Source organism: Mycobacterium sp. E183 (assembly GCF_001667735.1).
Taxonomy (GTDB): Bacteria; Actinomycetota; Actinomycetes; order Mycobacteriales; family Mycobacteriaceae; genus Mycobacterium.
The window spans coordinates 1-114425 of the sequence record NZ_LZJN01000105.1 but is presented as its reverse complement, the minus strand read 5'-3'; the positions used below and the strand labels follow the sequence as shown (position 1 = coordinate 114425).

Genomic DNA, 114425 nt, shown 5'->3' with positions numbered 1-114425 from the left:
GGATCAGCCTGGTGAGGTTCCACAGGCGATCTCGCCGTGCGGACAGCGATGAGATTGCCAGCGCGACAGCCGTTATCGCAACCAGCACGGTGATCGCTTGCCAGAGCCGTCCGTCGATGCCGCCGAGGATGAGCTGGCGCAGCCCGTTGACGCCGTAGGTCATCGGGTCGAAGCGGTGCAGGACCTGGAAGGGCCGCGAAGTGGTCTCCACGGGGTACATGCCGCCGGCGCTGACCAGCTGCAGCATCAGCAGGGCCATGATCAGCACCCGTCCCACCGCTGGGCCGACGAGCGCGTTGATCGCCTGCGTGGCGGCCACGAATGCGGCGGAGATGAGGATCATGAACCCCAGCATCGCGACCGGGTGCACGGCACGCATGCCGAGGGCGAACCGGACCACGCAGTAGAGGACGATCGCCTGGAACAGCGCGATCGTGGCCGCGGGCAGATAGCTGGCGAGCACCACCCGGATTTCGAGCACCTCCGCGGCGATCGCGCGACTCTGCAAGGGCCGCAGCACCATCCACAGCACCAATGCGCCGAAGAACAGCGCCAGCGTCAGGAAGAACGGGGCCATGCCGGTGCCGAAGTTGGGTGCGGCGTTCTCGTGCGAGGCTGCGAGCTGCACCGGCCCACCGATGGTGTCTGCGACCGCGTCCTTTTGCTGAGTCGTCCAGTTGGGCAGCTGGTTGGCCCCCTCGCCGAGCTTGCCGGCCAGCTCGGCCGATCCCGCCTTGAGTTGGTGCGCCCCGTCATCGAGCTTGACTATGCCGCTTGCCAACTCGGCGTTGCCGGAGGACAGCTGCTGGGCGCCGTCGCGGAGCTGCGTGAGCTTGTTCGTCAGCTCCTGCCCCTTGTTGCCGACCTGGTCGAGGGCCGAACCCAGCGGGCTGCCGGGCGTGCGCAGGGCGGAGGTCATCGCGATCGCGGCGTTTTGCGCGTCGGTGAGGCGTTGGCGGATCTGCGGCGTGAACTGATGGCCACGCAGTTGATCCTGGATGCTGCGCAGGTTGTTCGCCAAGGGATCCTGGCGCGCGGCGAGCTGATCGATCACCGGCGACAGCGCGTCAGCGGCACCGTCTTGTGCGGTGGCGATGGCGCCGATCTGGTCGTTGGCCTGCTGCAGCGCGGCAGCGCCCTGTTGCAATTGCTGCGTGTCGCCGCCGACCTGTGACAGCGCCCGGGTCACCGCGAGCAGCGGGTCGGTGGCCTGGTTGATTCCGTCGGACAATTGCTGGGCCCCGGCGGCGAGGCGCGCCGAGCCGGACCGGGCCGTGTCGAGGCCGGCGGCCAGCTGCCCGGCCCCGTCGTCGAGTCGAGCGGCGCCCTCGGCGGCCTGCTTGATGCCCGCGCCCGACGTAACCACCACGGACAGCATGTGATTGACGGCCTGGCCGGAGATTCGGCTGGACACCGCGTTGAGCACCTGGCTGATGGCGGTGCGGCCGATGCTGGTGGAGATGTAGTTGTTGGCGTCGTTGTAGACGGCGATCAGGTTGGCCTTCTTGGGTTGCCCCGTCACCGGCGACGCGATCGCCGCGCTGAAGTCCGGTGGCAGCTCGACCATGAAGTAGTACTTGCCGTGGTCGACTCCGTTGCGCGCTTCGGCCAGGTCCACGACGTGCCAGTCCAACCCGCCGTCCGCGGTCAGGCTCTTGGCGATCTCCTCGCCGGCGTTGAACTGCTCGCCGGAGACGACGGCGCCGCGGTCGGAATTGACCAGGGCCACCGGCATTTTGTTGGTGTGGCCGAAGGGATCCCAGAACGCCCACAGGTACAGCGCCCCGTACACCAGCGGCAGCAGCATCAGCACCACGATCGCCACGCGCGTCAAACGGCTGCGACCGAAACGCTTGATCTCCGAGCCGAATGCAAGTCCAGCCAACATCGTCAATCTCCTCCGGTCAGGACGCGGCGATCGTGAAGCTCGTGCTCGGGTGCGTCGGTGCCGAGCGGGTTGGTGACTCCGACAACGACCGTGCGCTGCTGGGCGATCACGCCGAGCCGTTCCACCGCGATCGCTCGCCGGGAGTTGTCGCGCACTTGCTCGAGGTCGCCGACCACCAGAATCGGACGATTCGACAGCAGCGCGAGCGTGATCCGCAGCAAAAACATTTCCAGGTCGGACAATTCGACGATGTAGGTGTCCGAAGACGGCGGGGGCATGTCGCCGAAGACCTCCGTCAGCCCGGCCTGACCGGCTTGCGGCGGCACCAGCGAATACCACGGCGCCAGCCACCGGCGTTGCTCGGCGAGTACGGTCGCCACGGTCACCGACTCTTCGAGTTCATCGATGTCGTCGAAGGCCGCTATCGCGCACCGGCGGCGGATCGCGCGCGGCGTCGTTTCGCCGAGCACGCTCAGCGAGCCGTGACTGGCCTTGAAGCGTCCCGCGATCGTCAACAACAGCGTTGTCTGACCCGGGCCCCCGGGCATCTGAATGGCGTGGAACCCCGGCGTCAGGGCCAGGTCGACCCCCGAGAACAGCGGTCCGTGCTCACCGTCGACCCCCAATCCGGCGGCGGTGATCACCGGTGCGATGTCGTCCGGTTCGTCTTTGGCATCCATGGTGTGACTTTCCCTGATCTCCTTCAAGCCGGAATCGATTCCAGCAGTGCGGTGATCAGTTGCGCGAGCAGATCGGGGTTGATGGTTCCGGGACGCAGCACCTCTTCCATCGCGACGCCCAGGTTGAGGGTGACGACGAGCTGGGCGATGTCGGTCAGCCGCCGGTCGCCCGGCACGGTGTCGGTCGATTCGACGATGTGCAGCGCCTGGTCGACAGCGGCGCGACGCCGCTCGATCAGGCGCCCCCGAAGCTGCGGATCGCGCTGGGCGCGCAGCCAGTACTCGACGAGCAGAACGTAGTAGTCGGAATGGTCGCGGACCGAGTCGAGCACCGACCGGCTCACCTCACGCGCGGCCGCGGCGGTGTCGCCGTCGCTGCGGTCGAGCGCTATCGCGATCTGCTCGCCCCGCAGCTCGAACTCGCGGTCGAGCAGGGCCAGGAACAGCTCGTCCTTCGACTCGAAGTTGGAGTAGACCGCGCCCTTGGTGAAGCCCGCGGCCTGACCGATCGCGTCGATGGTGGCACCGGCGAAACCCTCGGCGGCGAACACCTTCGACGCCGCATCCAGGATCCGGTCGCGAACCTCGCTGCGGGTGGGGCGGGTGCGATGCGGTTTGACGGGCGACATGTGCAGTAGCATACCCGTCAGTATCGGTTAGATACTAATGAGTATCGAAGATCACCCGCGCGCGGAATCGTCAGCCGAGCCTGGCCGCGGTGCGCTCCCACAGCTGGGCGGCCAATCGCGGGTCGTTTGCCAGGCGACTGGTCTTGGCGATCTTGCGCTTGGCGTAGTAGGCGCCGGGCGTCCACTCCGATACGGGCGCGCTCGACGCCAGCCGCACCGCCTGGTCGGCGCCCTGGTCCGGGCTCGAGATGAAGAGCACCGCCGGGGTATACCGCTGCATGAACACGAGAAATCGCGAACCCGAGGCAATGCCGATGTTGGAGTTGACGTTGCCGGGATGCACGGCCGCGACGGAAAGACCGGCGTCATGGTAGCGCCGATGTAATTCCTTGGTGAACAACACGATTGCGAACTTTGAGAACGCGTAGGCAGCGGCGGGGCGGCGGCTGGCGGTGTTCTCCAGGTCGTCGACGGTGGCACGGAAGACCAGCTTGTGCGACGAGCTGGTCGTGTTGACGACCGTGGCGCGGGACTCCAGCAGCACATCCAGCAATCGGGTGGTCAACAGGAACGGCGCCAGGTAGTTGACCTGATAGGTGCGTTCGTAGCCGTCCGACGTCAGCTCGATCTTGCTGGCCATCCTGCCCGCATTGTTGAGCAAAACGTCGATGCGCGGGTACTGCGAACGCAACTTGTCCGCCAGCGCCCGCACCTGGGACAGGTCGGCGTAGTCGACGACGAAGTAGTCCGCGCCCAATTCGGTGGCCACCGCGGCGGTCTTGGTTTGGGAGCGGCCCACCACGACGATCTGGGCGCCGGTGCGACTGAGGCGACGAGCCGCAGCGGCACCGATGCCGTCACTGGCACCCGTGATGACAATCGTCCTGCGCGTCATTGCGAGACCTCCACGCCGGAGTGTAGCGATCACGCGATAAGCGGGGCGCTCATCGACGCGAGGGCCATTCAGCGCTGATGGCTGTCTGCCGCGAATAGAGCTGGGAAAGTCAGGCCAGCGAGTACCGCACCGGCAGGTGCTTCAGGCCGCCCACGAAGGTGGTGGCGACCAACTCCGGATCACCGATCAGCTCAATGGATTTGAGCCTCGGCAGTAGCTCGGTGAAGAAGCTGTTGACCTCCATACGGGCCAGGGCCGCGCCCATGCAGAAGTGCACGCCGTACCCGAAGGCCAGGTGCTTGTTGGGGTCGCGCCCGACATCGAAGCGGAACGGGTCGGTGAACACGTCCTCGTCGCGATTGGCCGACACATAGGACAGCAGCACGGAATCGCCCGCGGCGATCGGCACTCCGCGCACGGCGGTGTCCGCGTTGGCGGTGCGCATGAATTCCTTGACGGGCGTGACCCAGCGGATCATCTCCTCGGTGGCCAATGGCATCAGGTCGAGATTCGCCTGCAGCCGCTCGAGCTGGTCGGTGTTCTCGATGAGTGCTTGCAGCCCACCGGAAATGGTCGCGCTGGTGGTGTCGTGACCGGCGGTGGCCACGATCAGGTAATAGGACACCGTGTCGATGTCCGACAGCGGTTCCCCGTCGACGCGGGCGTTGGCGATCGCGGAGGCGAGATCGTCGGTCGGGTGTTCGCGGCGCGCCTCGGTGACCCCGTTGAAGTACTGGAACATGTCGAACAACGCAGGCAGCTGGTCCTCGTTGGAGCTGCCGCGCTTGAATTCGGAGTCGTCGCTGCCGAACAATTCCTGGGTGAGCTTGAGCATCCGGGGGAAGTCAGCCTCCGGCAGGCCCAGCAGTGACATGATCACGAACAGAGGGTAATTGACCGCCACCTCCTGGACGAAGTCACACTCGGGACCCGCGGCCATCATCTTGTCGACATAGATCTTGGCGAGCTCGTCGACCCGAACCTTCAACGCGCGCATCGCCTTTGGCCGGAACCAGTCGGATCCGATCGCGCGTACCACCCGGTGCTGCGGATCGTCGAGGTGGATCAGCGTGCGCACGCCCGCGGCCGCCTGCATCTCGTCGCCCTCGGCGGTGGTCAGCACCGGGCGCGGCCAGTTGGTGAACAACATGTTCTCGCGCTCGATGTCCATGATGTCGGCGTGCTTGGTGATCGCCCAGAACGGTTTATAGTCCGGCACCTCGACCCACGACACCGGCGCGTTGGCGCGCAGGTGAGCCAGCGCCGCGTGCAGCCGCTCCTCGTCGGTGTACGCCAGTGGATCGGCCAACAACTTCCCGGCGTCGTCCATCGTCGTGGTGCTCACTGGCGAAACTCCTTCATCGCGGCGGTGATACAGGTTTGCGAAGCGGTCATGAAGATCGGCAGGACGCGGTCGACGACACCCTCACAGCGGTCTCGCAGCGCGGCGCCGACCTCGTCGACCTGCCCGACGACCGCGAAGGTCGCCAGCATTTCGTCGTCGATCAGCTTGGCCATCGCGTCCCACTCCCCCTGCTTGGACAGCCGGTTCAACTCGGCGTGCAGGTCGCCCCAGCCGTGCAGCTCGAGAACCTTGCGGTAGGCCGGCGTCGATCCGTAGAAGGCGATCTGCTTGCGCACCGCGGCCGTCGCGGTCTGCAGCTCGGCGTCGCTCTCGCCGGTGGCCACCAGCACCTCGGCCGACAACTCGACGTCGGCGCGCCGGCGGCCGGCCCGCTGCAGGCCGCGTAACAGCGCGGGCGCGGTGACCTCGGTGATGTAGCGCTTGGACACCATCGGGTGGCCCAGGTGTCCGTCGGCGACCTCGCCGCACATCTCGGTCATCACCTCACCGACCGCGGCGACGAACACCTTCGGCGTCGGATAGGGCTGCGCCTCGGGGGTGAACATCGGCGTCATGATCTTGTGGGTGTAGAACTCGCCCTCGAAACGCAGCTTGCCGCCGTCGCGCCAGGCGTCCCAGATCGCGTGCAGCGCCGAGACGAACTCCCGCATGCGCCGGGCCGGGTGGCTCCACGGCATGCTGAACCGCTTTTCGATGTGGGGCTGAATTTGAGTGCCCAGCCCGAGGATGAACCGGCCTTTCGAATACGCCTGCAGATCCCAACCGATGTTGGCGACGATCATCGGGTTGCGGGCGAACGCCACGGCGATGTTGGTCCCGATTTCCAGCCGCTTCGTGTGCTCGGCGGCCAGCAGCAGCGGCAGGAATGGGTCGTGGCTGGTTTCGGGCGTCCATCCGCCGTCGTAGCCCTGCCGTTCCAGGGCGACCGCCGCGTCGGCCGCGCGAGCGAGTTGATTGGGGATGCCCCCGTCGACCTTGAGTCGGGCGGCGTCGGCCATGCGGGTAACTTTACAGTAAGCAATCCAGTATGTGACCCTGCAGATCCGCTCACCAGACGAAACTTGCATGAGGTAGGACAGAGGCATGTCGAAAGCCCAGGACTGGGGAGAAACGCTCGACGATCTCGGGCGGCGCCGTGAGCGTGCGTGGGGCATGGGTGGTCCCGAACGGCTCGACAAGCACCGCGGCAAGGGCAAGCTCGACGCCCGGGCGCGCATCGAGCGCCTCCTCGACCCGGGGACGTTCCGAGAAATCGGGACGCTGGTCGGCGGCGAGATCGCGGCCGACGGCCTGGTCGTCGGCTCCGGGTTGATCAACGGTTCGCCGGTGATGCTGGGCTCGGAGGACTTCACCACCATGGCCGGCAGCATCGGACCGGGCGGCAACTCCAAGCGCTACCGCATCGCCGAACTCGCGCTGCGCGACAAGGTTCCCCTGGTGATGTTGCTGGAAGGCGCCGGCTTCCGACCTGGCGGTGGACATTACGGCCGCGCCCCCACCGACCTGCTCGCACAGGCGCAGTGCTCGGGCCGGGTGCCGACCGTCGCCGCCGTGCTCGGCCCCTCGGCCGGACACGGCGCGCTCGTCGCCCCGGTCTGCGACTTCCGGATCATGAGCGCGCAGGGCGCGATCTTCACCGCCGGCCCGCCGGTCGTCAAAGAGTCCACCGGAGAGGAGATCTCGAAGGAGGATCTCGGCGGGCCCGGCACCGCCGTGCCGAGCGGGGTGATCCACAACGTCGCCGAAGACGACGAGGCCGTGATCGCCGACATTCGGCGGTACCTGTCGTATTTCCCGCCGAGCGCGTGGTCCTACCCGGCGCAGCTACCGCCCGACGAGGCCGGCGAGCAGCGCGCGACGCCCGAACTGCTCGACATCGTCTCGCGCGACAACCGCCGCGTCTACGACATGCGCGCCGTGCTCGACGTGGTCTTCGACCGGCCCGACTGGTTCGAGGTGCAGCCGCGGTACGGCAAGGCGATCATCTGCGCGCTGGCCCATCTCGGTGGCCACCCGGTCGCGGTCGTCGCCAATCAGCCCAACGTGCTCGCGGGCTCCATCGACGCCGACGCGGCGGACAAGGCGGCGCACTTCATCATGGTGGCCGACTCGTTCCACCTGCCCATCGTCTTCCTTGCCGACAACCCCGGCATGCTGCCCGGCAGTCGGTCCGAACGCAGCGGGGTGCTGCGCGCCGGTGCGCGGATGTTCGCCGCGCAGACGGCGGCAACCACGGTCAAGTTGCACGTCACCCTGCGCAAGGCATACGGATTCGGCTCGATGGTCATGTCGCTGCTCGGTTTTGACCACCAGAGCGCGACGTTCGCCTACCCCGGGGCGACCATGGGCGCGATGAGCGCGGCCGCGCTGGGCCGGGCGACCCATGCCGGCGAGGACATCACCGCGAAGCTGCGTGACGCCGAGTTGCAGGCGTCGTATCGCTCGGCCGAACATCTGGGATTCGACGAACTCATCGATCCCCGCGAGACCCGTGATGCCCTACTCGGTGCACTGCTTCGCGGGCTGTCCAGCCGACAGGCCGCGGCGGAGCCGGTCAGCCGGACCGTCATCCTGCCCTGAGGTTCTGTCGCGAGCGTGCGTGTTGGTACGGCGACACGCCGCAATCGGCGTACAACTGCGCACCCTCGCGGAGCTAATCCACCGCCCGGTACGCGCTGACGACAGGCTCGAGCTCCTCCGGCGTGGCGCCGTGCATGATCACCGCGTCGGCCCCGTAGTCGAATTCCTTGCGAACACGGTCCGCGCATTGCCGGGCCGAACCGGTGGCCGACGGCTCCAGCCATTCGTCCGGGATCAGCGTCGCGATGTGCTCGATCTGCTCGGCCGTGGCCTTGTGGTCGATCCCGCCCGCGATCGACGTCACCACGGGGTCTTCCCGGAAGCGTTGCAGCACAGCCGGATCCCACTCGTTCGTCCGCACCATCAGGTCGCCGTAGCCCTGCAGATAGGTGGCCAGACGCGCGACAGTCTTCTTGAGCCGCAGCTCCTCGGGCAGGTGATCACCCACCGTGGCGAAGCACGACCACACCCGCACGCTGTCCGGATCGCGGCCGGCCTTCTCCGCCGCGGACTTGACGGTCTTGACGCAGCGTTGCAGCGTCTCGGGCGTGAAGTAGGTGTGCAGGATGACGTCGTCGAACACCCGGCCCCCGAGGTCGAGGGTGTTGGGCCCGAAAGCCACCAGCGCCAACCGGATGTCCTCGTTGAAGTCAGGGTCGAGGAACAGGATCGGGTACTTGCCCATCGGTCCGTCGTGGTTGAAGATCAGTTCGCCATGCCACAGGCGGCGCATGACCTGGGCCCAGTCCTCCATCTGCGCGGTCGTGACCGCCGGTATGCCGAAGGCCCCATAGATCGCCGCGATGCCCCGGCCGATCCCCAGCGTGAAGCGCCCGCCGGAGAGCCGGTGCATGGTGGTGGCCCACGACCCGGTGATCAGCGGGTGGCGGGTGTTGTGATTGGTTGCCGCGGTGGCGATCTGCATCCGGGTCGTCACGGCGCACGCGGCCCCCGTCAGGGATGACGCCTCTTTGACGTTCCAGCGTTCGGAGATGAACGCGGTGCCGAAGCCGAGCTCCTCGCCGCGGCGGGCCTCGTCGATCAGCGTCGCCGGCCCCTCTCCGCCGGCACCCGCCAGCAGGTAGTAGCCCAACTCATCGAGAGTGCGCTCATTCAACTCCAAACTCCTTGCTGGTAGCCGCAATTCCAGACCTCGGTGATCTTTCCGTCGACGACGCGGAACACCTCGATGCTGGCGACGTTGGTTATGGTGCCGTCCTTGGTAGTCATCGACGAGTCGTAGACGATGGCCACGTGCTGGCCGTCGTCGCCGGCGGCGACGACGTTCAGATCGAAGCGCAACGTGTCGAACATCGCCCAGACGTCCCTCACCCGGCTGACCGCCTGTTCGCGGGTGAGTGTGTGCGCCTCACCCACCCCGTGCCGAATCACCTTGTCGGCGAACAGTTCTTCGGCCAGGGTCAGGTTCTGCTCGTTCCAGACGACCAGGTTGTAGAGCTCGACCACCTCACGTGCCGAGCGCGGAGCCCCCATCAGCCGGCCACCTCGCGCAGGAACCCCTCGGTCACCTTCTGCACCCGCCGGGAGAAGATGTGCCCGACGTGGCTGCCGTCATACCAGTACAGCCGGCCACCCCAGCGCTCCTGCAATTCGACCGTGGGATCGCGCATCGCCATCCGGTCGTGCCACGCGCCGACGATGAGCCGGCGATGCGGCGGCGGTGCCGGATCCACCCGCAACGGGTCGATCACCGAGGTCAGCTTCGCCACCTCCGGAGAGGCCAGCAGGTCGCGGAATTCGTCCCGCGACGACCCCCAGCGCCCCAAGTGCCGCGCGATCATCGCGTTCAGCCCCAGGATCGGCGTATACAGCGCCACCGCGTCGACCTGCCTCTCCAGGTGCGACACCAGCGCCGCGACCGGAGTGCCCATCGAAACACCGGCCACCACAACGGCGCTCGCCTGCGGTTGTGCCCAGCGCACCAGCGCTCGGATCTCCGACACCGAGCGCATCATGCCGGCGACGTTGCCCAGGGGGTCCATGTCGGGGTACGCGGGCCATTCCCGGCGCCGGCAGCCGTGACCGGGCTGCACCGGCAATGCGACGTTGAAACCCAATTGGCGATGTATCCGGCCGATGCGGGTCAACAGCAGGTCTTCCGTGCCACCCTGACCGGCGCCGTGCACCCAGATGAGCCACGGTCTTGGGCCATCAGCGTGCCGGCACAGGTGCACCACCGCCCTGGCCGGCCCGCCCAGGCCTTCGGCCTGCAACGTTGGCGGCAACGCCGGATCGTGCTCGAACGCCAGCCGCTCGTAGGCCAAATTACCGACGCGTCGCCGCCGCACGGAGGTTGCGCGCAGCGGCACCGGTTCCCCGTGCGCACGGTCGATGCCCAGGGCCGACAACTCCTCGGCCGCCGCCGTGCAGCCGGACAGCGGCCGCATCGCCGCCGGGCCGCCGCCGAGTAGTGAAAAGCCGCTCAGCACAAGCTCGTCCAACATGACCTCGCCGAACTGCCGCACGCCTCGCGGCGACACCGGAGCCCAGCCGGTCGATTCGTTCAGGCCGGCCACCGTCCGGGGTAGCAGCATGCCGAGCTCGCGGGTCGCCTCCTTGGCGAGCCCCAGTCCGCGCGTCACCTTCGACATGGCGTGCGGTCGGAGACGCCGGCGCCGATGACGACGACGTCGACCCGGATGTCAGCCGCTTCAGTCACTTCACTCCTTGCCGTGCACGGACCGGACTGCTGAAATCTATACTGTAACGGACTTAGTATCAGGCAATCGGAGGCTGCAGCGTGAAAGTCCCCTTCACCTGGAAGGTCACCGGGTGGTTCATGGTCGGGTGGTCCCCCGAGTTCCCCGTCGGCGAGGTGCGGCCGCTGAAGTACTTCGGTGAGGACCTGGTCGCCTACCGCGACGAATCCGGCGAGCTGCATGTCCTCGAAGGGCACTGCAAACACCTCGGCGCCCACATCGGCCACGGCGGCAAGGTGCTCGGCGACTGCGTCGAGTGTCCCTTCCACGGCTGGCGCTGGGGTCCGGACGGCACCAACCGGTACATCCCCTACCAACCGGACCGCCCAAACCGCGCCCTGCGGCTGCGGGTGTACCCGGTGTGCGAGCAACACGACTGCGTGTTCATCTGGCACCAGCCCGACGGCAAGGAGCCGCAGTGGGAGATGCCGGACATCTTCGGAAAATTTCCGCAGTTCGAGACCGACCCGGCGGCCTACTACCGCGCGTATCCGGAGTTCTCCCGGCGCACCGAGCGCGAACCGGTGCATCCGCAGATCGTCGCGGAGAACGCCCCCGACAGCGCCCATTTCGAATACGTGCACCACGCCACGGTGACCCCGAGGGTGCTGGACTGGAAGATCGTGGATCACGAGTGGCAGTTCGTGGCCGGGTGGCCCGACGCGCGCAGCGACGACCCCGACGACCTGGCGCTGCGGTTCCACAGCCACCTGTTCGGCCTGGGCGGGGCGATCAGCGTCTTCGAGGGGGCGCAGAACCATCGGCTGATCTTCACCTGCACGCCGGTCGACGACGAGTGTTCGGACCTGTTCTACTCGATCTGGTGGCCACGGGTCCCCGGCGACACCGCCGACGTACCGCAGGGCAAGCTGCGCGACATCATCAAAAAGCAGTTCCTGTCCACCGTGTTCGACGATCTGCAGATCTGGCGCTACCAGAAGTACGTGGAGAACCCGGCGTTGTCCAAGGCCGACGCGAAAGGGTATATGGCACTGCGGAAATGGGCCAGACAGTTCTACGAAGTGCCGGCATGACACCGAAACTCGCCGACATCGCGGCGCCCGCGCGCACCGCGATCGTCACGCAGGAGTGCCAGGGGGCGGTCATCGGCCCCGACGCCGGTTTGGCGATGCTGGCGCAGGAGGCACGCCGGGTCGCGCTGCCCAATATCGTCCGGCTGCTGCCGGCGGCCCGGGCGGCCGGGGTACGCGTCGTGCACTGCCTGGTGCAACGACGCCCCGACGGGCTGGGCTCCAACCACAACGCCAAGATTTTCGCCATGGGGCACGGCCAGGTCGACATCGCCCCGGGCACCCCGGGGGCGGCCGTGTTACCCGAATTAGGGCCGGAGCCAAGCGATCTGGTGCTCAGCCGCTGGCACGGCGTCGGGCCGATGGGCGGCACCGACCTGGACGCGATCCTGCGGAATCTCGGGGTGTCGACCATCGTCGTCGTCGGGGTGTCGCTGAACATCGCCATCCCCAACGTCGTGATGGACGCGGTCAATGCCGCCTATCGCGTCATCGTTCCCCGGGACGCCGTTGCCGGCATACCCACCGAATACGGAGAGGCCATCATCGCCAACACACTGTCGCTGCTCGCGACCATCACCACCACCGACGAGTTGCTCAGCGTGTGGACGCGGCGATGACCGACACCGCACCCGGGGTTCGCGGCGGATTCCCCGACATCAAGCCGGCCGAACACGCGCCCCCCGGGCTGGGCCGATTCGTCGCCGCGACGCGCCGCCTGCAGGATCTGACCCTCGCCAGCAACCCGGACGCCGCGGCATGGACCGCCGCGGCCCGGCTCGTCGAAGACGCCTGCGCCCTGCTGGACGGCCACCAGGTGCCCGAAGGCATGGCGCCGGCGGGCCGCGTCATCGAACTCCCCGGCCTCGGCCACCCGCTCTTGCCACCCTGGACGATCTCAGAATCCGGTCCGGATGGCGTCACGATGGCGGGCCACTTCACCCGCGCGCATGTCGGCGGAAACAACGCCGTGCACGGCGGCATGATCCCGCTGTTCTACGACTGGCTGTTCGGGATGGTGGTCTCCACCGCCGGCACTCCCCCCACCCGGACCGCGTACCTGCATGTCGACTACCGAAACATCACGCCGATCGACGAGCCGCTGAGCGCCCACGGCAGCATCACCGACATCGAGGGCAGGAAGATCTTCATCTCCGCTACGATGACGGCCGCTGATGGCACGCTGCTCACCGAGGCCAACGGCCTGATGGTCCGCCTCCTCCCCCACCAGCCATGAGAGGCCTGATGTCCGACACAGCAACACAATTCACCGTCCCCGCCGTCGCGGCGGCCGTTGCGGCCGCGATTCCCGACCGGGAGCTGCTGATTCAGGGTGAACGGCGGTACAGCTATTCACAGGTGATCGAGCGGTCCCACCGCCTCGCCGCTTACCTGCATTCCCGCGGGCTCGGGTGCCACACCGAACGCGCCGGCCTGCCGGGCCACGAGACCGGCCAGGACCTCCTCGGCATCTACGCCTACAACGGAAACGAATTCGTCGAGGCGTTGCTGGGCTCCTTCCAGGCCAGAGTCGCCCCGTTCAACGTCAACTTCCGATACGTCAAGAGCGAGCTGCAGTATCTGTTGGCGGATTCGGGGGCGACCGCGCTGATCTACCATGCCGCGTTCGCGCCACGGGTGGCCGAAATCCTGCCGGACCTCCCGCAGCTGCGGGTTCTGATTCAGATCGCCGACGACTCCGGCAACGACTTGATTTACGGCGCAGTGGATTACGAGAGCGCCCTCGCGTCCTGCGCACCCGAACCGCCACCGGTGCAGAATTCACCGGACGACCTCTACGTCCTGTACACCGGCGGGACGACGGGAATGCCCAAGGGCGTGCTGTGGCGCCAGCACGACATCTTCATGACCTCTTTCGGCGGCCGCAACCTGATGACCGGCGAGCCGTTCGGGTCCGTCGAGGAGATCGCGGCCGGCGTGCTGGCGGGCCCCGGCACCAAGTTGATGATCCTGCCCCCGCTGATGCACGGCGCGGCCCAGTGGAGCGTGATGACGGCCATCACCACCGGGCAGTCTGTCGTCTTCCCCTCGGTCGTCGATCGTCTCGACGCCGACGAGGTGGTCCGCACCATCGAGCGCGAGCGCGTGAGCGTGGTGACGGTGGTCGGTGACGCGATGGCCCGCCCGTTGGTCGCCGCCATCGAGAAGGGGATCGCCGACGTGTCGTCGCTGGCCGTGGTGGCCAATGGGGGCGCGTTGCTCACCCCGTTCGTCAAGCAACGGTTGATCGAAGTCCTGCCGAACGCCATCGTGGTCGACGGTGTCGGGTCCTCCGAAACCGGCGCGCAGATGCACCACATGTCCACTTCCGGGGCGGTGTCTACGGGCACTTTCAACGCCGGACCGGACACGTTCGTGGCGGCCGAGGATTTGGCCACCATCCTGGCGCCCGGCCACGACGGCATGGGCTGGCTGGCGCAACGCGGTTACGTCCCACTGGGCTACAAGGGCGATGCCGCCAAGACCGCCAAGACATTTCCGGTCATCGACGGAGTGCGATACGCGATTCCCGGCGACCGGGCCCGTCACCAAGCCGATGGCAAGATCGAGCTGCTGGGCCGCGATTCGGTGACGATCAACTCCGGCGGTGAGAAGATCTTCGTCGAGGAGGTCGAGACCGCGATCGCGTCGCACCCCGCGGTGGCCGACGTGGTCGTCGCCGGACGGCCCAGCGAGCGGTGGGGGCAGGAGGTCGTCGCCGTCGTCGCGCTGGCCGAGGGCGCTCATGCGGACGCCGAGGAGTTGGTCGCCCACGCCGGGCAATCGCTGGCCCGCTACAAGCTGCCCAAGGCGATCGTGTTCCGGGCGGCAATCGAGCGCAGCCCGTCGGGCAAGGCGGATTACCGGTGGGCGCGCGAGCAGGCGGTGAACGGCTGACAGCGAAGGTCGACCGCCGCTTGGCGCCGTCCGTCGCGGTCTCCACCGCAAATGCGTTGACAATGACCTGATTTGATCGCTGATTGTCTCGAATTCGTCCCGGGCGGAGCGATTGTTGAACCGCTCCGGAGGTCTACGCTCGACTGCATGACCGGCCCCGACGGTTTTCATCCCGACTTCACCCCCAATGCCCAGCAGCATGTACCGCGCAATCGCGTCCGCCACGTCAAGTCAACCGAACTTGATGGCACCACAGCGCAGACGGACGGCATGCAGCGCTTCGCCGCGTTGAGTGGATCCACGGTGGGTAGCGAGAAGCTGTGGATGGGAGAAACCTTGGCGTCGCCGGGCAGCGCCTCGGCCAACCACCACCACGGTGATTCCGAGACGATGATCTACGTCCGCAGCGGCCATCCGGAGTTTGTGTTCTTCGACGGGGAGCGCGAGGTTCGGGTCCGGACCGATCCCGGCGATTACGTCTTCGTACCCCCACATCTGCCCCACCGTGAGGAGAACCCCGATCCAAACACGCCGGCGGAGTTGGTCATTGCCCGCAGCAGCCAGGAGGCGATCGTCGTCAATCTGCCGGCGCTGTATGCGCTGTAGCGGTCTCCACCCGCGCTCGCGGCCCAGGGCTCAGCGCGGGATCTCGGTGTAGTGGTGTTCCTCGTAATCGGACTTCAAGTATCCGTTGACGGTGTCGTTGAAGTCGATCCAATGTGACGTCTTGCCATGGGCGTTAAGGCTCTCTTGCGAGGCCCAATGTTCGACGAGGACGTAGCTGTAAGGATCATGGGCGTTGCGCCACAGTTGATACAGGCTGCAGCCGTCTTCCTTGTTGGACTCGACCACCATGTGGTTCAACAGCTTCAGAAACTCGGCTTCGTGCGCTTGCGCCACGTCGAAGAAGACATTCAAGATGATCATGCCGCGCGTCCCTTCGTACCGCCGGTTGTCTCGATGAATTCGCGCAGGCACGACAGGAGCGTCTCGGGTTGTTCCTCGGCGATCCAGTGTCCCGAATCTTGGATTGGCCGGACCGTGACGTTGTCGGCGACCTCCGAGAGCATGGCCTCGGCGATCGGTACGAAGAAGCTCGCGGTCCCGCCGAGTCCGAGAACTGGCAGCGTGAGCTTGCCCTGCTCCGCCAGAATGCGTCGGTTGTCGGACGCGTCCTGCTCGAAGGCGCGGAACAGTTCAAGGCCCGCACGCATGGCTCCGGGGGCCGTGTAGTCAGCCACGTACCGCTGCGCGTCCGATATCGAGATCGCGTCGGGATTGGCGCTCAGGCGCTGGTAGAACGAACGTAGATAAGGGAATTCGCTGCCAGCGATCAGAGTCTCGGCGACGTTGTCGGCCGCGCCGTGTAGGTGAAAGTGCCAGAGTCTATTTGAGCTGTAGTTGGTGGTGGCCACGCTCTCATACGCATTGGTCCCCGGGATCGGCGCCTCCATGAGCACAAGACGTTCGACGCCGGTCGAGTACAGGCAGGCGTAGGCGTAGGCGACCATCAGCCCGAGGTCGTGGCCTACCAAGGTGATGGGCTGCTGCACACCGAGATGGTCGAGCAGGGCCTTGATGTCGCCTGCCATGGTTTGTTTGTCGTAACCGCCGGCGGGCTTGGATGACCCCCCGGCGCCTCGGTAGTCGGGAGCGACGACAAACCAGCCGTCCTCGTGCAAGGGCCCCATGACATGGCGCCATTCCCACCAGGTTTGGGGCCAGCCGTGCAGCAGCACCAAGGCCCGATCGTCGCCACCGTGACTCGGCGGGGTGCCCACGGTCACGTAATGGATCCGGACATCCGCGTGGTCGAACATGTTGTGGTTGAACGTGGGCATCGCTGTCCCCCTCCACGGTAGAAGGCTGCTACGGAGGCCTTCCGGACTCTTGAAGGCGATGGTAGAAGCGCTCGCGTTTGGTTAATCGCTCCTGGCTGGAATCGATCGGTGATTGACCAGTTCTCCTCGACGGCACGCCGAACACCATCGGGCCACGGGCTCCGAGGAGCGGCATTCCGTGTTAGCGGAATGCCGGGGACACCGCGGCGGGCGACGCGTGCGACGGCGCCTGGCCCGACGCTTGGCGGCCTCGCGGGTCCGGTTTTAGGATTGCGATCACGCAACGGGAGCGCTCACCTGCCAGGTGAAAGGAAGTCTTCCCCATGGCCATCGTCCTCGATACCGACGCCGTCGACCCGGTGGAACGCTCCGATTACATGCATTGGGCCATGGGCGCGGCCATGGTGTCCGTCGAGTGGCATTGGGTGGAAGACGGCCCGGGCGCGACCGCTCATGGGCTGGTCACTCCGCTCGGTGACCTGACCGTCTGTGTCGGAGAGACGACCGCCAACAGGGTGGTCCGGACACCAGCGCTGGCGCGCGATGGCGCCGAGCCCACGGTCTTCGTCAATCTGCAGCTCGCCGGTACCGCGATGGTGGTGCAGGAGGACAGGGAGGCGGTTCTGCACCCCGGTGCGATGGCGCTGTACGACTCCAGCGCCCCCTACACACTGCTCAACGCCGAGGGCATGGGCGGGGAGTTCTTCCAGATCCCCCACTCCGCGCTCGCTTTGCCGACTGAACTGATCCGCAAAGCGTGCGCCGTGCCGCTTATCCCTGAGCATCCGCTGGCCACGTTGACCTTCGATCACCTCCGGCGTGTGGCCGCCGATCCGAGCCTGTTCACCGCGGTCAACGGCGATCTCGTCGCGCACCCGAGCATCGAACTGCTTCGCGCGGTGATCACGACCCAGTTGGGCTATGCAGAGCGCGCGGCCGAACCCCTCGCCAACACGCTGGTCGTCCGGATTCTGGACTACGTGTCTCGACATCTGCGTGATCCGGAGCTCAACGCCGAACGCATCGCCGCGGCACACTTCGTCTCGGTGCGGCATCTGTACAAAACGTGCGCCGACGCCAACATCAGCCTGGCCGAGTACATCCGTACCCGGCGGTTGGAAGCCGCGCGCCACGAGCTGGGCCGGAGCGACGCGACGGTGACCATCGCCAGTGTCGCGCGCCGGCACGGATTCTCCGACATGTCGAGTTTCAGCCGCGCCTTCCGCGCCGCATACGGACTGTCCCCGCGGGACTGGCGCGGTCACCGCCTGCGTGCCGGCGCTGAGACGGAGTTTTCTTCTGCCACACCGCAGTAAGGGTCCCGCGGGGCACAGCTGCACCACGCCAGCTGCGACGTCGGTCTGCGCGGCAACCGCCTCGCCCCTCCGGGCGGCGTGAGTTGGAGCGCTCTGCGCGGCGCACCACTGCTGCCCCGGGTTCGGCGCCATCACCCTTCGGCAAGGTCCGCCCCGGCCGTCTGCAGCGGAGGCACAACGTCGTGCAGCCCCGGCACACACTGAGACGGTTTCGCGCGCAAACATAAGCCATCAGAGCCTCCGCGTTGCAGGGCCGCGACGACGTGACCGGGTGGGCGGGGAGCGCGATCGGTGAAGGTACGAGGGACACAGCTGGGCCTGGGGAGGAACCACGGGGACCACGGTGAGACGCAACTCGAACGCGGGATACATCACCACCCACGACTTGCCGGCGAGACCAACAAACCGGCCGCACTCAAACACGTTGCAGCGCAACCAAAGTGACCGGACACATGCTATGGAATTCACTCTAGACCGAATCGAGCGGAGTTCCCCGCCCACCGCCCCGCCGCGGCCGGGCAATCGCAGTCGACATCCGGCTGCGCTGACCTCCGCGCATCCGACGTCACGGCCACTATTCACCACACCGGTAACGCATCAACTCCCGACGCGGCGTGAGGACAGCGTTGGGATCGCGCGCGATGCGGGCGGCATTAATTCGACCGGTGCTCGCCGCGTGGGCGGAGGCCGAAGCCTGCGCACCATCGCCGTGCTGATGTTCAACGGGGCGTCGATGTTCGAGACATCGGTGCCGATGAGCGTGTTCGGCATGAATCCTGCCGGGGCTCCCGCATTCACCGTGCTACCGGTTGCCGGCGAAACCGGTCGGATGCGCACCAGCGACGGTGTTGGATTCGATCCACCGCATGGGCTAGAGGCCCTGGACCGCGCCGGGATTGTGGTCTTACCCGGCTGGCGCAGTCCTCATGACGCCCCACCCCCAGGGTCACTGGAAGCAGTCCGCACAGCACACGCCGACGGCGCCTTGATCGTGAGCCTGTGTATGGGCGCGTTCGTCCTCGCAGCCACCGGTCTGCTCGACGGCCGGCGGGCCGCCGCACACTGGTTCCATGCACCCACGCTGGCAGCGCGGTATCCATCGGTGCGCGTTGACCCCTCGGTCCTCTTCATCGACGACGGCGACATTGTCACCAGCGCCGGGACGGCAGCTGGTCTGGATGCCTGCCTTCATGTCGTGCGACGCCACTGGGGCGCCGCCGCGGCCACGGCGATAGCCCGTCATCTCGTCCTGTCGCCCGCACGATGCGGCAGCCAAGCACAGTTTGTCGATCGCCCGGTCCCCCTCCGGTCCGAAGACGTCGAATTGGGAAGGGTGATGGAATACGCCATCGCTCATCTGCAGCATGTGGACATTGACGCGCTCGCCGCACGAGCCGGCCTGAGTCGGCGGACCTTCGATCGCCGCTTCCGGGTCCAAACAGGGGTCTCGCCGCTGCAATGGCTACTGCACCAACGGATCCTGCGCGCCCAGAATCTTTTGGAGCGCACCGAGCTGACCGTCGACGCCATTGCGCGACAGGTAGGTCTGGCCACCGCGGTGTCGCTCCGTCCCGCATTCCGGCGCATCGTCGGCGTCAGCCCCCAGGCGTACCGGCAAGCTTTCCGGACCGTCGACACACATGCCGGTACTGACCGACAATGCGGGCTGACCAACTAGGTGGCGTCTCGCTGCGACTGCGAGCAGGCACCGCGGACCGCGTCCCTTCCGGCGGCTGACGAGCGTCCCGGCGGGCAAAATGAGTCAGAAGGCGATCGATTCCAGCCAGCTGGCGATCTGACCTCGGGCCAGCTTTTACGATCACTACGGAGAGCCCCGAACCGGCTCCGGGTAAACCCTTTTCGGAGCAGCACCGTCGCGGATCGCGAGGCGCTGGTGCGCCGACAGGAAGGATTGGTTCCGTGCCCTACTCGAGCGAACACGACGGTTTCAAGCTCTACTACGAGCGCTCCGGGCAAGGTGTCCCGGTCGTCCTGATTCACGGCAACCCCGGCGACCACCGGGAGTACTCCAGGGTCATGCCGCAACTGGTGGAGCACGCCGATGTCACCGTGATCGACTTGCGCGGTTACGGCAAGTCGGACAAACACCTGAGCGATCCAACGGCCTACGCACTCAGTCGCCAGGTGGGCAGCGTCATTGCCCTGCTCGAAGAATTGGGTATCAGCAATGCCGTGCTGGGCGGATACGACATCGGCAGCTTCACCGCCCAGACGGTCGCATCGACCCGGCCCGATCTGGTGCGATCGCTGGTAGTCGCACCGCCCACCCTGGGCGTCGGGCGGCGGATTCTCGAAGAGGACGCGGTGAACGCGTTCGTGCACGCCATCTTCTACAAGTCGGAACTCGTCGAAGAAATCATCGACGGCAAGCCCGGCGCCGTCCGCGCTGCACTCAAGGAAAACCTGGTGAACTGGTCGGCGCCCGGATCGACCGTTGTCGACGACCTCCTTGACCACCTAACCGAGAACCACTGCGCACCAGGGGCATTCCTGGCCGGCGTCCTGTGGTTCCGCAACCCTGAGGGCAATCCGATCACCTTCTACGCAAACGAGACGACGCCGGCACGGGAAGACAGGTTCGCCAAGCCCATCACCATCTTGTGGCCGGACCAGGACCCCCTGTTCCCACAGGCATGGAGCGACACCCTGGATGACTTCTACGAAGACTTCACCCTCGAGTACCTTGACAACTGCGGCCATTTCAGCCCACTGGAGTCACCTGACATGTGGTCCAAGCACCTCCTGGAACACATCAGCCGGTGACCATCGGCCACACCGGAGTTCCGGTTTCGCACCTCGCATCACTCACGAAAGGGCCATTGTCATGAGATCGTCGGGTGCACCCGCCGAGCCGCACTGAACATGATCGACAACGCCCAACCCGGCGACCGCCCAAACCCAAAACAGACTGTCGCACAAGCGGACTCGCGCTGGTTCCCCGGATTCGACGCCGGTACCTTCGATATCGACGGAACGGCTATCTACGCCCGGTGGGGCGGCAACCCTGGCGGACCCGCACTACTGCTCGTGCACGGCTACCCCGAGACCCACTTGATGTGGCGCCACATCGCCGGCCGGCTGCGGGACCGCTACTTCCTGGTCATACCCGACCTCCGCGGCTACGGGGCCTCCGCCAAACCGGTCGGGTTACCCGATCACAGCAATTACAGCAAGCGGACCATGGCCAACGACCTCGTCGCGGTCGTGGATCAGCTCGGACGAGACTCGTTCTACCTCTGTGGGCACGACCGCGGGGCGCGCGTTGCGGCCCGCCTGGCGCTGGATCACCCACACCGAGTCAGGAAGCTGTCTCTGATCGACATAGCCCCCACCCTCGACATGTACAGGGCCACCAACCAAGAGTTCGCGACCGCCTACTTTCACTGGTTCCTGCTCATTCAGGCCGCCCCACTGCCCGAACTTCTCATCGGAGGCAACCCGGCCGCTTACCTGGCCATCGTGCTACGACAACTATCAGGCGGGAACGACGACTACCTTGAACGCGAGGTGATTGCCGAGTACGAACGCGCTTTCTGCACTCCCGAGACGCTGCACAGCACCGCCGAGGACTACCGGGCCAGCGCCGGCATCGACCTCGAACACGATCAACACAGTCGCGATCGCGGACATCGGATCGCCTGCGACACACAGGTTCTGACCGCCGAGAACGGAGCAGTGCATCGCCTGTTCGACGCTCACGCCCTCTGGCAAGCCCAATGTGCTGCAACTGTCACCGCGACGACGCTGCCATCGGGGCACTTCATCCCCGAAACGCTGCCCGACGAGACCGCCGCCGCGCTATCGAGCTTCTTTCCCACCTGACGCGGTTCTGCCGCTCCGAATCGGTTGAATCAAAGAAAAGCGAGGGTCGTAGTGAGTGCGGTCGCCTTCATCGGTCTCGGAATCATGGGCAGTCCCATGGCGGTCAACCTCGTCCGCGCGGGTCATCAGGTGACCGGATACAACCGATCGCGTCACCGAGTTTCCGACCTCGTCGCCGCCGGCGGTGTTGCCGCCGACTCCATCGCCGACGCGGTCCAGCACGCCGACATCGTCGCCCTCATGCTGCCCGACTCCCCCGACGTCGAAGCCGTGCTAACCGCCGACGGTGGAGTTTTCGAGACGGCCCAACCGGGTGCGCTGATCATCGACTTCTCCAGCATCCGGCCCGAGGTCACACGCACGCTGTCCAGCCGGGCGCGCCAGCGCGGTCTCCGGATGATCGACGCCCCCGTTTCGGGCGGCCAGGTTGGCGCCATCAACGCCGAACTCTCGGTCATGGTGGGCGGCAGCCCTGAGGACTTCGCGGCGGCGCAACCAGTGCTGCAAGCGGTCAGCGCCCACGCCGCACTCGTCGGACCCTGCGGCTCAGGGCAGACGTTGAAGGCCGCCAACCAGCTCATCGTCGCGGGCAACATACAACTCCTTGCCGAGGCGCTCGTCTTCCTCGAAGCGCATGGTGTGGACACTCACGCGGCGATCAGTGTCCTCAGCGCGGGCCTCGCCGGATCAGCGGTACTTGATCAGAAAGCCCACAACATGCTGAGCAGGTCTTTCACGCCCGGCTTCCGCATCGACCTGCACCACAAAGACCTCGGCATCTTCGCCGAAGCAGCCCGCATGGTCGGCGCCATCAGCCCTGTCGGTTCCCTCGTCGCGCAACTCATGGCCGCCGCCCGGGCCAACGGCGACGGAAGCCTCGACCACTCCGCACTCCTGCGGGGAGTTGAACGGCTCTGCGGTCGCGAAGTAAGGGATAGCGCCTGAGTTCGCAATCCACGGGCATCTCGGCAGTCGCCGCTGACTCGCCCGACCCGGGCAGCCCCGCCCATATTGTCTACTGTAAGAATTACAGTACGATCTTACGCGAGGCCTGCCCCGTTTCTGCTGGAGATGCTGGAGTGCTACGTGACGACCGACGTTCGCAGCAGTGACGAGACCGTCAGCCTGCGCGATCCCTACCCGTTCTTCGCCCGCAAGCGTCTCGAGTCCGGGGTGTTCCGCGGGACGGTGATGGACTATTCCAAGACGCCCGAGTCGCTGATGCCCAAGCGGGAGTACTCCGCGGTGTCCTTCGATGCGGTGAACACGGTGTTCCGCGACGGCCGGACTTTCAGCTCCGCGCCATACGACAAGACGATCGGGCTCTTCATGGGGCCGACCATCCTGGCGATGGAAGGCAAGAAGCATCGCGACCATCGCAACCTCGTCTCCGCCGCTTTCAAATCCAAGGCGCTGGCCCGCTGGGAGAACACCATCGTCCGGCCCATCTGCAACGCGCTGATCGACGAGTTCATCCACACCGGCAAAGCCGACTTGGTCCGGAACTTCACCTTCGAATTTCCCACTCGCGTCATCGCCCGATTGCTCGGGTTGCCCGCCGACGATCTGCCGACCTTCCGCAAGCGCGCCGTGCAATTGATCAGCTACCACGTCGACTACGAACGCGCCTTCGAGGCGTCGGCGGCGCTCAAGGACTACTTCGTCGAGCAGATCGAACGGCGCAAGTCCGAACCCACCGAGGACATCATCGGCGACCTGGTGACGGCGGAGATCGACGGCGAAAGGCTAAGCGACGAAAGCATTTACTCCTTCCTGCGGCTGCTGTTGCCGGCCGGGTTGGAGACCACGTACCGCTCGTCGGGCAACCTGCTCTACCTGCTGCTCGCCCATCCGGACCAGTTCGCCGCGGTGCGGGACCACCCCGGGCTGCTGCCGCAGGCGATCGAGGAGGGGTTGCGTTACGAGACACCGCTCACCACCGTGCAGCGCTTCACCACCGAAGACACCGAGCTGGAGGGGGTCGAGATCCCGGCGCGGTCTGTGATCGGCGTGTGCATCGGGTCCGCGAACCGCGACGAGCGGCGCTGGGAGCGTGCGGAGGAATTCGACATCTTCCGCAAGCCCCTGCCGCACATCTCGTTCGCCGCCGGTGAGCACACCTGTCTGGGCCTGCACCTCGCGCGGTTGGAAACCCGCGTCGCGGTCGAGTGCCTGCTGGATCGAGTGACCAACGTCAGCCTGCTGACCGAGGACGACCCCCACATCCACGGCCAGCCGTTCCGTTCGCCGACTTCGCTTCCCGTGACGTTCGACGCAAAGTAGGGTCTGAGAAAATGGTCAAAGTTATGTCGGGCTTCCGGGTCCTGGAACTCGCGCAATTCACGTTCGTGCCGGCGGCGGGGGCGATCCTCGCGGACTGGGGCGCGGACGTCATCAAGGTCGAACACCCGCTGCGCGGCGACACCCAACGCGGCTTCATCAACATGGGTGGCATCCAACTCGATCCGGAGCGGCATCCGCTGATGGAACATCCCAACCGGGGCAAGCGCAGTGTCGGGATCGACGTCTCGACGCCGGGCGGCCAGGAGGTGATCTACGAGCTGGCCAAGACCGCTGACGTGTTCCTCACCAACTACATGCCGGCGCAGCGGCAGAAGCACAAGTTCGACGTGGAGCACATTCGCGCGGTGAACCCGAACATCATATACGCGCGAGGTTCGGCGTACGGCGACAAGGGCGCCGAGCGTGACGTGGGTGGTTACGACGGGACGGCGTTCTGGACGCGCAGCGGCATCGGGTACGCACTAACCCCCGAGGAGCTGGGCGGCGCACTGGGGCAGGGTATTCCAGCGTTCGGTGACTCCATCGGCGGCATGTTCATCGCCGGTGGCATCTCCGCGGCGCTGCTGCATCGCGAGCGCACCGGCGAAGCCGTCGAGCTCGACGTGTCATTGCTGAGCACCGCCTGGTGGGCGGCGGGAGCGAGCGTGACGCAGGGCATGGAGACCGGACAGGTGATGCGCACCCCGATGCCGGGCGCCGCGGGCGCGATGTCGGTGAACCCCTTCATGGGCAACTACGCAACCTCCGACGGCGGCACCATCAACCTGTGCATCATCAGTCCGACCGGCTTGATCCGAGACACATTCGAGCATCTCGGCATCCCCGAGGCGGCCGACGATCCCCGCTTCTCCGATGTGCTGCCGCTGATTCAGAATGCCGGCGCGGCGGCCGAGCTGATCGCAAAGGCCTTCGCCGGCAAGCCCTTCGACTATTGGCGGCAACACCTGAAGACGATGAAGGGCCAGTGGGCGCCGTTCCAGAGCCTGCTCGACCTGGTCGAAGACGAGCAGGCCCTGGCCAACGACATGGTCAGCGAGGTCGAGCTCGCCAGCGGCGGAAAGCCTTTCCGCGTCGTGCGCGGTCCGGTGCAGTTCAACCACGAGCCGCTGGTGACCACGCGCGCGCCACAGGCGTCCGAGCACACCGAGCTGGTGTTGATGGAGCTCGGCATGGATTGGGACCGCATCGAGGAACTGAAGGACTCGGGTGCTATCGCATGAAGAACGCCGGCGACCGCCGCGGTGACGACCTGAAACTTCGCCGAACGTGCACTCAGGGCGAAGAATTGGCCGATTTCTCGCCCTGAGTGCACGTTCGGCGCGCTATCAACCGACCTTCTTGGCCGGCGGCCCGTACGCCGGCTTACCCAGACCCAGCATGTACTGCGCGATCATGTTGCGGAACACCTCCAGCGTGCCGCCGTAGATGCCGACCAGCGGGGCGAATCGGTAGGCGTATTCGGCGCTGCCGTCGTCGGCGGCCCCTTGCGTCCCGAAGGGCAGCGCCGAGGACGCGCCGAGGAGGTCCATGAGTTCCGGGGAGATGTCGCGCATGGTTTGCGCGATGGCGACCCGGCCGAAGATGCTCGGGGTGGCTAGCGCCGTCTCCAGTCGGGCGACGCACCGGCCCAGGCGGTACGCGACCGACTTGTCGTCGACGAGCCGGCGCCCGTCGTCGTCGGGCCGCGTGACGCTCGCCGCCGCCTTGTCCACCGCCTGAGACAGAAATCCGGCCTGGTGCATCATGATTGACGTGTCCTGCAGCCCGTCGGGGGCGGCGGCGACTGCGCCGTGCTCGACGTTGAGCGGTTCTCGCAGCACCGTCCAGCCGCCGTTCACCTCACCCAGCCGGTACTTGTCGTCCACGCGGACATCGCTGTAGTAAACGATGTTGGTCCGGTCGCCGTCCACGGTGCGGATGCCCTGGATGTCGATGCCCGGCGACTTCAGCGGCACCAGGAACATGGTCAGGCTCTTGTGCTTCGGCGCCTCCGGGGCGGTGTTGGTGATCAGGAAGACGTACTGGCAGTTATGGGCCCCGGTCGTGAACATCTTGGAGCCGTTGATGATCCACCCGTCGCCGTCGCGGACCGCGCGGGTCTTGCAGGTCGCGATGTCGGAGCCGCCCTCGGGCTCGGTGTAGCCGAGGCACAGCCTCACCTCGCCGCTGAAGACCTTCGGTAACACCTCGTCGCGCAGCTGCGCCGACCCGAACTTGTCCACCGAACGAGCCACCATCGCGGTGGTCCCCCAGGTCACCCAGGGAACGTGTGCGCGCCGCTTCTCCAACTCCCAGATGCGGCGCCGCACCCGGCTGAAACCGCCGTCGGATTCCGGTTTCCACTCCGCCGCCAAATAGCCTGCGGCGCCGAACTTCAGGTGCAGGCCCTCGTCGAAATTGTCGCCCGTTTCCCGGTCCCGGCGCCTGATCTCTTCGGTCATGTGCGTGCCCAGAAAGTTCCGCGCTTCGTCGCGGAACGCCTCGTCCTCGTCGGACAGTTCGACGCGCGAGAAATCCACAGTGCCGCTCCTTCCTATGCCGGCTGCGCCGCGCCCTCGCGGGCGGCCACGATCTGCGCCACCCGTTGTGCCGTCGCGCCCGGATCGCCGCCGGCCAGCGGCCAGCCCCGGGCCCGCACCAGATACGCCGTCGCCGCGGCTTCGGCGGAAACGCCCAGCCCGCCTTGAATGTGGACCGCCATCGTCGCCGCCCTGGCGGCCTCCTCTGCCATGAATACGAATGCGGAAGGCGCCAATTCGGGCCGTTCGTCGGGTTCGTTGTCCAGGAACCAGGCGGCGCGTCGGGCCAGATTCCGGCCGCCTTGCACGGTGATGGCCATGTTCGCGAGCGGGTGCGAAATCCCCTGCAGCGTGGAGATGGGCACCCCCAACGTGTACCGGGTCTTGGCGAATTCGGCCGCGATGGTCATGGTCTCCTCCACCAGCCCGACGAGCGCCGCCGCGGTCAGCAGCCGCCACTCGTCCAGGGCCAGCCGGTAAGCGGCTAGTGCCTCGGGCCCCTCGGCGACGACCTCACGGGCGTCCGCCGCAGCTGGGTCCACCCAGGCCATCGGCAGCCGGCCGATGTTGTCTACCTTCGCCGGACGGGTGCCAAAGGTCAGGCGCACGACTTGGTCGCCGTCGCGGACGACGATGTGATCGGCGATCGACCCCGAGGGGATCAACCGCGGACCGCGCCCATCGTCGATCCGCGGGTCCAGGGCGGCCAGCTGTTCGCCCTCGGCTATCCCGGCGGCGCCCTCCCCCAGCGCGCCGAGGCGCCCCAGCAGCCGCGCGGTGCAGACGTGGTCGATCCACGGAACCGGCGCGAGGGACCGGCCGATCTCCTCGGCCACCAGGGTGAGATCGACCAGGGTGGCGCCGTCACCGCCACACGACTCCGACAGCGCCATCGTGGTGGCGCCCATCCCGCACAACCTCTCCCAGAGACTCTTGTCGAAACCGGATTGCTCTGCGGCACGCACCGTTTCGATCGGACAGTGGGTCTTGAAGAACTGCTTGTAGGCCGCCTGCAGGGCGACGTGATCGTCGGACAAGCTGTAATCCAGCCTGCGTAGTTCGAAGCGGTCCATCGTTACTCGTCCTTCCCGAAGAAGAAGTCTCGCGCGTTGTTGTAAAGGTAGTTGTCCAGTACCTCGGCGGGAAGATCCAGCGCGCGGGCTTCGGGGATAACCCGGCGCATGGGCAACACCGGCCAGTCGGACGCGTAGATCACCTTGTTGGGGCCACGAGTGCGCATGTAGTGCAGCAGGCTCTCCGGCAGCCGTTTGGGCGACCACGCCGACGTCATCAGGCGCAGGTTGGCGTACTTGAGCAGCAATCGGATGGCGACGTCCCACCACGGGTCGGCACCGTGAATCATGCACAGCCGCAGCTCGGGAAAGCGCACGCACACCCGGTCCAGGTGCATCGGGTGCTGGACCTCGCCGGGTATGGGCGGTCCCGGAATTCCGGTGTTCACACACAGCGGAAGGTCCAGCTCCGCGCACTTTGCGTAGAGCGGGTAATACACGGCGTCGCTGGGCGGGTACTGGCCGTCACCCCAAAAGCTCGGCCCCACTACGGCATACGCGACGGGGAGGTCCGCCGCGACCGCGGTCAGCTCGCGCAGCGACCGCACCGGGCGCAGCAGGTTGACACCGCCCATGGCCAGCGCGAACCGCTCGGGCCTGGCCTCGACGAATTTGCGCGCGGTCGTGGACGGGTTGGCGAGCGAGTCCATCAGGATCGCCTGCTGTACGCCCTGTTCGTCCATCTCGGCGAGCAGCTCGGAGAGGTCGACCGGGGCGAACATCGACTCGGGACCCTTGAAGTAGTCGTCCCTGACCTTGAGCATCCACGTCGGCTGAGATTCGGCTTCCCCGAAGTGGACGTTCACCAGGCAATCAATCGCTTTGGTGTTCACGACTTCCTTCGGGATCGGATGGGACGAGCGCGATCACCGGATCTCGTTGACTGGCTCGCTCTTTGGCCCATCGGTAGTTGGGCTTGCCGTTGCCGAGGCGTTCAATCCGTTCGACGAAGATGAAGGCCTTGGGCGCCTTGAAGTGCGCCAGCTGCGTCGTGCACGCGCCGTGCAGGGCGTCCCGGCTCAGGTGGGCATCGGGTCGGGTCGCGACGAGCGCGACAACCTCCTCCCCCCACCGCTCGCTTGGCCGGCCCACCACCAGGGCGTCGACGATGCCGGGAAGCGCGCGCAGCACCTCCTCGACCTCTTCGACGAAAACCTTTTCACCCCCGGTGTTCACGACCAGCGAATCGCGACCGAACAGGCGGATGGTCCCGTCGGCTTCCAAAGATGCGCGGTCGCCCGGTACCACCACCCGCCGGCCATCGATCTCCGGGAAGGTCCGCTGCGTGGCTTCGGGGTCGCCGAAGTAACCGAGCGGGATGCGGCCGGTCCTGGCGGCCCAGCCGACCTCCTGCTCACCCGGCCGCAGGAACCGGCTGCGGTCGGCCGACACGACGGTAGCGCCCTCCCTGGGCTGGAACGTCTCGCTGGCGTTCCCTTCGCGGCTGTGACCGAACGCCATGTTCCCGCTCTCCGAAGACCCGTAGCCCTCGATGATCGTGATGTGTGGCAGGCATTCCATCAGCGCGCGTTTGTGTTTCGCGTTGGTGGCGGCCCCTCCGGTGCCGATCGCCTGCAACGAGGACAGGTCGTAGGCACGCGTGCGCAGCTCCTCGATCAGCGGCCCGGCGTACGCATCGCCCACCATGGTCATCATGCCCACCTTCTCCCGCTCGGCGGTTTCCCACACCGACCGCACGTCGAGCTTGTTGCGGTCGTCGTAGAGCACCACCGGCAAGCCCGCGCAGAGCGCGGCGAAGGCGGTCCACATGCCGGCCGCGTGCATCAGCGGAGAAACGGCGAACCACGGCTGCCCGCCCCCGGCGACCTTGTCGTGGATCTCGGTGACGCTGGCATGGTCGGCGCCCACCATCGACGACACGTACATGTCGCTCTGGCGCCACAGCACACCCTTCGGGCGTCCGGTCGTTCCGCCGGTGCACATCATGATGAGGTCATCCGGGGATCCCGCATCTTCGCGGTCGGGACTGGCGGCGGCCAGCACGTCGTCGAGCGAGATCGCCTTCGGCAGTTGGGGAACGGCGCTGCCATCGTCGATGGATATCAGCAACTCCGTGCCGATCGGGGGCAGCACGTCGGCGAACCGCGCGCCGAGCGAGCGATGGTAGATGATGCCCCGTGGGCGCACGTAGTCGAGCAGCTCGCGAATCTCCCGGGGCGAGTAGTGGTGATTCACGTTGACCGGGACGGTGCGCGCCTTGAGGCATCCGATCACCATGTCGGGGTAAAGGTCGTTGTACATGATGAGCGCGATCCGGTCCTGACCGCATTCCCAGCGCTGCAGCTCATCACGCGGGGCGTATACACCGAACCCTTTGTCCTCGAGGTAGTTCGCCAATCGATTGGTGCGGCGCGCCGATTCGGCGAACGTGCTCTTGCGTTCTCCGCATACGGTCATCAGGCGGTCGGGCACGACGTCGGCGATGGCGTCCAGAACGGCGCCCACGGTCCATTCGCTCATAGCGGGAAGCGGCTAGACGGCCGAGGCGACCGGGACGCCGAGCAGGTCAAGGGCGTTGTCGCGCATCACTTTACGGATTTCGGCAGGGCTGAAGTCGGTGAGCTCCTCGGTGAACGAAACCGGCGTCTCGAGGCCCTCGCCGTGCGGCCAGTCGGAACCGAACAAGATCTTGTCGATGCCGATCACCTTGGCCAGTTCGCGCAGGTCGTCCTCGTAGTAGGGGGCGATCCATACGTTGTTGCGCAACTGCTCGACCGGGTCCTCGGGAAAGTCACGGGGCTGAGTGTTGGCCGCCTTCTTCAACCGCTTGATCAGCCGGTGGACGAAGTAGGATCCGTTCTCGATGCTGACCGCCTTGAGTTTCGGATGGCGGGTGAACACGCCGTGCACGATCATCGAGGCCATCGTGTCGTGGATGGCGCGGTCGTCGAGGAGCACGTTGTCCAGTGGATCCTTCGCGCCGAAACCCTCGAACGTCGCTTTGCCGCCCCACGCCGCCGCGATGTGCAGATAGCCGCTGTCGCTGAGATGGAATCCGACCGGGACTCCCGCCTCGGCCAGCCGGGCCCACACCGGGTCATGGCTGGGATGCCCCAACGACCGCGGCTTGACCAAGCCGGGCACCGGCGCCGGCCGCACCAGCACCAGCTTGGCGCCGCGCCCCAACACGAACTCCACCTCTTCCAGCGCCTTCGCCGGATCGGCCAGCGAGATGATCGGCGCGGCGATGATGCGATGATCGGGTCGGTCGAAGCCCCAGTCCTCGTCGAGCCACAGGTTGAACGCGTGCACCGACGCCATCGTCGCCTCGATGTCGCCCTTGAGCGCCTCCTCGACCCCGCACGCGAAAGTCGGCAGCATGAACACGGTTTCGATGTCCTGAGTGTCCATCACCGCGACCCGGGCGTCACGATTCTGGTACTCCGGGTGGTCGGCGAGCCGCTCGACCTTCATCAGGGATGCCGGGTCCACGCCTTCGGGAATCTCCCCGCGGAACAACAGATCCAGACAACCCGGCACGATGATCGGGTCGAACGTGGGGTTCGGCACGAAGTGGTTGACTCGACCGCCGATAACCGCCAGAGTGCGCTTGCCCTGAGTGACCATCTGGACGCCGCGGCTCTTGAACGCCCTGTCGAGGTGGCGGGTGAAAGCGTCCAGAGGCTCGTAGTAGTGGTTGTCGACGTCGATCGCCTGGTAACCCAAACTGGCCATGATCTTCCTTTCCGGCATCCCCGGCGAACGCTAGGCGTCGGTCGAGTTGAGCGAGGGAAACTGCGGGGGCCGCTTCTCGAGGAAGCTGGTGATGCCTTCGATGACGTCCGGCCGCGGCATCGCCTCGTGCAGCAACACCTCGGCGCGCGAGGTGGCATCGACCACGTCGCGAGTGGCGTCGCCGTACACCTGTCGCTTGATCACTTCCATGGAAGCGGGCGAGCAGTTGCGGGCGATGTCCTCCGCATAGTCCAGCGCACGCTTCATCAGATCTTCGGGCGCGACGACTTCCTTGACCAGGCCGAGCTCGGCCGCCTCTTCGGCGAGGAAGGTGCGGCCACTCAGCAGCAGATCCAGCGCGGCGCCCCACGTGGTGAGACGCGGGAGGATCCAGGAAATGCCGAACTCGGCGATCAGTCCGCGGCGGGCGAAGACCGCGGCGAACTTGGCGCCGGCGGATGCGAACCGGACGTCGCACATGAGCGCCTGGGTCAGGCCGATGCCGACGCAGGCGCCGTTGATGGCCGCGATCACGGGCTTGCGCAGCGTGGTCACAAAATGCGGTGGCCGTTCGCCCACGAGGTCGGCGAGGTTGGTCTGGCTCGCCTTCTCCATCGTGTCGCCGTAGCTCGGTGCGGAACTCGGCGTGCCCAGATATGCGCCGGCGCAGAAACCCTTGCCCCGCCCGGTCAGCACGATCACCCGGACGGCCGGGTCCTGTTCGGCCCGGTCGATCGCGTCGTAGAACCCGGCGGCGATGTCCGGGCCCCATGCGTTGAGGCGGTCCGGGCGGTTGAACGTCAAAACCGCGACGCCGCTGGCGGTCGCCTCGTAGAGCACCGCGTCCTCGGAAGCGTCGTCGCTGCCGGACATCTACCCCCGTACCTCCTCACGGTCGCCCACGAATTCCGCGGCATTTGTACGCATACTGTATACCTATCGGTACTGTTTTCCACAACCGCCGCCCAGCCCCCCGAACCCCGGCCGAACAGCGCGTTTCGGCTTGCTGAGCCGAGCGGTCGACCGCGGTATACGGACCGGCGGACCGGTGCCTGTATCCGCCCATTGTGGCGAGCACCACGTCCCCACCACGTTTTCTTCGACCGCCGATGTGGGAAAGCGACTAAGGACACCCACTAGCAGGGAGGGGAAACGCCATGGTGGACATCAAGAGCGGTCCGATCGAGGCCATCCAGGGCATCGTCGAGGCTGTCTTCGGAAAGGCCAAGGAGATCGTCGGCACGATCATCGGCCGCAACGATCTGGTCAACGAGGGTCAGGCTCAGCAGGACAAGGCCGACGCGCAGCGCAGCGCGGCGAAGAAGGAAGCCGCGGCCGAGAAGGCGCGCGGCAAGGCCAAGGCCGCGGAGGCGCGCGAGAAGGCCGAACAGCAGTAAGAACAAGGGGATGACAAGGGTCCGGTCACCGGTGGTGACCGGACCCTTGCTCGTCAGTCGACTTGTGGCGCAACCCTTTTGCCGAGTCACTACGTTCCGATGAGCCCGAGGCGGCGATAAGCCTCCTCGATCTGCGACTTGGCCTCGGGCGGCAACTCCGCTTGCGGCGGGCGCGAATGCGGGTAGGCGCCGATCGGCAGGCCCAGTAGCGAAGCGGCGTATTTGAATGCGCCGCCCCAGTGGGTGAAGTAGTCGGGCCGTCCGGGGTAACAGGTCCACCAGGATCCGACGTCGAGGTCGAACTGGTCCAGGCCCGACTCGCGGCCGAAGTCCATCGCCTCCAGCAGCTTGTCGCTTTGCACCAAATCCCAGTACTGAGAGAACAATCGCCGCTGCGGCGTGTCGAACAGATAGCCGGTGGTGCCCAGTTGCGCGGGGCAGACGATCCCGTCACGCAGCCATCCCGCGCGATACACCGTCTTGTCGCACTCCCACAGCACCAGGCCGGGCGCCAACTCGTGCAGTAGGCGGCTGTTCGCCGGCCGGAAGGCACCCTCCTTGGTGGCGCACACCGCCGGCACCTCGTCGTAGATCCGCGCGCTTTCGGCCGCGGTCAGGACGTAGCCGGACGACGGCGAGTTGAACATGCCCAGTGCGATGTCGGTGCGCGAGGCGATGTATTCGAAGAATCGCAACACGCCCTCGCCGCCATGCACCTCCATCATCGGCGTTTGGATGTAGACGATGTCGGCGCCGACCTCCTGGGCGTGCAGGGTCAGGTTCAGACAGTCCTTCGCCGAGAGGGCCGCCGTGCACGCCTGCACGACGACGTCGGGGTTGGCGGCGCGTCCCTCCTCGATTGCCACCTCCAGCAAGCGCTTTCGCTCATCGAGGGTCAACGACCAGAATTCGGAGAGCCCGCTGGTGCACCACAACATCGGGTGTCCGAGGTCGCCGACGCAGTAGCGGACCAGCGTCCGGTATGCCTCCCAGTCGATGTCGTCGCCGTCCGGGCCGCAGAACGGGGTGTAGAGGGAGTCGCCGATTCCCCGCAATGCCCCGCGCGCCCAGGCGCGTGCCTCACGTGCCGTCGCCACAGTCGACCCCTATCTCCTCAGCCGAGTTCCTTCGATCCGGGCGGTCAGGTGAAGTCCGCACCGCCGTCGACATATGTTGGCCCCGGTTACGTGCGAGTTGCACCCGGCGAGTTCGGCGAATGCCTCCCGGCTGCGGCCCACCAACGCCACCCGGCCGCCCTCGTCGGCGAGACAGCGCGCCGCCGCCAAACCCATCCCGCGGCTATCACCGACGACCACCGTGGCGGCATTCGCCAGGCCTAGATCCATGGCAATTCCCGTGGCTCATCTGGTGACTCGTTCAATGGCTTGTGCCCGGTCACCTTCGCCCGTCCAGCCTTCGTTACCAAAAAGCCTACGATAGGTATTACAGTAGCAGATGGAAAAGCGCACGGAAGCCCGGTTGACGGCCATCGTCGAGCGGCGACACGCCTACGTATGCGCAGGTGAGTTGGCACGGCTCTCCGACCGCATGCACAGGATACATCGTGATGGAGGTGCCCGTAGTGGCAAAGCAGGCTATCGCCGACAAGCGTCAACGACGCGAACGCGGATCCATCAATCCCGATGACATCATCAGTGGCGCATTCGAACTCGCGGAGCAAGTGTCCATCGACAACTTGAGCATGCCGCTGCTGGGCAAACACCTCGGCGTCGGCGTTACGAGCATCTACTGGTACTTCCGCAAGAAGGACGACCTGCTCAACGCGATGACCGATCGCGCGCTGAGCAAGTACGTGTTCGCCACCCCCTACGTCGAGGCCAGCGACTGGCGCGAGACGTTGCGCAACCATGCGCGCCTGATGCGGAAAACGTTCATGGGCAACCCAATTCTGTGCGACCTGATCCTGATTCGGGCCGCGCTCAGCCCGAAGGCGGCGCGATTGGGCGCCGAGGAGATGGAGAAGGCGATCGCCAACCTGGTCGAGGCCGGCCTGTCGCCGGAGGATGCCTTCGACACCTACTCGGCGGTCTCGGTGCACGTCCGTGGATCGGTGGTGCTGCAGCGGCTGTACGAAAAGAACCAATCCTCCGGCGAGGGCGCGCGCGCGATCGAGGACGCCGTCGCCATCGACCCCGAGAAGACCCCGCTGCTGGCTCAGGTCAGCCGGATCGGTCACCGGATCGGCGCCCCCGACGAGACCAATTTCGAGTACGGCCTCGGCTGCATCCTCGATCACGCCGGCCGGTTGATCGAGGAGGGCAAGGGGGCGAAAGGCGGCAAGGCGGCGCCGTCACGGGCGCGCAAGGCGGCCAAGGCGCCCGGGTCGCGGGCGCGCCCCAAGGCCCCGGCGCGCTAGCCCGACACCGAATCGGCTTATCACACCTCGGGTTCCGGCACGTCGAAGTATTCGTCACGGAGCCGGAACGCTTCCTTGGTCCCGTGCTGGGCGCGGGTCTTGACGAAGTTGAACTCGCCCGGCCCGAATTGCAGGTTGGTGCCGAAGGCGTGAAAGAGATAGCTGGCCACTTCCTCGCCCTGGTATGCCTGACTCTGTTCGACGAGACGGAACGCCTCCTTGGCGATGACGACCCCGTCGGCGGGCATCTTCGCCGCCTTCTCGGCCCAGTACCGCGCCCGGGCGGGCACCGCGGCGGGATCGCATGTGTCGGTGAAGATTCCGAGATGCTCGAGCTCACTCGCCTCGATGACGTCGCCGGTGAGCAGCAGGCGCCGGGCCAGCACCGGTCCGAGCCGGTGGAAGAACATGTGCAGGCTCCCGAGCGCGGGGCCGAGGAAGCGGGTCGCCGGCATGCCGATCTTCGTGTCGCGCGCTATCACGGAGATGTCGGTCATCAGCGCCATCTCGAAACCGCCGCCCAGCGCATACCCGGCGATCTCGCCCACCGTGACCTTCGGGAAACCCATGAAGTTGTGGTAGAAGCCAAAAGACTTGCGGTCCACGGTGAGTCGCCGACGCTGGCTGGGGCGGCGCTTGGCTGACGCGTCATCGCCGTCCGGTTGGCTCGGCTTGCCGTACCAGCCATACGCATTGTTCATGTCGGCCCCGGCGGAGAAGACGCCCCCGGCCCCGCGCAGTAGCACCACCGTCAGGTCGTCGTCTTCGGCCACCCGGTCCAGGCATCGGGCGACCGCCTCGCGCATCGCGGCGTCATAGGAATTGCGTTGGGCCGGATTGTTCAGCGTGATCGTCGCGATGCGGCGGTCGCGGTCGACCTCGAACAGTACGCGATCGTCCGGGGCGCTGGGGGCGGTCATCTATCGGACTCCTTTCGCCGCCTGCCGAATTGAAACCCGGCGAGCTTTTCCGGCGGTGAGGCCAACGTGTTCACCTCGCCGCTGCAGAGCACTTCGCCGTCGAGCAGCAACCGCGCCGTCGACGCGATCCCGCGTTCGATCTGCGAGCGAGCGATGTCGAACCGTAGCTCGGTCGATATGGGGGTCGGCCGGCGAAACGTCACCGTCAGCGACCGCGTCTTACCGGACAGACCCGTGACGCAATTGTGGTGCTGAATGACGCAGTCGAAGAAAACGCCGAGAAAGCCTCCGTGCACCAATCCCGGCGGGCCCTCGTACACCAGGGGAAAGTTGACCCGCCCGGTCGCCTTGTCGGCATCGAGGTCGTCGAACCGGTACTCCGGAAAGCACGGGTTGTAGGCGCCGATGTCGGTGGCGTGGTTGAGATAGACGCGCCGGGAATCGTCGGCGACGTCCCCGATCCTTGGCGCGTTGTCCCGCGGCGCCACCGCGGACAGCTCGCGCTCCCACTCCGCGAACTTCGCCACCATGGTGTCGACCGAGGGATGGGGATGCTCGAGTGAGACCAGCAGCGAGCTCAGGCGCCGCATGGCGCCGGCGGCGGCCACGGTCTGCGGCAGCGGCGCTTCGCCGAACCTGGCATCGCCGGTCCGTGCCGACTCGGGTGCGGCCCGCCGCTGGGCTCCGCCCTCCTGCAAGGCCATGCTTCATCTCTTTTCGGTCGGGTTTCCGGCCCGGCTATTTCCGGCGGCAGCGTACCCTGCTAACTTATACAGCGTATCAATCGTATTGCCTACTGTATGGGTAACCGTATCGGCAGAAAGGCCGGATTCGACGGTGAGTCATGGGGCCGACGCGGCCGGCGCCGACGGTTCGGTGACAGTGCACCGAGACGGCGCCGTGCTGCGGCTAACGCTTGATCGTCCGTCCCGACGTAACTCGTTGAATGAAGCCATGATTGGCTCTTTGGTGGAGGCGCTGACGGCTGCCGCCACCGACGATTCGCTCAGGGCGATCCACATCCGTGGCGGTGACGACTTCTGCGCCGGCGTCGACTGGGTCGCCACCAACGACCGGCCGCGGCCCCGCACGGGCGATCTGGTGCGGCGGATACCCCAGGGCGCCCACCGCGTGATCGAGCTCGTCGCGAGCATCCAGCTGCCGGTGCTGTGCAGCGTGCGAGGCTGGGCCGCGGGATTCGGCTGCAACCTCGCGCTGGCCGCCGACTTCGCCGTTGCCGCCACCGACGCGGTGTTCTGGCAGCCCTTCGCCGACCGTGGCTTCAGCCCGGATTCGGGTGCCACCTGGCTGCTGCCCCGCCTGGTCGGCCTCACGCGGGCGAAGCGAATGCTGTTGCTGGGCGAGCAGGTCGGCGCCGTCGACGCGGCCGACTGGGGACTGATTCACCGGGCGGTGAGCCCCGGCGGGCTGGACGACGCCGCCGGCGAGCTGCTCGAGCGGCTGGCCTCCGGGCCGACGGTGGCAATGGGACTGGCCAAGCAGGCGCTGAGCTTCGGCCAGCATGCGACGCTCAGCCAATCGATGACCCAGGAATTGTTCAACCTCGAACTATCTTGCCGGACAGTCGATTTCAGGGAAGGCCTGGAAGCCTTTCGGCAGCGGCGCGCACCGAGATTCCAGGGCAGATGAGGGAGCAGGATGCCTACTGACTCGTTCGACACCATCACATACGACGTCGACGGGCACACCGCCACCATCACGCTGAACCGTCCGGATGCCCTCAACGCCCTGAGCCCGCACATGATCACCGAACTGCGAGCCGCCTACGACGAGGCCGAGAACGACGACAAGGTATGGCTGACCATCGTGACCGGCACGGGCCGCGCGTTCTGCACGGGCGCTGACGTCACGGCCATTCCCGAAGACGGCAAGGTGATCTACGAGCGCCCGTACCTGTCCACCTACGACCAATGGGAGGCGCCGCAGGAAGGCACCCCACCGTTTCGCACGGCGGCCAAGCCGGTGATCACCGCGGTCAACGGGTTGTGCTGCGGCGCCGGCATGGACTGGGTCACCACGTCGGACATCGTGATCGCGTCGGAACAGGCCACATTCTTCGATCCGCACGTCAGCATCGGGCTGGTCGCCGGACGCGAGATGGTGCGGGTGGCGCGCGTGCTGCCCCGCTCGATCGCCCTGCGCATGGCGCTGATGGGCAAGCACGAGCGGATGAGCGCACAACGCGCCTACGAGCTCGGGTTGATCAGCGAGATCGTGGGGCACGACCGGCTTCTCGAGCGGGCCCGAGAGATCGCCGACGTCGTCAACTCCAATGCGCCGCTGGCGGTTCGGGGTACCCGGCTGGCCATCGTCAAGGGCCTCAATGTTCCGCTGCACGAGGCGGAGATCATGGCCGAAACGTTCCGCGAGCGCGTGTTGCGCACCGAGGACGCGGCCGAAGGGCCCAGAGCCTTCGTGGAGAAGCGCAAGCCGGATTGGCAGTGCCGATGACGTTCGAGACCATCCTCCTCGAGGTCGACGAGACCGACCGGGTCGCGACGATCACGCTGAACCGGCCGGGGCAGCTGAACGCGTTCAACCGCACCATGTGTGCGGAGATGGCCCACGCCTGGCGCACAGTCAAACTCGACGACTCGGTGAACGCCGTGGTCCTCAGGGCAGCCGGTGACCGTGCGTTCAGCGCCGGGCTGGATATCAAGACTCCCTACGGCCAGCCCGAAAACATATGGAATCACGAGGATCCCGGCGAATCGCTCAGCCCGAAGTGGCAGAAGATGTGGAAGCCCGTCGTGTGCGCGGTTCAGGGCATGTGCACCGCGGGCGCGTTCTACTTCATCAACGAATCGGACGTGGTCATCTGCGCGGAGGATGCCACGTTCTTCGACTCGCATGTATCGGCCGGCCTGGTCTGCGCCCTGGAGCCAATCGGCTTGATGAGGCGCATCGGCTTGGGCGAGACGCTGCGCATCGCGCTGATGGGCAACGACGAGCGGGTCGGCGCCGACACCGCGCTGCGGATCGGATTGGTCTCGGAAGTGGTCCCCGCCGACCGGCTCTGGGACCGCGCCCACGAGATCGCCGCGACCATCGCCGCGAACCCTCCGACCGCGACTCAGGGCACGGTGAAGGCGATTTGGGAATCGCTCGACAAGCCGTATCGGGCGGCCCTGGAGCAGGGGCTGATCTACACCCGGCTGGGCAATCCGCTCGGCACCGCCGAACTCGCCGCCCAGAAGGCCGGCGGCGAAGCTGCCACGCGCACACCGAAGACCCGCTGATGCCCGCGCACGCACTCAGTCAACGCATCGCGGATGTCCTCGGCCTGCGGCCCGACGCGCACGCCATCGAGTATGACGCCCAATGGATCTCCTGGGCCGCCGTCGGCGCCAGGGCACAGCGCATCGCCTGCCTGGTCGCCGATCGCGGACCCGGCGTCGGGATGCTGCTGCGCAACCGGCCCGGTCACGTGGCGGCCTTTCTCGGGGCGCTGCTGGGCGGCGGGACGGTCGTCGTCGTCAACCCGGCTCGCGGCGACGAGCGCACCAAGGCCGACCTCGCCGGGCTGCGACTGCCGCTGATCATCGGGGAAGACGACGACCTGACGACACTGCTGCCCCCGGCGACCGACGCCACGACGGTGGCGATTGCGGGCCTATTGGACGACCCCCCGACCGGCCGCCCGACGATTCATCCGGCGCCCGAGGCCCACCCGCGGACCGGGGTGGCGGTACGGATGTTGACCAGCGGTACGACGGGCCCGCCCAAGAGGATCGACCTCGGCTACGACGTGCTGGCGCGCAGCGTGATGGGCGCCGAACCCGAGCGCACCCCGGCGCCCACCGGGCTCCGCCGCGGGGTCGCGATCGTCAACTCGCCGCTGGTGCACATCGGCGGGGTGTTCCGGGTGCTGCAATGCATCGCCGACGCACGACCATTCGCGCTCCTCGAACGTTTCGAGCTGAACGCGTGGGCCGACGCGGTGCGAAGACACCGACCGCGCACGGTATCGCTGGTTCCCGCGGCGCTGCGCACGGTGTTGCACTCGGATGTGCCGCGCGCCGATCTGGAGAGCATCCGCGCCGTCACCTGCGGCACGGCCCCCCTGACGGCCGAGGATGCCGACGCCTTCACCGCCAAATACGGCATTCCCGTGCTCACCTCTTACGCGGCAACGGAATTCGGTGGCGGTGTCGCGGGCTGGACGTTGCCGGATTACCAACGGTATTGGGCCGCCAAACGGGGCAGCGTCGGCCGCGCCAACCCGGGTGCGCAGCTGCGGGTGGTCGCGGACGATGGCAGGCCGCTGGGGGCCGACCAGGTCGGTCTGCTCGAGGTCAAGCCAGGCCAGCTGGGGCCGTCGGCCCAGTGGATGCGGACCACGGACATGGCGCGCATCGACGCGGACGGGTTCGTCTGGATTGTCGGGCGTGCCGACCAGGCGATCATCCGCGGGGGATTCAAGGTGATGCCCGACGACGTCCGCACCGCCCTGGAGAGCCACCCCGCAGTGGCGGGTGCGGCGGTGGTCGGCCGGTCCGACGAACGCCTCGGGGCGACGCCGGTCGCGGTGGTGGAGCTGCGCAGGCCCGCCTCCGTCGACGCCGACGCGCTCGTGGAGTACCTCGGAACACGGCTGGCGCGCTACGAGATTCCCACCGAGATAGTGATCGTCGACACCATCCCGCGGACGCCGTCGGGCAAAGCTGACCTGGGCGCGGTCCGGCGTTTCTTCGGTGCCGCCGCCGCACACGGTGACCATGCCCGGTGACGGCCCGACGGTCGCCGAGGTCCTGACACAACGGGCCCGTGCGCGCGCAGAACATCCCCTACTGATCTGCGACGGCGACCGCATCAGCTATGGCCAAGCCGAGGCGCGTTCGGCGAACCTCGCTCGCGGGCTGATCGCGGCCGGCGCGGGCAAGGGCACCCATGTCGGCCTGCTCTACCCCAACGGCGTCGAGTTCGTCATCGCGATGCTGGCGGCGGCGCGCATCGGCGCCGTGGTGATTCCCTTCTCCACCTTCGTCACCGCCCGTGAGATGCACCAACAACTGCTCGACAGCGACGTCGAAATACTCCTGAGCGCCGCAACTTTCCGCGGCCACGACTACGTGCAACGGCTCGGGCAGGTGCTGGCGGACCCCGATCTCGAATCCGACTGCCGGCTCATGGTCCCGGCCGCCCCGCAACTGCGGCAGGTCGGCATCAGCCACCACCGCGGTGCGGGGCGGCGAGTCCGCGACATCGACCGGTTCTACCGGCTGGCCGATACCGTGGCCCCCGAGCTGCTGGCGGCGACGCAAGCCGATGTGCGGGGCTGCGATCCCCTGGCCATCGTGTACACGTCGGGCTCCAGCAGCGCCCCCAAGGGTGTCGTGCACACGCACGGCGCGCTGCTGGCACACCAGCGCAACCTCAACGACATTCGCGGTCTGACGGCCGACGACAGGCTGTTCTGCAATTCGCCGTTCTTCTGGATCGGCGGTCTCGCCTTCGGACTGCTTGCCACCCTGGTCGCCGGCTCGACGCTGGTGTGCTCCAACGCGGAGGATCCCGGTAAGACGCTGGACCTACTGGAAGCCGAAAAACCCACCTTGACAAACGGTTTCATCGCTGGGATCGCGCACCTGGCGAACCATCCGAGCTTCCCGCGCCGGGATCTGTCATCGATGCGGCGAGGCAACCTGTACCCCATCATGGCGCCCGAGGTTCGACCGGCCGACCCGGAGCTGCGGCACAATATGCTGGGCATGACCGAAGCCGGCAGCGTCGGCTGATCAGTGACGACGAGACCGATCAACCCGAGACCAGGCGCGGATCGTTCGGCAAGCCGGCGCCCGGCTTCGACACCAAGATCGTCGACACCGAAACCGGATCAGCGGTCGCTGCCGGCGAGGTCGGGGAACTCTGCATCCGAGGACCGTACGTGATGCAGCACTACTACCGGCGAAGCCGAGAGGACTGCTTCGACGCCGACGGTTGGTTCCGCACCGGGGATTTGGTCCGAACCGACGCCGATGGCTTCTTCTACTACGTCGGCCGGCTCAGCACGATGATCAAGACGGCGGGCGCCAATGTCTCGGCCGACGAGGTGGAAAGGGCAATCGCCAAGGTCACCGGCGGGCTGACCGCCCATGTCGTGGGCGTCCCGGATGCGCAGCGCGGACAACTGGTGGGGGCGGTCGTGGTCGTGCCCGACGGCGTCGCCTTCGACGCGGCGGCGCTGCGCGACCGGCTGAAGGCGGAGTTGTCGGCATACAAGATCCCCCGCCGGTTCCTGGCCGTGTCACGCGACCAGGTGCCGCTGCTCTCCAGTGGCAAAGTCGACCGGCGGCACCTGAAAAAGCTGCTCGATGCCTGACGAGGCAACCATCGACGAGTTGGTGCGTTCGCGCGCCGCGCTTTACGGCGACAAGCCCATGGTGATCGATCCGACGTCGCGAACCAGCTACCGTCAACTTGACTCGGCGACAAGGGATCTCGCCGCGGTGTTCGTCGATGCCGGCGTTACCAAGGGCACCCGGGTCGGGCTGCTCATGCCCAACGGCGCCCGCTGGGTGGAGGTTGCCCTCGCCCTGACCCGTATCGGCGCCGTGCTGGTTCCGCTGAGTACCCTGCTGGCCGCGGGCGAACTGGCCACCCAACTGCGGGCCGCCGCGGTGCAATTCCTGATCGGCGTCGAGCAGTTCCGTGGGCGCCGCTACCTCGACGACCTGCCCCGGCGGACCGAGCTTCCCGCTCTGCGCCACGTCTGGACGGCCGACGGGCTCGCCGAGGTCACCGCCGGCGACCGGGCCCGCCGACTCGTCGACGCCATGACGCTGACGGTCACGGCGGCCGACCTTTTGGCCATCATGTTCACCTCCGGCAGCAGCGGGGCGCCCAAGGGCGTCATGCATTCTCACGGCAGCGCGCTGGGCGCCGTACGGGCGGGTCTGGCCGCGCGGCGCATCACCGCAGACACCCGGCTGTATCTACCGATGCCGTTCTTCTGGGTAGGCGGCTTCGGCAGCGGAATCCTGTCGACGCTGCTGTCCGGCGCCACCCTGGTCACCGAGGAGATACCGCGGCCGGAGACCACATTGCGGCTGCTGGAGGCCGAGCGCGTGACGCTGTTCCGCGGCTGGCCCGACCAGGCCGAGACGCTCGCGCGGCACGCGGCCAACCTCGACGCCGACCTGTCGGCCCTGCGGCCGGGCAGCCTGCAGGCGCTGCTCCCGCCCGAACAGCGGGCGCAGCCCGGCGCACGGGCCGTCTTGTTCGGCATGACCGAGGCGTTCGGCCCGTACTGCGGCTATGCCGCCGACACCGACATGCCCACGCCGGCCTGGGGCAGTTGCGGAAAGCCGTTCGCGGGCATGGAGGTTCGCATCGTCGGCGCCGACAGCGGAGAGCCCGTACCCGCGGGCACGGTGGGCGTGATCCAGATTCGGGGACCGCACACACTGCGGGGCATCTGCGGTCGCAGCCGAGAGGACGTGTTCACCGTCGACGGCTTCTATCCCACCGGCGACCTGGGCCGCCTGGACGACGAGGGATTTCTGTTCTACCACGGGCGCTCCGACGACATGTTCAAGGTCAGCGGCGCCACCGTCTACCCGAGCGAGGTGGAACGGGCGCTGCGCAGCATCGAGGGTGTCCACAGCGCCTTTGTCACCAGCGTGCCCGGAACGGCGGGCCAGCGGGTGGGCGCGGCCGTGGTGTGCGACGGGGCCGTGTCCGCCGATCACCTGAGTCGCTGTGCGCGAAAGCTGCTGAGCGCGTTCAAGGTCCCGACGGCGTGGCTGTTGTTGGAATCCGACGGCGACGTCCCGCGCGGGGGCACCGGCAAGGTCGACACCGGTCGGCTGCGAGCGATGCTGATCGAGGCGTCCGGATCAGCGGCGGATACCGGAGACCGCCGACCGCGGTAACCGGCCCGCGCGGGAATGCCCGGCCATCCGATCCCCGTCGACCACGACGTCGAAGGCGAGGTTGAGCCGCATCGGTTTGGTGACCGATTGCCGCCAGGTCAATCGCGTGCCCTCGGCGGCCGCGCCACTCGTCAAGTCCTGCAAGGGAACCGTCTCGCCCTTGTACGTCGCCGTACCCGTCAGTCCGCCCGGCGACTCGGCGAATGCATACCGCACCGCGAGAGTCCCGATCGGGGTCTTGATCGTTACGTCCCAGTCGCCGTCCATGCCCATCTACGCCTCCGCCGGTTCTCGTCCCGTCGGGCGCCAGACCGTGCCCCGACGCTCGTACTCGAAAAGCTCCTCGACGGCGTGCGCGACCCGCGGGCCGTACCACCGGTCCAGCAGGTGTAAGGCCAGATCCAGCCCCGAGGTGACACCGCCCGCGGTGATCAGGTCGCCGTCGTCGACCACGCGAGCAGCCACCGCATGCACCCCCGCGGCTTCGAGCAGCCCCAGGCCCAGCTGATGAGTCACCGCGTGGCGCCCCTCGATCAGGCCGGACATCGCCATCACGACGGATCCGCCACAGACACCGGCCACCGTCACCTCCGGGTTGTCAAACGCCTTCCGCAACAACGGTGTCAGCTCGGTCTGCGCGGCTCGGGCCAGCAGCACCGGGATGGTCTCGACCCCGTCGTCCGGATCACCGGCGATGGGGCCGCTGGCGCCGGGCACGATCACGCAGCCGCTTTCCGACGGATCGAGCGCGGCGGTGGCCGCCAGCGCCAAACCGCGAGTGCCGCCGATGACACTGCGCGGCCCCTCCGCCGACACCAGCGTCACCGTCAAGTCACCTCCCACACGGTCGCTGCCCGCCGACAGGACTTCGAAGGGCCCGATGACGTCAAGCGGGTCGAACCCGTCGTACAAGACGATCTGTGCGTGCATCCCGTCATGGTCATCGGCCGCACCCGGCAAAACCAGTGGCTGGATTGACACTATGGACCGGTATATTGCCAACCCATGCACTCCGTCGCGATCCTGGCCGAGCCGGACGTCATCGCGTTCGATCTGGCGATCGCGATCGAGGTATTCGGTCGTGTCTGCCTCCCGACCGGCGCGCCGGGGTACCGCGTTCGGGTTTGCGGCGCGGACCCCGTCGTTCCGGCCGGACCGGTGCGGATCGCCACCGATTGCGGTCTGGCGGAACTCGCGAACGCCGATACCATCGTGGTGCCCGGGCGCAACGACGTCACAGTGCCGACGCGGGAGGACGTCATCGCGGCACTGAAGTCGGCGTACGGCAAGGGGATTCGCATCGCCTCCATCTGCAGCGGCACCTTCACCGTCGCCGCCGCCGGGATTTTGGATGGAAAACGCGCCACCACGCATTGGTCGGCCGCCGACCTGTTTTCCGCCGTGCATCCCGCCGTCAGACTCGATGCCGCCGCGCTCTACGTCGACGAAGGCCAGGTTCTCACCTCTGCCGGGGCGTCCGCGGGACTCGACTTGTGTCTGCACATGGTTGCGCGCGACTACGGCTCGGCGGCGGCCGCCGACGCCGCCCGGTTGGCGGTCACGCCCCTTCACCGCACCGGCGACCAGGCTCAGTTCGTCATCCGCCACCGGGCAAGGTCCGACACCGAACTCGATGGCCTGCTGGTCTGGCTGGAGGGCAACGCGCACCTGCCACTGACGCTGCGCGACATCGCCCGGCAGGCCGCCACCAGCGAGCGAACTCTCAACCGGCGGTTCAAGACGGAAACGGGACAAACGCCGATGCAGTGGGTGAACAGCGTCCGGATCAAGCACGCCGGGGAGCTGCTAGAGCGCAGCTCCGACAGCGTCGAATCCATCTCGCACCGAGTCGGTTTCGCATCAGTGACCAATTTCCGCGAACAATTCCGCCGGCTGGTGGGGGTGGCGCCGCAGAGCTATCGCAACGCCTTTCGCGCCAAGAACCACGACACCCGTGCGTGCTCCGGCGAGACGCCCTAGGAGACCCGCGTCCAGGGCTGACAGTTCTGCGACTCGAAAGCCTTGACCGCCGTGTTGATGTTCGCGTACATCGGGCCGATCGAGGTGTTCGTCTGGAGCACATGCTCCTTGTTCGCGTCCGGCGTGCTGTAGGTGAACCACGAGCACATCGAGTCCTGGGTCGGCACGTTGTTGATCCAGACGCCGAAGGCCGACCCCGAGCCGCCCGTGTGATAGAGGCCCGGCGCGATGTCGGGGCCCACGACAAAGACACCGTTGCCGGGTATCGGGTCCAGTGGGTCGGCGACGGCCGGCGGTGCGAGAGCTATCACGACCACGGCTACACCGAAGAGAGCCGACGTACGGATCGTTCGGGGCACTTTTCCTCGCTTTATGTTGTCGCCCCCTCTCAGGGGAGAATATGCCGAGGCGGGCGCGGGAAACAACACTTATCCCGAGGCCGGAGGGCTCCCGTCGACGACCACGCCACGCGCGGTGAGGTGGTCGATCAGCGGGACCGCGCCCGCGGCGAGATGCTGTGACATCGCCGCGCGGGCGAGCTCTTCGTCGCGTTTCTTCAGCGCGGACAGGATCCGGCGATGGTCCCTCATCGACTGTTCCGGCCAGCCCTCGATGGCGGGGAACACCGATTCGGGCGCATAGCGGGTGATTTGGGACATCAGCTGGGCAAGTTTCGGCGAATCGGCGGCGACGTTGATGGCCCGGTGGAACTGATGATTCAGCCGCACCGTCCGTTCGTCATCGTCACCGGCGTAGGCGCCTTCGAGCTCCGCTTGGATCTGTTTGAGTTCGCGCAGTTGGTCGTCGGTGATGTTGATCGCGGCACGGGCAGCCAGTTCGCCACCGACGTGGGCCTGCACGTTCGCGACGTCGGTGACGTCGCGACCGGTCACCGGCAGCACCATGAAGCCGCGCCGGGGGCGCTGGTCGATCAAACCTTCCGCGCGCAGAGCGAACAGCGCTTCCCGCACCGGAGTGACACTGATGCCCAGCTCGGCGGCAAGTTGATCCAGGCGGACGTAGGACCCGGCGACGTAGGTGCCATCGAAGATCCGCTGGCGGATCAAGCGCGCGACATCGTCCGAAAGCTGCGGCCGCGCGGCGAAATCCGGAACCGTCATCACTACACCTGGTACTCGGCCAGCAGCCGTTTGCTGATGATGTTCTTCTGAATCTCGCTGGTGCCCTCCCCGATCAGCAGGAAGGGCGCATCCCGCATCAGCCGCTCGATCTCGTACTCCTTGGAATAGCCGTAGCCGCCGTGGATCCGGAAGCTCTGCTGGGTGACCTCGGTGCAATACTCGCTGCACAGGTATTTGGCCATCCCGGCGGCGACGTCGTTGCGCTCCCCCGAATCCTTCAGCCGCGCCGCGTTGACCATCATCAGGTGCGCCGCTTCGACTTTGGTGGCCATCTCGGCCAGCTGGAACGCGATGGCCTGATGCTCGGCGATGGGCTTGCCGAAGGTGTGGCGCTGTTGGGCGTAGCGGACCGCGAGCTCGAAGGCGCGGATGCCGACGCCACAGGCGCGCGCCGACACGTTGACCCGGCCGACCTCGATGCCGTCCATCATCTGGAAGAAACCCTGCCCGGTGATGCCGCCGAGGATGTCGTCGGCACCGGCCTGGTAGCCGTCGAAGATCATCTCCGTCGTTTCGATGCCCTTGTAGCCCAGCTTGTCGATCTTGCCCGGAATCTGCAGCCCGGGAACGACTTCACCGAAGCCGACCGGCTTCTCGACGAGGAACGCGGTCAGATTGCGGTGCGGCTTGTCCGAGCCTTCGTCCGTGCGCACCAGGACGGCCACCAGCGTGGACGTGGCGCCGTTGGTCAGCCACATCTTCTGCCCGTTGATCGTGTAGTTGCCATCCGGATTGCGCTGGGCCCGAGTCCGGATCGCGGCCACGTCGGAACCCAGCTCCGGCTCCGACATCGAGAAGGCGCCACGCGTCTCACCGGTCGCCATGCGTGGCAGGAACCGCTGTTGCTGCGCGTCGGTTCCGTGCTGGCGCAGCATGTAGGCCACGATGAAGTGGGTGTTGAGGACGCCGGACACGCTCATCCACCCGCGGGCCAGCTCTTCGACGCACAGCGCGTAGGTCAGCAGCGACTCCCCCAGGCCGCCGTACTCCTGGGGAATCATCAAGCCGAACAAACCCATGTCGCGCATCTGGTCGACGATGTGCTGCGGGTAGGTGTCGCCGCGTTCGAGCTCCGCGGCGTTGGGGATGACTTCCTTTTCGACGAATTGCCGCACGGCGGCGACGATTTCGGTCTGGAATTCCGTCAGTCCGAGGGTCTGGGCGAGTCTGGTCATGCGTCGTCTTTCCGTTTCGGGCTTCTGCGCCGGTCGATCGTGTTCGCGTCCGTCAGCCGTTCGATGTCGGCCGATGTCAATCCCAGGCGCCGCTGGAGAACCTCGGCGGTGTCTTGCCCCAGGGCGGGCGCGGCCGCGCCGGCGGGGTGCTCGCCGTCGAATGCGAGCGGCAGCCCGGCGGCGAAATAGTCGCCCAGACCGGGTTGGTGCAACCGGGAAAACATGGGGTTGGCGGTCACCTTGGGGCCCGCGGCGACCTCCGCGAAGGTTCGGTAGCGCTCGAAGAGCACCGTGGTCTTTGACAGCGTGGCCGTGATCTCGTCGGCCGCATGACTGCTGAACCAGGTGGCGAACAGACCGGACAGGACGGCACGGTACCGGTAGCGGTCGCCCTCGGAGTCGAAGTCGACGCCCAGCGCATCGGCGAGCGCCGACACCGCGGCGCCGGTGCCCGTGACGTCGACCAGATCGCGAAAATGCCTGCGGGTCAAGGTGACCACCATGAACCTTGCGCCGTCACCACTGGCGAAGTCCTGCCCGTACTGGCCGTAGATGGCGTTGCCCAGCCGTTGTCGCTGGGTCCCGGTGACCTGCGGCTCGGTCAGTAGTCCGAGGGTTCCGGCAATGGATAGCGCGACGTCCTCCAGCGCCAGGGTGATCCGCGCGCCCAGCCCGGATTCGTCCCGCCGGCGGACGGCGGTGACCACGGCGAGCGCGGCGTACAGGCCGCAGCACACGTCCCAGGCCGGCAACACGTGGTTGATCGGCCCGGCGTGCTCGGCCGGACCGGTGACGAGCGGGAATCCGATGCCGGCGTTGACCGTGTAATCCACGCCGGTAGAACCGTCACCGCGTCCGAGCAGCTGGACGTGGATGACGTCGGAACGCTTGGCGGCCAACGCGTCGTGACCGAGCCAGGACAGCCCGGCGGCGTTGGTCACCACCACGCCGTCTCCCTCGACGATGAGCCGCTGAACCAGGTCCTGCCCATCCGGGGAACGCAGATCGATGGCGGCAGAGCGCTTTCCCTTGTTCAGGCCGGTCCAGTAGATCGATGTACCGTCGGCCGCCAAGGGCCAGCGCTGGACGTCGGAGGCACCGCCGATGGGATCGACCCGAATCACCTCGGCGCCAAGCTGACTCAGCGTCATGCCGCACAGCGGGGCGGCGACGAAGCTGGACACCTCCACGACCGTGAGACCGCTCAGCGGGCCGGTCACGTCGGGGCGACCCGCTCGAACACCGCGGCGAGGCCCTGGCCGCCGCCGATGCACATGGTCTCCAACCCGTAGCGCGCCTCGCGGCGGTTGAGCTCGCGCGCCAGCGTGGCCAGCATCCGGCCACCCGTCGCACCGACCGGATGGCCCAGCGAGATGCCCGATCCCTGCACGTTGGTCCGCTCGTGGTCGGCGGCACCGAAATTCCATTCGCGCATCACCGCGAGCGCTTGCGCGGCAAAGGCTTCGTTGAGTTCGATGACGTCGATGTCGGACAGCCGCAGGCCGGCCTTGCCGAGCGCCGCCTCGGTGGCCGGCACCGGACCGATGCCCATGATGTGGGGAGCGACGCCGGCCAGCCCCCACGACACCAGGCGGACCAGCGGCGTCAGACCGCATTCGCGCGCCTTTTCGGGCGTGGTCACCACGCACATCGACGCCGCGTCGTTCTGCCCGCTGGCGTTGCCGGCGGTGACCGTCGCCTCCGAATCCTCGCTCGCCAGCACGGGTTTGAGCTTGCCCAACGACTCGACCGAGGTGTCGGCGCGCGGATGTTCGTCGGTATCGATCAGCTCCTCGCCATGGCGGGTAGGCACCGCAACGGGAATGATCTCCTCTGCCAGCACGCCGTCCTTCTGCGCGGCAACCGCGCGCTGGTGCGACCGCACCGCCAGCTCGTCTTGCTCCAGCCGGGCGATGCCGTACTGGCGGCGCAGATTCTCGGCCGTCTCCAGCATGCCGCCCGGCACCGGGTGATGCCGACCGCCGGCGGTGGTGCGGCCACGCGCCAGCCCGTCGTGCACCCGGACACCGGTACGCGCTCCGCCCCAGCGCATGTCGGTGGAATAGAACGCGACGTTGCTCATGCTTTCGCAGCCGCCGGCGACGACGAGATCGTGGTCGCCATTGCCCACTTGCAGGCACGCCTGGATCACCGCCTGCAGGCCCGACCCGCAGCGGCGGTCGACTTGCATGCCGGGCACCGTGACCGGCAGCCCGGCATCCAGCGCCACCACCCGTCCGATCGCCGGCGCCTCACTGCTCGGATAGCAGTGGCCGAGGATGACGTCCTGCACCGCGTCGGGCGAGATCCCGGTTCGTTCGAGGAGGCCCTTCAGCGCGGCGACCCCCAGGTCCACGGCGGTCAGCGACTTGAACACCCCGCCGTAGCGGCCGATCGGGGTCCGGACGGGTTCACAGATGACCGTCTCGCGCATCGCGCTCATAGATGCCGGCCGCCGGTGATCTCCATGACGGTCCCGGTCATGTACGAGGACAGGTCGGAAGCCAGGAACAGCGCCACGCTGGCGACTTCACTCGGTTCGCCGGCCCGACCCATCGGCACCTCGGCGACCTTGGAATCCCAAATGCGCTGCGGCATAGCCTCGGTCATCGCGGAGCGGATCAAACCGGGGGCGATCGCGTTCACCCGGACGCCCAGGTAGGCCAACTCTTTGGCGGCCGCCTTGGTCATTCCGACGATGCCCGCCTTGGCGGCCGAGTAGTTGGTCTGGCCGACCATGCCGACCTTCCCCGACACCGAGGACATGTTGATGATGACGCCCCGCTTGTTCTCCCGCATGACGGCGGCGGCCAACCGGGTACCGTTCCAGGTTCCCTTCAGATGCACGGCGATGACCTGGTCGAACTGCTCCTCGGTCATCTTGCGCATCGTCGCGTCCCGGGTGATCCCGGCGTTGTTCACCATGATGTCCAGGCCGCCGAAACGCTCGACGGCGGTCTGGATCAGGGTCTCGACGTCGGACGCCTGCGTCACATCGCATCGGACCGCCACCGCGACGTCGTCGCCGCCCAACTGCTTCGCCACGACCTGGGTTTCTTCGAGATTCACGTCGCCCAGCACAACTCGTGCCCCCTCGGCGACAAAGCGTTCCGCGATGGCCAGACCCAGGCCCTGCGCGCCGCCGGTGATTACCGCGGTCTGACCTGTCAGCATCGACACCTGATTCCCGCCTCCCTCTGCTTTGGTCCCCGGGACGCCCCGGCAGTCGAATATCATATTTCATATAGGATCTGCTCCGGTGCCGGGTTCCCTATCCGGGCCGTCACACTCGCCGGCCGCTCGCGGCTGAGTTGTCCGCCACCAACGAGGTGCCAAAGTAGGAGCATCCGACCATGACCACCGCCGAACAACCCGAGGTCTCCGACGACGATTTTCGGGAGATCCTCGCCCAGACCCGTCACTTCGTCCGCACGGCCGTGGTCCCACGCGAACAGGAGATCCTCACCGAGGATCGGGTGCCCGACGACCTACGTGACCAGGCCAAGAAGATGGGGCTATTCGGGTACGCGATCCCGCAGCGGTGGGGCGGCCTCGGCCTGAACCTGATGCAAGACGTCGAGTTGGCGATGGAATTGGGTTACACCTCGCTGGCACTGCGCTCGATGTTCGGCACCAACAACGGCATCGCCGGCCAGGTCCTGGTCGGCTTCGGCACGGACGAGCAGAAATCCCGCTGGCTGGAATCGATGGCGTCGGGCGACGTCGTCGCATCCTTTGCGTTGACCGAGCCGGGGGCCGGATCGAACCCGGCCGGACTGCGAACCAAAGCCGTTCGCGAGCAAGGTGATTGGATTATCTCCGGGCAGAAGCGCTTCATCACCAATGCGCCCGTGGCCGACCTGTTCGTGGTGTTCGCGCGCACCCGGCCGGCCGACGACCAGGGTCCCGGGATCGCCGTATTCCTGGTCCCCGCGGACGCGCCGGGCGTCGAAGTCGGCAGCAAGGACGCCAAGATGGGTCAGGAAGGCGCGTGGACCGCGGACGTCGGCTTCAACGACGTCCGGGTCGAGGGCGGCGCACTGATCGGCGGCAGCGAAGACATCGGCTATCGGGCCGCGATGACCTCGCTGGCACGGGGCCGGGTCCACATCGCCGCCCTCGCGGTGGGCGCCGCGCAACGCGCGCTCGATGAATCCGTCTCCTACGCCGCCACCGCGACACAGGGCGGCACGCCGATCGGACAGTTCCAGTTGGTCCAGGCGATGATCGCCGACCAACAGACCGGGGTGCTCGCCGGCCGCGCGCTGGTGCGCGAGGCCGCGCGACTCTGGGTCTCCGGGGAAGACCGCAGGGTCGCGCCGTCGGCGGCCAAGCTGTTCTGCACCGAAATGGCAGGTAACGTGGCCGATCTCGCGGTGCAGGTGCACGGCGGCAGCGGTTACATGCATGGCGTCCCGGTCGAGCGCATCTACCGTGATGTGCGGTTGCTGCGGCTCTACGAGGGCACCAGCGAGATTCAGCGGCTGATCATCGGATCCAATCTCGTCAAAGCGGCGCAGCGCACGACCACAACGAAGGAGCGTTAATGGCAGGCAAGCTCGAAGGCAGGGTCGCGTTCATCACCGGGGCCGCCCGCGGCCAGGGGCGGGCGCACGCGGTCCGGCTGGCGCGGGAGGGCGCCGACATCATCGGCGTCGACATCGCCGGCAAGCTGCCGTCCTGCGTACCCTACGACCCCGCGACTCCCGACGACCTTGACGAGACCGTTCGCCTGGTCGAAGAGACCAACCGGCGGATCATCGCGTCGATCGTGGACACCCGCGACTTCGAGGCGCTCCGCGAGGCGGTCGACGACGGCGTCGCCGCGCTCGGGCGGTTGGACATCATCGTCGCCAACGCCGGCGTCGCGGCGCCGCAGGCCTGGAACGAGATCACACCCGAGGACTTCCGCGCCGTCATGGACATCAACGTGACCGGCACCTGGAACACCGTGATGGCCGGCGCGGACAAGATCATCGAAGGCGGTCGCGGCGGCTCGATCATCCTGATCAGTTCCGCGGCCGGCATGAAGATGCAGCCGTTCATGGTGCACTACACCGCCAGCAAGCACGCCGTCACCGGGATGGCCCGGGCCTTCGCCGCCGAACTGGGCAAGCATTCGATCCGGGTCAACAGCGTGCATCCCGGGCCGGTGAACACGCCGATGGGCTCGGTCGACATGGCCGTCGCGGTGGGCAAAGCCATGGAGACCAACCCGCAGTTGTCCAACGTGCTCACGCCGTTCCTGCCCGACTGGATGGCCGAGCCCGAGGAGATCGCCGACACCGTGTGCTGGCTCGCCAGCGACGAGTCGCGCAAGATCACCGCCGCCCGGATTCCGGTCGATCAGGGCTCGACGCAATACTGAGCGGTTCCGGGGGGAATAGATGACCGGGCTTTTTGGCTTGGAGGCGACATGAGGCACTTCACCGAGAGCGAACGTCAGGAATTTTTGGCCGGCTTGCATGTCGCGGTCCTGTCCGTCGACGCCGCCGACGGCCGGCCGCCGGCCAGCGTTCCCATCTGGTACGACTACACCCCGGGTGGGAACATCCGCATCATGACCGGGGCGTCCAGCCGCAAGGCGCGGCTCATCGAGCGGGCGGGCAAGGTGACGCTGGTGGTCCAGCGCGAGGAACCGCCGTATCAATATGTGGTGGTCGAGGGCTCCATTGTCGACACCGCCAAGCCCGCACCCACCGACGTGCAGGAGTCAGTCGCCATCCGCTACCTCGGCGAGGAGGGCGGCCGCGCCTTCGTCCAAAGCATGGAGGGCGTGGAAGAGGTGATGTTCACCATTCGCCCCGACCGCTGGCTCAGCGCGGACTTCACCGGCGACCTGTAGAGGTCTCAGCCGATCAGGTCCAGCGTTCCCAGCTCGCGGATCGCTTGACACCCTCGGGCGAGCATGGCCAGCACCATGTCGTCGCCCCGCTCGGTAGCGGCGGCGAAGGCAAAACCCAGCGCCGAGATCAGCGGCGCCTGCAGGACCCCGAGCCGGTAGTCGCGCCAACATGTTTCGCGGTCGTAGCCGGTGACGCCGCCGGCCGCCAGCGCGCGATGATAGTCACCCACGAGCTCTTCTTCGATGGTCGCGCGCAGCTGCGGATTGAGGCTGGTCGCGGTGAAATAGGCCAGATCCCGGGCCGGCAGCCCGACGCCGAGCGTCTGCCAGTCGACCACGCTGACCCGGGTCCGGTCCGGGTCGAACAGCAGGTTGTCCAGGCGGTAGTCGCCGTGCAGCAGGGCGAACCGGTCGTACTCGGACAGCAACCACGGCGTCACCAGACCCATTGCCGCGCTGAAGGTCTCGCGGTCGTCGGCGCTCATCCGGTCGCCGAGCTTGTCGAGCGTGATGTCGGCGCTCATCTTCGCCACCTCGCCCATGCCGCCGGCGCCGGCCTCGTCCGGCCTGCCGAAGGCGATGCCCGGGAAATCGAGCCAGAATGGATCGCACCAGCTGGGCGCGTGCAGGCCGGCCAGGGCGGTGACCGCGAGTCGCGCTTCGGCTTCACCGCAGCCGGCGAGCTGATCGCCCTGCACGGCCGGCGCCTGATCGGCGAGCAGCAACGCGAAGTCCATTGCGTCGTCGGTGATCTCGGAATAGAAGCACTGCGGCGTCGGCACCTGCACCCGCTCCGCCACGGACGAATAGAACGCGCACTCGCTGCGATATCCGAGGACGACCCGGTCACGCACGGTGTCGTTCTGCGACGGCAGCTTGATCACGAACGTTTGCGGAAGGTCGACAGCCTCGGTCGCGTAGCGGGCGGTCACCCGATAGGTCGCGCCGGTCTGCCCCGTGCCGATCGGGGTCACGTCCACGTCGGTGACCTCGACGGGGGTGCCGCGTCCGCTCAGCGCGGCCGATAACCATTGCGGGGTTACGTCGGCGGGATACCGCGGAATCGACACCACAGCACTCATGAACAGCGCGCCTCCTGTACCCGGACGGCCCCGTCCGACTGACAAACTGTAAGGCATACCGCAAGAGTTGCGGTCAACTGCTTCACATTAGTCGGCGAGAATGCGCCATTCGGCGGCCTCGTGCTGCTGGCGCCAGAACTCGTCGAAACGTCCACCCGCCGCGAGCAATTCGCCGACAGTTCCGTCCTCGACCACTCGACCGTCGTCCAGGAACAGGACACGGTCGGCGTGACTGATGCTGGCCAGCCGGTGCGCGACGATCACCTGGGTGCGCGCCCGCGGATCGAGTGTCAGCGCGTCGACCACCGCGGCCTCGTTCTCGGTGTCCAAAGCGCTGGTCGCCTCGTCGACCAGCAATATCGGGGCCGGCTTGAGCAGCGCCCGCGCGATGCTGACCCGCTGGCGTTCGCCCCCGGACAGCGCCGAGCCGGCTTCGCCGACGATCGTGTCGGCGCCCTCGGGCAACCGGCCGATGAGTTCGTCGACGCGGGCGAGGGTCACGGCCCGCTTGAAGCGGTCATCGCCGGCGCCGGGGTCGCCGGCGGACACGTTGTCCCGGATCGACCCGTGGAACAGGTAGGGATGCTGGAACACGACGCTGCTCGCCGCCCGGCGGGTCTCGGCGTCCAGCGTCGCCGCGTCGACGCCGTCGATCAGGACCCGGCCGCGGGTCGGTTCGTGCAGTCCGGCGATCAGCGCCAGGATGGTGCTCTTCCCCGATCCGGACGGGCCGACGATCGCCGTCGTGCTGCCCGGCGCCAGGGTGAAGCTCACCCCGTCGAGCACCGGCGCGGTCGCATCGCCATACCGAAACTCGACGTCGTCGAACTCGATGCGGGGCGCCGCCGCGGTGACGGGCAGCGTGGCGGGCCCGGAGCTCATCAGTGGCGCCGTGAGCACCGACCGGATGCGGTCGAGCGTCGCGCGGGTGCTCTCCAGGGCCGGCGCCAATTCGCTGATCGTGGTGAACGGTTCGAGGTAGCGCACGATGACGACGATCAAGGCGATGGCCTCGGGCACTGAGAGGGCCCTGTCGACCGTCAGCGCCGCGGTCGCCCCCGCCAGCAGGATGAGCGACAGCTGGCTGGCCAGGCTGAACAGCAGCTGACCCGGGACCTGCATGGACAGCAAGCGCATGGACGCCCCGTGTTGCGCGGCGAGCGCGTCGCCGACCAGGCTGCGCGCCGGTTCGACCCGCCGTGCGGCCCGCAGCGCCTGCTGGGTGCGGGCGAATTCGATGATCCGCTCGGTGAGCCCGCCGTTGGCTTCGTCGGCTGCGGCGTCGGCGCGCCGCGTCAGTCGCGCTGAGGCCCACAGCGCACCCAAGAGCAGCGGCACGCCGCCGAGCGCGGCCGCGCCGAGCTGCCACGAGATCGGGAGTAGGGCGACCGCGATGGCGGCGGGCAGCAGGATGGCGGAGATCAGCGGCGTCAGCAGGTTGACGACCAGGCCGACCAGTTCCGGCCCGGTGGCGGCGATGGCCTGGCGCGCCGTCGCGGTGTGCTCGGCGGTGAACCAGTCCAGCCGCATGCCGGGCAGCCGGTCCGCGACGTCGTGCTGGCTGTGGTCGAGGACGGCGAACCCGAGATCGAAGCCGATGCGCGCGGTCGCGGTGTCGATCACCCATCCGACGACGGTGGCGGCCGTGAGCCAGGCGAGCCACCCGAGCGCGCGGTGCGGGTTGTCGAACAGGGCGCCCACCAACGGCACCAGCAGCACGGTGGCCGCCGCCCGCACCACTACGGACAGCAACGCGAGCGCGGCGTAGGCGATGACCCCGGCCCGGCGATCCGCGGGCACCAGCCCCAACCAGGTGCGGATCATCGCGTCCCCTCCCGAGCGGTGGTGGCGGCAACCGGGTCACGCCGGCCGCCTTCCCACAGCCGCCGGTATCGGCCGTCGGCGGCCAGCAACTCGTCGTGCGTGCCGCGTTCGGCGATCCGGCCGTGGTCGAGCACGACGATCTGGTCGGCTCCGGTGACCGTGTGCAGCCGATGGGCGATCACCAGGACGGTGCGATGCCGGGTCAGCCGGTTAAGCGCTTGCTGCACAAGGTATTCCGATTCGGGGTCGGCGAACGCGGTGGCCTCGTCGAGGATCAGGACCGGGGTGTCCGCCAGGATTGCCCGCGCGATCGTCAACCGCTGCCGTTCCCCGCCCGACAACCCCGTTCCCGCGCCGAGCACCGTGTCGTAGCGGTCAGGCAATCGCATGATGCGGTCGTGGATCTGGGCCTGGCGCGCCGCCTCCTGAATCTGCGCCGCGGCGGCATCCGGGACGGCCAGCGCGATGTTCTCGGCGACGGTGCCGTGCACCAGCTGCGTCTCCTGCAGGACGAAGCCGACCTTCTCGTAGAGCTCATCGGCGGCCATCGACCGGATGTCTTGCCCCCCAACGCGTATCGCGCCCTCTTCGACGTCGTGGAACCGGGCCAGCAGGGCGGCCAGCGTGGACTTGCCGGACCCGGACGGGCCGACGAGGGCGGTGACGGTGCCGGGCCGCAGCGTCAGCGACACGTCGCGGATCACCGGGACGCCCGGGCGATAGCCGAAGCTGACGCCGTCGAACACCACCGTCGCCGACGGATCCCCGGACCCGTCTTGCGGCCGCACGGCGAGTTCGGGCTCGTCGAGTGTGTTCTGCAGGCGCCGGGCGGCCAGCATGCCGGCGCTGATGCCGCCCACTCCGTACGCGATACCCAGCAGGCGTGCCCCGAATGTGGTGCCCAGCAACAGGAACGGCACGAGATTCACCGGATCCATCCGCCCGGTGACGGTGAGCAGGGTGCCCGTGAGCACGATGAGCCACAAGAAGGTGGAGGGCCGGGTGACCAGGTCCATCAGCGTCTTCTTGCCGGCGAGCGGCCGCTGCCAGGAGACCAGGAATTCGACGTATTCGTCCAGGCGGCGGCGGAAACTGGAGGCGGCCGCGCCGCCGAAGACGCGGATCACCGGCTGGCCCTCCAGGTAGGCGCCGGCCTCGCCGCTCATCTTCTCGGCCCAGCGCTGCGATTGCGGAATGCGCGGGCCCGACTGAATCGTGAGCGACGACGTCAACACCAGGTACACCAGCACGGGCAGGAACAGCACGAGCGCCACCCGCCAGTCGACGGCGAAGAGGTAGACCAGCACCGCCACCGGGGCGATGATCGCCGCGACCGCGTCCGGGATGGCGTGGGTGACCAGATAGTGCAGCGACAGCGTGTCGTCCTGCAGCAGCTGCTTGATCGAGCCCGATCCACGCGTGGTGAACCAGCCCAGTGGCAATCGGGATAGCTTGCGCAACAACCGCGACCGCAGGTCGGCGGCGAACCGGGCGTCGACGACGTGCAGCCACAGCGTGAGCGCCGCGCCCAGGACGGCGCCCGTTCCCAGCAGCGCAACGGCCGCGATCCCGACGTTCCAGAGTCGGGATGCGGGCGCCCCGGTGACCAGCAGGCGGGCCAGCTCGACCAGCAGGACGAACGGCGCCAGCTGCACCATGGTGATGACGGCCTGCAGCACCCCGGAAAGAATCAGCGCCGAGCGCAACGGCGCGAGCAACCGGCCGGCCCCCTGAGCGCGCCAGTGGCCGCGCGCTGCGGGGGCGGGCGTCTGCGAGGTCGGTCCTGGCGGCGAAACCTGCTCGTGTGCGGGCTCATTCACGGATGCGGGCTCGTCGCCGCGCTGGATGCCCATCGCCCGGCCGGCGCTCCAGTAGGCCTGGGCGTGAATCTCCGACTTGGGAAAACCGAAGTCGTCGCGCAGTCGCGTGCGGACGTGCTTGAGGACCGTGGCCTCGGGTGTGGCCCACGCGTACCAGTTGGACCAGTCGCGGTTATGGATCGCCGCCGCAAGGGACTTCTCGTCGCGGCGGGCCACCCAGTGCACTTTCAGACGGGGGTGCGGCGCGATCGGGATCAGGACGTCATGGTCGTCGTGTTGCTCGAGATACATCTCGATCGGCACTTCGTTGGGGACGACTCCGATGATCCCGTTCATGCCGGGGATCGACGCCGAGTCACCGATCAGCAGGTAGCCGGCCGGCTGCTCGGGTGGCACGTCGAAGCGCGACGAGCCCATCAGCGCCATGACGGCGATCGTCGCGCCGGGTTCCACGGTGCGCGCCCACTTCGACGCCGGGCCTGCGGGCTCGTGCAGCACGACGTCGACCGCGAATCGGCAGTTCGTGGCGTCGGCCTCGGAGATGGTGTAGGCGCGCTGGAACTCGGTGTTGGATCCGTCGGGGTCGGGAAACCAGAACCGCAGCCACGCGGCGGGTTCGGCATCCACGTCCTCGAACAGTGTCGGCGACGCCATCCGCACCCGCACGAAATGCGGTGCAATCTGGACGGTTTCGAGCACCGTCGCGGTGTGGTCGCGAGCGCCGAAGCTGCGCAACATCACGCCCTGGAACCCGCGTGCCATCGGCGGTCCTTTCCCGCGGCGCTGAGGCTTCGCGACGGACTTCAGGAGCGGCCGGCCGGACGGAACCTCCGCTGAATACGTTACCGCCACAAACTAAGGGTTGCCTTACCAAAGGTCAAACTCGGGCTGCCGGGGGTCGATCGGTAGCCTGGACGTGTGAGCGGTGAATCGGTTCCGCCGGTGTTGCTCTACGACGGGGTCTGCGGCGTCTGCAACTCAGCGGTGCGGACGATACTTCGGTTCGATCCCCACGGCACGCTGCGCTTCGCGCCCCTGGACAGCGATTTCGCCCAGGAGGTCTTTGCCCGGCACCCGGCCGTCAAAGACGTGGACTCGGTGGTGTTCGTCGACGAACCCGAACAGCCGGGAGAACGCGTCGCCGTCCGGTCCGCGGCCGCCCTGCGCGTGGTGGATTACCTTGGCGGTCCGTGGAAGCTGCTCGGGGCCGCCCGCATCATCCCGGCTCCCCTGCGCGACTGGCTCTACGACCGGATCGCGGACGTCCGCTATCGCATCTTCGGCAAATACGACACGTGTCCGCTGCCGCCGCCGGAGGTTCGTGCCCGCTTTCTGCAGGCCTAGTAGTCCGCGTCGAGGGCCAGGTCGGCCTCGGACTCACTCCTTTTCAGCTCGGCCAGCTTGCGGTCCTCGGCCGCGAACTCGCGATGGTGAACCGCCGATTTCTGGTGTGCACCCACGTCAGACACGCGTTGTTCGACGCTGCGGTCTTGGACCCGCGCGATTCGTTCGTGCTGCAGGGCCGATTCCTCCAAGCTGCGAGCGGCCGAGAGCCCGGCATGCGCGGCGCGTTCCCGCGCTTCCGCGGCCCGTCGTTCGGCTCGCTCGACATCTTTGGCGGTAACTGTTTCGTCGTTTCCGATGGCCATGGCGTCTCCCTGGTGTCCCGTGCATTGCACGTACCCCGCAGGGAGGGTTTAACGCCCGCCGAAGGCGAACAGATGGTGCGGGCGGAGGGACTCGAACCCCCACGCTCTTTCGAGCACCGGCACCTAAAGCCGGGGTGTCTGCCAATTCCACCACGCCCGCAGCGTGCCGATCGTACCGCTCAGTGCGGGGACCGGCCCGGTGGTGGCGCGCCTCGACGTATTCGTCGGAGCCAAGTCGTGAGCGGTACCGTCAAGGGGTGTCCACTACGCGTCGTCGCAGGCCCGCCCTGATCGCCTTGGTGATCGTCGCGGCGTGTGGTTGCCTGGCGCTGGGCTGGTGGCAATGGACCAGGTTCCAGTCGGTCTCCGGCACGTTCCAGAACCTCGGCTATGCGCTGCAGTGGCCGTTGTTCGCCTGGTTCTGCGTGTACGCATACCGCAAATACGTGCGCTACGAAGAGATGCCGCCCGAGCCTCGGCGCGATACCGAACTCACCGAGATACCCTCCGGCTTGCTGCCCGAACGCCCCAAGCCGATGCAACAGCCGTCCGACGATCCCGCGCTGGCGGAGTACAACGCCTACCTGGCCGAGCTTGCCAAACAAGACACCCAAAAGCAGAACAGGACCACCGCATGACCACACCGGAGACACCTGGACCTCAGGCGTCGGCATTCCCCGTGGAGAAGATCCGCAGCGCGTTGCTCGGCTACCGGGTCATGGCGTGGGCGACGGGGCTCTGGCTGATCGCACTGTGCTACGAGATCGTCTCGCACCTTGTCCTGCACCACGAGATCCGCTGGATCGAAGTGGTGCACGGTTGGGTGTACTTCATCTATGTCCTGACCGCCTTCAATCTGGCCGTCAAGGTCCGCTGGCCAATACCCAAGACGATCGGTGTCCTCCTTGCCGGCACCATCCCGCTGCTGGGGATCATCGTCGAGCAAGTCCAGACCAGGGACGTGAAGGCCCGCTTCGACTTGTAGACCTCATCCGCGACGGAAGCCGCTCGACCGCGCGACACACGATGCGGGCGGACGCCTAGGCCAACTCGCGCAGCGCCGGCACCAGCAACGCCAGCGCGCGGCCGCGATGCGAGACCGCGTCCTTCTCCTCGGGACTGAGCTCCGCCGCGGTGCGGTCGGACCCGGCCGGAAGGAAAACCGGGTCATAGCCGAAACCGCCGCCGCCCCGCGGTTCCCGCGCGATGGTCCCGGACCACTCGCCGCGGACGACGACCTCCCCGGACGGCCCGGCCAGGGCGCAGGCGGAGACGAAGGCCGCGCCGCGCCGGTCGTCGGGCACGTCGCTCAACTGCGCCAGCAGCAGCCCGGTGTTGGCGGCGTCGTCGCCGTGGTTACCCGACCAGCGCGCCGAGAGCACGCCGGGCATCCCGTTCAACGCGGCCACCTCCAGACCGGAGTCGTCGGCCACCGCGGGTAAGCCCGTCGCGGCGAACGCATCGCGAGCCTTGGCCAACGCGTTGTCCTCAAAAGTGGCGCCCGTCTCGGGCGCCTCCGCGAAGGCGGGCACGTCGTCCAAAGACACCAACGTCAACCCCGTCAGCCCGGCCGCGTCGAGCACCCGGCGCAGTTCGGCGAGCTTTTTGCGGTTGCGGCTGGCGACCAGCAGCCGCGATGATCGCAACCGTGGCGAAGCCGGGCGCCGCGGGTCAGCACCATCTGACCCGGTCAGCTGCCGAACGCCTTCGGCGGCGGAGCCCCCTCGGGGAGCTCGCCCGGGTACGGCAGGGCCAGCGCCTCGCGCTGGGCGGCGAACAGCTTGTCACAGGCAGCCAGCGCCACGTCGAGCAGCTTGTCCAACGTCGAGCGCGGGAACGTCGCCCCCTCGCCGGTCCCCTGCACCTCCACGAGGGTTCCGGTGTCGGTGGCGACGACGTTCATGTCGACCTCGGCCCGCGCATCTTCCTCGTAGGGCAGGTCCACCCGGATCCGGCCGTCGACCACCCCGACGCTGACCGCCGCGATGGCGCACGACAGCGGCCGGGGGTCGGAGAGCTTGCCGGCCGCGGCAAGGTAGGTCACGGCGTCGGCCAGCGCGACGAAGGCGCCCGTGATGGCGGCGGTGCGGGTGCCGCCGTCGGCCTGCAGCACGTCGCAGTCGACGGCGATGGTGTTCTCCCCCAACGCCGCCAGGTCGATGCAGGCCCGCAGCGAGCGCCCGACCAGCCGGCTGATCTCCTGGGTGCGCCCGGACAGGCGCCCCTTCACGGCTTCGCGGTCGGAGCGCGTGTGGGTGGCCGACGGCAGCATCGCGTACTCCGCGGTCAGCCACCCCAGACCCGACCCCTTGCGCCAGCGCGGCACCCCCTCGGTGACGCTGGCGGTGCACATGACCTTGGTGTGGCCGAATTCGATCAGCACCGACCCAGCCGGGTGGTCGGTGAATCCGCGGGTGATGACTACGGGTCGAAGCTCGTCGTCGAGGCGGCCGTCTTCTCTTCTGGTCACGACGCCAACCCTAACGCGGGGCGCTCAGACCCTTTCAGAGCGGCGGATGTCGAACGTTTCGCCGCACACCACCGCGTGGACGGGGCCGTCGAACTCGGCCTTGGCCTCGCTGATCACGTCCTCACGCGACGTCCACGGCGGGATGTGGGTGAGCAACAGCTCGCGAACGCCGGCCTGCGCCGCGGTCCTGCCCGCCTCGGTGCCCGACAGGTGCAGGGCGGGCGGCCGGTCCGGCGAGTGCGTCCAGGAGGCTTCGCAGAGGAAGACGTCGGCGTCGCGAGCCAACTCGACCAACTGGTCACACACGCCGGTGTCGCCGCTGTAGACGAACGAAGCGCCGGTTGAATCGGTGATCCTCATGCCGTAGGACTCCGTCGGGTGGGCCACCACCCGCGGCGTCACCGTGAGCGACCCGAAGGTCACCGGTTCGCCGTCGACCCAGTGCCGAACGTCGAAAATGTCTGAGCAGTCGTCGATTTCGCCGCCATACGGTGACGAGGCGGCGCCCAGTCGAGACCAGGTGTCACCGGGGCCGTACAACAACGCCTTGCCGCCGGGGCGGGACGGGTGATAGCGCCGCCATACGAACAGGCCGGGCAGATCGAGGCAGTGGTCGGCGTGTAGGTGTGACAGGAGCACGTGCACGGAGGCGGGATCGGCGTAGCGCTGCAGCGCGCCCAATACACCGCCGCCGAAGTCGATGACCATCGGCGGAGTGTCCGGTGCCCGGAGCAGATATCCCGACGCGGGCGAATCCGGCCCCACCACGCTGCCCGAGCAGCCGAGCACGGTTATTCGCACGGACACTACTGTGCCATGCCCGATGCGACCGTGACGAAAACATCGCCGCATTCATGTGATGAGAATCTCGTCATCCGCACATGGCGATCACGAGCGCGGCGAAGCCGGGCGAAGTGGGTCGCCATCAACCGCACGTGGCGATCACGAGCGCGGCGAAGCCGGGCGAAGTGGGTCGCCAACAATCGCACATGGCGATCACGAGCGCGGCGAAGCCGGGCGAAGTGGGTCGCCATCAATCGCATTAGTCGATCCGCACGTGGTGAACGGGTTGCACACCGGTGACCGCGGGACCCAGGAACCGGGCCGCCAACTTGGTGAAGGCCTCGGGGTCGCCGGTGGCTTCGAAGACCCGGGTCGCGGGTGGCGCGTCATGCGGGCGCAGCAGGTCGCGCTCGGTGAGCACCCGCAGCACCTCCTTGGCGGTTTCCTCGGCGCTGGACACCAGCGTCACGTGCTCGCCCATCGCCAGCTGGATCAACCCGGACAGCAGCGGGTAATGCGTGCAGCCGAGCACCAGGGTGTCGACCTGGGCGCGCTGCAACGGCTCCAGATAGCCCTCCGCCAGCCCGAGCACCTGGCGGCCACTGGTCACACCGCGCTCGACGAAGTCGACGAAGCGCGGACAGGCCACCGCGGTGATCTCGGTGTCGCGGGCGGCGGCGAACGCGTCCTGGTAGGCGTGCGAGTTGATGGTCGCCCGCGTGCCGATGACACCGATGCGACCGTTGCGCGTCGTGGCGACCGCGCGGCGCACCGCCGGCAGGATCACCTCGACGACCGGCACGTCGTAGCGCTCGCGGGCGTCCCGCAGGCACGCCGCCGACGCCGTGTTGCAGGCGATCACCAACGCCTTGACGCCGCGGCCCACCAGGTCGTCGCCGATCGCCAGCGCGTGCGCGCGGACCTCGGGAATGGTGAGCGGACCGTACGGCCCGTGGCCGGTGTCGCCGACGTAGACGATGTCCTCGTCGGGCAATTGGTCGATGATGGCCCGCGCGACGGTCAGTCCCCCGACGCCGGAATCGAAGATCCCGACGGGCGCCAACGGCGAGCTCATGTCTGGGGGCGCGGCGTCGTGGCGCCGGCTTTCCTCTTCGCGCGGGCCTTGCGTTCCGGTGCGGACAACCAATACGCGGCGATGACACCGGCGATGGCGCCGCAGAGGTGACCCTGCCACGACACGCCCCCACACCTGCCCAGCACCGGCATGGCGCCCAGCAGCACGCCGCCGTACGCGAACAGCACCACCAATCCGATCGCGATGTCGGCGAACCTGCGCACGAAGATCCCGAACACGAGCAAAAAGGCCAGCCAGCCGAAGATCAGGCCGGAGGCCCCGATGTGATCGGTCGGCCCGCAGGAGCTGCCCACGTTGCCGATCAGCCAGGTGCCGAAACCGCCGAGGATCCACACGATCGCCGTGGCCCAGACGAACCGGCTCAGCCCGGCCAGCGTCATCAGGAAGCCCAGCACCAGAAGCGGGATCGTGTTGGCCATCAGATGCTGCCAGTTGGCGTGCAGGACCGGGGCGAAGACGATCCCCCACAGCCCGTCGGCCTCGAGCGGCCTGATGCCGTTTTCGTCCAGGGAATGCCGAGTCAGCTGATCGATGAGCTCGATGAGGTAGAGCAGCGCGACGAAGGTCAGGATCGTGGCCCCGCCCACCATCCACGTGGGCCGCTTCGCCTGGCCCGCCGGTGCGCCGGGACGTCCCTTCGGGGTCGTCTTACCCATAGCTGCAGGTTACCGGCGCCGACGGCGCGAGTCCGTCATGGGGCGAACGCACCCGACAACACGCCCCGGTAGGTCGGTATCCCCGCCACCGAACCCGCCGCGAACACGCCGGCCAGCACCGCCCGCGCCACGCAGTCGGCCGCCGCGGCACCCACCTCCGCGGCCAGCCGCATCTCCGGCGAAAACGAGGCGGGCGAGTCTGCCGTCGGCGGCACCTCGACCGCCCCGGTCGCCAGCGCGAAGACCGTGTCGCCGTCATACGGGGTGTGTGCCGGGCGGATGGCGCGGGCCAGTCCGTCCTGGGCGGCGACGGCGACGCGGCGACACGCGGCCGGGCTGAGCGCCGCGTCGGTCGCCACCACCCCGATGACGGTGTTGAGCGGGTTCTGCAGCGGGCTCGCCGCGGTGGGCAACTGCGCGAAGGCGTCGATCTGCTCCGCCGGCGGTGGCCGCAGCCCGAACTCCCTTACCAAGTCCGCCATCCACGGCAGGCCGGTGGCCCGGTCGGCGACGTCGCCGGCGGAGTTCACCACGACCACCGCGCCGACGGTCACCCCGCACGGCAGCGCCGTCGAGGCGGTCCCGACGCCGCCCTTGAGCACCCCGGCCCGCGCCCCGACACCCGCGCCGACGCTCCCGACGGCCGGCGCCCCCGCAACGTCGGCGGCTTCGCAGGCCAGGTAGCCGAACTCCGGCGTCGGGCGACAGTCCCAGCCGCCGACCGGCAGATCGAATATCACCGCGCCGGGCACGATGGGCACCACACCGCCGCCCATCGCCACGCCGCGCTCGCGCTCCTCCAGCCAGCGCATGACGCCGTCGGCGGCCGCCAAACCGTAGGCACTGCCGCCGGCGAGCAAGACCGCGTCGACGTACCGGACGGTGTTGGCGGGATCGAGCAGGTCGGTCTCCCGCGTGCCGGGCGCACCGCCGCGGCAATCGACCGCGCCCACGGTCCCCGGCGGTGTCAGCACGACGGTGACGCCGGAGGCCCATCCGGCGCCCATGGTCGCGTCGGGGTCGAGTCGTTGGTGGTGCCCGACGCGGATGCCCCCGACGTCGGTGATGGCGTCCGTCCGGCCGCCATCGGGGCTCATCGGGGCCCCATGAGCACCAGAACGAGGTATTCCTGCAGGACGGTCAGCCACTGGTAGACGTCGAAGTGCACGGCCAGCGGGTGGTCGGCGGGCAGGCGCTCCGGTCCTTGCGGCCCGACCTCGAGCATGACCCCCAACGTCAGCCGGATGTCGTTGACCGCCGCGACCCAGGCGTTCGCGTCCTCCTCGCTCAGGTTGAACCGGCCGCCGCCATCGGGAACCGTATCCAACAACCGCTGCGCGGCAAGACGTTTGGCGTCGATGATCTCGGGCTCGTGCAGGCTGCGCAGCGCGGCGTTCAGGCTCTCCGCGGCGTCGGGGCCGGACGGATCAGCGTCGTCCGGATGGAAGAAATCGGGCAGCAGCCGGCGCAGGGTCGGATCCTTCGGCGGTTCGCTGTTTCCCGTCTTGATGCCGGTGATCTCCTCGAGTTCGTCTGCGGGAGTGGAGGACTCACGCTCGTCGAGCAACCCGACCATGGCCGTTGCCAGGTTCTTCAGCAGGGCGGCTTCGTGAGCCGCCAGCGCGGACCGAAAACTGGGACCGTCCGCGGTCTCGACGCGCTTCCATTTGCGCACAGGTAATCGCCGGGGCCCTCGCCGATTACCGGTCCTGCTGCAGCGTCGCCCACAACCCGGCGGCATGCAGCTTGGAGACGTCGACTTCCATGGATTCCCGGCTACCGGCCGACACCACCGCCCTGCCCTCGTTGTGTACCTGCAACATGAGCTTGGTGGCGTGCGGCTCGCTATAGCCGAACAACTTCTGGAACACATACGTCACGTAGGTCATCAGATTGACCGGGTCATCCCACACGATCGTGACCCACGGACTCGCCGTGACGTCTAACGGGGCGGACTCACGTTGTCCTGTAGTGCCCGGCTTAGCGGGCGCTGACATTACAACCATGGCCTACACGATACCGAGGGTGACGTGAGGTTTCCGAGCCCCCGACGGCAGCCGATACCGTTATGGAATGAATGACCCGGTCGTAACTGGGCTGCTAACCGACAAGTACGAGTTGACGATGCTGGCGGCGGCGCTGCGAGACGGCACCGCCGACCGCGCGACGACCTTCGAACTGTTCGCACGCCGGCTGCCCGACGGCCGCCGTTACGGCGTGGTGTGCGGCACGGGGCGGCTGCTCGAGGCGTTGCCCCAATTCGGCTTTGGCGACGAGGCGTGCCAGTTGCTGGGCCAATTCCTCGATCCGGATACGTTGCGCTACTTGCGGGATTTCCGTTTCGGGGGTGACATCGACGGCTACGCCGAAGGCGAGCTGTACTTCCCCGGTTCGCCCGTGTTGTCGGTGACCGGCACGTTCGCCGAGTGCGTCGTGCTGGAGACATTGGCGCTGTCGATCTTCAATCACGACACGGCGGTCGCGTCGGCGGCGGCGCGGATGGTCAGCGCGGCCAGGGACCGCCCGCTGATCGAGATGGGTTCACGGCGAACCCACGAGCACGCCGCGGTCGCCGCGGCGCGCGCCGCCTACATCGCCGGCTTCGCCGCGTCCTCCAACCTCGAGGCCCAGCGCCGATACGGCATCCCCGCGGAGGGCACCTCCGCGCACGCGTTCACGATGCTGCACGCGAGCGGCGAACCCGCCGAGGTGACCGAACTGGCCGCGTTCCGCGCTCAGGTCGACGCGCTGGGCGTCGGCACCACCCTGCTGGTGGACACCTATGACGTGACCGCCGGCGTGGCCAACGCCGTGGCCGCCGCCGGGGACGCGCTCGGGGCGGTGCGCATCGACTCCGGCGAGCTGGGCGTGCTGACCCGCCAGGTCCGCGACCAGCTCGACCGGCTGGGCGCCACCGGGACCCGGATCGTGGTCTCCGGCGACCTCGACGAGTTCTCCATCGCCGCGTTGGGTGCCGAACCGGTCGACAGCTACGGCGTCGGCACGTCGCTCGTGACGGGTTCGGGCGCACCGACGGCGAACATGGTCTACAAGCTGGTCGAAGTGGACGGCATGCCGGTGCAGAAGCGCAGCAGCCACAAGGAATCCCGTGGCGGTCGCAAGGAGGCGCTGCGCCTGGCCCGCTCGTCGGGCACCGTCACCGAAGAAGTGGTGTATCCCGCCGGCCGCCCGCCCTCGGTCACCGAACCGTATCGGGCGTTGACGGTCCCGCTGGTGCGCGGCGGCGACGTGGTGGCCAAACCGAATGTGGCCGCGGCGCGAGAGCTGGTAGCTTCCGGGCTGCGCAGTCTGCCGTGGGAGGGTTTGAATCTGTCGCAGGGCGAGCCCGCGATCCCGACGACGCAGATCCCCGCCGCCCGCCCGTAGCACCGAAGAGCAAAGAGGATAGCCACGTCCGAAGTGTCCGTGCCCGAGTTGCTGGCCCTCGCCGTGGCCGCGCTCGGCGGCAGTGAGCGCAGCGGCCAGCTCGAGATGGCCGACGCCGTCACGCGGGCGTTCGCCACCGGTGAGCATCTGGTCGTGCAGGCCGGCACCGGCACCGGAAAGTCGCTGGCCTACCTAGTGCCGGCGATCGTCCGTGCCATCGACGACGACTCGCCCGTCGTCGTGTCCACGGCGACCATCGCGCTGCAGCGCCAGCTCGTCGATCGCGATCTGCCCAGGCTCATCGATTCGCTCGCCGATGCGCTCCCCCGCCGCCCGCAATTCGCGCTGCTCAAGGGTCGCCGAAATTATCTGTGCCTGAACAAGATTCACAACGGCGGCGCCGAGGCCGAGGATGACACCGGCGACCGGCCGCAGGAGGAGCTCTTCGATCCCATGGCGGCCACCGCCCTGGGCCGCGACGTCCAACGCCTCACCGCCTGGGCGTCGACCACGGACTCCGGCGACCGCGACGACCTGAAACCCGGTGTGCCAGAACGATCCTGGTCCCAGGTCAGCGTTTCGGCGCGCGAATGTCTGGGCGTGGCACGCTGCCCGTTCGGCGCCGAGTGCTTCTCCGAGCGGGCGCGCGGCCGGGCCGGCGCCGCCGACATCGTGGTGACCAACCACGCGCTGCTTGCCATCGACGCCGTCGCCGAATCGGCCGTGCTGCCCGAGCACGAGTTGCTGGTGGTGGACGAGGCCCACGAGCTGGTCGACCGGGTGACCTCGGTGGCAACCGCCGAGCTGACGCCGGCCGCCCTGGGTGTGGCGGCGCGCCGAATCGCCCGGCTGGTGAATCCAGAACTCACACAACGCCTGGAGGCGACGACGGCCAACTTCGCCGCGGCGATCCACGAGGCCACACCGGGCCGCATCGACCGCCTCGACGACGAGCTGGCCACCTACCTGACCACGCTGCGCGACGCGGCCGGCGCGGCACGCTCGGCGATCGACGGCACGAGCGACGCGAAAGCCGCCGCGGCCCGCGCCGAAGCGGTGGCGGCGCTGAGCGAGATCTCCGACACCGCCTCGCGCGTCCTCACGTCCTTCGCCCCGGCGATCCCCGATCGCACCGACGTGGTGTGGCTGGATCACGAGGACAACAGGGGCGCCACGCGCCCGGTGTTGCGGGTGGCCCCGCTGTCGGTCGCCGGCCTGCTGCGCGACCGGGTGTTCTCCCGTTCCACCACGGTGTTGACGTCGGCGACCCTGGCCATCGGCGGGTCCTTCGACGCCATGGCGGCGGCGTGGGGGCTGACCGCCGCGGACACCGGGGACGCGCGCTGGCGCGGCATCGACGTCGGCTCGCCGTTCCACCACGCCAAGGCGGGGATCCTTTACGTCGCCGCCCACCTGCCGCCACCGGGCCGCGACGGCACGGGTTCCGCCGAACAGCTGACCGAGATCGAGGAGCTGATCACCGCGGCGGGTGGGCGGACCCTGGGATTGTTCTCGTCGATGCGCGCCGCGCGGGCCGCCGCGGAGGCCATGCGCCAGCGGTTGTCGACGCCGGTGCTCTGTCAGGGCGACGACAGCACCTCGGCGCTGGTCGAGCAGTTCAGCGCCGACCCGCAGACGTCGCTGTTCGGCACCCTGTCGCTGTGGCAGGGCGTCGACGTGCCGGGTCCGTCGCTCTCGCTGGTGCTCATCGATCGCATCCCCTTTCCCCGGCCGGACGACCCGCTACTGGGGGCGCGGCAGCGCGCGGTGGCCGCGCGCGGCGGCAACGGCTTCATGGCCGTCGCCGCCAGCCACGCCGCGCTGCTGCTGGCCCAGGGCTCGGGACGGCTCTTGCGGCGCGTCACCGACCGCGGAGTGGTCGCAGTGCTGGACTCGCGGATGGTCACCGCCGGCTACGGCGGCTACCTGTGCGCCTCGCTGCCGCCGTTCTGGCAGACCACCGACCCGGCCCAGGTCCGCGCCGCGCTGGAGCGGCTGCGCACCACCTCGGAAAGCCAGCCCGCCTGAGCTCAGCGGGCCAGGGTGACCAGGCCGAGCTCGGCGCTGGAAGCGAGCATCGGGTGGTGGGGCAGCACGCGGACCGTGTACCCGACCGCCCCCGCCAGCGGTAGCGACAGCGTCGTCGAGAACACCTGGTTGCCGCCTTCGGCGGTCCCGGTGTACGACATCTCGACCGTGACCGGATCCAGCAGCGCGTCGCTGGCGTCCACCCTGCCCACCACCCCTTGAACGGTGACCTCGTCGGGCGCGAGGCCGTCCAGGGCCACGGTGGCGGTCAGCGTCAGCTTGGCGCCGAGCACCGGCGTGTCCGGCAGCCCGGTGCTGTCGACATCGGTGATGGTGATCTTCGGCCACGCCTCTTCGGCGCGCCGCCGGTAACCGGCCACCTCGCGCGCGGCGCCGAACTCACCGCCGTCCTCGCCGTCCTCGGCGGGCCCGACGGTCCTGCGCAGCGACTGCGACGCGTGCGTGTAATACCGCTCGACGTAGTCACGCACCATGCGCGAGGCCAGCACCTTGGGGCCGAGCGTCTGCAACGTGTGCCGCACCATCTCGATCCACCGTGGTGGCACCCCGTGCTCGTCGCGCTCGTAGAACTTGGGCGCGACGGCCTGCTCGAGCAGGTCGTAGAGCGCGCTGGCCTCCAGGTCGTCGCGGCGGGCCTCGTCGGCCACACCGTCGGCGGACGGTATCTCCCAACCGTTTTCGCCGTCGTAGCATTCGTCCCACCAGCCATCGCGGATGGACAGGTTCAGGCCGCCGTTGAGCGCGCTCTTCATCCCGGACGTGCCGCACGCCTCCAGCGGCCGCAGCGGGTTGTTCAGCCAGACGTCGCATCCCCAGTACAAGTGCCGGGCCATGGACATGTCGTAGTCGGGCAGGAACGCGATGCGGTGGCGCACCTCCGGGCGGTCGGCGAAGCGAACCACCTGTTGGATCAACGCCTTGCCGCCGTCGTCGGCGGGGTGCGACTTACCGGCGACGATGAGCTGGATGGGCCGGTCCTCGTCGAGCAGCAGGCGTTCGAGCCGCTCCGGATCGCGCAGCATCAGCGTCAGCCGCTTGTAGGTCGGCACCCGTCGGGCGAACCCGATGGTGAGCACATCGGGGTCGAATGCCGTTGCAATCCAACCCAATTCGGCGTCCGATGCGCCACGTTCGAGCCAGGACTTGCGCAGCCGCCGCCGGACGTCCTCGACCAGCAACGACCGCAATTGCGAGCGGATCCACCAGAGGTGGCCCGCATCAACCTGATTCAGCCGCAGCCAGACGCCCGGATCGCCGAACGAATCGGAACCGGCCAGCTCACGCCCCAGCTGCAGCCATTGCGGCGCCGCCCAGGTGCGCGCGTGCACCCCGTTGGTGATGGACCCGATCGGCACCTCGTCCGAGTCGAACCCGGGCCACAGCTCGTTGAACATGGCGCGGCTGACCTCACCGTGCAGCAACGAGACGCCGTTGGCCCGTTGCGCCAGCCGCAAACCCATGTGCGCCATGTTGAATTTGGTCGGGTCGTCCTCGGCGCCGAGCGCGAGGATGCGGGCAGTCGGCACGCCCGGCAACAACGCGGGGGCGTTCTTGCCACCGGCTTTCTCGGTCCTCTTCCCGGGGTCCTCCTCGACATGCCCGTCGAAGTAGAGCCGCACCATGTCGATCGGGAACCGGTCGATGCCCGCGGGAACCGGGGTGTGGGTGGTGAACACCGTGCTGGACCGCACGACGGCCAGCGCGGTGTCGAAGTCGAGTCCGGCATCGGTCATCAACTCGCGGATGCGTTCGGCGCCCAGGAACCCGGCGTGCCCCTCGTTCATGTGGAACACCTCGGGCGCCGGCAGGCCTTCGATGGCGGTGAACGCGCGGATCGCCCGCACGCCCCCGATGCCGGCCAGCAGCTCCTGGCGCATCCGATGTTCCTGGTCGCCGCCGTAGAGCCGGTCGGTGATGCCGCGCAGGTCGTGCTCGTTCTCGGGGACGTCGGAGTCCAGAAGGAGCAGCGGAACCCGCCCCACCTGCGCGACCCAGATCCGCGCGTGCAGCTGGGCGGAGTCGGGAAGCGTCAGCTCGACCAGGACGGGATCCCCGGTGGAATCGGTGAGGAGCCGCAACGGCAACCCCTGCGGATCGAGCGACGGGTAGGTCTCGTTCTGCCAGCCGTCCGCGGTCAGCGACTGGCGGAAATACCCCGACCGGTAGTACAGGCCGACCGCCACCAGCGGCACCCCCAAGTCGGAGGCCGACTTCAGGTGGTCCCCGGCGAGGATGCCCAGACCGCCCGAGTAGTTCGGCAGCACCTCCGCGACGCCGAACTCCATCGAGAAATAGGCGATGGCCGTCGGCATCGCCACGCCGTCGGCTTGTCGCTGCTGGTACCACAGCGGCCGGGACAGGTAATCGTTCAGGTCGGCGGCCAGCTCGTCGAGCCGGCCGAGGAAGTTTTCGTCCAGCGCCAGCTCGTCGAGCCGTGCCGGATTCACCGCGCCCAGCAACGCCACTGGGTCAGACCCGCACCGCTCCCACAGGTCCGTGTCCACGGTCGCGAACAGCTCCTGGGTCGGCTTGTCCCACGACCATCGCAAGTTGGTCGACAACTGGTCCAGCGCGGCCAGCCGTTCGGGGAGGTGAGCACGGACGGTAAAGCGGCGGAGGGCTTTCACGCATCCTTACCTTACTGAGGATTTCGCGCCGCGCACGTGGGCGGTAGACGGCTTTTCCCGCCGGGGGTGTGACCGGACACTAGGGTGGGTATCGGTTAGTTATTGGGGCCGCAACGGCGCTTCCCCGCAGAGGAAGTTCCCCACGACAGGAAATTTCGCCAGACGAGAGGCATTCCGCGACGAAGCACACGCGGTTTGCCCGCACACAATCGGAACCAGCCGACGACGACGCGGTCCGAGTCCGAGGGAGCGGACCGAGATGAAGTCGGCTAGTCGGAACTCTGCCGGCGACTCCGCGGCCCGAGAGATCGGGCCGGGGAGGAACGGGCAAATCGGAACGGAGTGTTGTGCCTGGTCGTGTCGAGATCGATAACGTCCAACCCGTCGTCTCATGCGGCGCGTACCCCGCCAAGGCCGTGGTCGGTGAGATCGTCCCGGTCAGCGCGGCGGTGTGGCGGGAGGGCCACGAGGCCGTCGCCGCGACGCTGGTCGTGCGCTACCTGGGGCCGCGCTATCCGCAAGTAACCGAAACGCGCCGAATCAAAGCGGTTCAAGCCCCCGTCAAGGCCGCGCCCGAAGTCGACGGCATTGTGGACCAGCAACGAGTCAAGCCGCTGCTGCTGCCGATGACGTTGGGCCTCGAGCCGTACGTCTTCCACGGGCAATTCATGCCCGACCGGGTCGGCCTGTGGACCTTCCGCGTGGACGGCTGGGGCGACCCGATCCACTCCTGGCGGCATGGCCTGGTCGCGAAGCTCGAGGCCGGCCAGGGCGAGACGGAACTGTCCAACGACCTCCTGGTCGGGGCCGGGCTGTTCGAGCGCGCGGCCACGGGGGTACCGCGCACGAAGCGTGAGCCGCTGCTGGCGGCCGCGGCGGCATTGCGCGCTCCCGGTGACCCCGTCACCCGGACCGCGTTGGCCCTGGCGCCCGAAATCGACGAGATCCTGGCCGAGTACCCCTTGCGCGATCTCGTCACCCGCGGCGAGCAGTACGGAGTGTGGGTGGACCGGCCGATGGCCCGCTTCGGTTCCTGGTACGAGATGTTCCCCCGCTCGACCGGCGGTTGGGACGCCGACGGCAAGCCCGTACACGGCACGTTCGCCACGGCGGCCGCCCAGCTTCCGCGGATCGCGGCGATGGGGTTCGACGTCGTTTACCTGCCGCCGATCCACCCCATCGGCAAGGTACATCGCAAGGGGCGCAACAACTCTCCGACCGCCGCCCCTTCAGATGTGGGTTCGCCGTGGGCGATCGGCAGTGACGAGGGCGGCCACGACGCCATCCATCCGCAACTGGGCACCCTCGAGGACTTCGACGCCTTCGTCGCCGCGGCGCGCGAACTCGGCATGGAGGTGGCGTTGGACCTGGCGCTGCAGTGCGCGCCGGACCACCCCTGGGCGCGCGACCACCGCGAGTGGTTCACCGAATTGCCCGACGGCACGATCGCCTACGCGGAAAACCCGCCGAAGAAGTATCAGGACATTTATCCACTGAACTTCGACAACGACCCGGCGGGCCTCTACGACGAGGTGCTGCGTGTCGTGCGGCACTGGATGGACCACGGCGTCAAGTTCTTTCGGGTGGACAATCCGCACACGAAGCCGCCGAACTTCTGGGCGTGGCTGATCGCCCAGGCGAAGGGCATCGACCCCGACGTGCTCTTCCTCTCGGAGGCGTTCACGCCGCCGGCCCGCCAGTACGGTCTGGCCAAGCTCGGGTTCACCCAGTCCTACAGCTACTTCACGTGGCGCACATCCAAGCAGGAGCTCACCGAGTTCGGCGAAGCGATCGCCGCCGCGGCGGACTTCCGGCGGCCGAACCTGTTCGTCAACACGCCCGACATCCTGCATGCGAGCCTGCAGCACAACGGCCCCGGCATGTTCGCGATCCGCGCGGTGCTGGCGGCGACGATGGGTCCGGCGTGGGGCGTGTATTCCGGATACGAGCTGTTCGAACACCGCGCGGTGCGGGAGGGCAGCGAGGAGTACCTGGACTCGGAGAAATACGAACTGCGGCCCCGCGATTTCGCGGGTGCGCTGGCCGAGGGACGCTCGCTGGAGCCGTTCATCACCCTGCTCAACTCGATTCGCCGGCTGCATCCGGCGCTGCAGCAGCTGCGCACCATTCATTTCCACGCGGTGGACAACGACGCATTGCTGGCCTACAGCAAGTTCGACCCGGCGACCGGCGACTGCGTGTTGGTGGTGGTGACGCTCAACGCGTTCGGGGCCGAAGAGGCCACGCTGTTTTTGGACATGGCGGCTTTGGGTATGGAGCCCTACGAACGATTTTGGGTGCGCGACGAAATCACCGGCCAAGAATTCCAATGGGGGCAAGCAAACTACGTTCGCATCGACCCTGCGCGAGCGGTCGCGCATGTGATCAACATGCCACTCATCCCGCAGGACGCGCGAATGAAGCTGCTCCGCAGGCCACCTAACGGACCGGAGGGATTGTGAGATGAGCCAAGCCGACCAACTGGCCAGGACGCACCTGGCCCCCGACCCGGCCGACCTGGGCCGCCTCCTGGCCGGCACGCAGCACAACCCGCACGGCATTCTGGGCGCCCACGAGTATGCCGACCACACCGTCATCCGGGCGTTCCGGCCGCATGCGGCCGAGGTGGTCGCACTCGTCGGAGACGACCGGTTTCCGTTGGAGCACATCGAATCCGGGTTGTTCGCCACGGTGCTGCCGTTCACCGGCCTGATCGACTACCGGCTGCAGATCAAATACGAGGGCGCCGACCCTTACACGGTCGCCGACGCGTACCGCTTCCTGCCCACGCTGGGCGAGGTCGACCTCTTCCTGTTCGGCGAGGGTCGACACGAGCGGCTCTGGGAAGTCCTTGGGGCGCATCCCCGCTCGTTCACCACGGCAGACGGCGTGGTCAACGGCGTGTCGTTCGCGGTGTGGGCGCCCAATGCCAAGGGCGTCAGCCTGATCGGCGAGTTCAACGGCTGGACCGGCAGCGACGCTCCGATGCGGTCGCTGGGCTCGTCGGGAGTGTGGGAGCTGTTCTGGCCCGACTTCCCCCCCGACGGTCTGTACAAGTTTCGCGTGCACGGCGCCGACGGGGTCGTGACCGAGCGGGCCGACCCGATGGCCTTCGCCACCGAGGTTCCGCCGCACACCGCCTCCCGTGTCACGCGCAGCAAGTACACCTGGCAGGACGCCGAGTGGATGGAACAGCGCGCCCAACGCAATCCGGTGTTCGAGCCGATGAGCACCTATGAGGTGCACCTCGGTTCGTGGCGCCCCGGCCTCGGCTACCGGCAGCTCGCCGAGGAGCTGACCAACTACGTGGTGGAGCACGGCTTCACCCATGTGGAGCTGCTTCCCGTCGCCGAGCATCCCTTCGCCGGATCCTGGGGCTACCAGGTCACGTCCTACTACGCGCCGACGTCCCGTTTCGGCACGCCCGACGAATTCCGGGCACTGGTCGACGCGCTGCACCACGCCGGCATCGGCGTGATCGTGGACTGGGTGCCTGCGCACTTCCCGAAGGACGCGTGGGCGCTGGGACGGTTCGACGGCACCCCGCTCTACGAGCACGCCGACCCCAAGCGTGGCGAGCAACTTGACTGGGGCACATACGTCTTCGACTTCGGACGCGCCGAGGTGCGCAACTTCCTGGTGGCGAACGCTCTGTACTGGCTCGAGGAGTACCACGTCGACGGCCTGCGGGTGGACGCGGTGGCTTCCATGCTGTACCTGGACTATTCACGCCCCGAGGGCGGCTGGACGCCCAACATCTACGGCGGGCGGGAGAACCTCGAGGCCGTTCAGTTCCTGCAGGAGATGAACGCCACGGTGCACAAGAGCGCGCCCGGCATCGTCACCATCGCCGAGGAGTCGACGTCGTGGCCCGGCGTCACGCGCCCGACAAACCTTGGCGGCCTGGGCTTTTCGATGAAGTGGAACATGGGCTGGATGCACGACACGCTCGACTACATCAGCCGCGACCCGATTTATCGCAACTACCACCACCACGAGATGACGTTCTCGATGCTGTACGCGTTCAGCGAGAACTACGTGCTGCCGATCAGCCACGACGAGGTCGTGCACGGCAAGGGCACCCTGTGGGGCCGGATGCCGGGCAACAACCACGTCAAGGCCGCCGGGCTGCGCAGCCTGCTCGCCTATCAGTGGGCGCATCCCGGCAAGCAATTGCTGTTCATGGGACAGGAATTCGGCCAGCGCGCCGAATGGTCCGAGGAGCGCGGTCTGGACTGGTGGCAGCTCGACGAGCAGGGCTTCTCGAACGGCGTCGCGCGTCTGGTGCGTGACATCAACGCCATCTACCGCAGCCACCCGGCGCTGTGGAGCCAGGACACCATCCCCGACGGATACTCCTGGATCGACGCCAACGACTCGGCCAACAACGTGCTCAGCTTCCTGCGTTATGGCAGCGACGGATCCGTCATGGCGTGCATCTTCAACTTCGCGGGCAATGAGCACAGCGGCTACCGGCTCGGGCTGCCGTCCGCAGGGCGCTGGCGCGAGGTGCTCAACACCGACGCCACCGACTACAACGGGACGGGCATCGGCAACATGGGCGGGGTGGATGCCACCGAGGACCCGTGGCACGGGCGTCCCGCCTCCGCGGTGCTGGTGCTGCCGCCCAACTCGGCCCTGTGGCTCGAGCCCGAGTAGACCGGGGCCGCTCAGCACGAGCCGCTTTCGCCGCAACCACCCGACGGCCGCGGCCGGCGACCTCAGTAGAGCGCGTTGGCGAGGTTCCGCCGCCCGGCGACGACCTCGGGATCGGCGGGATCGAAGAGCTCGAACAGCTCGATCAGCCGGGTGCGCACCCGAGTGCGCTCGTCCCCGGATGTGCTGCGCACCAGAGCAATCAGGCGCTCGAACGCCGCGCTCGCGTCCTGGTTGAGGATTTGGACATCGGCAGCCGCGAAGGCCGCTTCGATGTCGGCCGGTGCCGCATCGGCCGCGGCCACCGCGTCCGGTGAATGCGCGGTCGCGCGCATCAGGAAGTCGATCTGCCGGATCGCGCCCTTGGCCTCGGCGCTGCCCGGATTGGCGTCCAAAATTGCTTGATACGCCGCTCGGGCGCCCTCGAAATTGCCGGCCTCCAGTTGCTCGCGGGCGGCCGCCAACTCGGGGTCGACTTCGTCGGCAGCGGCGGAACCGCCTGGGCCCCTGAGCTTCCCGGCCGTCGCCGAAAGGATCTGGTCCAGCCAGCCGCGCAATTGATCCGGCGGCTGCATGCCCTGGAAGCTCGAGATCGGCTGCCCGGCGGCCAAAGCCACGACGGTAGGCACCGCGTCGACACCGAATATCTGGGCAACCCTGGGCGCCACGTCGACGTTGACCGTCGCCAGCGACCACTGTCCGTTGTCCTGGGCGGCCATGCCGGACAGCGTGTCCAGCAGCTGGACGCACGCGTCGCTGCGCGGGGACCACAGCAGCACCACGACGGGCACTTCCTCGGACCGCAGCAGGACCTCGGCCTCGAAATTGGCCTCGGTGATCGCGGTGCCTCCGGGGCCGCCCTCGGCGGCCGGCGTTGCGCCGCCGCCGGTCCCGCCGCCGGGCGGTTGCTGCTGGGCCCGCTGCTTGAGGCCGGATAGGTCGACAGCGCCGGCCATCGCGGGGCCGATCGAGGGTCGCGGACGCGTCACACCGTCAAGTTTGTCATGCGCATCGGTGCCCCATCCACCCGGTCGCGCGGACGCGTGGGCCCGGTGCCGCGGCCCGAAAATCGCGCCCGGAGACGGCCGCGGGGGACGATATGACGAAGATCACAAAACTTCCCACGCGCGTCGGTCCAGCAACGTCGCCGAGGGCGTCGGCGCGCTCCGGCTTCTCGGCCCGCTTACTTTGCCCGCAGGATCAGTGCGTCACCCTGCCCGCCCGCGCCGCACAGGGCCGCGACGCCGTAGCCGGAGCCGCGGCGGGCCAGTTCCAGGGCGGCATGCAGCGTGATCCGCGCGCCCGACATCCCGATGGGGTGCCCCACGGCGATCGCGCCGCCGTTGACGTTCACGATCTCGGGATCCACGCCGAGTTCGCGGGTCGAGGCCAGCGCGACGGCGGAGAACGCCTCGTTGATCTCGACCACGTCGAGCTGGTCGGCGGTGATGCCCTCGCGGCTGAGCGCCTTCTTGATCGCGTTGGCCGGCTGCGATTGCAAGGTGGAGTCCGGCCCGGCGACGACGCCGTGTGCACCGATCTCGACCAGCCAGGTCAGCCCCAGTTCCTCCGCCTTGGCCTTGTTCATCACCACCACGGCCGCGGCCCCGTCGGAGATCTGCGACGCGGACCCGGCGGTGATGGTGCCGTCCTTGCGAAAGGCCGGTTTGAGGCCGGCCAGCGACTCGGCGGTGGTGTTGGCGCGAATCCCCTCGTCCTCGGTGAACTGCAGCGGATCACCCTTGCGCTGCGGGATGTTGACGGGAACGACCTCGTCGGCGAAGACGCCGTCCTTCCACGCCGCCGCCGCCTTCTGATGCGACCGAGCAGCGAACTCGTCCTGCTCGGCGCGGGTGAACTTGTCGACGTCGTTGCGCTGCTCGGTGAGCGCGCCCATCGGCTGGTCGGTGAAGACGTCGTGCAGGCCGTCGTAGGCCATGTGGTCGAGGACGGTGACGTCGCCGTACTTGTAGCCCGCCCGGCTGTCCATCAGCAAATGCGGCGCCTTGGTCATCGACTCCTGCCCACCGGCCACCACGACGTCGAACTCACCGGCTCGAATCAGCTGGTCAGCCAGCGCGATGGCATCGATGCCGGACAGGCACATCTTGTTGATGGTCAGCGCCGGGACGTCCCAGCCGATGCCGGCCGCTACGGCCGCCTGCCGCGCGGGCATCTGGCCGGCGCCGGCCGTCAGCACCTGGCCCATGATCACGTACTCGACAGCCGACGCGGGCACGTTGGCCTTCTCCAGCGCGCCGGCGATCGCGATGGCACCCAGATCGCTGGCCGAAAAATCCTTCAGCGAACCCATCAATTTGCCGATCGGCGTGCGCGCTCCAGCAACGATCACCGACGTCGTCATAACAACCTCCCAAAGGTCCGTGGACGGCCGATCCGGCCTCCCGGAGAAGCGCAGTCTTTGCCGCCAGGTTACCTTTATGTGATGACGACCGATCAAGTTGACGCCCGTCAGGTCCTGGCCACCGAGCTGGTGACGGCGATCGATCACGTCGGCATCGCAGTCGCCGACTTGGACGCGGCAATCGCGTGGTACCGCGACCACCTCGGCATGATCCTGGTGCACGAGGAAGTCAACGAGGACCAGGGAATCCGCGAAGCCATGCTGGCCGTGCGCGGCGCGCCCACCGGTACGGCGCAGATCCAGCTGATGGCCCCGATCGACGACTCCTCGACCATCGCCAAGTTCCTCGACAAGCGCGGGCCCGGCATCCAGCAGATGGCGGTTCGGGTGAGCGACCTCGACAGCGTGATCGAGCACCTGCGCTCGCAGGGCATCCGGCTCGTCTACGAGGCCCCGCGCCGCGGCACGGCAAACTCGCGGATCAACTTCATCCACCCCAAGGACGCCGGCGGCGTCCTCATCGAGCTGGTCGAACCGGCCGCCTGATCAAGACCACTTCCGGGTTGGGCCCCGCGTGGCGCGGTGGCTCCAGCACGGGGTGTGCCAATGCCGCCGATCTTCGACGAGTCCTGGGCCTCCACCGAGGGTCGGATCGGTTGGCCACACCACCAGATGTGCGGTGCCGACCCGAATTTCGTGATCGCAGCCCGGGCAACGGTAGGTCTTGACCGCACGGGCGGCCGCGACCGGACGGACTTCGTACTCGTGGCCGTCGGGCCCGACCTCCACCCGGCGGGCAGGCGGGGGCGGCGATGACTGCCACCGCTGACGTGGCGGTGTGCGGCGCCGGGCCATGCCGCCAGCCTAGCCGGGAGGCTCAGAACAGCCGGTATTCGTCGCTGTCCATCCCGCGCATCTTGTCGTAATCCAGTGTGACACAACGGATCCCACGGTCGATGGCCAGTGTGCGCGCCTGTGGCTTGATCTGCTGGGCCGCGAACACGCCCTTCACCGGCGCGAGCACGCTGTCGCGGTTGAGCAGCTCGAGGTATCTGGTGAGCTGTTCGACCCCGTCGATCTCGCCGCGCCGCTTGATCTCCACCGCCACCGAACCGCCCTGTTCGTCACGGCAGAGCAGGTCGACGGGCCCGATGGCGGTCATGTATTCGCGACGAACCAGCGTGTACCCCTCGCCGAGCAGGTGCACATGCTCGGCGAGCAACGCCTGCAGATGGGCTTCGACCCCATCCTTGACCAGCCCGGGATCGACGCCCAGGTCGTGGCTGGAGTCGTGCTCGACATCCTCGACGGTGATCCGCAGCTGTTCGCCGGCCTTGTTCTGCACCACCCACACGGGGGCCTGCTCACCCGGCTCCTCGGTCAGCCAGCACGGCGGGCTCATCCAGTTCAGCGGTTTGTAGGCGCGGTCATCGGCATGCACGCTGACCGATCCGTCGGCCTTGAACAGCAGCAGCCTGCGGGCCGAGGGAAGATGCGCGGTGAGCCGGCCGACGTAGTCCACAGTGCACTGGGCGATCACTAGACGCACCCGACTCACCTTAGAGCGTGGCCGACAAATTAGGCTGGCGCCACCATGTCGGCCACGCAGAGCTTGGCGAAACGCATCGGGCGGGTGCTCGAGACGGTCACGCGTCAGAGCGGCCGGCTACCGGAGACCCCGGCGTACGGCTCCCTGCTGTTGGGGCGGGTGTCAGAAAGCCAGGCACGTCGCCGCGTCCGCATCCAGGTCATCCTGACTGTACTGGTGCTGGGCGCCAACCTGATCGGCATCGGCGTCGCCCTGCTCCTGGTGACCGTCGCCATCCCGCAACCGAGTGTGTTTGACGCGCCATGGTGGATAACCTTCGCGGCATCACCGGCCTACATCGCGCTGGCGCTGGCGGTGGGCACCTACTGGATCACCCGCAGGACCGTCGTATCGCTCCGCTGGGCGATCGAGGAGCGCGCGCCGAACCGGGAAGACGAACGAAACACGTTCCTGGCCCCATGGCGAATCGCCCGCTTCGATCTCATCCTGTGGGGTGTCGGGGCGGTGGTGCTGACCACGCTCTATGGCCTAGTCAACACGCTCTTCATCCCGCGCTTCCTCATCGCGGTGGGCATCTGCGGGATCTTGGTGGCCACCGGCAGTTATCTGCTGGCAGAGTTCGCGCTGCGCCCGGCGGCGGCTCAGGCGCTCGAAGCGGGGCCACCACCGCGTCGATTCGCCTCGGGGATCATGGGCCGGACCATGGTGGTCTGGTTCCTCGGCTCGGGCCTGCCCGTTCTCGGCATCGGCTTCCTGGCGGGCTTTCAAGCCTTGATGCGCAATCTGACCGAAACGCAATTCGCCGTCGGTGTGCTGATCGTCTCGATCGCCACGCTCATCTTCGGTTGCCTGTTGATGTGGATTCTGGCCTGGCTCACCGCAACTCCGGTGCGCGTGGTCCGCGCGGCGTTGCGCCGGGTTGAGCGCGGCGATCTGCGGGGCGACCTCGTCGTTTTCGACGGCACCGAACTCGGTGAGCTGCAACGCGGTTTCAACGCGATGGTGGACGGGCTGCGCGAACGCGAACGGGTTCGCGACCTGTTCGGCCGGCACGTCGGACGCGAGGTCGCCCTGGCCGCCGAACGCGAGCGACCGAAGCTGGGCGGCGAAGAACGCCATGTAGCAGTCGTATTCATCGACATCGTCGGTTCCACCCAACTGGTGACCAGCCGGCCTCCGGCGGAAGTCGTTTCGGTGCTCAATCAATTCTTCGGCATCGTTGTCGAGGAAGTGGATCGACACTGCGGTCTGGTCAACAAGTTCGAGGGGGACGCGACCCTGGCCATCTTCGGGGCCCCGAACCATCTGGACCGCCCGGAAGACCAGGCGCTGGCCGCGGCGCGCGCCATCGCCGAGCGGCTCGTCGACGAAATGCCGCAGTGCCAAGCCGGTATCGGCGTGGCGGCCGGGCAGGTGGTGGCCGGCAACGTCGGCGCCCGGGAACGCTTCGAGTACACCGTGATCGGCGGTCCGGTCAACGAGGCGGCCCGCCTCTGCGAACTCGCCAAGTCGTACCCGGGTCGACTGCTGGCGACGGCCGATGCCCTCGAAGGCGCGAGCGAGAACGAGCGCGGCCGTTGGACTTTGGGCGAGACCGTGACTCTTCGCGGGTATGAGCAGCCCACCCGGCTCGCCACGCCCGCCGACCCGCCGGCCTGATGGATTGATTTCCGACCCGAGTGGGTAAGGGGACTAAGGACATCGCCCCTTTCAGAGATTGGTGTTGACATGGCTAGTGGAACTGCGCGGCGTGCTTCCCTCGCCGCGGGGATCGCCGTGGCGATCGCCTTGAGTTCGTTGACCGCGGGCTGCGGCTCGGGCAAAGACAACAAGAACCCGACGACTTCGACCTCGACCGTCACCACCTCCGTCACCACGCCCGCCAGCGTCACCACGACGGCACCGGCGGCGACGACTCCGGCCGGCCCGGGCGGCGGTCCCGAGACCGGACCCGGGGGCGCCACGACGGCCGGCCCGGGTGGCTCGGGCGCCGGCGCGGGCCCAGGCGGCGCGAGCGCGGGTGTGCCGGGCGCCGGTGCGTCCGCCGGACCCGGCGGCGCGGGGGCCTGCGCCGGCGGCGTCTGCGTCGGGACCCCTCCCGGCCCCTAGCCGCCTGCCGGGTGCATCAGTCAGCGGCCGCCAAGGCCGCAACGAGGTGGTTGTTGGTGCGGGGGTCGCCCTCCCGCACCAACAACGCCACCAGGCATGAGCCGGCCACCAGCAGCCCGCCGACGAAACCGACCGTCGCCGGCCAGCCGCCGACCGCGTACACGACGCCGCCGATCGCACCGGCCACTGACCCGCCCAAGTAGTAGCTGAACAAATACAGCGCCGACGCCTCCGCGCGGTCGCGCCGTGCCACCGCGCCCACCCAGCCGCTGGCCACGGTGTGCGCGGCGAAGAAACCACCCGTGAAGACGCCGACCCCCACCACGATCGCGGGCAGGGCGTGCGGCACGGTCAGCAGCAGGCCCGTCACCGTGACCGGCAGGGCGGCCCGCAGCACGAGTGGGCGTCCCCTGCGGTCGGCGAGCCGCCCGGCCGCCACCGACGTCCAGGTGCCGACCAGGTACAGCAGGAACAGCAGGCCGACCGCTGACGGCGCCAGGCCGAACGGCCGCCCGGTCAATCGGTAGCCAAGGTAGTTGTACACGGTCACGAATCCACCCATCAACACGAACCCCACCGCGAACAGCTTCAGCAGCAACGGGTTTCGCAGATGCGCGGCGAGGTTCCGGATGCTGGCCCGCACGCTCGTCTCCTTCGGGTCGAAGAACTGAGACCGCGGCACCAGGGCGGCGAAGACCACCGTGCCGGCCAGTGTCGTCAGGGAGCACACCAGCAGCGCGACCCGCCAATCGCTCGCCTCGATGACCAACGAGGGGACGAGGCGTCCGGCCAGCCCGCCGACCGTCGTTCCGGCGATGTAGCGGCCCATCGCCGACCCGAGCGACGAGGCGTGCACCTCCTCGGCGAGGAACGCCATCGCGACGGCGGGTATCCCGGCCAGCGCGGCGCCCTGCGCGGCGCGGCCGACGAGCAGCACGCCGAGCGTCGGACTGAACGGCAGCAGGAGCCCGATCACGCTGGACGCCACCCCCGAGGTCAACATCACGGTGATGCGGCCGTAGCGCTCGGACAGGACGCTGGCGGGAATGATGCAGACGGCCAGCATCCCCGTGGTCAGCGAGACCGTGAGCGCCGCCGCGGCCGGACCGATCCGATACGACGCCGAAAGCGCCGGCAGCAGCGCCTGGGTGCAGTACATCGCGGCGAAGCTGGCCAGACCGGCACCGCAGAGCGCCGCGGTCAGCCGCCGGTACCCGCGGGTTCCGGCTCGGTGCGCTACGGCGGTGGAGGGGCCTTGGGGCATGCCCTCAATCCTGCGCGCCGACGCAAAGCGAAGGAAATGAATTATTCGCAGGTTTAATATGCTCGAAAGACATAAGTTGAGGATGGTGTGCGTGGCGGGCGACGACTACGAGTGGTTCGTCACACTTGCGGAGCTGGAACACGTCACGGCGGCCGCCGAACAGCTTCGCGTGGCCCAGCCGACGCTCACGCGGATGCTCGCGCGTCTGGAACGGCGGCTGGGCGTGGCGCTGTTCGATCGTCGCGGCAAACGCCTGTCCCTCAACACGTATGGCCGGATCTTCTACGAGCATGCCCGGCGCGCGCAGCTGGAGCTCGACTCGGCCAGGCGCGCGATTGACGACCTGGCCAACCCGGCCGTCAGCGAGATCCGGGTGGGCTTCCTCGGCTCGTTCGGGGCGACGGTGGTGCCGCGCCTGATCGCCCGGTTCAAGGAATCCTCACCCCGCGTGGCCTTCGCGCTCGAGGAGGGCGCCGCCGAATCGATCGGCGAGCTGGTGCTGGCCGGGCGCGTCGACGTCGGGGTGGTGTCCCCGCGGCCACGGCGGCCAACTCTCGCCTGGCGCAGCCTGTTTCGGCAGCGGCTCGGTGTCGCCGTGCCACGTGGTCACCGATTCGAGGGCGATGCCGCGGTGTCCATGACCGATCTCGCGGACGAGCCCGTCGTGGCCATGCACCCCGGGTTCGGCATGCGACGGCTGCTCGACGAGCTCTGCGCCGCGGCACAATTCCAGCCGCGGATCGTGCTGGAGGCGGCGAACCTCACCACGACCGCGGGCCTGGTGGCCGCCGGGCTGGGTGTCGGCCTGATGCCCATCGACGGCAGCGAATCCGCGGCGGCGTTGAGCGTGCTGCCACTGGCCGACGCCGACGCGTACCGCGACGTGGGGATGATCTGGGACTCGGGCCGGCCGCTGTCCCGCCCGGCCCGCGACTTCATCGCCGCCGCCGCGGCCGTGCGGCACGACGGCCCGTAGGTGGGCTCCCACTGCCATGTCGCTTTTCCGCCAGTTTTGTCACCGGGCGGGTGTAAGTCTTAGAAGCGTGCACGACGACTTCGAACGCTGCTACCGCGCCGTCCAGTCCAAGGACGCCCGGTTCGACGGCTGGTTCGTCACGGCGGTGTTGACCACCCGCATCTATTGCCGGCCCAGCTGCCCGGTGCGGCCGCCGTTCGCCCGCAACGTGCGCTTCTACCCGACCGCGGCCGCCGCCCAGCGGGCCGGATTCCGGGCGTGTAAGCGGTGCCGGCCCGACGCTTCGCCCGGGTCACCGGAATGGAATGTCCGGGGCGACGTCGTCGCCCGGACGATGCGTCTCATCGCCGACGGCACCGTGGACCGCGAAGGCGTCGGCGGCCTGGCGGCGCACCTCGGCTACACCACCCGCCAGCTGGAGAGGCTGTTGCAGGCCGAGGTCGGCGCCGGCCCGCTCGCGCTGGCCCGCGCCCAGCGGGCACAGACGGCCCGGCTGCTTGTCGAGACCACGGACCTGCCATTCGGCGACATCGCGTTCGCGTCGGGGTTCTCCAGCATCCGGCAGTTCAACGACACGGTGCGCTCTGTCTTCGAGAGCACCCCGAGGGAGCTGCGTCGGCGGGCGGCGGGGCGGGCCGGGACCGGCACCGCTTCGCCGGGGGCCGTGTGCCTGCGACTGCCGGTCCGCACCCCGTTCGCCTACGAGGGCGTCTTCGGCCACCTGGCCGCCGGCACCGTGCCCGGTTGTGAGGAGATCCGCGGCGGCGCGTATCGACGGAGCCTGCGTCTCCCGTTCGGCAGCGCCGTCACCACCCTGACACCGGCCGTCGATCACGTCCGCTGCGTGCTGGTGCTCGATGACTTTCGCGACCTGACGACGGCGATCGCCCGCTGCAGGCGACTGCTGGATCTCGACGCCGATCCCGAGGCGGTGGACGACGCGCTGTCCGGCGACCCGCACCTGCGTCCGGTCGTGGGAAAGGCCCCCGGACAACGCATTCCACGCACCGTGGACGAGGCCGAGCTCGCCGTGCGCGCAGTCCTGGGCCAGCAGGTGTCGACCAAGGCGGCCAGAACCCACGCCGGCCGCCTGGTCGCGGCCTACGGCCGGCCGATCGCCGACCCCGACGGCGGGCTGACCCACACCTTCCCGTCCGTGGAGCAACTCGCGGAGATCGACCCCATCCACTTGGCGGTCCCCAAGACCCGGCGACGGACCCTGAGCGCATTGGTCGCCGCCCTCACCGACGGCAGTATCGTCCTCGACAGCGGCAGCGACTGGGAGGCCGCCCGCAGACAATTGCTGGAGGTGCCCGGAGTCGGCCCATGGACCGCGGAGGTGATCGCGATGCGTGGGCTCGGTGACCCGGATGCCTTCCCCGCCACCGACCTTGGGCTTCGGATGGCCGCCAGGCAATTGGGCTTACCGACCGACGAACGGGCCCTGATCGGGCACGGCGCCCGGTGGCGCCCCTGGCGCTCCTACGCCACCCAGTACCTCTGGACCACCCTCGAGCATCCGGTTAACCAATGGCCACCACAGGAGCCCCAGAAGGAGACAGCATGATCGAGTACCGCACCATCGACAGCCCGATCGGGCCGCTGACCCTCGCCGGTCAGGACTCGGTTCTGACGATGCTTCGGATGGTCGACCAGACTTACGAGCCCAGCCGAACCGGCTGGGCACCGAACGCCACGGCGTTCAACGAGGCCACCGACCAACTGAACGCATATTTCGCCGGCGAACTCACCGAGTTCGATTTCGACTTCGAGTTGCGCGGCTCCGAATTCCAGCGGCGCGTGTGGAAGGCCCTTCAGACAATTCCTTACGGCGAAACCAGGTCCTACGGAGAGATCGCGGAACAGATCGGCGCCCCGGGCTCCGCGCGCGCCGTGGGATTGGCGAACGGCCACAATCCCATCGCGATCGTCGTCCCTTGTCACCGTGTCATCGGCGCCAATGGGAGCCTGACCGGCTACGGCGGCGGGCTCGACCGCAAGCGAACGCTGCTCGCATTGGAGAAGAAACGCGCGTCGGTGAATGCGGCCTTGACATTGTTCGACTAGGAATGCGCCGTACCGAGAAATGCAAAAACACCCCCGTTGCCGGGGGTGTTTTTGTGTATGTTCGGCGGTGTCCTACTTTTCCACCCGGAGGGGCAGTATCATCGGCGCTGACAGGCTTAGCTTCCGGGTTCGGAATGGGACCGGGCGTTTCCCTGTCGCTGTGGCCGCCGTAACTCTATTTAAATTTGGTTTCGGTGGGGGGTGTGGTGTTCAGAGCGCCCGACGACAATAGCCGCTGGGACTGAACTAGTGGTTGCGATTGTGTGTTGGTAAGTTTTCGGCCGGTTAGTGCCAGTTCCCTGCACTCATTACTGAGCTTCCAGGTCTGGCCTATCGATCCCGTGGTCTGCGGGGGGCCTTATCCCTCTAAAAGGGTGAGAAACCTGATCTTGGAGAAGGTTTCCCGCTTAGATGCTTTCAGCGGTTATCCTGTCCGAACGTGGCTATCCAGCGGTGCCCCTGGTGGGACAACTGGTATACCAGAGGTTCGTCCGTCCCGGTCCTCTCGTACTAGGGACAGGTTTCCTCAAGTTTCTGACGCGCGCGGCGGATAGAGACCGAACTGTCTCACGACGTTCTAAACCCAGCTCGCGTGCCGCTTTAATGGGCGAACAGCCCAACCCTTGGGACCTGCTCCAGCCCCAGGATGCGACGAGCCGACATCGAGGTGCCAAACCATCCCGTCGATATGGACTCTTGGGGAAGATCAGCCTGTTATCCCCGGGGTACCTTTTATCCGTTGAGCGACACCCCTTCCACTCGGGGGTGCCGGATCACTAGTCCCGACTTTCGTCCCTGCTTGACTTGTAAGTCTCGCAGTCAAGCTCCCTTGTGCACTTACACTCAACACCTGATTGCCGTCCAGGTTGAGGGAACCTTTGGGCGCCTCCGTTACATTTTAGGAGGCAACCGCCCCAGTTAAACTACCCGCCAGGCACTGTCCGTGAACCCGATAAGGGTTCGACGTTAGGTGTCCAATACGATCAGAGTGGTATTTCAACAACGACTCCACAATTACTGGCGTAACTGCTTCAAAGTCTCCCACCTATCCTACACAAACCGTACCGAACACCAATACCAAGTTGTAGTGAAGGTCCCGGGGTCTTTTCGTCCTGCCGCGCGTAACGAGCATCTTTACTCGTAGTGCAATTTCGCCGAGTCTATGGTTGAGACAGTTGGGAAGTCGTTACGCCATTCGTGCAGGTCGGAACTTACCCGACAAGGAATTTCGCTACCTTAGGATGGTTATAGTTACCACCGCCGTTTACTGGGGCTTAAATTCTCCGCTTCACCTTACGGTTAACGGGTCCTCTTAACCTTCCAGCACCGGGCAGGCGTCAGTCCGTATACATCGTCTTGCGACTTCGCACGGACCTGTGTTTTTAGTAAACAGTCGCTACCCACTGGTTTCTGCGGCCGAATCCCGCTCCCACCGCAAGGGTGTTCACGGTATTCCGGCCCCCCTTCTCCCGAAGTTACGGGGGCATTTTGCCGAGTTCCTTAACCATAGTTATCTCGTACGCCTTGGTATGCTCTACCTGACCACCTGTGTCGGTTTGGGGTACGGGCCGTGTGTGTGCTCGCTAGAGGCTTTTCTTGGCAGCAGAGGATCACCGAATTCACCTCAACCGGCTATGCATCACCTCTCAGGATTAATGAGCGACGGATTTGCCTATCGCTCTCCCTACAGGCTTGCCCCAGTATTACCACTGACTGGTACGGCTACCTTCCTGCGTCACCCCATTGCTTGACTACTACCAGCGAAGGTCCCACGCAGCCGGCGATCCTCGCACCCCGAAGGGATTGATAGACCACCATTTGGGTGGTTAGTACCGCTGATTCGTCAGGGACGCCCACACACGGGTACGGGAATATCAACCCGTTGTCCATCGACTACGCCTGTCGGCCTCGCCTTAGGTCCCGACTCACCCTGGGCGGACTGGCCTGGCCCAGGAACCCTTGGTCTTACGGCGGGCAAGGTTCTCACTTGCCTTATCGCTACTCATGCCTGCATTCTCACTCCCCCAAACTCCACCACACGGTTACCCGGTGGCTTCGCTGCATGGGGGACGCTCCCCTACCCAACCTTGCGGTTGCCGCGGCTTCGGCGGTGTGCTTGAGCCCCGCTACATTATCGGCGCACAATCACTTGACCAGTGAGCTATTACGCACTCTTTCAAGGGTGGCTGCTTCTAAGCCAACCTCCTGGTTGTCTCTGCGACTGCACATCCTTTTCCACTTAGCACACGCTTAGGGGCCTTAGCCGGCGATCTGGGCTGTTTCCCTCTCGACGTACGGAGCTTATCCCCCGCCGTCTCACTGCCACGCTATACACCACGGCATTCGGAGTTTGGCTGACGTCAGTAACCTAGTAGGGCCCATCGGCCATCCAGTAGCTCTACCTCCGTGGTGAAACACGTAACGCTGCACCTAAATGCATTTCGGGGAGAACCAGCTATCACGGAGTTTGATTGGCCTTTCACCCCTACCCACAGCTCATCCCCTCAGTCTTCAACCTAAGTGGGTTCGGGCCTCCACGCGGTCTTACCCGCGCTTCACCCTGGCCATGGGTAGATCACTCCGCTTCGGGTCCAGAACACGCCACTACACCCCAAAGGGGATGCGCCCTATTCAGACTCGCTTTCGCTGCGGCTACCCCGCACGGGTTAACCTCGCGACGTGTCCCTGACTCGCAGGCTCATTCTTCAAAAGGCACGCCATCACCCCACAAGGAGGCTCTGACGGATTGTAGGCACACGGTTTCAGGTACTCTTTCACTCCCCTCCCGGGGTACTTTTCACCATTCCCTCACGGTACTAATCCGCTATCGGTCATCAAGAAGTATTTAGGCTTACCGGGTGGTCCCGGCAGATTCACAGCAGATTCCACGGGCCCGCTGCTACTCGGGTGTTGATATAAGGCAGGTGCCGGGTTTTCGCGTACCGGGCTTTCACCGTCTACGGCGGGCCGTCCCAGGCCACTTCCGCTAACCACGACACTTTCTGACTACCCCTCAGCCAGGTAGAGCTGAGACATATCAATCCCACAACCCCGCACACACAACCCCTACCCGGTTATCCATGCATGCGGTTTAGCCTGTTCCGCGTTCGCTCGCCACTACTGACGGAATCACAATTGTTTTCTTCTCCTACGGGTACTGAGATGTTTCACTTCCCCGCGTTACCTCCCGCACCCTATATATTCAGATACGGGTAACACGACATGACTCGTGCTGGGTTTCCCCATTCGGAAATCCTCGGATCAATGCTCGGTTGACAGCTCCCCGAGGCATATCGCAGCCTCCCACGTCCTTCATCGGCTCTCGATGCCAAGGCATCCACCATGCGCCCTTAGACACTTACTTACACACAAGAGTTTTAAAAGAAATTACACATTTTGACGAACACGCCACCGTTGCCGGCAACGCATCCGTCTAGATGCTCGCAACCACTATCCAATACTCAAACACCACACCCCACCACCAAGATGGAGGGACACCACACGGACTGGCCGAGTGTTGTCTCAGGGCCCAATAGTGTGTCTGGCAATCATTTGCTGTTGTGCACCCGGCCCCCGCCCACTACAGGCGGGAACCCCTCACGGCTCGCACCCCACCAATTGGAGTGCTTTTCGTGGTGCTCCTTAGAAAGGAGGTGATCCAGCCGCACCTTCCGGTACGGCTACCTTGTTACGACTTCGTCCCAATCGCCGATCCCACCTTCGACAGCTCCCTCCCAAGGGTTAGGCCACTGGCTTCGGGTGTTACCGACTTTCATGACGTGACGGGCGGTGTGTACAAGGCCCGGGAACGTATTCACCGCAGCGTTGCTGATCTGCGATTACTAGCGACTCCGACTTCACGGGGTCGAGTTGCAGACCCCGATCCGAACTGAGACCGGCTTTAAAAGGATTCGCTTAACCTTGCGGCATCGCAGCCCTTTGTACCGGCCATTGTAGCATGTGTGAAGCCCTGGACATAAGGGGCATGATGACTTGACGTCATCCCCACCTTCCTCCGAGTTGACCCCGGCAGTCTCTCACGAGTCCCCGGCATTACCCGCTGGCAACATGAGACAAGGGTTGCGCTCGTTGCGGGACTTAACCCAACATCTCACGACACGAGCTGACGACAGCCATGCACCACCTGCACACAGGCCACAAGGGAACGCCTATCTCTAGACGCGTCCTGTGCATGTCAAACCCAGGTAAGGTTCTTCGCGTTGCATCGAATTAATCCACATGCTCCGCCGCTTGTGCGGGCCCCCGTCAATTCCTTTGAGTTTTAGCCTTGCGGCCGTACTCCCCAGGCGGGGTACTTAATGCGTTAGCTACGGCACGGATCCCAAGGAAGGAAACCCACACCTAGTACCCACCGTTTACGGCGTGGACTACCAGGGTATCTAATCCTGTTCGCTCCCCACGCTTTCGCTCCTCAGCGTCAGTTACTGCCCAGAGACCCGCCTTCGCCACCGGTGTTCCTCCTGATATCTGCGCATTCCACCGCTACACCAGGAATTCCAGTCTCCCCTGCAGTACTCTAGTCTGCCCGTATCGCCCGCACGCTCACAGTTAAGCCGTGAGATTTCACGAACAACGCGACAAACCACCTACGAGCTCTTTACGCCCAGTAATTCCGGACAACGCTCGCACCCTACGTATTACCGCGGCTGCTGGCACGTAGTTGGCCGGTGCTTCTTCTCCACCTACCGTCAACTCACAAAGTGAGCCTTCGTCGATGGTGAAAGAGGTTTACAACCCGAAGGCCGTCATCCCCCACGCGGCGTCGCTGCATCAGGCTTGCGCCCATTGTGCAATATTCCCCACTGCTGCCTCCCGTAGGAGTCTGGGCCGTATCTCAGTCCCAGTGTGGCCGGACACCCTCTCAGGCCGGCTACCCGTCGTCGCCTTGGTAGGCCATCACCCCACCAACAAGCTGATAGGCCGCGGGCCCATCCCACACCGCAAAAGCTTTCCACCACAAGGCATGCGCCAAGTGGTCCTATCCGGTATTAGACCCAGTTTCCCAGGCTTATCCCGAAGTGCAGGGCAGATTGCCCACGTGTTACTCACCCGTTCGCCACTCGAGTACCTCCGAAGAGGCCTTTCCGTTCGACTTGCATGTGTTAAGCACGCCGCCAGCGTTCGTCCTGAGCCAGGATCAAACTCTCCAAACAAAATCTCCTCGCAGAACGAGGTGAATTTCAAATCAGAGAAAATCTGACCTAACAAAAAGACACCAAATAACTGGCATCAAAAATTGCCATACCCACACACGGGGAGTGCTAGGTATGGCCAAAAAAACAACAACAAATAAAAAGACCAAACACACTATTGAGTTCTCAAACAACACTTGTTTCGCCCGTTTTGGGGCAACCCTGCCAGCTTAATACAAGTCCGGCAGTGGAGTCAACTCCCAGTTTTGGTCTTCGGAAGACCGTTTCGGGAGCAGCCGTGCCAGGCTAGTACCAATCCAGCGAGGGAGTCAAGCGCCCGGGGTGTCGGTCGCCTGGTGTGGCGACCGCCCCTGCGGGGCACTGACTTTGGTTACTCTACCCGCTCGATCTCCGCTCCCAAAATCGCCAGGTTTTCGACGAACAACGGGTAGCCGCGATCGATGTGGAAGACGTCGTGAACCTCGGTGTCACCGTCGGCGACGAGCCCCGCCAACACCAGGCCGGCGCCGGCGCGGATATCGGAACACCACACCGGGGCGCTGGACAATTGCGGCAGGCCCCGCACGACCGCGTGGTGGCCGTCCGTGCGCGCGTCGGCACCCAGCCGGATCATTTCTTCGACGAAACGGAAACGCGCCTCGAAGACGTTTTCCGTGATCATCGACGTCCCGTCGGCGATCGACGCCAGCGCGATCGCCATCGGCTGCAGGTCGGTGGGAAATCCGGGGAACGGCAGGGTCGCGACGTTGACGGCCTTGGGCCGCTCGTACTGGGTGATCCGAAAGCTGTTGTCCGTTTGGGTGACCGTCGCGCCGGCGTCGTGCAGCTTGTGCAGCACCACCTGAAGGTGGGCCGGGTCGACGCCCGTCACCGAGATGTCGCCCCTGGTCATGGCGGCGGCGATACCCCAGGTGGCGGCGACGATGCGGTCCCCGATCACGCGATGCTCGGTGGGGTGTAGCCGCGGGACGCCGGTGATGGTCATCGTCGGCGAACCGGCACCTTCGACCTGCGCGCCCATCTGATTCAACATCGTGCACAGGTCCACGACGTCGGGTTCGCGCGCGGCGTTGTGAATCGTCGTGACGCCCTCGGCCAGCACGGCGGCCATCAGGATGTTTTCGGTGGCGCCCACCGACGGGAACTCGAGCTGGATCTCCGCACCGCGCAACGTGTCGGCCTGGGCGACGACGCAGCCGTGCTCGATGTTGCATTGGGCGCCCAGCTGGCGCAGCCCCGCCTGATGCATGTCCAGCGGCCTGGACCCGATCGCGTCACCACCCGGCAGCGCGACCCGGGCCCGCTTGCAGCGGCCGACCAGCGGCCCGAGCACGCAGACCGACGCCCGGAACTGTCGCACCGCGGCAAAGTCCGCGTCGTACTTCGGCTCGTCGGGTGAGGTGATCCGGGCGACGTCGCCGTCGAGCTCGACGGTGGCGCCCAGGCCGCGCAACACCTCGGCCATCAACGGCACATCGAGGATGTCGGGGCAGTTGGTGATGGTGCTGGTGCCTTCGGCCAACAGCGCCGCAGCCATCAGCTTGAGCACGCTGTTCTTGGCGCCCCCCACTGCGACTTCGCCGGACAACCGGTTGCCGCCGGTCACCACGAATCGCTCTGCCACCCGCGTCAGTCTAGTGAAGCGGTATCGGGTTGTCAGTCAGCCCGCGTGACGATGATGCGCTCCGCGCGGCGGAGCGAGGTGGGGGCACCCCTAGCCGCGAAGCGGCGAGGGGCGAGTCAAGGCGTGAGCCGAGCCACGGCGCCGCCGCGCACCGCAGTACCGTCTTGCTCATGGCGATACACCTGACCCGCATCTATACCCGGACCGGTGACGACGGCACGACGGGGTTGAGCGACTTTTCGCGGGTCTCCAAGAACGATCCCCGCCTGGTCGCCTACGCGGATTGTGACGAGGCGAACTCGGCGATCGGGGTGGCGATCGCCCTGGGTGAGCCCGACGAGGAAATCGCAGGCGTGCTGCGGCAGATCCAGAACGACCTGTTCGACGCCGGCGCGGACCTGTCGACGCCGGTGGTGCAGAACCCCGAGCATCCCCCGCTTCGGGTCACCCAGCCCTACATCGACCGGCTCGAGGGCTGGTGTGACAAATATAACGAGAAGCTGCCGGCGCTGAATTCCTTTGTGCTGCCTGGTGGTTCGCCGCTTTCGGCGCTGCTGCACGTCGCCCGCACGATCGTCCGTCGCGCGGAACGGTCGGCGTGGGCGGCCATCGACGCCGCGCCGCAGCAGGTCAACGTCCTGCCGGCGAAGTACCTGAACCGCCTTTCGGATCTACTTTTCATCCTGGCGCGCGCGGCGAACCCCGACGGCGACGTGCTCTGGAAACCCGGTGGCGGCGCGCCCAGCGCGAGTTAGCTTGGCGCCAAGCCCTAGACGCTGCGACGACGGGCGCGCGGCGAGGGGCGGGACTCCAGCCACGACAGGAACGCCGTCAAAGCGCCCTTGTCCAGGGCGATCTCGTAGCCGGTCCTGCGGTCCTGCGTCGTGTCACGCAGCTCCACCACGACGATCTCGTCGGTCATGATGTCGAACTCGTCCCCGCGCGGTGCGCGCCGCGCCACGATCTCCACTCCCCTGCGGCTGAGCCGCCGGTCCGGCCACAGCCGCAGGCTGGAGAGCCGGTAGAACGCGGCCTCACCGCCGCGGTAACGAATCACGCCGTGCCGCCAGCCGTGGCCCCCGACCGCGGGAATGTCGCGCATGATCCCCGCGGTGCCGCCCTGGCGCAGCTTCCACAACCGATAGCTCAGCGCGACAACCGCGCCCGCCAGGACGACAACGAGCACGACCATGCCGACCATGGGCGCGCTCATCGTCTTGTCCGAGGCGGCTAGTCGATCGCGCCGACGGCGCGCAACCTGCCGCGCCCCCGCGCCGCGATCCGGGGGTCGTCGGACTCCGAATCCTCCCTGGCGGCGCTTTCGTCGATCTCGGACTCGAACGCGGCGGACTCGGCCAACACGGTCACCGTCTCCTCGGTGACCGACAGGAACCCGCCTTCGATGGCGACCCGCAGATCGTCTTCGCCTTCGCGCTCGACGCGTACCATCGCGTCGTCGACCAACTGGGCGACGACCGGGATGTGCCGGGGCAGGATGCCGATCTCGCCGACGGTGGTGCGGGTGAACAAGAACGTTGCCTCACCCGACCAGATCTTGCGGTCGACGGCGACTATCTCGACGTTCAATTCGGCCATGCCACAGAGCCTTTCAGAGCCTTAGCGCTCGGTCCTCAGGAGTCCAACTTGGCGCCGAAGCCTTCGGCCTTCTTGGCCAGGTCGTCCAGGCCGCCGATCAGGAAGAAGGCCTGTTCGGGGATGTGGTCGAAGTCGCCCTTGGACAGTCGGTCGAACGCCTCGATGGTCTCCTTCAGCGGCACGGTGGAACCCGGCTGGCCGGTGAACTGCTCGGCCGCCATCATGTTCTGCGAGAGGAACCGCTCGATGCGCCGCGCGCGCTGCACCAGCTGCTTGTCCTCTTCGGACAACTCGTCGATACCGAGGATGGCGATGATGTCCTGAAGGTCCTTGTACCGCTGCAGGATTCGGATGACTTCCTGAGCGACGCGGTAGTGCTCGTCGCCGACCACACTCGGGTCCAGGATGGTCGAGCTCGACGCCAGCGGGTCCACCGCCGGGAAGATGCCCTTGGAGAACACCGAACGCGACAGCTCGGTGGTCGCGTCCAGGTGGGCGAACGTGGTTGCCGGCGCGGGGTCGGTGTAGTCGTCGGCGGGCACGTAGACGGCCTGCATCGAGGTGATCGAGCGGCCCCGCGTCGAGGTGATGCGCTCCTGCAGCTCACCCATTTCATCGGCCAGCGTGGGCTGGTAACCCACCGCGGACGGCATCCGGCCGAGCAGCGTGGAGACCTCGGATCCGGCCTGGGTGAACCGGAAGATGTTGTCGATGAACAGCAGCACGTCCTGGCCGGCCTCGTCGCGGAACCACTCGGCCATCGTCAGCGCCGACAGGGCCACCCGCATACGGGTGCCGGGCGGCTCGTCCATCTGACCGAACACCAGCGCGGTGTCCTTGAGCACGTCGGCCTCTTTGAGCTCGACCCACAGGTCGTTGCCCTCGCGGGTACGCTCGCCGACGCCGGCGAAAACCGAAGTACCACCGAAGTTCCGGGCGATACGGTTGATCATCTCCTGGATCAGCACGGTCTTGCCCACGCCGGCACCGCCGAACAGCGCGATCTTGCCGCCACGCACGTACGGGGTGAGCAGGTCGACGACCTTCAACCCGGTCTCGAGCATCTCGGTGCGGGGCTCGAGCTCCTCGAAGGCCGGCGGCTTACGGTGGATCGACCAGTGCTCGAAGTCCTCGCCGTATCCCGGCTTGTCCAGGCAGTCGCCCAGCGCATTGAAGACGTGGCCCTTGACGTCCTGGCCGACCGGCACCGAGATCGGCTTACCGCTGTCGGTCACCTCGACGCCACGGACCAGCCCGTCGGTGGGCTGCAACGAGATCGTGCGGACCAGGTTGTCGCCGAGGTGCTGTGCGACCTCCAGCGTGAGCGTCTTCTTGAGTTCCTCGAACGTGATCTCCGCGTTGAGGGCGTTGAACAGTTCCGGTACGGATCCACGCGGGAACTCGACGTCGACCACGGGGCCGGTGATCCGCACCACGCGGCCGCTGGTCTCGGACTTGGTGGACTTGTCGGTCTTCTCTGCGGTTCCAGTAGTAGCAGCCATATTCTTCTTCTCTTCCTCGTGTGCTACTGAGCGTCGGCGAGTGCGTTTGCACCACCGACGATTTCGCTGATCTCTTGGGTGATCTGAGCCTGCCGCTCGCGGTTCGCCATCAGCGTCAGTTCCTTGATCAGGTCATCCGCGTTGTCGGTCGCGGACTTCATCGCCCGCTGGCGCGACGCGAGCTCCGACGCCGCCGATTCGAGCAGCGCGGCGTAGACGCGGGTCGTCACGTACCGCGGCAGCAGCGACTCGAAAAGCGTTGTCGCGTCCGGCTCGAACGAGTACAACGTGTGCAGTTCCTCGGTGTCCTCGACGTACTCGACGACCAGCGGAGCGATGCGGTGAGCCACCGCGGCCTGCGACATCATCGATTTGAATTCCGAGTAGACGATGTGCAGTTCGTCGACGCCCTGATCGTCGGCCGACTCGTCGTCACCGGCGCCCTTCATGAACGTCTCGACCAGGGTTTCGGCGATCTCCGCGGCGTTCTCGTACTTGGGTTGCTCGGAGAAGCCGGTCCACGAGTCGGTGATGTCCCAGTTGCGGAACTTGAAGTAGTTCTGCGCCTTCCGGCCAACCGTGTATACGACCGGGGTCTTGCCTTCCTCCCTCAACAGGGAGAACAGCTCCTCGGACCGGCGGAAGATGCTCGAGTTGTAGGCGCCGCACAGCCCACGATCGGAGGACACCACCAGGACGCCGGCCCGCTTGGGTTCTTCCCGTTCGACCAACAACGGGTGGTCCAGGGCGGCTTCGGACGACAGCGTGGTCAGCATCGAGGTGATCTGAAAGGCGTAGGGCCTGGCCGCTTCGAGCCGGGCCTGCGCCTTGCCGATGCGCGACGTCGCGATCATCTCCTGGGCCTTGGTGATCTTCTTGATCGACCCCGCCGAGCGAATCCGGCCGCGTAGTTCGCGAAGTGTGGCAGCCATTGTTAGCTACTTCTTGTCCTTGCCGGAGCCGCTCTTGGCGTCCTTCTTGTCCTTCGGCTTCTCCTTCTTGACCTGGACCGACTCCTTTTCGAGGTCTTCTTCGTCCAGGGGCTCGACGTGCTCGTCGGGCACCACCGAGCCGCCGCCGGTGGCCGCGAAGCCCTTCTTGAAGTTGTTGATGATCTCGGTCAGCTGGTTCTCGCCCTCTTCGGAGAGCTTGCCGCTGTCGCGGACGCCGGCCAGGAAGTTCTCTTCCGAGGCCCGCATGTGGTCCAGCAGTTCGGTTTCGAAGCGCCTGACGTCCTCCACGGGCACCGAGTCCAGGTGACCGCCGGTACCCAGGAAGATCGAAACCACCTGCTCCTCAACGGGCATCGGCTGGTACTGCGGCTGCTTGAGCAGCTCGACCAGCCGTTCGCCGCGCTCGAGCTGCGCCTTCGACGTCGCGTCCAGGTCCGAGGCGAAGGCCGCGAACGATTCCAGCTCGCGGTACTGCGACAGGTCCAGACGCAGCGAGCCGGCGACCTCTTTCATGGCCTTGATCTGAGCCGCACCACCCACGCGGGACACCGACACACCGACGTTGATGGCGGGACGCACACCCTGGTTGAACAGATCGGATTCCAGGAAGCACTGCCCGTCGGTGATCGAGATGACGTTGGTCGGGATGTAGGCCGAGATGTCGTTGGCCTTCGTCTCGATGATCGGCAGACCGGTAAGCGAGCCGCCCCCGAGGTCATCGGAGAGCTTCGCGCAGCGCTCCAGCAGGCGCGAGTGCAGGTAGAACACGTCACCGGGGTAGGCCTCGCGGCCCGGCGGACGGCGCAGCAGCAGCGAGATCGCGCGGTACGCCTCCGCCTGCTTGCTCAGGTCGTCGAACACGATCAGCACGTGCTTGCCGTCGTACATCCAGTGCTGGGCGATCGCCGAACCGGTGTACGGCGCAAGCCATTTGAAGCCGGCGGAGTCCGAAGCCGGGGCCGCGACGATGGTGGTGTAGTCCATCGCGCCGCCCTCTTCGAGCGCCCGCCGGACCGAGGCGATCGTGGTGCCCTTCTGGCCGATCGCCACGTACACGCAGCGGACCTGCTTCTTCTCGTCGCCGCTCTCCCAGTTCTCGCGCTGGTTGAGGATGGTGTCGACGCAGACGGCGGTCTTGCCGGTCTTGCGGTCGCCGATGATCAGCTGCCGCTGGCCGCGACCGATCGGGGTCATCGCGTCGATGGCCTTGATGCCGGTCTGCAGCGGCTCGCTCACGCTTTGCCGCTGCACCACCGACGGCGCCTGGATCTCCAGCGCGCGGCGAATGTCGGTGTCGATGTCTCCGCGACCGTCGATGGGGTGACCGAGTGGGTTGACGACGCGCCCCAGGAAGGCGTCGCCGACGGGAACGGACAGCACCTCGCCGGTGCGCTTGACCTGTTGGCCCTCTTCGATTTTCTCGAAGTCACCCAGGATCACCGCGCCGACGCTGTGCTCGTCGAGGTTCAGCGCGACGCCCAGGACCCCACCCGGGAACTCGAGCAGTTCCTGGGTCATGACGGAGGGCAGGCCTTCGACGTGCGCGATGCCGTCCCCGGCCTCGACGACGGTGCCGACCTCTTCGCGGGAGGTGTCGGAGGTGAAAGAGCCTACGTACTCCTCGATGGCGCTCTGGATGTCATCAGCGGAGATTGTCAACTCGGCCATGGCTTTTCGTCTTCCTACTTGATCGTGGTTCGCGTGTGGTTATGGGGAGTGGTTGGGTCAGTCGGGCAATTGGGCCTGGGCAGCGGCGAGGCGCGAAGCGAGTGTCCCGTCAATCACTTCGTCCGCCACGGAGATGAGCAGGCCGCCCAGCAGCTCCTCGGAGGTCTGCAGCTGCACCGTCACCGGATGGCCGTAGATGCGGCCGAGCACGTCGGTGAGGCGAGACCGCTGGGCGTCGCTGAGTTCGGCGGCCGCACTGACCTGCGCGACGATCTCGCCGCGGCGTGCCACCGCGACTTTCGCCAAGAACTGGATGGCCTCCTCGGCCGACTCGCCCCGCAGCAGTTGGACGGTCTGGGTCAGCAGCGCCACGACGATCGGGTCGACCCTGCCGCTGGCGCTGTCAAGCACCTTGCGCAGCAGGTCGATCCGGCCTTCCACGGGCACGCCGTAGTCGCCCAACAGGATGGCGAGTCGCGGCTGCGCGTCCAGGATGCGGGCGAACCGGAAGAGCTGGTCTTCGACGTCGTCGACCTTGTTCTCCCGTTCGGCGACTTCGAGCAACGCCTGCCGCGAGATGTGCTCGATCGCGTCGCCCAGATCGGAGTTGGCCGACCAGCGTTCCGACACGGCCAGACGCAGGACGTCGAGCGTGGCGTCGGAAACCTTGCCGGAGACCAGCCGCTCGATCAGCCGGACGCGGGGGGCCGCGTCCTCGGCGGGCACGGTCAAGTACCGGGTGACGACGATCTCCCGGTCCAGCATTTCGGCGACCGAAACAAGCTCCGACGAGAGGGTAGAAAGCGCTTTGTTGTCAAGGTTTTTGGCGATGTCGCCGAACCGCTCCGCCAGGCCGGCCACTGCCACCCGACTGGCGGAGCGCATCTTTGCCAACAGTGGGTACTCGACCTCGGCGGGCGCCGGGGCCATCGCTTCGAGGTCGTCCAGGAACCGATCGACGGTGCCGGACTGCTGTTCCGGGTCCGCGACATAGTTCCGCACCAACTCGCCCGCCTGGCGTACCGCCTCGTGGCCGAGTTCCAGGCGGAGCTGGCGGCTGAGCTGTGTCCGCAGCAGTTCGACCTGGCGGCCGCCCTGCGTGGTGATGCGTTCGGATTCCGAGTCGGCCTGGATCCGGAACTGCTCGGCGATGCGCCCGGCGTCGGTTTGGGCTTCTTCGACGAGCCGTTCGGCTTCGGACTTGGCGGATTCCACGGCGTTGCTATGGGCCGTGGTCGACTCTTTCAGCCGATCCGCCGCTGCCGCAGAGTCTTTCAGCTGCTGGCGCACGGCCTCCTGGCGAGCGGCCATCAGACGACGCACCGGCGGCACGACGTACCGCACGACCAGAAGCACGATGGCCGCGAATCCGATCAACTGCCCGATGAAAGTCGACATGCGCGATTACCGTCCAGATTTCCCGGTTGCGGACGCGGCCGTGGTGGCCGGGGCCACCTCGACGCCGAGGATCCGGCTGGCCAGCTTCGCCGACATGCCCGCCACGTTGGCGCGCAAATCCAGTTCCACGGCGTCTCTTTCCCGCTTCAATTGCTCGGATGCCATTTGCAACGTCGACATCACCTGCTGCTCGGCACGGGCGCGCGCGTCTTCGACCACCTTACGGCCTTCGGCGCGGGCGTTGTCGCGCAACGACGACGCCTGGACCCGGGCCTCCGTCAGGGCTTCCTCATAGTCAGCCTTGGCGGCGTCGAACTGCTCGGTCGCCTTCTTGTTGTCGGCGGCCGTCTTGGCAACCATGTTGTCGCGCTCGCGCAACACCCGCATGACCGGCGGCACCACGAAGGTGCCGATGACGGCCAGCACGATCAGGAAGATGGCCAGCACAAAGAAGAACGTGCCGTTGGGAACGAGGAAGTTGTTGCCTCCCTCGGCCATCACCTGGCTGGATGCCAGAACGCTCAGACTCGCGTCACCCATCACAGCGAATTAGGTGCCGACGGGTGTGGCGAAGACGAACAGCGCCATGAAGGCCAGGTTGATGAAGTACGCGGCCTCGACCAGACCAACGGTGATGAAGAACGGCGTGAACAGCCGACCTTGCGCCTCGGGCTGGCGGGCGATGCCGGAGACCAGCGCGTTACCGGCAATACCGTCACCGATACCGGCGCCGATCGCGCCACCGCCCATGATGAGTCCACCGCCGATGAGCGCAGCGGCAGCGACTTGGGGGTCCAGAGCCATTTTTATCCTCCTTGATAGCTGGTAGTGGTCTACCAGGCCTCTGTAATGGTGTGTGGGACAAAGCAATACATGATGGTCTCAGTCATGATGCTCCTCGATCTCCATGGCTTGGCTGAAGTAGAGGATCGTCAAGATCGAGAAGATGAACGCCTGGATCGCCCCGACGAAGAGGTCGAAAGCCTTCCAGATCGCGTTGGGCGCCCACATGATGTACGGGGGGAAGAGCGCGATCAGCGCGACCAGGATGCCGCCGGCGAAGATGTTGCCGAAAAGTCGGAGCGACAACGAGATCGGTTTGGCGAGCTCTTCGACCAGGTTGATCGGCGCCAGGAACGCGACGTGGCCCTTGAGCACGGCGAGCGGGTGGCCGACGATGCCGCGGCGCCAGATGCCCGCCACGTGGTAGCAGACGAACACGAACAGCGCCAGGGCCAGAACGTAGTTGATGTCTGCGGCCGCGGACTTCAGCAACTCGGTGGTGTGCCCGGACTTGTCGGTGTATTGCAGCGGAAGCACCGACAGCCAGTTGGAGATCAGAATGAACACGAAAATGGTGACGGCCAAAGGCAATACGAATGGCGCGATCCGCATCCCGACCGCACTCTCGATCTGATCGCGCATCTGGACGGTGATGGCTTCCCAGAACAACTGCACACCGCTGGGGACGCCGGTCGACGTGATCTTCGCGCGCAGGAAGAAGGCAAGCGCCAAAACGATCACCGCGGCGATCGCGGTCGACAGGATCGTGTCGGTGTTGACGGTCAACCCGAGCCACTTGGCTTGGTTGTGCTCGCCAACCTCGATCGCGGCGGCCAGGAACGTCGTCTCAGTCATCGGTGCCGTTCTTTCCTTCCGTTCCTTCCGATCCCGCCAGCGCGCCGCCCGCGTCGTCTGCCCAGTCGCCGGCGCGCAGCTTCTTCCAGACCGGAAGAGCCGTCGATGCCACCAGCAAGATCTGGAACAGCGCCAAGCCGAACACGACGCCCAGGCCCGCGGGCCGGAAGATGTAGGCGATGATCAGCCCGATGACGGTGATGACGGCCAGCCGGGTGGCCGAATTCAGCGCCATCGTGCTTTTCATCGGATGCTCTTTGGCGGTGATCGACGCGACGGAACGACGCACCAGAAGGGCATTGAGCAAACCAAGCAGCAACCCGACGCCGAAGAACACCCCGATCATGAGGTGACCGGTCAGTCCGGCGGCGACGACGGCCGCCGCGGTGACGGCGATGCTGAGCACCAACAGGCGGACCGGTCGGAACGCAACAGAGGGGAACACCAACGGCGCGTCCTGCGCTGGTGTCGTCACTGCAGCACCTCAATCCCAAGTTGGTAGAGCGGGAGTCCCCCGACCGACTGATCGGTGGCCCGCCGAGCGTATCGCACGTCACAGTGGATCAACCCAAGGGGTATCACCCGACGCGAGTCCTCAGCCGACCCGATCGAAACGGCGTCCGACGGACCGGCAATCTGTGCGGCTTTTTGGGCTTCTACCTGCACCGTACCATACGGCGAACCCCACTACTACTAGCTGTCGTAGTCGTCGTCTTCGTACTCTTCCCGCCGGCGCATCAACGGGATCGCGGTCGCGATGCCGGCGACCACGATGGCGCCCAGCATCACCGCGGCGGTGTCGCGCGGATTGAAGAAAATCGTGCTGGCCGCTCCGAACGCGACAATGCCCACCCAGAGGTAGATCAGCAGCACCACGCGGCGGTGGGAATGGCCGATCTGCAGCAGGCGGTGGTGCAGGTGCATCTTGTCGGGGCTGAACGCGCTGCGGCCCGCGCGGGTACGGCGCACGATCGCCAGCAGCAAATCCAGCATCGGCACGAACATGACCGCGACCACCAGCAGGAACGGTGACAACAGGGCGAACACGTCGCGCGCTCCGTAGGCGTTCTGTGAGACGGGGCCGGCGGCGGTGGTCGAGGCGGCGGCGAGCATCAGGCCGATCAGCATCGAACCGGAATCACCCATGAAGATCTTGGCGCGGTGAAAGTTGTGCGGCAGGAATCCCAGACAAGCCCCCGCGAGCACCACGGAGATCACGGCGGGCGGATAGAAGAGGACATCACCGCCGTGGTCGCGCAGCAGGCCGACCGAGAACATGCAGATCGCCAGCGCGGTGATCAGCCCGAGCCCCGCCGCCAGTCCGTCCAGCCCGTCGACGAAGTTCATCGCGTTCACGATGGACACCGTCAGCGCCAACGTGAGCAGGATCGACGACGCCTGGTCCAGCACGATGGTGCCGACTCCGCCGATCGGGATGTAGAGGACGCTCCAGGCCACGCCCATGGTGACCAGCACGCTGGCCGCGGTGATCTGGCCGGCGAACTTCGTCAGGGCGTCCAGGCCCCAGCGGTCGTCGATGAGCCCGATGCCCATGATCACCGCGCCGGCCACCAGCACCGCCGGCATGCCCGTCGAATAGACGAAGCCGCGGGTCAGCGCAGGAAGCTGCGACGCCAGGAAGACGGCCGAGATGACACCGAGGAACATCGCCAGCCCGCCCATGCGCGGGGTCGGGGTCACGTGCACGTCGCGTTCCCGCGGATAGGCGACGGCCCCGAGCCGGGTGGCGAGCACCCGCACGGGACCGGTCGCAAAGTAGGTGATGATCGCGGCGGTCAGCCCCACGAGGGCAAGCTCGCGCAGCGGGACACCGGCGCCGCGGTCAGCCAGGGCGAGCAGGCCATTGGCGAGGTTGGCTACGTCGCTGGCCGGGTCGCTGGACACGTCGAGACCGTACTGCACCAACCTGGCAACGACAGAACCGCTCCGGTCAGGCCTGGGCGGTCAGGCTTTCGGGATCCACTCCGAGCACTTCGGCGATCCGTGCGGCGCTCACCGGACCGGGTCGCAGGATGCGCGGGGCGGCACCGGTCAGGTCGACGATCGTCGAAGCAGCCTGTTGCTCGGCCGTCCCCGCGTCGAGGTAGACGTCGACGAGGTCGCCGAGCTGTTCTCGGGCCTCGCCGGCGTCGACCGCGGGCGGGCGGCCGGAAACGTTCGCGCTGGATACCGCCATGGGTCCCACCTCGCGCAACAGCTCGATGGCCACCGGGTGCAGCGGCATCCGCAGCATCACGGTGCCGCGGGCGTCGCCGAGGTCCCATTGCAGCGACGGCGCCTGCGTCACCACCAGGCTCAGCGCGCCCGGCCAGAACGCGCGGATCAGGTCGCGGGCCCCGCCCGGCATGGTGTAGACCAGGCCCTCGATGGTGTGCCAGGAGCCGACCAGCACGCCGACCGGCATGTCCCGGCCGCGGCCCTTCGCGGAGAGCAGGGCCGTCACGGCGGCGCTGTTGAAGGCATCGGCGCCGACGCCGTACACGGTGTCCGTCGGCATGACGACCAGGCGGCCACCCTTGATGGCGCCCGCCGCCGAGGCGATTCCGCGCGCACGCTGGTCGGGATCGGCGCAGTCGAAGACTTCACTCACCGGCGCCACTCCTTCGGGCCGTCACGAATCGCGGCCGGCCGGCCAGGTCTTTACGCTTCGCGATTTCTCCGAAAAGCGCTGTCCTGCGGACCAATTCGACGGTCTCCGCCGAGGTGGTGTCGTCGTGTTCGACGACGAAGACGCCACCCGGACGGAGCCAGCGCCCGGCCAGCTCGACGATCGGGCCGATCACCGCCATCCCGTCCGGGCCGCCGAATACGGCGTGGTGTGGATCATGTTGGGCCACTTCAGGTTCCACGGGTGCGACGTCGGGGACGTAGGGCGGGTTGGCCACCACCACGTCGACACCGCCGTCCAGTTCCGGCAGGAGGCGGGGCACGGTGACGTCGGCCCGCACGAGTTCGACCGCGGTGCCCGCCGCGTTGCGCCGGGCGTACTCGAGGGCGGCCTCCGAGTCGTCGACGGCGATGATCCGCGCCCCGGGGTAGTGCTGGGCCAGCGCCACCGCCAACGCGCCGGATCCGGTGCACAGGTCGACGATCACGGGCCGGGAAGGGAGGCGTTGTTGGCTGATCCACGCCAAGAGGGCTTCGGTTTCCGGGCGCGGTATGAAGACGCCGGGGCCGACCTGCAGCATCAGCGGCCCGAACGCGGCCGTCCCGGTGAGATGCTGCAACGGCACCCGCCGCGAGCGCGCGGCCACGACATCGCGGTAGCGGCTGAAGAAGTCGTCGCCGGGCGAATCGAGCAGGGCCAGCCGGCCGCGCTCGGTTCCCGTCACGTGCGCGGCCAGCTCCTCGGCATCCCAACGGGCGGAGGCGATCCCCGCTTCGGCGAGCGTCGCCGCAGCGGAATCGATCGCGCGCCGCACGGCACTCATGCCTGTTGCAGCCGGGATTGTTTGTCGGCGGCGCCCAACGCATCGAACATCGCGTCGAGGTCCCCGTCGAGCACCTGATCGAGATTGTGCGCCTTGTAACCGATCCGGTGGTCGGTGATCCGGTTCTCCGGAAAGTTGTAGGTGCGGATTCGTTCGCTGCGGTCCACGGTCCGAATCTGGCTGGCTCGATCGGCCGACGCGTCGGCCAGCGCCTGTTCTTCGGCCAGGGCCTGCAGGCGAGCGGCCAGCACCTGCAACGCGCGCGTCTTGTTCTGCAGTTGCGAGCGTTCGTTCTGGCAGGTCACCACGATCCCGGTGGGCAGGTGCGTGATGCGGACCGCGGAGTCGGTGGTGTTCACACCCTGCCCGCCCTTGCCGGACGAGCGGTACACGTCGATGCGCAGATCCGACTCGTCGATCTGGACCTCACCCACTTCTTCGGGCTCGGGATAGACCAGCACGCCGGCCGCCGAAGTGTGCACCCTGCCTTGGGATTCCGTCACCGGGACGCGCTGCACCCGGTGCACCCCACCCTCGAACTTCATTCGCGACCACACCCCGTCGGCGGAGTCACCCTTGCTGGCGATGGACAGCGTCGCGTCCTTGTAGCCGCCGAGATCCGACGTGGTCTCGTCCAGCACGGTGACGTTCCAGCCGTGTCGCTCGGCGTAGCGGATGTACATCCGGGCCAGGTCCGCGGCGAACAATGCGGATTCTTCGCCGCCCTCACCGGATTTCACCTCGAGCACGATGTCGTCGGCGTCATGCGGGTCGCGCGGGGCCAGCATGTCGGTCAATTGGGTGTCCAATTCGGCGACCCGCGACTCGAGTTCGGTCACCTCGTCGGCGAAAGAGTCGTCGTCGGCGGCCAATTCCCGCGCGGTCTCCAGATCGCCGCGCGCCGACTCCAGCTTGCGATAAGTGGCGACGATCGGGGCCAACCGGGCGAACCGGCGACCGGCCTTGCGCGCCTCGGCGGGATTGCTGTGCAGGTCGGGATCCGCCAGCCGTTGCTCGAGCTCGGCGTGTTCGGCCAGCAGCACGTCAATCGTCTGCATCGGCTGCGTCACCTCTCACCTCCTGCCCCGTTCAGCCGCATCCCATTGCCGCAAACGCAAACCGACGCCCGGCCTGTGCTTCGTGCACAGTTCGGGCGTCGGCAATGCAGCTATTTGTCGGTGTTGTCCGCCGCGGCACCCTTGCGCTTGCCGTACCGCTTCTCGAAGCGCGCCACCCGGCCGCCGCTGTCCAGAATCTTCTGCTTGCCGGTGTAGAAGGGGTGGCACTGCGAGCACACCTCGACGACGATGTTGCCGCCGGGCTTGGTGCTGCGGGTGGTGAAGGTGTTTCCGCACCCGCAGTGCACGGTGGTCTCCCCGTAAGCGGGGTGAATGTCAGATTTCATGCTGTCCTCTTCGATCTTGTCGAGCGTCGATTATGCCAGGTCAACCACTGTCCCCCAAAACAACGGGGTTCGCTGTGGCATTCCCGTGGCTGGGGCGGGGCGGCGGCTATGGCCGGCGGTTGCCGCGAGACATAAACCATTGCGGGGTCTGTGGGCGTGTCCTGCTCGTGGTTTATGTGTCGTGACCGACCGGTCCACCGCCGGCTAGTCGTTGTCCATCGATCCCGGCGTGGTCTTGGAGACCTGCACCAGGAACTCGTAGTTGTTCTTCGTCTTGCGCAGCTGGGACATCAGCAGGTCGATGGCCTGGTGCGAGTCCAGGCCCGACAGCACGCGGCGCAGCTTGTGCACGATCGCGAACTCGTCCGGCGATAGCAGCAGCTCGTCCTTGCGGGTACCGGAGGGGTTCACGTCGACCGCCGGGAAGACCCGTCGCTCGGAGATCTTGCGGTCCAGCTTGAGCTCGGCGTTACCGGTGCCCTTGAACTCCTCGAAGATGACCGTGTCACCGGTGGAGCCGGTCTCGACCATCGCGGTGGCGATGATCGTCAGCGATCCGCCTTCCTCGATGTTTCGTGCCGCACCCAGGAATCGCTTCGGCGGGTACAGGGCGGTGGAGTCGACACCACCGGACAGGATCCGGCCCGACGCGGGTGACGCGTTGTTGTAGGCACGGCCGAGGCGGGTGATCGAGTCAAGCAGCACTACGACGTCCTTGCCCTGCTCGACGAGCCGCTTGGCGCGTTCGATCGCCAGCTCGGCGACCGACGTGTGGTCCGACGGCGGCCGGTCGAAGGTGGAGGCGATGACCTCGCCCTTGACCGAGCGGGTCATGTCGGTGACCTCTTCGGGCCGCTCGTCGACAAGCACGACCATGAGGTGGCATTCCGGGTTGTTGCGGGTGATCGCGTTGGCGATGTCCTGCAGGATCGTCGTCTTACCCGCCTTGGGCGGGGACACGATCAGGGCGCGCTGGCCCTTGCCGATCGGCATGATCAGGTCGATGACCCTGGTGGTCAGCCGATCCGGGGTGGTCTCCAGGCGGAGCCGCTGATTGGGGTACAGGGGCGTCAGCTTGCTGAAGTCGGGGCGCTTTTTCGCGTCCTCGACCGGACCGCCGTTGACGCTGTCCAGGCGGACCAGCGGGTTGAACTTCTGCCGCTGGTTGGGCTGTTCGCCGTCCTTGGGCACGCGGACCGCGCCGGTCACCGCGTCGCCGCGGCGCAGGCCGTTCTTCCGCACCATGTTCATCGAGACGTAGACGTCGTGCGGACCGGCCAGGTAACCGGAGGTGCGGACGAACGCGTAATTGTCGAGCACGTCAAGGATGCCGGCGACCGGCTGGACGACGTCGTCCTCGCGCAGCTCGGTGTCGCCCCCTTCGCCGGACCGCTCACCGCGGCGTCTGCGATCGCGGAAGCGGCGCCCACGGCGGCCCTGACGGCCCTCGCCGTCGTCGTCTTGCTGGTTTTGCTGGTTCGAGCCGCCTCGACCTTGCTGGCCGCCCGAGCCCTGCTGATCCCCGCTCTGGTCGCCGCCGGAATCCTGGCCGCGCTCCTCACCCTGGGAGTCACGCTTGCCGCCCTGACGGGTGCCCCCCTCGCCGGCGGCCCCGCCCTCACGATTGCGTGTGCGTTCGCCGTCGGAGTCGTCGCCGCCGCGGGCGGCGCCGGGCTCGCGGGAGGCGCTGCGCCGTTCGCGTCGGGGCGCTTCGGTGGTCGAACCGTTCTGGTGGTCCTCGCCGGCCGGCGCCTCGGGGGCGGCGGTGTCGGACTTGCCGCTCTCCTCGGGGGCCGCGGGGGCGGAAGTCCCGTTGGACTGTCCCCTGATTTCCTTTATGGCGGCGATGAGTTCGTTCTTGCGCATGCCCGACGTCCCCTTGACGCCGACTTCGTTAGCCAGCGCGCGCAGTTCGGGAAGCACCATGGTGGACAGGGAGCCAACAGGGGCATTGATTTTGCCGTCGGATGTGTCTGGGGTCACGGCGTTCGACACCTCATTGCTGTCGGTGCTCGCGTCAGCCGTGAACAGGTCCGTATCGGTCACGGATTTCCTTTCTTCCCCCGCTGAACAGGTCATCCGGGGGTTTCGTTGCATTCAGCAAATCGCCGAGTGCGCCCAAATATCGACTGTGCAACGGTGATCGCCTTAGTCGGCGGAGTAAGCGGCGAACCTCGTTCACGAGAAGAATTGGTGTGTCCTAGCGGCAAGGCAGTATGGATGCAGATGCAGATGCTGCGATTGCTGGACGGAACCGAGGATAGCCCGCATCTTTGTTGGAAGCAAGCAAACCCTCCGGCCACGCTGTGGATCAACCGGGGACTGTGACGCCCGGGCTCCAGCGAACTCCTTCGCCGGCGGTCATCTCAGTGAGGGCAAATCCATTGGCGGCCCCGTACTCCACCACTTCCGAGGGCAACTCCGGCGCTGTGCTGAGCGCGATCAGTGCTGGACCCGCCCCGGAAAGTGTCGCCGACACGTTATGACGCCGGAACAGGCGCAAATATTCCGCGGAACCGGGCATCGCCGGGGCGCGCTGGGGTTGATGCAGCACATCTTCGGTGGCCGGCATCAGCAGGTCCGGGCGTTCGGTCAGCGCTACCACCAGCAAGGCGGCGCGGCTGACGTTGAACCGCGCGTCGTCGTGACTCACCTGGGCGGGCAGCAGCACCCGGGTCTCCGCGGTCAGGGAACGCTGCTGGGGTATGGCCGCGTACAGGCGGATGTCGGGGTGAAGCCGCAGCGGCACCGCCGCATACCGTGGCCGGTCACCGGAGGCGTCGATCCAGGACACCACCGCACCGCCCAGCACGGCGGCGGCGGCGTTATCCGGGTGGCCCTCGAACTCCGAGGACAGCTGAATCAGCTGCGCGTCGCTCAGCGGTTTCGAATCACACTGCGCGACAAGGCCGTTCGCCGCCGCCAGGCCGCCGACCACGGCCGCCGCGGACGAGCCAAGACCGCGGGAGTGTGGGATGGCGTTGCGGCAGCGGACCACCAGGCCCGCGGCCCGGACGCCCGCGGCCCGCAGCCCGCATTCGATAGCGCGCACCACCAGGTGTTCGGGGCCCCGGGGCACCTGCGCGGCGCCCTCGCCCTCAACCAGCACTTCCAGCCCGGAATCGGTTGTCTCCACCACGATTTCGTCGCTGAGACGCAACGCCAGGCCGATGCTGTCGAAACCGGGACCCAGGTTGGCGCTGGACGCCGACACCACGGAGCTTGCCACCAGCCCGGCGGGCAGCATCTGGGACGTCATTTCTTACGCCAGCCCCAGCTTCTCGACGACGAGCACCGGATCGACGGGCAGCGGGGACACGGTGGGCATATCCCTCAGCGCCGTGTCCGGGTCCTTGAGGCCATTGCCGGTCACCGTGCACACCACCGTCGACCCGCGCGCCACCCAACCGTCATCGACGGCCTTGAGCAGACCGGCGATGCTGGCCGCCGACGCGGGTTCGACGAACACGCCCTCGCTCTCGGCCACCAGGTGGTACGCGGCCAGGATCTCGTCGTCGGTGGCGGCCAGGAACCGGCCGTTGGACTGCTGCTGCGCGTTGACCGCGGCCGCCCACGACGCGGGCGCACCGATGCGTATCGCGGTCGCGATCGTTTCCGGGTGGCTGACCGGTGCGCCGTGCACCAGGGGCGCGGCCCCGGCCGCCTGGGTGCCCAGCATGCGGGGCAGCTTGTCGATCACGCCGTCGTGGTGGTATTCGGTGTAGCCCTTCCAGTACGCGGTGATGTTGCCCGCGTTGCCGACCGGGAGGGCGTGCACGTCCGGCGCGGCGCCCAGCGCGTCGACGATCTCGAACGCCGCCGTCTTCTGGCCCTCGATGCGTACGGGGTTGACGGAGTTGACCAACGCGATCGTCGGGAAGTCGGCGGCCATCTTGCGGGCCAATTCCAGGCAGTCGTCGAAGTTGCCGTCGATCTGAATGATCTTGGCGCCGTGCATGACCGCCTGTGCCAGCTTGCCCATCGCGATCTTGCCCTGCGGGATGAGCACCGCGCAGGTGATGCCGGCGCGGGCGGCGTACGCCGCCGCCGACGCGGAGGTGTTGCCGGTCGACGCGCACAACACGGCCTGCTGGCCGCGCGCCAGTGCGTCGGTGACCGCCATGGTCATGCCCCGGTCCTTGAACGAGCCGGTCGGATTGAGGCCCTCGACCTTGAGATGCACCGTGCAGCCGGTCTTCTCGGAAAGGCGCGTCGCCGCGATCAGCGGGGTGCCGCCTTCGAGGAGGGTGACCGGCGTCCAGTCATCGCCGATCGGCAGGCGGTCCCGGTACGCGGCGATCAACCCCGGCCACGGCTGGTGCACGGCGGTGCGCGGGACGCTCATCGGCCGGTCTCTTCCAGTCGCAGCACACTGGTGACGCCCTGCACGACATCCAGATCCGCCAGCGCGTCGACGGTTTCGGAGAGCGCGGCATCGGTGGCGCTGTGGGTGACGACCACGACGCGGGCTCCCACCCGCCGCCCGCCTTCGTCCACCACGCCCTCCTGGCGAACCTCGGCGATGCTCACCTCACGCTTGGCGAACTCGGCCGCCACCGTGGACAACACACCCGGCTTGTCGGCGACGTTCATGCTGACGTAGTAGCGGGTGGAGATCAAACCCATTGGGGCGACAGGAAGTTGGGCGTACTTGGATTCCTTCGGCCCACGGCTGCCCAGCACCCGGTTGCGGGCGGCCATCACCAGGTCGCCGGTGACCGCGGACGCGGTGGGGGCGCCGCCCGCGCCCTGACCGTAGAACATCAGCCGCCCGGCCGCCGCGGCCTCGACCACGACCGCGTTGAACGCGCCGTTGACCGTGGCCAGCGGATGCGACAGCGGCACCAGCGCCGGGTAGACGCGGGCCGACACCCGTTCCTGACCGTCCTCGGTGGTGACGCGCTCGCAGATGGACAGCAGCTTGATGGTGCAACCCAACGACCGCGCGGAGGCGAAGTCGGCCGGGGTGATCTTGGTGATGCCCTCGCGATAGACGTCGTCGGCGGTCACCCGGGTGTGGAAGGCGATCGACGCCAGGATCGCGGCCTTGGCCGCGGCGTCGTAGCCTTCGACGTCGGCCGTGGGGTCGGCCTCGGCGTAGCCAAGTGCGCTCGCCTCGGCCAGGGCGGTGTCGTAGTCGGCGCCGGTGCTGTCCATCGCGGACAGGATGTAGTTGGTGGTGCCGTTCACGATGCCGGCGACCCGCAGCACCGTGTCCCCCGCCAGCGACTGGGTGAGCGGGCGGATGACCGGGATGGCGCCCGCGACCGCGGCCTCGAAATACAGGTCGACGTGGGCGTTTTCGGCGGCCTGCGCCAGCTCCCCGGTGGAGGTCGCCAGCAGCGCCTTGTTCGCGGTGACGACCGACTTGCCGTGCTCGAGCGCGCGCAGGATGGCCTTTCGCGCCGGTTCCACCGGCCCCATCAACTCCACGACGATGTCGACGTCTTCGCGGGAGACGAGCTCCTCGACGTTGTCGGTGAGCAGCTCGATCGGAACGCCGCGGTCGGCGGCGACCCGCCGGACTCCGACGCCGCGCAACACCAGGGGCGCGCCGACACGAGCCGCGAGATCGT

105 protein-coding genes, 1 tRNA gene, 3 rRNA genes and 2 pseudogenes (1 of these 111 running past the window's edge) are annotated in these 114425 nt (G+C 67.2%); 40 read left to right on the top strand and 71 right to left on the bottom strand.

The features are described from left to right. The 6 genes from A5691_RS10830 to A5691_RS10805 form a co-directional block, all read right to left on the bottom strand. A protein-coding gene (locus A5691_RS10830) for a YhgE/Pip domain-containing protein (RefSeq protein ID WP_067760470.1) crosses the window boundary here: on the bottom strand, positions 1-1888 show its 5' portion. 17 nt of this gene lie to the left of the window's left edge; the window shows 1888 of its 1905 coding nt (coding positions 1-1888); the start codon lies at positions 1886-1888; its stop codon lies off the left edge, out of view. 2 nt (positions 1889-1890) lie between these two features. Next, entirely contained in the window at positions 1891-2568 is a 678-nt protein-coding gene (locus A5691_RS10825; RefSeq protein WP_068018340.1) for a hypothetical protein, read from the bottom strand. Positions 2569-2591: 23 nt separating this feature from the next. After that, positions 2592-3209: a TetR/AcrR family transcriptional regulator gene (locus A5691_RS10820; protein ID WP_068018343.1), complete on the bottom strand. Its 618-nt coding sequence runs from the start codon at positions 3207-3209 to the stop codon at positions 2592-2594. Positions 3210-3267: 58 nt separating this feature from the next. Then, entirely contained in the window at positions 3268-4092 is an 825-nt protein-coding gene (locus tag A5691_RS10815; protein WP_068018345.1) for an SDR family NAD(P)-dependent oxidoreductase, read from the bottom strand. A gap of 109 nt (positions 4093-4201) precedes the next feature. Then, positions 4202-5422 carry a cytochrome P450 gene (locus A5691_RS10810; RefSeq protein ID WP_068018462.1) on the bottom strand — a complete coding sequence of 407 codons (1221 nt, stop codon included), beginning with the start codon at positions 5420-5422 and terminating at the stop codon, positions 4202-4204. Between the two features lie 11 nt (positions 5423-5433). Then, positions 5434-6456, bottom strand: coding sequence for an LLM class F420-dependent oxidoreductase (locus A5691_RS10805; RefSeq protein ID WP_068018347.1), 1023 nt, complete (start codon positions 6454-6456; stop codon positions 5434-5436). A gap of 85 nt (positions 6457-6541) precedes the next feature. On the opposite strand from A5691_RS10805, the gene A5691_RS10800 reads away from it, so the two are divergent. Continuing rightward, positions 6542-8038: an acyl-CoA carboxylase subunit beta gene (locus tag A5691_RS10800; protein ID WP_068018356.1), complete on the top strand. Its 1497-nt coding sequence runs from the start codon at positions 6542-6544 to the stop codon at positions 8036-8038. 73 nt (positions 8039-8111) lie between these two features. Here the strand turns inward: A5691_RS10800 and A5691_RS10795 are convergent, their stop codons facing one another. Genes A5691_RS10795 through A5691_RS10785 form a run of 3 tightly spaced genes read right to left on the bottom strand, consistent with a single transcriptional unit; the run spans position 8112 to position 10650 of the window. Then, entirely contained in the window at positions 8112-9155 is a 1044-nt protein-coding gene (locus A5691_RS10795) for a TIGR03857 family LLM class F420-dependent oxidoreductase (protein WP_067760458.1), read from the bottom strand. Further along, complete coding sequence (locus tag A5691_RS10790) at positions 9152-9532, bottom strand: nuclear transport factor 2 family protein (protein WP_067760456.1); 381 nt, start codon at positions 9530-9532, stop codon at positions 9152-9154. Before A5691_RS10790 ends, A5691_RS10795 begins: the two co-directional genes overlap by 4 nt. Next, a complete protein-coding gene (locus tag A5691_RS10785; RefSeq protein WP_067760454.1) occupies positions 9532-10650 on the bottom strand; it encodes a PHB depolymerase family esterase in 1119 nt (372 codons plus the stop codon). Before A5691_RS10785 ends, A5691_RS10790 begins: the two co-directional genes overlap by 1 nt. 149 nt (positions 10651-10799) lie before the next feature. Here A5691_RS10785 and A5691_RS10780 point away from each other — a divergent pair, with 149 nt between their 5' ends. The 5 genes from A5691_RS10780 to A5691_RS10760 all read left to right on the top strand — a co-directional run bounded on the left by A5691_RS10780 (position 10800) and on the right by A5691_RS10760 (position 15293). After that, positions 10800-11792 carry a Rieske 2Fe-2S domain-containing protein gene (locus A5691_RS10780; RefSeq protein WP_067760452.1) on the top strand — a complete coding sequence of 331 codons (993 nt, stop codon included), beginning with the start codon at positions 10800-10802 and terminating at the stop codon, positions 11790-11792. Further along, on the top strand, positions 11789-12409 hold the full coding sequence (locus A5691_RS10775) for a cysteine hydrolase (protein ID WP_067760450.1): 621 nt from the start codon (positions 11789-11791) through the stop codon (positions 12407-12409). The genes A5691_RS10780 and A5691_RS10775 overlap by 4 nt, the downstream gene beginning before the upstream one ends. Then, positions 12406-13026: a PaaI family thioesterase gene (locus tag A5691_RS10770; protein ID WP_067760586.1), complete on the top strand. Its 621-nt coding sequence runs from the start codon at positions 12406-12408 to the stop codon at positions 13024-13026. The genes A5691_RS10775 and A5691_RS10770 overlap by 4 nt, the downstream gene beginning before the upstream one ends. A gap of 8 nt (positions 13027-13034) precedes the next feature. Continuing rightward, a complete protein-coding gene (locus tag A5691_RS10765; RefSeq protein ID WP_067760448.1) occupies positions 13035-14687 on the top strand; it encodes an acyl-CoA synthetase in 1653 nt (550 codons plus the stop codon). A gap of 147 nt (positions 14688-14834) precedes the next feature. Then, positions 14835-15293 (top strand): cupin domain-containing protein, encoded by a 459-nt coding sequence (locus A5691_RS10760; RefSeq protein ID WP_067760446.1) that lies wholly within the window; start codon positions 14835-14837, stop codon positions 15291-15293. 30 nt (positions 15294-15323) lie between these two features. Here the strand turns inward: A5691_RS10760 and A5691_RS10755 are convergent, their stop codons facing one another. Together A5691_RS10755 and A5691_RS10750 are read right to left on the bottom strand one after the other, a co-directional pair. After that, positions 15324-15614, bottom strand: coding sequence for a putative quinol monooxygenase (locus tag A5691_RS10755; protein WP_067760444.1), 291 nt, complete (start codon positions 15612-15614; stop codon positions 15324-15326). After that, on the bottom strand, positions 15611-16528 hold the full coding sequence (locus A5691_RS10750) for an alpha/beta fold hydrolase (protein WP_067760442.1): 918 nt from the start codon (positions 16526-16528) through the stop codon (positions 15611-15613). Before A5691_RS10750 ends, A5691_RS10755 begins: the two co-directional genes overlap by 4 nt. Positions 16529-16851: 323 nt before the next feature. On the opposite strand from A5691_RS10750, the gene A5691_RS10745 reads away from it, so the two are divergent. The 7 genes from A5691_RS10745 (at position 16852) to A5691_RS10715 (ending at position 25211) form a co-directional block, all read left to right on the top strand. Then, complete coding sequence (locus A5691_RS10745; protein WP_068018358.1) at positions 16852-17844, top strand: helix-turn-helix domain-containing protein; 993 nt, start codon at positions 16852-16854, stop codon at positions 17842-17844. A gap of 709 nt (positions 17845-18553) precedes the next feature. After that, positions 18554-19522: a GlxA family transcriptional regulator gene (locus A5691_RS10740; RefSeq protein WP_197498942.1), complete on the top strand. Its 969-nt coding sequence runs from the start codon at positions 18554-18556 to the stop codon at positions 19520-19522. 242 nt (positions 19523-19764) lie between these two features. Further along, complete coding sequence (locus A5691_RS10735; RefSeq protein ID WP_082950241.1) at positions 19765-20628, top strand: alpha/beta fold hydrolase; 864 nt, start codon at positions 19765-19767, stop codon at positions 20626-20628. A 99-nt stretch (positions 20629-20727) separates the two neighbouring features. Further along, positions 20728-21687 carry an alpha/beta fold hydrolase gene (locus A5691_RS10730; RefSeq protein ID WP_082950240.1) on the top strand — a complete coding sequence of 320 codons (960 nt, stop codon included), beginning with the start codon at positions 20728-20730 and terminating at the stop codon, positions 21685-21687. Between the two features lie 51 nt (positions 21688-21738). Further along, on the top strand, positions 21739-22632 hold the full coding sequence (locus tag A5691_RS10725) for a 2-hydroxy-3-oxopropionate reductase (protein ID WP_068018361.1): 894 nt from the start codon (positions 21739-21741) through the stop codon (positions 22630-22632). 141 nt (positions 22633-22773) lie between these two features. Then, on the top strand, positions 22774-23970 hold the full coding sequence (locus tag A5691_RS10720; RefSeq protein WP_231982294.1) for a cytochrome P450: 1197 nt from the start codon (positions 22774-22776) through the stop codon (positions 23968-23970). A 23-nt stretch (positions 23971-23993) separates the two neighbouring features. After that, positions 23994-25211 carry a CaiB/BaiF CoA-transferase family protein gene (locus tag A5691_RS10715; RefSeq protein WP_067757745.1) on the top strand — a complete coding sequence of 406 codons (1218 nt, stop codon included), beginning with the start codon at positions 23994-23996 and terminating at the stop codon, positions 25209-25211. A gap of 105 nt (positions 25212-25316) precedes the next feature. Here A5691_RS10715 and A5691_RS10710 read toward each other — a convergent pair whose 3' ends face one another. From A5691_RS10710 to A5691_RS10685, 6 genes are read right to left on the bottom strand one after another with little or no spacing between them, the layout of a single operon-like run. Continuing rightward, entirely contained in the window at positions 25317-26510 is a 1194-nt protein-coding gene (locus tag A5691_RS10710; protein WP_067757748.1) for an acyl-CoA dehydrogenase family protein, read from the bottom strand. A gap of 14 nt (positions 26511-26524) precedes the next feature. After that, complete coding sequence (locus A5691_RS10705) at positions 26525-27583, bottom strand: acyl-CoA dehydrogenase family protein (protein ID WP_067757751.1); 1059 nt, start codon at positions 27581-27583, stop codon at positions 26525-26527. Positions 27584-27585: 2 nt separating this feature from the next. After that, entirely contained in the window at positions 27586-28416 is an 831-nt protein-coding gene (locus tag A5691_RS10700) for an amidohydrolase family protein (RefSeq protein ID WP_067757754.1), read from the bottom strand. Continuing rightward, on the bottom strand, positions 28397-30064 hold the full coding sequence (locus A5691_RS10695) for an acyl-CoA synthetase (RefSeq protein WP_068018366.1): 1668 nt from the start codon (positions 30062-30064) through the stop codon (positions 28397-28399). Before A5691_RS10695 ends, A5691_RS10700 begins: the two co-directional genes overlap by 20 nt. Before the next feature lie 12 nt (positions 30065-30076). Then, positions 30077-31279 (bottom strand): amidohydrolase family protein, encoded by a 1203-nt coding sequence (locus A5691_RS10690; RefSeq protein ID WP_067757869.1) that lies wholly within the window; start codon positions 31277-31279, stop codon positions 30077-30079. Positions 31280-31309: 30 nt separating this feature from the next. Then, entirely contained in the window at positions 31310-32152 is an 843-nt protein-coding gene (locus A5691_RS10685) for an enoyl-CoA hydratase (protein WP_068018368.1), read from the bottom strand. Between the two features lie 284 nt (positions 32153-32436). On the opposite strand from A5691_RS10685, the gene A5691_RS10680 reads away from it, so the two are divergent. Continuing rightward, entirely contained in the window at positions 32437-32676 is a 240-nt protein-coding gene (locus A5691_RS10680; RefSeq protein ID WP_067281020.1) for a CsbD family protein, read from the top strand. Positions 32677-32765: 89 nt separating this feature from the next. Here A5691_RS10680 and A5691_RS10675 read toward each other — a convergent pair whose 3' ends face one another. Both A5691_RS10675 and A5691_RS27955 read right to left on the bottom strand, forming a co-directional pair. Next, entirely contained in the window at positions 32766-33773 is a 1008-nt protein-coding gene (locus A5691_RS10675) for a dihydrodipicolinate synthase family protein (RefSeq protein WP_068018370.1), read from the bottom strand. A 120-nt stretch (positions 33774-33893) separates the two neighbouring features. Further along, a pseudogene (locus A5691_RS27955) lies at positions 33894-34022 on the bottom strand (short-chain dehydrogenase); the annotation flags it as partial. 221 nt (positions 34023-34243) lie between these two features. Here A5691_RS27955 and A5691_RS10670 point away from each other — a divergent pair. Next, the gene (locus tag A5691_RS10670) at positions 34244-35053 is read left to right on the top strand and encodes a TetR/AcrR family transcriptional regulator (RefSeq protein WP_067757772.1); all 810 of its coding nucleotides are present in this window, start codon (positions 34244-34246) and stop codon (positions 35051-35053) included. A 20-nt stretch (positions 35054-35073) separates the two neighbouring features. On the opposite strand, the gene A5691_RS10665 is transcribed toward A5691_RS10670, so the two are convergent. Together A5691_RS10665 and A5691_RS10660 are read right to left on the bottom strand one after the other, a co-directional pair. After that, on the bottom strand, positions 35074-35973 hold the full coding sequence (locus A5691_RS10665) for an enoyl-CoA hydratase/isomerase family protein (RefSeq protein WP_067757775.1): 900 nt from the start codon (positions 35971-35973) through the stop codon (positions 35074-35076). Then, positions 35970-36677: a hypothetical protein gene (locus tag A5691_RS10660; RefSeq protein WP_068018373.1), complete on the bottom strand. Its 708-nt coding sequence runs from the start codon at positions 36675-36677 to the stop codon at positions 35970-35972. The genes A5691_RS10665 and A5691_RS10660 overlap by 4 nt, the downstream gene beginning before the upstream one ends. A gap of 133 nt (positions 36678-36810) precedes the next feature. Between A5691_RS10660 and A5691_RS10655 the strand changes: the two genes are divergently transcribed. From A5691_RS10655 to A5691_RS10630, 6 genes and pseudogenes are all read left to right on the top strand, one after another. After that, complete coding sequence (locus A5691_RS10655; RefSeq protein ID WP_068018375.1) at positions 36811-37623, top strand: enoyl-CoA hydratase/isomerase family protein; 813 nt, start codon at positions 36811-36813, stop codon at positions 37621-37623. Between the two features lie 9 nt (positions 37624-37632). Then, complete coding sequence (locus A5691_RS10650) at positions 37633-38445, top strand: enoyl-CoA hydratase/isomerase family protein (RefSeq protein WP_067757784.1); 813 nt, start codon at positions 37633-37635, stop codon at positions 38443-38445. Then, complete coding sequence (locus A5691_RS10645) at positions 38442-39233, top strand: enoyl-CoA hydratase/isomerase family protein (RefSeq protein ID WP_068018465.1); 792 nt, start codon at positions 38442-38444, stop codon at positions 39231-39233. Before A5691_RS10650 ends, A5691_RS10645 begins: the two co-directional genes overlap by 4 nt. Further along, complete coding sequence (locus tag A5691_RS10640; protein ID WP_068018378.1) at positions 39233-40723, top strand: class I adenylate-forming enzyme family protein; 1491 nt, start codon at positions 39233-39235, stop codon at positions 40721-40723. The genes A5691_RS10645 and A5691_RS10640 overlap by 1 nt, the downstream gene beginning before the upstream one ends. Beyond that, a pseudogene (locus A5691_RS10635) lies at positions 40713-42316 on the top strand (class I adenylate-forming enzyme family protein). The gene A5691_RS10640 and the pseudogene A5691_RS10635 overlap by 11 nt, the downstream one beginning before the upstream one ends. Next, positions 42309-43868: a class I adenylate-forming enzyme family protein gene (locus A5691_RS10630; protein WP_067887771.1), complete on the top strand. Its 1560-nt coding sequence runs from the start codon at positions 42309-42311 to the stop codon at positions 43866-43868. Before A5691_RS10635 ends, A5691_RS10630 begins: the two are co-directional and overlap by 8 nt. Here A5691_RS10630 and A5691_RS10625 read toward each other — a convergent pair. Then, positions 43833-44141: a hypothetical protein gene (locus tag A5691_RS10625; protein WP_068018380.1), complete on the bottom strand. Its 309-nt coding sequence runs from the start codon at positions 44139-44141 to the stop codon at positions 43833-43835. The genes A5691_RS10630 and A5691_RS10625 overlap by 36 nt on opposite strands. Continuing rightward, complete coding sequence (locus A5691_RS10620) at positions 44142-44798, bottom strand: DJ-1/PfpI family protein (protein ID WP_068018383.1); 657 nt, start codon at positions 44796-44798, stop codon at positions 44142-44144. It lies immediately after the preceding gene. A gap of 75 nt (positions 44799-44873) precedes the next feature. Between A5691_RS10620 and A5691_RS10615 the strand changes: the two genes are divergently transcribed. Then, positions 44874-45848, top strand: a complete 975-nt coding sequence (locus tag A5691_RS10615; RefSeq protein WP_068018386.1) for a GlxA family transcriptional regulator — start codon at positions 44874-44876, stop codon at positions 45846-45848. Here A5691_RS10615 and A5691_RS10610 read toward each other — a convergent pair. The 6 genes from A5691_RS10610 to fabG all read right to left on the bottom strand — a co-directional run bounded on the left by A5691_RS10610 (position 45845) and on the right by fabG (position 51402). Then, a complete protein-coding gene (locus A5691_RS10610) occupies positions 45845-46207 on the bottom strand; it encodes a hypothetical protein (protein ID WP_067757799.1) in 363 nt (120 codons plus the stop codon). The genes A5691_RS10615 and A5691_RS10610 overlap by 4 nt on opposite strands. 69 nt (positions 46208-46276) lie before the next feature. Continuing rightward, complete coding sequence (locus tag A5691_RS10605; RefSeq protein ID WP_068018388.1) at positions 46277-46969, bottom strand: GntR family transcriptional regulator; 693 nt, start codon at positions 46967-46969, stop codon at positions 46277-46279. A gap of 2 nt (positions 46970-46971) precedes the next feature. Further along, entirely contained in the window at positions 46972-48165 is a 1194-nt protein-coding gene (locus A5691_RS10600) for an acyl-CoA dehydrogenase family protein (protein ID WP_068018391.1), read from the bottom strand. Beyond that, positions 48162-49316: a CoA transferase gene (locus A5691_RS10595; RefSeq protein ID WP_231968826.1), complete on the bottom strand. Its 1155-nt coding sequence runs from the start codon at positions 49314-49316 to the stop codon at positions 48162-48164. The genes A5691_RS10600 and A5691_RS10595 overlap by 4 nt, the downstream gene beginning before the upstream one ends. Positions 49317-49381: 65 nt before the next feature. Beyond that, positions 49382-50608, bottom strand: coding sequence for an acetyl-CoA C-acetyltransferase (locus A5691_RS10590; RefSeq protein ID WP_068018394.1), 1227 nt, complete (start codon positions 50606-50608; stop codon positions 49382-49384). Beyond that, positions 50605-51402, bottom strand: a complete 798-nt coding sequence (gene fabG, locus A5691_RS10585; RefSeq protein WP_082950238.1) for a 3-oxoacyl-ACP reductase FabG — start codon at positions 51400-51402, stop codon at positions 50605-50607. The genes A5691_RS10590 and fabG overlap by 4 nt, the downstream gene beginning before the upstream one ends. A gap of 116 nt (positions 51403-51518) precedes the next feature. On the opposite strand from fabG, the gene A5691_RS10580 reads away from it, so the two are divergent. From A5691_RS10580 to A5691_RS10570, 3 genes are read left to right on the top strand one after another with little or no spacing between them, the layout of a single operon-like run. After that, positions 51519-52712 carry an acyl-CoA dehydrogenase family protein gene (locus A5691_RS10580; RefSeq protein WP_068018397.1) on the top strand — a complete coding sequence of 398 codons (1194 nt, stop codon included), beginning with the start codon at positions 51519-51521 and terminating at the stop codon, positions 52710-52712. Continuing rightward, on the top strand, positions 52712-53533 hold the full coding sequence (locus A5691_RS10575; RefSeq protein ID WP_068018400.1) for a mycofactocin-coupled SDR family oxidoreductase: 822 nt from the start codon (positions 52712-52714) through the stop codon (positions 53531-53533). The genes A5691_RS10580 and A5691_RS10575 overlap by 1 nt, the downstream gene beginning before the upstream one ends. A 48-nt stretch (positions 53534-53581) precedes the next feature. Next, a complete protein-coding gene (locus A5691_RS10570; RefSeq protein WP_068018403.1) occupies positions 53582-54010 on the top strand; it encodes a pyridoxamine 5'-phosphate oxidase family protein in 429 nt (142 codons plus the stop codon). Between the two features lie 5 nt (positions 54011-54015). Here A5691_RS10570 and A5691_RS10565 read toward each other — a convergent pair whose 3' ends face one another. The 3 genes from A5691_RS10565 to A5691_RS10555 all read right to left on the bottom strand — a co-directional run bounded on the left by A5691_RS10565 (position 54016) and on the right by A5691_RS10555 (position 59498). Beyond that, the gene (locus A5691_RS10565; protein WP_068018406.1) at positions 54016-55092 is read right to left on the bottom strand and encodes a phosphotransferase family protein; all 1077 of its coding nucleotides are present in this window, start codon (positions 55090-55092) and stop codon (positions 54016-54018) included. A gap of 87 nt (positions 55093-55179) precedes the next feature. Then, a complete protein-coding gene (locus A5691_RS10560) occupies positions 55180-56916 on the bottom strand; it encodes an ABC transporter ATP-binding protein (RefSeq protein ID WP_068018410.1) in 1737 nt (578 codons plus the stop codon). After that, positions 56913-59498 (bottom strand): ABC transporter ATP-binding protein/permease, encoded by a 2586-nt coding sequence (locus A5691_RS10555; RefSeq protein WP_068018413.1) that lies wholly within the window; start codon positions 59496-59498, stop codon positions 56913-56915. Before A5691_RS10555 ends, A5691_RS10560 begins: the two co-directional genes overlap by 4 nt. 156 nt (positions 59499-59654) lie before the next feature. Between A5691_RS10555 and A5691_RS10550 the strand changes: the two genes are divergently transcribed. Beyond that, positions 59655-60080, top strand: coding sequence for a thiol-disulfide oxidoreductase DCC family protein (locus tag A5691_RS10550; RefSeq protein ID WP_067757829.1), 426 nt, complete (start codon positions 59655-59657; stop codon positions 60078-60080). On the opposite strand, the gene A5691_RS10545 is transcribed toward A5691_RS10550, so the two are convergent. After that, a complete protein-coding gene (locus A5691_RS10545; RefSeq protein ID WP_197499069.1) occupies positions 60077-60415 on the bottom strand; it encodes a hypothetical protein in 339 nt (112 codons plus the stop codon). The genes A5691_RS10550 and A5691_RS10545 overlap by 4 nt on opposite strands. A 43-nt stretch (positions 60416-60458) precedes the next feature. Beyond that, positions 60459-60545, bottom strand: a tRNA-Leu gene (locus A5691_RS10540). 97 nt (positions 60546-60642) lie between these two features. Here A5691_RS10540 and A5691_RS10535 point away from each other — a divergent pair. After that, complete coding sequence (locus A5691_RS10535; protein ID WP_067757831.1) at positions 60643-61023, top strand: hypothetical protein; 381 nt, start codon at positions 60643-60645, stop codon at positions 61021-61023. Further along, positions 61020-61370 carry a DUF3817 domain-containing protein gene (locus tag A5691_RS10530; protein WP_067757833.1) on the top strand — a complete coding sequence of 117 codons (351 nt, stop codon included), beginning with the start codon at positions 61020-61022 and terminating at the stop codon, positions 61368-61370. The genes A5691_RS10535 and A5691_RS10530 overlap by 4 nt, the downstream gene beginning before the upstream one ends. Positions 61371-61425: 55 nt before the next feature. Here the strand turns inward: A5691_RS10530 and rdgB are convergent, their stop codons facing one another. From rdgB to A5691_RS10515, 3 genes are read right to left on the bottom strand one after another with little or no spacing between them, the layout of a single operon-like run. After that, on the bottom strand, positions 61426-62031 hold the full coding sequence (rdgB, locus tag A5691_RS10525; RefSeq protein WP_067757836.1) for an RdgB/HAM1 family non-canonical purine NTP pyrophosphatase: 606 nt from the start codon (positions 62029-62031) through the stop codon (positions 61426-61428). Between the two features lie 44 nt (positions 62032-62075). Beyond that, a complete protein-coding gene (gene rph / locus A5691_RS10520; RefSeq protein ID WP_067757838.1) occupies positions 62076-62855 on the bottom strand; it encodes a ribonuclease PH in 780 nt (259 codons plus the stop codon). Positions 62856-62879: 24 nt separating this feature from the next. Then, positions 62880-63662 carry a cyclic nucleotide-degrading phosphodiesterase gene (locus tag A5691_RS10515; protein WP_067757840.1) on the bottom strand — a complete coding sequence of 261 codons (783 nt, stop codon included), beginning with the start codon at positions 63660-63662 and terminating at the stop codon, positions 62880-62882. Positions 63663-63736: 74 nt separating this feature from the next. Here A5691_RS10515 and A5691_RS27950 point away from each other — a divergent pair, with 74 nt between their 5' ends. Beyond that, positions 63737-63901 carry a 2-isopropylmalate synthase gene (locus tag A5691_RS27950; RefSeq protein WP_156675699.1) on the top strand — a complete coding sequence of 55 codons (165 nt, stop codon included), beginning with the start codon at positions 63737-63739 and terminating at the stop codon, positions 63899-63901. Here A5691_RS27950 and murI read toward each other — a convergent pair. Genes murI through clpS form a run of 5 tightly spaced genes read right to left on the bottom strand, consistent with a single transcriptional unit; the run spans position 63898 to position 67396 of the window. Continuing rightward, entirely contained in the window at positions 63898-64713 is an 816-nt protein-coding gene (gene murI / locus A5691_RS10510) for a glutamate racemase (RefSeq protein WP_067281152.1), read from the bottom strand. The two genes, A5691_RS27950 and murI, sit on opposite strands and share 4 nt — an antisense overlap. Continuing rightward, positions 64710-65390 (bottom strand): rhomboid family intramembrane serine protease, encoded by a 681-nt coding sequence (locus A5691_RS10505; protein WP_082950236.1) that lies wholly within the window; start codon positions 65388-65390, stop codon positions 64710-64712. Before A5691_RS10505 ends, murI begins: the two co-directional genes overlap by 4 nt. A gap of 35 nt (positions 65391-65425) precedes the next feature. After that, on the bottom strand, positions 65426-66487 hold the full coding sequence (locus A5691_RS10500) for a P1 family peptidase (RefSeq protein ID WP_067782362.1): 1062 nt from the start codon (positions 66485-66487) through the stop codon (positions 65426-65428). Then, positions 66484-67065 carry a DUF2017 domain-containing protein gene (locus tag A5691_RS10495; protein WP_067757849.1) on the bottom strand — a complete coding sequence of 194 codons (582 nt, stop codon included), beginning with the start codon at positions 67063-67065 and terminating at the stop codon, positions 66484-66486. The genes A5691_RS10500 and A5691_RS10495 overlap by 4 nt, the downstream gene beginning before the upstream one ends. Positions 67066-67090: 25 nt before the next feature. Next, entirely contained in the window at positions 67091-67396 is a 306-nt protein-coding gene (gene clpS / locus A5691_RS10490; RefSeq protein WP_067757852.1) for an ATP-dependent Clp protease adapter ClpS, read from the bottom strand. Between the two features lie 67 nt (positions 67397-67463). Between clpS and A5691_RS10485 the strand changes: the two genes are divergently transcribed. Continuing rightward, positions 67464-68777: a nicotinate phosphoribosyltransferase gene (locus A5691_RS10485; protein ID WP_067782365.1), complete on the top strand. Its 1314-nt coding sequence runs from the start codon at positions 67464-67466 to the stop codon at positions 68775-68777. Positions 68778-68795: 18 nt separating this feature from the next. Further along, positions 68796-70805, top strand: coding sequence for an ATP-dependent DNA helicase (locus tag A5691_RS10480; protein ID WP_067782368.1), 2010 nt, complete (start codon positions 68796-68798; stop codon positions 70803-70805). A gap of 2 nt (positions 70806-70807) precedes the next feature. Here A5691_RS10480 and glgP read toward each other — a convergent pair whose 3' ends face one another. Continuing rightward, positions 70808-73453: an alpha-glucan family phosphorylase gene (glgP, locus tag A5691_RS10475; protein WP_068018419.1), complete on the bottom strand. Its 2646-nt coding sequence runs from the start codon at positions 73451-73453 to the stop codon at positions 70808-70810. 347 nt (positions 73454-73800) lie between these two features. Here glgP and A5691_RS10470 point away from each other — a divergent pair, with 347 nt between their 5' ends. Both A5691_RS10470 and glgB read left to right on the top strand, forming a co-directional pair. Beyond that, entirely contained in the window at positions 73801-75915 is a 2115-nt protein-coding gene (locus A5691_RS10470) for an alpha-1,4-glucan--maltose-1-phosphate maltosyltransferase (RefSeq protein ID WP_068018424.1), read from the top strand. 1 nt (position 75916) lies between these two features. Beyond that, a complete protein-coding gene (gene glgB / locus A5691_RS10465) occupies positions 75917-78112 on the top strand; it encodes a 1,4-alpha-glucan branching protein GlgB (RefSeq protein ID WP_067887650.1) in 2196 nt (731 codons plus the stop codon). A 62-nt stretch (positions 78113-78174) separates the two neighbouring features. Here glgB and A5691_RS10460 read toward each other — a convergent pair whose 3' ends face one another. Next, on the bottom strand, positions 78175-79098 hold the full coding sequence (locus A5691_RS10460; protein ID WP_068018426.1) for a tetratricopeptide repeat protein: 924 nt from the start codon (positions 79096-79098) through the stop codon (positions 78175-78177). 194 nt (positions 79099-79292) lie between these two features. Then, the gene (locus tag A5691_RS10455) at positions 79293-80474 is read right to left on the bottom strand and encodes an acetyl-CoA C-acetyltransferase (protein ID WP_068018428.1); all 1182 of its coding nucleotides are present in this window, start codon (positions 80472-80474) and stop codon (positions 79293-79295) included. 78 nt (positions 80475-80552) lie between these two features. Between A5691_RS10455 and mce the strand changes: the two genes are divergently transcribed. Next, complete coding sequence (mce, locus tag A5691_RS10450) at positions 80553-81020, top strand: methylmalonyl-CoA epimerase (RefSeq protein ID WP_197499003.1); 468 nt, start codon at positions 80553-80555, stop codon at positions 81018-81020. Here the strand turns inward: mce and A5691_RS27255 are convergent, their stop codons facing one another. Together A5691_RS27255 and nucS are read right to left on the bottom strand one after the other, a co-directional pair. Next, positions 81021-81329: a hypothetical protein gene (locus tag A5691_RS27255; protein ID WP_082950235.1), complete on the bottom strand. Its 309-nt coding sequence runs from the start codon at positions 81327-81329 to the stop codon at positions 81021-81023. A 22-nt stretch (positions 81330-81351) separates the two neighbouring features. Next, a complete protein-coding gene (gene nucS / locus A5691_RS10445) occupies positions 81352-82023 on the bottom strand; it encodes an endonuclease NucS (RefSeq protein WP_067887645.1) in 672 nt (223 codons plus the stop codon). Between the two features lie 45 nt (positions 82024-82068). Between nucS and A5691_RS10440 the strand changes: the two genes are divergently transcribed. Both A5691_RS10440 and A5691_RS10435 read left to right on the top strand, forming a co-directional pair. Further along, on the top strand, positions 82069-83682 hold the full coding sequence (locus A5691_RS10440; protein ID WP_067781101.1) for an adenylate/guanylate cyclase domain-containing protein: 1614 nt from the start codon (positions 82069-82071) through the stop codon (positions 83680-83682). Positions 83683-83751: 69 nt separating this feature from the next. Further along, complete coding sequence (locus tag A5691_RS10435; protein ID WP_156675700.1) at positions 83752-84132, top strand: hypothetical protein; 381 nt, start codon at positions 83752-83754, stop codon at positions 84130-84132. Positions 84133-84148: 16 nt separating this feature from the next. Here A5691_RS10435 and A5691_RS10430 read toward each other — a convergent pair whose 3' ends face one another. Then, entirely contained in the window at positions 84149-85396 is a 1248-nt protein-coding gene (locus A5691_RS10430; RefSeq protein ID WP_068018435.1) for an MFS transporter, read from the bottom strand. Positions 85397-85487: 91 nt separating this feature from the next. Here A5691_RS10430 and A5691_RS10425 point away from each other — a divergent pair, with 91 nt between their 5' ends. From A5691_RS10425 to A5691_RS10415, 3 genes are all read left to right on the top strand, one after another. Continuing rightward, positions 85488-86372, top strand: coding sequence for a LysR family transcriptional regulator (locus tag A5691_RS10425; RefSeq protein ID WP_197694450.1), 885 nt, complete (start codon positions 85488-85490; stop codon positions 86370-86372). 67 nt (positions 86373-86439) lie between these two features. After that, a complete protein-coding gene (locus A5691_RS10420; RefSeq protein WP_068018443.1) occupies positions 86440-87939 on the top strand; it encodes a DNA-3-methyladenine glycosylase 2 family protein in 1500 nt (499 codons plus the stop codon). Further along, positions 87936-88439, top strand: a complete 504-nt coding sequence (locus tag A5691_RS10415; RefSeq protein ID WP_067747740.1) for a methylated-DNA--[protein]-cysteine S-methyltransferase — start codon at positions 87936-87938, stop codon at positions 88437-88439. The genes A5691_RS10420 and A5691_RS10415 overlap by 4 nt, the downstream gene beginning before the upstream one ends. A 59-nt stretch (positions 88440-88498) precedes the next feature. Here the strand turns inward: A5691_RS10415 and rrf are convergent. The 4 genes from rrf to murA all read right to left on the bottom strand — a co-directional run bounded on the left by rrf (position 88499) and on the right by murA (position 95237). Further along, positions 88499-88611: ribosomal RNA gene (gene rrf, locus A5691_RS10410) — 5S ribosomal RNA — on the bottom strand. Between the two features lie 93 nt (positions 88612-88704). Further along, a 23S ribosomal RNA gene (locus A5691_RS10405) occupies positions 88705-91803 on the bottom strand. A gap of 282 nt (positions 91804-92085) precedes the next feature. Next, a 16S ribosomal RNA gene (locus A5691_RS10400) occupies positions 92086-93613 on the bottom strand. The 16S, 23S and 5S rRNA genes sit together here, the layout of an rRNA operon. Before the next feature lie 370 nt (positions 93614-93983). Beyond that, complete coding sequence (murA, locus tag A5691_RS10395; protein WP_067281208.1) at positions 93984-95237, bottom strand: UDP-N-acetylglucosamine 1-carboxyvinyltransferase; 1254 nt, start codon at positions 95235-95237, stop codon at positions 93984-93986. Positions 95238-95407: 170 nt separating this feature from the next. On the opposite strand from murA, the gene A5691_RS10390 reads away from it, so the two are divergent. Further along, positions 95408-95992 (top strand): cob(I)yrinic acid a,c-diamide adenosyltransferase, encoded by a 585-nt coding sequence (locus A5691_RS10390; RefSeq protein WP_067781110.1) that lies wholly within the window; start codon positions 95408-95410, stop codon positions 95990-95992. Between the two features lie 14 nt (positions 95993-96006). On the opposite strand, the gene A5691_RS10385 is transcribed toward A5691_RS10390, so the two are convergent. From A5691_RS10385 to A5691_RS10295, 19 genes are all read right to left on the bottom strand, one after another. Beyond that, a complete protein-coding gene (locus A5691_RS10385; protein ID WP_067747734.1) occupies positions 96007-96450 on the bottom strand; it encodes a DUF2550 domain-containing protein in 444 nt (147 codons plus the stop codon). A gap of 17 nt (positions 96451-96467) precedes the next feature. Further along, the gene (locus tag A5691_RS10380) at positions 96468-96833 is read right to left on the bottom strand and encodes a F0F1 ATP synthase subunit epsilon (protein ID WP_067747732.1); all 366 of its coding nucleotides are present in this window, start codon (positions 96831-96833) and stop codon (positions 96468-96470) included. Between the two features lie 35 nt (positions 96834-96868). Further along, positions 96869-98335 carry a F0F1 ATP synthase subunit beta gene (gene atpD / locus A5691_RS10375; RefSeq protein WP_067747724.1) on the bottom strand — a complete coding sequence of 489 codons (1467 nt, stop codon included), beginning with the start codon at positions 98333-98335 and terminating at the stop codon, positions 96869-96871. Positions 98336-98358: 23 nt separating this feature from the next. Next, on the bottom strand, positions 98359-99267 hold the full coding sequence (locus tag A5691_RS10370) for a F0F1 ATP synthase subunit gamma (RefSeq protein WP_067747722.1): 909 nt from the start codon (positions 99265-99267) through the stop codon (positions 98359-98361). A gap of 6 nt (positions 99268-99273) precedes the next feature. Further along, the gene (atpA, locus tag A5691_RS10365) at positions 99274-100956 is read right to left on the bottom strand and encodes a F0F1 ATP synthase subunit alpha (RefSeq protein WP_067747720.1); all 1683 of its coding nucleotides are present in this window, start codon (positions 100954-100956) and stop codon (positions 99274-99276) included. Positions 100957-101013: 57 nt separating this feature from the next. After that, positions 101014-102354 carry a F0F1 ATP synthase subunit B/delta gene (locus A5691_RS10360; RefSeq protein WP_067781113.1) on the bottom strand — a complete coding sequence of 447 codons (1341 nt, stop codon included), beginning with the start codon at positions 102352-102354 and terminating at the stop codon, positions 101014-101016. A gap of 6 nt (positions 102355-102360) precedes the next feature. Continuing rightward, positions 102361-102894, bottom strand: coding sequence for a F0F1 ATP synthase subunit B (locus tag A5691_RS10355; RefSeq protein WP_067747716.1), 534 nt, complete (start codon positions 102892-102894; stop codon positions 102361-102363). A gap of 9 nt (positions 102895-102903) precedes the next feature. Then, complete coding sequence (locus tag A5691_RS10350; RefSeq protein WP_024636915.1) at positions 102904-103152, bottom strand: F0F1 ATP synthase subunit C; 249 nt, start codon at positions 103150-103152, stop codon at positions 102904-102906. 84 nt (positions 103153-103236) lie between these two features. After that, the gene (atpB, locus tag A5691_RS10345) at positions 103237-103992 is read right to left on the bottom strand and encodes a F0F1 ATP synthase subunit A (protein ID WP_067281249.1); all 756 of its coding nucleotides are present in this window, start codon (positions 103990-103992) and stop codon (positions 103237-103239) included. Then, positions 103985-104467: an ATP synthase subunit I gene (locus A5691_RS10340; RefSeq protein ID WP_068018446.1), complete on the bottom strand. Its 483-nt coding sequence runs from the start codon at positions 104465-104467 to the stop codon at positions 103985-103987. Before A5691_RS10340 ends, atpB begins: the two co-directional genes overlap by 8 nt. 218 nt (positions 104468-104685) lie before the next feature. Then, the gene (locus A5691_RS10335; RefSeq protein WP_067747712.1) at positions 104686-105915 is read right to left on the bottom strand and encodes a glycosyltransferase family 4 protein; all 1230 of its coding nucleotides are present in this window, start codon (positions 105913-105915) and stop codon (positions 104686-104688) included. A gap of 28 nt (positions 105916-105943) precedes the next feature. Further along, positions 105944-106603 carry an L-threonylcarbamoyladenylate synthase gene (locus A5691_RS10330; RefSeq protein WP_068018470.1) on the bottom strand — a complete coding sequence of 220 codons (660 nt, stop codon included), beginning with the start codon at positions 106601-106603 and terminating at the stop codon, positions 105944-105946. Then, positions 106596-107444 carry a peptide chain release factor N(5)-glutamine methyltransferase gene (gene prmC / locus A5691_RS10325; protein ID WP_068018451.1) on the bottom strand — a complete coding sequence of 283 codons (849 nt, stop codon included), beginning with the start codon at positions 107442-107444 and terminating at the stop codon, positions 106596-106598. The genes A5691_RS10330 and prmC overlap by 8 nt, the downstream gene beginning before the upstream one ends. Beyond that, a complete protein-coding gene (prfA, locus tag A5691_RS10320; protein ID WP_067747708.1) occupies positions 107441-108514 on the bottom strand; it encodes a peptide chain release factor 1 in 1074 nt (357 codons plus the stop codon). Before prfA ends, prmC begins: the two co-directional genes overlap by 4 nt. 98 nt (positions 108515-108612) lie before the next feature. Then, positions 108613-108849: a 50S ribosomal protein L31 gene (gene rpmE / locus A5691_RS10315; RefSeq protein WP_067747706.1), complete on the bottom strand. Its 237-nt coding sequence runs from the start codon at positions 108847-108849 to the stop codon at positions 108613-108615. A gap of 204 nt (positions 108850-109053) precedes the next feature. Then, positions 109054-110895 carry a transcription termination factor Rho gene (rho, locus tag A5691_RS10310; RefSeq protein WP_067781122.1) on the bottom strand — a complete coding sequence of 614 codons (1842 nt, stop codon included), beginning with the start codon at positions 110893-110895 and terminating at the stop codon, positions 109054-109056. 265 nt (positions 110896-111160) lie between these two features. Beyond that, positions 111161-112108: a homoserine kinase gene (gene thrB, locus A5691_RS10305; protein WP_156675702.1), complete on the bottom strand. Its 948-nt coding sequence runs from the start codon at positions 112106-112108 to the stop codon at positions 111161-111163. A gap of 3 nt (positions 112109-112111) precedes the next feature. Continuing rightward, positions 112112-113194 (bottom strand): threonine synthase, encoded by a 1083-nt coding sequence (gene thrC, locus A5691_RS10300; RefSeq protein WP_067781125.1) that lies wholly within the window; start codon positions 113192-113194, stop codon positions 112112-112114. Then, a partial coding sequence (locus A5691_RS10295; protein WP_067781128.1) for a homoserine dehydrogenase occupies positions 113191-114425 on the bottom strand: 1235 nt, incomplete at its 5' end. The genes A5691_RS10295 and thrC, both read right to left, overlap by 4 nt.

Excerpts from the sequence above, each read along its gene's own strand:
- A5691_RS10825 (WP_068018340.1), bottom strand. The coding sequence starts at position 2,568 with ATGGATGCCAAAGACGAACCGGACGACATCGCACCGGTGATCACCGCC.
- A5691_RS10820 (WP_068018343.1), bottom strand. The coding sequence starts at position 3,209 with ATGCTACTGCACATGTCGCCCGTCAAACCGCATCGCACCCGCCCCACC.
- A5691_RS10815 (WP_068018345.1), bottom strand. The coding sequence starts at position 4,092 with ATGACGCGCAGGACGATTGTCATCACGGGTGCCAGTGACGGCATCGGT.
- A5691_RS10810 (WP_068018462.1), bottom strand. The coding sequence starts at position 5,422 with ATGGACGACGCCGGGAAGTTGTTGGCCGATCCACTGGCGTACACCGAC.
- A5691_RS10805 (WP_068018347.1), bottom strand. The coding sequence starts at position 6,456 with ATGGCCGACGCCGCCCGACTCAAGGTCGACGGGGGCATCCCCAATCAA.
- A5691_RS10800 (WP_068018356.1), top strand. The coding sequence starts at position 6,542 with ATGTCGAAAGCCCAGGACTGGGGAGAAACGCTCGACGATCTCGGGCGG.
- A5691_RS10790 (WP_067760456.1), bottom strand. The coding sequence starts at position 9,532 with ATGGGGGCTCCGCGCTCGGCACGTGAGGTGGTCGAGCTCTACAACCTG.
- A5691_RS10785 (WP_067760454.1), bottom strand. The coding sequence starts at position 10,650 with ATGTCGAAGGTGACGCGCGGACTGGGGCTCGCCAAGGAGGCGACCCGC.
- A5691_RS10775 (WP_067760450.1), top strand. The coding sequence starts at position 11,789 with ATGACACCGAAACTCGCCGACATCGCGGCGCCCGCGCGCACCGCGATC.
- A5691_RS10770 (WP_067760586.1), top strand. The coding sequence starts at position 12,406 with ATGACCGACACCGCACCCGGGGTTCGCGGCGGATTCCCCGACATCAAG.
- A5691_RS10765 (WP_067760448.1), top strand. The coding sequence starts at position 13,035 with ATGTCCGACACAGCAACACAATTCACCGTCCCCGCCGTCGCGGCGGCC.
- A5691_RS10760 (WP_067760446.1), top strand. The coding sequence starts at position 14,835 with ATGACCGGCCCCGACGGTTTTCATCCCGACTTCACCCCCAATGCCCAG.
- A5691_RS10755 (WP_067760444.1), bottom strand. The coding sequence starts at position 15,614 with ATGATCATCTTGAATGTCTTCTTCGACGTGGCGCAAGCGCACGAAGCC.
- A5691_RS10750 (WP_067760442.1), bottom strand. The coding sequence starts at position 16,528 with ATGCCCACGTTCAACCACAACATGTTCGACCACGCGGATGTCCGGATC.
- A5691_RS10745 (WP_068018358.1), top strand. The coding sequence starts at position 16,852 with ATGGCCATCGTCCTCGATACCGACGCCGTCGACCCGGTGGAACGCTCC.
- A5691_RS10730 (WP_082950240.1), top strand. The coding sequence starts at position 20,728 with ATGATCGACAACGCCCAACCCGGCGACCGCCCAAACCCAAAACAGACT.
- A5691_RS10715 (WP_067757745.1), top strand. The coding sequence starts at position 23,994 with ATGTCGGGCTTCCGGGTCCTGGAACTCGCGCAATTCACGTTCGTGCCG.
- A5691_RS10705 (WP_067757751.1), bottom strand. The coding sequence starts at position 27,583 with ATGGACCGCTTCGAACTACGCAGGCTGGATTACAGCTTGTCCGACGAT.
- A5691_RS10695 (WP_068018366.1), bottom strand. The coding sequence starts at position 30,064 with ATGAGCGAATGGACCGTGGGCGCCGTTCTGGACGCCATCGCCGACGTC.
- A5691_RS10690 (WP_067757869.1), bottom strand. The coding sequence starts at position 31,279 with ATGGCCAGTTTGGGTTACCAGGCGATCGACGTCGACAACCACTACTAC.
- A5691_RS10685 (WP_068018368.1), bottom strand. The coding sequence starts at position 32,152 with ATGTCCGGCAGCGACGACGCTTCCGAGGACGCGGTGCTCTACGAGGCG.
- A5691_RS10680 (WP_067281020.1), top strand. The coding sequence starts at position 32,437 with ATGGTGGACATCAAGAGCGGTCCGATCGAGGCCATCCAGGGCATCGTC.
- A5691_RS10670 (WP_067757772.1), top strand. The coding sequence starts at position 34,244 with ATGGAGGTGCCCGTAGTGGCAAAGCAGGCTATCGCCGACAAGCGTCAA.
- A5691_RS10665 (WP_067757775.1), bottom strand. The coding sequence starts at position 35,973 with ATGACCGCCCCCAGCGCCCCGGACGATCGCGTACTGTTCGAGGTCGAC.
- A5691_RS10660 (WP_068018373.1), bottom strand. The coding sequence starts at position 36,677 with ATGGCCTTGCAGGAGGGCGGAGCCCAGCGGCGGGCCGCACCCGAGTCG.
- A5691_RS10650 (WP_067757784.1), top strand. The coding sequence starts at position 37,633 with ATGCCTACTGACTCGTTCGACACCATCACATACGACGTCGACGGGCAC.
- A5691_RS10645 (WP_068018465.1), top strand. The coding sequence starts at position 38,442 with ATGACGTTCGAGACCATCCTCCTCGAGGTCGACGAGACCGACCGGGTC.
- A5691_RS10640 (WP_068018378.1), top strand. The coding sequence starts at position 39,233 with ATGCCCGCGCACGCACTCAGTCAACGCATCGCGGATGTCCTCGGCCTG.
- A5691_RS10630 (WP_067887771.1), top strand. The coding sequence starts at position 42,309 with ATGCCTGACGAGGCAACCATCGACGAGTTGGTGCGTTCGCGCGCCGCG.
- A5691_RS10625 (WP_068018380.1), bottom strand. The coding sequence starts at position 44,141 with ATGGGCATGGACGGCGACTGGGACGTAACGATCAAGACCCCGATCGGG.
- A5691_RS10620 (WP_068018383.1), bottom strand. The coding sequence starts at position 44,798 with ATGCACGCACAGATCGTCTTGTACGACGGGTTCGACCCGCTTGACGTC.
- A5691_RS10615 (WP_068018386.1), top strand. The coding sequence starts at position 44,874 with ATGCACTCCGTCGCGATCCTGGCCGAGCCGGACGTCATCGCGTTCGAT.
- A5691_RS10605 (WP_068018388.1), bottom strand. The coding sequence starts at position 46,969 with ATGACGGTTCCGGATTTCGCCGCGCGGCCGCAGCTTTCGGACGATGTC.
- A5691_RS10600 (WP_068018391.1), bottom strand. The coding sequence starts at position 48,165 with ATGACCAGACTCGCCCAGACCCTCGGACTGACGGAATTCCAGACCGAA.
- A5691_RS10595 (WP_231968826.1), bottom strand. The coding sequence starts at position 49,316 with ATGACGCTGAGTCAGCTTGGCGCCGAGGTGATTCGGGTCGATCCCATC.
- A5691_RS10590 (WP_068018394.1), bottom strand. The coding sequence starts at position 50,608 with ATGAGCGCGATGCGCGAGACGGTCATCTGTGAACCCGTCCGGACCCCG.
- fabG (WP_082950238.1), bottom strand. The coding sequence starts at position 51,402 with ATGATATTCGACTGCCGGGGCGTCCCGGGGACCAAAGCAGAGGGAGGC.
- A5691_RS10580 (WP_068018397.1), top strand. The coding sequence starts at position 51,519 with ATGACCACCGCCGAACAACCCGAGGTCTCCGACGACGATTTTCGGGAG.
- A5691_RS10575 (WP_068018400.1), top strand. The coding sequence starts at position 52,712 with ATGGCAGGCAAGCTCGAAGGCAGGGTCGCGTTCATCACCGGGGCCGCC.
- A5691_RS10570 (WP_068018403.1), top strand. The coding sequence starts at position 53,582 with ATGAGGCACTTCACCGAGAGCGAACGTCAGGAATTTTTGGCCGGCTTG.
- A5691_RS10565 (WP_068018406.1), bottom strand. The coding sequence starts at position 55,092 with ATGAGTGCTGTGGTGTCGATTCCGCGGTATCCCGCCGACGTAACCCCG.
- A5691_RS10560 (WP_068018410.1), bottom strand. The coding sequence starts at position 56,916 with ATGATCCGCACCTGGTTGGGGCTGGTGCCCGCGGATCGCCGGGCCGGG.
- A5691_RS10555 (WP_068018413.1), bottom strand. The coding sequence starts at position 59,498 with ATGGCACGCGGGTTCCAGGGCGTGATGTTGCGCAGCTTCGGCGCTCGC.
- A5691_RS10530 (WP_067757833.1), top strand. The coding sequence starts at position 61,020 with ATGACCACACCGGAGACACCTGGACCTCAGGCGTCGGCATTCCCCGTG.
- A5691_RS27950 (WP_156675699.1), top strand. The coding sequence starts at position 63,737 with ATGGCGATCACGAGCGCGGCGAAGCCGGGCGAAGTGGGTCGCCATCAA.
- murI (WP_067281152.1), bottom strand. The coding sequence starts at position 64,713 with ATGAGCTCGCCGTTGGCGCCCGTCGGGATCTTCGATTCCGGCGTCGGG.
- A5691_RS10505 (WP_082950236.1), bottom strand. The coding sequence starts at position 65,390 with ATGGGTAAGACGACCCCGAAGGGACGTCCCGGCGCACCGGCGGGCCAG.
- A5691_RS10500 (WP_067782362.1), bottom strand. The coding sequence starts at position 66,487 with ATGAGCCCCGATGGCGGCCGGACGGACGCCATCACCGACGTCGGGGGC.
- clpS (WP_067757852.1), bottom strand. The coding sequence starts at position 67,396 with ATGGTTGTAATGTCAGCGCCCGCTAAGCCGGGCACTACAGGACAACGT.
- A5691_RS10485 (WP_067782365.1), top strand. The coding sequence starts at position 67,464 with ATGAATGACCCGGTCGTAACTGGGCTGCTAACCGACAAGTACGAGTTG.
- glgB (WP_067887650.1), top strand. The coding sequence starts at position 75,917 with ATGAGCCAAGCCGACCAACTGGCCAGGACGCACCTGGCCCCCGACCCG.
- A5691_RS10455 (WP_068018428.1), bottom strand. The coding sequence starts at position 80,474 with ATGACGACGTCGGTGATCGTTGCTGGAGCGCGCACGCCGATCGGCAAA.
- A5691_RS27255 (WP_082950235.1), bottom strand. The coding sequence starts at position 81,329 with ATGGCCCGGCGCCGCACACCGCCACGTCAGCGGTGGCAGTCATCGCCG.
- A5691_RS10440 (WP_067781101.1), top strand. The coding sequence starts at position 82,069 with ATGTCGGCCACGCAGAGCTTGGCGAAACGCATCGGGCGGGTGCTCGAG.
- A5691_RS10435 (WP_156675700.1), top strand. The coding sequence starts at position 83,752 with ATGGCTAGTGGAACTGCGCGGCGTGCTTCCCTCGCCGCGGGGATCGCC.
- A5691_RS10430 (WP_068018435.1), bottom strand. The coding sequence starts at position 85,396 with ATGCCCCAAGGCCCCTCCACCGCCGTAGCGCACCGAGCCGGAACCCGC.
- A5691_RS10415 (WP_067747740.1), top strand. The coding sequence starts at position 87,936 with ATGATCGAGTACCGCACCATCGACAGCCCGATCGGGCCGCTGACCCTC.
- A5691_RS10390 (WP_067781110.1), top strand. The coding sequence starts at position 95,408 with ATGGCGATACACCTGACCCGCATCTATACCCGGACCGGTGACGACGGC.
- A5691_RS10385 (WP_067747734.1), bottom strand. The coding sequence starts at position 96,450 with ATGAGCGCGCCCATGGTCGGCATGGTCGTGCTCGTTGTCGTCCTGGCG.
- A5691_RS10380 (WP_067747732.1), bottom strand. The coding sequence starts at position 96,833 with ATGGCCGAATTGAACGTCGAGATAGTCGCCGTCGACCGCAAGATCTGG.
- atpD (WP_067747724.1), bottom strand. The coding sequence starts at position 98,335 with ATGGCTGCTACTACTGGAACCGCAGAGAAGACCGACAAGTCCACCAAG.
- A5691_RS10370 (WP_067747722.1), bottom strand. The coding sequence starts at position 99,267 with ATGGCTGCCACACTTCGCGAACTACGCGGCCGGATTCGCTCGGCGGGG.
- atpA (WP_067747720.1), bottom strand. The coding sequence starts at position 100,956 with ATGGCCGAGTTGACAATCTCCGCTGATGACATCCAGAGCGCCATCGAG.
- A5691_RS10360 (WP_067781113.1), bottom strand. The coding sequence starts at position 102,354 with ATGTCGACTTTCATCGGGCAGTTGATCGGATTCGCGGCCATCGTGCTT.
- A5691_RS10355 (WP_067747716.1), bottom strand. The coding sequence starts at position 102,894 with ATGGGTGACGCGAGTCTGAGCGTTCTGGCATCCAGCCAGGTGATGGCC.
- atpB (WP_067281249.1), bottom strand. The coding sequence starts at position 103,992 with ATGACTGAGACGACGTTCCTGGCCGCCGCGATCGAGGTTGGCGAGCAC.
- prmC (WP_068018451.1), bottom strand. The coding sequence starts at position 107,444 with ATGAGTGCCGTGCGGCGCGCGATCGATTCCGCTGCGGCGACGCTCGCC.
- rpmE (WP_067747706.1), bottom strand. The coding sequence starts at position 108,849 with ATGAAATCTGACATTCACCCCGCTTACGGGGAGACCACCGTGCACTGC.
- thrB (WP_156675702.1), bottom strand. The coding sequence starts at position 112,108 with ATGACGTCCCAGATGCTGCCCGCCGGGCTGGTGGCAAGCTCCGTGGTG.
- thrC (WP_067781125.1), bottom strand. The coding sequence starts at position 113,194 with ATGAGCGTCCCGCGCACCGCCGTGCACCAGCCGTGGCCGGGGTTGATC.